This window comes from Parasediminibacterium sp. HNIBRBA5674, assembly GCF_056745525.1.
Window position 1 is genome coordinate 1 of sequence record NZ_JBQWIE010000002.1, and the last position, 115,343, is coordinate 115,343.

General features: G+C 36.9%; 111 protein-coding genes, 1 tRNA gene, 1 pseudogene and 1 riboswitch (1 of these 114 running past the window's edge). Of the genes and pseudogenes, 65 read left to right on the top strand and 48 right to left on the bottom strand.

Features of this window, described 5'->3' with window-relative positions:
- From ACT9TX_RS01390 to ACT9TX_RS01405, 4 genes are all read left to right on the top strand, one after another.
- Positions 1 to 248 (top strand): transposase (locus ACT9TX_RS01390; RefSeq protein WP_481336349.1); only part of this gene is annotated, 248 nt, incomplete at its 5' end.
- A 105-nt stretch (positions 249 to 353) separates the two neighbouring features.
- A complete protein-coding gene (locus ACT9TX_RS01395) occupies positions 354 to 713 on the top strand; it encodes a toll/interleukin-1 receptor domain-containing protein (protein ID WP_481336351.1) in 360 nt (119 codons plus the stop codon).
- Positions 714 to 914, top strand: coding sequence for a hypothetical protein (locus tag ACT9TX_RS01400; protein ID WP_481336353.1), 201 nt, complete (start codon positions 714 to 716; stop codon positions 912 to 914).
- A 167-nt stretch (positions 915 to 1,081) separates the two neighbouring features.
- Positions 1,082 to 1,513, top strand: coding sequence for a DUF1003 domain-containing protein (locus ACT9TX_RS01405; RefSeq protein WP_481336354.1), 432 nt, complete (start codon positions 1,082 to 1,084; stop codon positions 1,511 to 1,513).
- A gap of 108 nt (positions 1,514 to 1,621) precedes the next feature.
- Here the strand turns inward: ACT9TX_RS01405 and ACT9TX_RS01410 are convergent, their stop codons facing one another.
- Together ACT9TX_RS01410 and ACT9TX_RS01415 are read right to left on the bottom strand one after the other, a co-directional pair.
- A complete protein-coding gene (locus tag ACT9TX_RS01410) occupies positions 1,622 to 2,071 on the bottom strand; it encodes a KTSC domain-containing protein (RefSeq protein ID WP_481336356.1) in 450 nt (149 codons plus the stop codon).
- A 239-nt stretch (positions 2,072 to 2,310) separates the two neighbouring features.
- Positions 2,311 to 2,880 (bottom strand): annotated as a pseudogene (locus ACT9TX_RS01415) (alpha/beta hydrolase family protein); the annotation flags it as partial.
- 150 nt (positions 2,881 to 3,030) lie between these two features.
- On the opposite strand from ACT9TX_RS01415, the gene ACT9TX_RS01420 reads away from it, so the two are divergent.
- From ACT9TX_RS01420 to ACT9TX_RS01435, 4 genes are all read left to right on the top strand, one after another.
- Positions 3,031 to 3,588, top strand: a complete 558-nt coding sequence (locus tag ACT9TX_RS01420) for an LURP-one-related family protein (protein ID WP_481336358.1) — start codon at positions 3,031 to 3,033, stop codon at positions 3,586 to 3,588.
- A 10-nt stretch (positions 3,589 to 3,598) separates the two neighbouring features.
- Positions 3,599 to 3,964: a DUF1304 domain-containing protein gene (locus ACT9TX_RS01425; RefSeq protein WP_481336360.1), complete on the top strand. Its 366-nt coding sequence runs from the start codon at positions 3,599 to 3,601 to the stop codon at positions 3,962 to 3,964.
- Positions 3,965 to 3,973: 9 nt separating this feature from the next.
- A complete protein-coding gene (locus tag ACT9TX_RS01430) occupies positions 3,974 to 5,281 on the top strand; it encodes a leucine-rich repeat-containing protein kinase family protein (RefSeq protein ID WP_481336362.1) in 1,308 nt (435 codons plus the stop codon).
- Between the two features lie 575 nt (positions 5,282 to 5,856).
- Positions 5,857 to 8,286 (top strand): alkaline phosphatase family protein, encoded by a 2,430-nt coding sequence (locus ACT9TX_RS01435; protein WP_481336364.1) that lies wholly within the window; start codon positions 5,857 to 5,859, stop codon positions 8,284 to 8,286.
- Positions 8,287 to 8,372: 86 nt separating this feature from the next.
- On the opposite strand, the gene ACT9TX_RS01440 is transcribed toward ACT9TX_RS01435, so the two are convergent.
- Complete coding sequence (locus ACT9TX_RS01440; RefSeq protein ID WP_481336366.1) at positions 8,373 to 8,774, bottom strand: hypothetical protein; 402 nt, start codon at positions 8,772 to 8,774, stop codon at positions 8,373 to 8,375.
- A gap of 180 nt (positions 8,775 to 8,954) precedes the next feature.
- On the opposite strand from ACT9TX_RS01440, the gene ACT9TX_RS01445 reads away from it, so the two are divergent.
- From ACT9TX_RS01445 to greA, 6 genes are all read left to right on the top strand, one after another.
- Positions 8,955 to 10,955 (top strand): putative porin, encoded by a 2,001-nt coding sequence (locus ACT9TX_RS01445; protein ID WP_481336368.1) that lies wholly within the window; start codon positions 8,955 to 8,957, stop codon positions 10,953 to 10,955.
- A gap of 80 nt (positions 10,956 to 11,035) precedes the next feature.
- On the top strand, positions 11,036 to 11,416 hold the full coding sequence (locus ACT9TX_RS01450) for an HYC_CC_PP family protein (protein ID WP_481336370.1): 381 nt from the start codon (positions 11,036 to 11,038) through the stop codon (positions 11,414 to 11,416).
- Between the two features lie 187 nt (positions 11,417 to 11,603).
- The gene (locus ACT9TX_RS01455; RefSeq protein ID WP_481336371.1) at positions 11,604 to 12,482 is read left to right on the top strand and encodes a heavy-metal-associated domain-containing protein; all 879 of its coding nucleotides are present in this window, start codon (positions 11,604 to 11,606) and stop codon (positions 12,480 to 12,482) included.
- A gap of 90 nt (positions 12,483 to 12,572) precedes the next feature.
- A complete protein-coding gene (locus ACT9TX_RS01460; RefSeq protein ID WP_481336373.1) occupies positions 12,573 to 13,115 on the top strand; it encodes a heavy-metal-associated domain-containing protein in 543 nt (180 codons plus the stop codon).
- Positions 13,116 to 13,124: 9 nt separating this feature from the next.
- Positions 13,125 to 13,931 carry a hypothetical protein gene (locus ACT9TX_RS01465; protein WP_481336374.1) on the top strand — a complete coding sequence of 269 codons (807 nt, stop codon included), beginning with the start codon at positions 13,125 to 13,127 and terminating at the stop codon, positions 13,929 to 13,931.
- Positions 13,932 to 14,053: 122 nt separating this feature from the next.
- Positions 14,054 to 14,521, top strand: coding sequence for a transcription elongation factor GreA (gene greA, locus ACT9TX_RS01470; protein ID WP_481336375.1), 468 nt, complete (start codon positions 14,054 to 14,056; stop codon positions 14,519 to 14,521).
- Between the two features lie 205 nt (positions 14,522 to 14,726).
- On the opposite strand, the gene ACT9TX_RS01475 is transcribed toward greA, so the two are convergent.
- Positions 14,727 to 16,181: an NADP-dependent isocitrate dehydrogenase gene (locus ACT9TX_RS01475; RefSeq protein WP_481336377.1), complete on the bottom strand. Its 1,455-nt coding sequence runs from the start codon at positions 16,179 to 16,181 to the stop codon at positions 14,727 to 14,729.
- Between the two features lie 291 nt (positions 16,182 to 16,472).
- Between ACT9TX_RS01475 and ACT9TX_RS01480 the strand changes: the two genes are divergently transcribed.
- Positions 16,473 to 16,721, top strand: a complete 249-nt coding sequence (locus ACT9TX_RS01480) for a hypothetical protein (protein ID WP_481336378.1) — start codon at positions 16,473 to 16,475, stop codon at positions 16,719 to 16,721.
- A 3-nt stretch (positions 16,722 to 16,724) separates the two neighbouring features.
- Positions 16,725 to 16,940 (top strand): type II toxin-antitoxin system RelE/ParE family toxin, encoded by a 216-nt coding sequence (locus ACT9TX_RS01485; protein WP_481336379.1) that lies wholly within the window; start codon positions 16,725 to 16,727, stop codon positions 16,938 to 16,940.
- Here the strand turns inward: ACT9TX_RS01485 and ACT9TX_RS01490 are convergent.
- The gene (locus ACT9TX_RS01490) at positions 16,919 to 17,395 is read right to left on the bottom strand and encodes a hypothetical protein (RefSeq protein WP_481336381.1); all 477 of its coding nucleotides are present in this window, start codon (positions 17,393 to 17,395) and stop codon (positions 16,919 to 16,921) included. The two genes, ACT9TX_RS01485 and ACT9TX_RS01490, sit on opposite strands and share 22 nt — an antisense overlap.
- 204 nt (positions 17,396 to 17,599) lie before the next feature.
- Entirely contained in the window at positions 17,600 to 17,803 is a 204-nt protein-coding gene (locus ACT9TX_RS01495) for a hypothetical protein (protein WP_481336382.1), read from the bottom strand.
- 170 nt (positions 17,804 to 17,973) lie between these two features.
- Here ACT9TX_RS01495 and ACT9TX_RS01500 point away from each other — a divergent pair, with 170 nt between their 5' ends.
- From ACT9TX_RS01500 to ACT9TX_RS01525, 6 genes are all read left to right on the top strand, one after another.
- Positions 17,974 to 18,456 (top strand): thermonuclease family protein, encoded by a 483-nt coding sequence (locus ACT9TX_RS01500; RefSeq protein ID WP_481336384.1) that lies wholly within the window; start codon positions 17,974 to 17,976, stop codon positions 18,454 to 18,456.
- 35 nt (positions 18,457 to 18,491) lie between these two features.
- Complete coding sequence (locus tag ACT9TX_RS01505; protein WP_481336385.1) at positions 18,492 to 19,244, top strand: hypothetical protein; 753 nt, start codon at positions 18,492 to 18,494, stop codon at positions 19,242 to 19,244.
- Between the two features lie 42 nt (positions 19,245 to 19,286).
- Positions 19,287 to 19,688 (top strand): DUF5675 family protein, encoded by a 402-nt coding sequence (locus tag ACT9TX_RS01510; protein ID WP_481336386.1) that lies wholly within the window; start codon positions 19,287 to 19,289, stop codon positions 19,686 to 19,688.
- Complete coding sequence (locus ACT9TX_RS01515) at positions 19,688 to 19,900, top strand: hypothetical protein (protein ID WP_481336387.1); 213 nt, start codon at positions 19,688 to 19,690, stop codon at positions 19,898 to 19,900. Before ACT9TX_RS01510 ends, ACT9TX_RS01515 begins: the two co-directional genes overlap by 1 nt.
- Positions 19,890 to 20,066, top strand: a complete 177-nt coding sequence (locus ACT9TX_RS01520; protein ID WP_481336388.1) for a hypothetical protein — start codon at positions 19,890 to 19,892, stop codon at positions 20,064 to 20,066. Before ACT9TX_RS01515 ends, ACT9TX_RS01520 begins: the two co-directional genes overlap by 11 nt.
- Positions 20,067 to 20,213: 147 nt before the next feature.
- On the top strand, positions 20,214 to 20,381 hold the full coding sequence (locus ACT9TX_RS01525) for a hypothetical protein (protein ID WP_481336390.1): 168 nt from the start codon (positions 20,214 to 20,216) through the stop codon (positions 20,379 to 20,381).
- A 178-nt stretch (positions 20,382 to 20,559) separates the two neighbouring features.
- Here the strand turns inward: ACT9TX_RS01525 and ACT9TX_RS01530 are convergent, their stop codons facing one another.
- The 15 genes from ACT9TX_RS01530 to ACT9TX_RS01600 all read right to left on the bottom strand — a co-directional run bounded on the left by ACT9TX_RS01530 (position 20,560) and on the right by ACT9TX_RS01600 (position 39,380).
- Positions 20,560 to 20,991, bottom strand: a complete 432-nt coding sequence (locus ACT9TX_RS01530) for a DUF6943 family protein (protein WP_481336392.1) — start codon at positions 20,989 to 20,991, stop codon at positions 20,560 to 20,562.
- Between the two features lie 1,636 nt (positions 20,992 to 22,627).
- Positions 22,628 to 24,010 carry an RNA-binding domain-containing protein gene (locus ACT9TX_RS01535; protein ID WP_481336393.1) on the bottom strand — a complete coding sequence of 461 codons (1,383 nt, stop codon included), beginning with the start codon at positions 24,008 to 24,010 and terminating at the stop codon, positions 22,628 to 22,630.
- Between the two features lie 4 nt (positions 24,011 to 24,014).
- The gene (locus ACT9TX_RS01540) at positions 24,015 to 26,054 is read right to left on the bottom strand and encodes an ATP-binding protein (protein ID WP_481336394.1); all 2,040 of its coding nucleotides are present in this window, start codon (positions 26,052 to 26,054) and stop codon (positions 24,015 to 24,017) included.
- Positions 26,055 to 26,114: 60 nt separating this feature from the next.
- Positions 26,115 to 26,672 (bottom strand): P-loop NTPase family protein, encoded by a 558-nt coding sequence (locus ACT9TX_RS01545; protein ID WP_481336396.1) that lies wholly within the window; start codon positions 26,670 to 26,672, stop codon positions 26,115 to 26,117.
- A 120-nt stretch (positions 26,673 to 26,792) separates the two neighbouring features.
- Positions 26,793 to 27,617: a hypothetical protein gene (locus ACT9TX_RS01550; RefSeq protein ID WP_481336398.1), complete on the bottom strand. Its 825-nt coding sequence runs from the start codon at positions 27,615 to 27,617 to the stop codon at positions 26,793 to 26,795.
- A 4-nt stretch (positions 27,618 to 27,621) separates the two neighbouring features.
- The gene (locus ACT9TX_RS01555; protein WP_481336400.1) at positions 27,622 to 27,945 is read right to left on the bottom strand and encodes a helix-turn-helix domain-containing protein; all 324 of its coding nucleotides are present in this window, start codon (positions 27,943 to 27,945) and stop codon (positions 27,622 to 27,624) included.
- An 84-nt stretch (positions 27,946 to 28,029) separates the two neighbouring features.
- Positions 28,030 to 28,812: an RteC domain-containing protein gene (locus ACT9TX_RS01560; protein ID WP_481336402.1), complete on the bottom strand. Its 783-nt coding sequence runs from the start codon at positions 28,810 to 28,812 to the stop codon at positions 28,030 to 28,032.
- Between the two features lie 111 nt (positions 28,813 to 28,923).
- Positions 28,924 to 30,195: a ComEC/Rec2 family competence protein gene (locus ACT9TX_RS01565; RefSeq protein ID WP_481336404.1), complete on the bottom strand. Its 1,272-nt coding sequence runs from the start codon at positions 30,193 to 30,195 to the stop codon at positions 28,924 to 28,926.
- A 10-nt stretch (positions 30,196 to 30,205) separates the two neighbouring features.
- Positions 30,206 to 31,135: a glycerophosphodiester phosphodiesterase family protein gene (locus ACT9TX_RS01570; RefSeq protein WP_481336406.1), complete on the bottom strand. Its 930-nt coding sequence runs from the start codon at positions 31,133 to 31,135 to the stop codon at positions 30,206 to 30,208.
- A gap of 104 nt (positions 31,136 to 31,239) precedes the next feature.
- Positions 31,240 to 32,643, bottom strand: a complete 1,404-nt coding sequence (locus ACT9TX_RS01575; protein WP_481336408.1) for a RagB/SusD family nutrient uptake outer membrane protein — start codon at positions 32,641 to 32,643, stop codon at positions 31,240 to 31,242.
- Positions 32,644 to 32,662: 19 nt separating this feature from the next.
- The gene (locus ACT9TX_RS01580) at positions 32,663 to 35,854 is read right to left on the bottom strand and encodes a SusC/RagA family TonB-linked outer membrane protein (protein ID WP_481336409.1); all 3,192 of its coding nucleotides are present in this window, start codon (positions 35,852 to 35,854) and stop codon (positions 32,663 to 32,665) included.
- Positions 35,855 to 35,958: 104 nt separating this feature from the next.
- Entirely contained in the window at positions 35,959 to 37,023 is a 1,065-nt protein-coding gene (locus ACT9TX_RS01585; RefSeq protein WP_481336411.1) for a FecR family protein, read from the bottom strand.
- 81 nt (positions 37,024 to 37,104) lie between these two features.
- Positions 37,105 to 37,647 (bottom strand): RNA polymerase sigma-70 factor, encoded by a 543-nt coding sequence (locus ACT9TX_RS01590; RefSeq protein WP_481336412.1) that lies wholly within the window; start codon positions 37,645 to 37,647, stop codon positions 37,105 to 37,107.
- Positions 37,648 to 37,798: 151 nt separating this feature from the next.
- Positions 37,799 to 39,052 (bottom strand): site-specific integrase, encoded by a 1,254-nt coding sequence (locus tag ACT9TX_RS01595; RefSeq protein ID WP_481336414.1) that lies wholly within the window; start codon positions 39,050 to 39,052, stop codon positions 37,799 to 37,801.
- 256 nt (positions 39,053 to 39,308) lie between these two features.
- A tRNA-Glu gene (locus ACT9TX_RS01600) sits at positions 39,309 to 39,380 on the bottom strand.
- A 99-nt stretch (positions 39,381 to 39,479) separates the two neighbouring features.
- Between ACT9TX_RS01600 and ACT9TX_RS01605 the strand changes: the two genes are divergently transcribed.
- Complete coding sequence (locus ACT9TX_RS01605; protein ID WP_481336416.1) at positions 39,480 to 41,060, top strand: C1 family peptidase; 1,581 nt, start codon at positions 39,480 to 39,482, stop codon at positions 41,058 to 41,060.
- 145 nt (positions 41,061 to 41,205) lie between these two features.
- Here ACT9TX_RS01605 and ACT9TX_RS01610 read toward each other — a convergent pair whose 3' ends face one another.
- Positions 41,206 to 42,006, bottom strand: coding sequence for a chitinase (locus ACT9TX_RS01610; RefSeq protein ID WP_481336418.1), 801 nt, complete (start codon positions 42,004 to 42,006; stop codon positions 41,206 to 41,208).
- A 177-nt stretch (positions 42,007 to 42,183) separates the two neighbouring features.
- Here ACT9TX_RS01610 and msrA point away from each other — a divergent pair, with 177 nt between their 5' ends.
- The gene (msrA, locus tag ACT9TX_RS01615; RefSeq protein WP_481336420.1) at positions 42,184 to 42,831 is read left to right on the top strand and encodes a peptide-methionine (S)-S-oxide reductase MsrA; all 648 of its coding nucleotides are present in this window, start codon (positions 42,184 to 42,186) and stop codon (positions 42,829 to 42,831) included.
- Between the two features lie 126 nt (positions 42,832 to 42,957).
- The gene (locus ACT9TX_RS01620; RefSeq protein ID WP_481336422.1) at positions 42,958 to 44,388 is read left to right on the top strand and encodes an L-serine ammonia-lyase; all 1,431 of its coding nucleotides are present in this window, start codon (positions 42,958 to 42,960) and stop codon (positions 44,386 to 44,388) included.
- Between the two features lie 69 nt (positions 44,389 to 44,457).
- Here ACT9TX_RS01620 and ACT9TX_RS01625 read toward each other — a convergent pair whose 3' ends face one another.
- Positions 44,458 to 45,750 carry an exo-beta-N-acetylmuramidase NamZ family protein gene (locus tag ACT9TX_RS01625; protein ID WP_481336424.1) on the bottom strand — a complete coding sequence of 431 codons (1,293 nt, stop codon included), beginning with the start codon at positions 45,748 to 45,750 and terminating at the stop codon, positions 44,458 to 44,460.
- A gap of 137 nt (positions 45,751 to 45,887) precedes the next feature.
- Between ACT9TX_RS01625 and ACT9TX_RS01630 the strand changes: the two genes are divergently transcribed.
- From ACT9TX_RS01630 to atpC, 3 genes are all read left to right on the top strand, one after another.
- Positions 45,888 to 46,340, top strand: a complete 453-nt coding sequence (locus ACT9TX_RS01630) for an FKBP-type peptidyl-prolyl cis-trans isomerase (protein ID WP_481336426.1) — start codon at positions 45,888 to 45,890, stop codon at positions 46,338 to 46,340.
- A 244-nt stretch (positions 46,341 to 46,584) separates the two neighbouring features.
- Positions 46,585 to 48,081: a F0F1 ATP synthase subunit beta gene (atpD, locus tag ACT9TX_RS01635; RefSeq protein WP_481336428.1), complete on the top strand. Its 1,497-nt coding sequence runs from the start codon at positions 46,585 to 46,587 to the stop codon at positions 48,079 to 48,081.
- Between the two features lie 111 nt (positions 48,082 to 48,192).
- A complete protein-coding gene (gene atpC / locus ACT9TX_RS01640; protein WP_481336430.1) occupies positions 48,193 to 48,444 on the top strand; it encodes an ATP synthase F1 subunit epsilon in 252 nt (83 codons plus the stop codon).
- An 80-nt stretch (positions 48,445 to 48,524) separates the two neighbouring features.
- Here the strand turns inward: atpC and ACT9TX_RS01645 are convergent, their stop codons facing one another.
- Together ACT9TX_RS01645 and ACT9TX_RS01650 are read right to left on the bottom strand one after the other, a co-directional pair.
- Positions 48,525 to 48,755: a hypothetical protein gene (locus ACT9TX_RS01645; protein ID WP_481336432.1), complete on the bottom strand. Its 231-nt coding sequence runs from the start codon at positions 48,753 to 48,755 to the stop codon at positions 48,525 to 48,527.
- Between the two features lie 122 nt (positions 48,756 to 48,877).
- Positions 48,878 to 49,849, bottom strand: a complete 972-nt coding sequence (locus ACT9TX_RS01650) for a peptidoglycan DD-metalloendopeptidase family protein (protein WP_481336434.1) — start codon at positions 49,847 to 49,849, stop codon at positions 48,878 to 48,880.
- 203 nt (positions 49,850 to 50,052) lie between these two features.
- On the opposite strand from ACT9TX_RS01650, the gene alaS reads away from it, so the two are divergent.
- Both alaS and ACT9TX_RS01660 read left to right on the top strand, forming a co-directional pair.
- Positions 50,053 to 52,893 (top strand): alanine--tRNA ligase, encoded by a 2,841-nt coding sequence (gene alaS, locus ACT9TX_RS01655; protein WP_481336436.1) that lies wholly within the window; start codon positions 50,053 to 50,055, stop codon positions 52,891 to 52,893.
- Between the two features lie 103 nt (positions 52,894 to 52,996).
- Positions 52,997 to 53,371: a VOC family protein gene (locus ACT9TX_RS01660; RefSeq protein WP_481336437.1), complete on the top strand. Its 375-nt coding sequence runs from the start codon at positions 52,997 to 52,999 to the stop codon at positions 53,369 to 53,371.
- Between the two features lie 80 nt (positions 53,372 to 53,451).
- Here ACT9TX_RS01660 and ACT9TX_RS01665 read toward each other — a convergent pair whose 3' ends face one another.
- Positions 53,452 to 53,673, bottom strand: a complete 222-nt coding sequence (locus tag ACT9TX_RS01665) for a hypothetical protein (RefSeq protein ID WP_481336439.1) — start codon at positions 53,671 to 53,673, stop codon at positions 53,452 to 53,454.
- Positions 53,674 to 53,756: 83 nt separating this feature from the next.
- Positions 53,757 to 54,323, bottom strand: a complete 567-nt coding sequence (gene ruvC / locus ACT9TX_RS01670) for a crossover junction endodeoxyribonuclease RuvC (protein WP_481336441.1) — start codon at positions 54,321 to 54,323, stop codon at positions 53,757 to 53,759.
- A gap of 166 nt (positions 54,324 to 54,489) precedes the next feature.
- Between ruvC and ACT9TX_RS01675 the strand changes: the two genes are divergently transcribed.
- Positions 54,490 to 55,422 carry a lysylphosphatidylglycerol synthase domain-containing protein gene (locus ACT9TX_RS01675; RefSeq protein WP_481336443.1) on the top strand — a complete coding sequence of 311 codons (933 nt, stop codon included), beginning with the start codon at positions 54,490 to 54,492 and terminating at the stop codon, positions 55,420 to 55,422.
- Positions 55,423 to 55,430: 8 nt separating this feature from the next.
- A complete protein-coding gene (locus tag ACT9TX_RS01680; RefSeq protein ID WP_481336445.1) occupies positions 55,431 to 56,231 on the top strand; it encodes a DUF3108 domain-containing protein in 801 nt (266 codons plus the stop codon).
- Positions 56,232 to 56,308: 77 nt separating this feature from the next.
- Here ACT9TX_RS01680 and ACT9TX_RS01685 read toward each other — a convergent pair whose 3' ends face one another.
- The 3 genes from ACT9TX_RS01685 to ACT9TX_RS01695 form a co-directional block, all read right to left on the bottom strand.
- Positions 56,309 to 57,565 carry a homoserine dehydrogenase gene (locus tag ACT9TX_RS01685; protein ID WP_481336447.1) on the bottom strand — a complete coding sequence of 419 codons (1,257 nt, stop codon included), beginning with the start codon at positions 57,563 to 57,565 and terminating at the stop codon, positions 56,309 to 56,311.
- Positions 57,566 to 57,867: 302 nt separating this feature from the next.
- Positions 57,868 to 58,902, bottom strand: coding sequence for a homoserine O-acetyltransferase family protein (locus ACT9TX_RS01690; RefSeq protein WP_481336449.1), 1,035 nt, complete (start codon positions 58,900 to 58,902; stop codon positions 57,868 to 57,870).
- A gap of 115 nt (positions 58,903 to 59,017) precedes the next feature.
- On the bottom strand, positions 59,018 to 60,325 hold the full coding sequence (locus tag ACT9TX_RS01695; RefSeq protein ID WP_481336451.1) for an O-acetylhomoserine aminocarboxypropyltransferase/cysteine synthase family protein: 1,308 nt from the start codon (positions 60,323 to 60,325) through the stop codon (positions 59,018 to 59,020).
- A gap of 217 nt (positions 60,326 to 60,542) precedes the next feature.
- Positions 60,543 to 60,659, bottom strand: a riboswitch (SAM riboswitch).
- A 107-nt stretch (positions 60,660 to 60,766) separates the two neighbouring features.
- Between ACT9TX_RS01695 and ACT9TX_RS01700 the strand changes: the two genes are divergently transcribed.
- The 8 genes from ACT9TX_RS01700 (at position 60,767) to ACT9TX_RS01735 (ending at position 68,709) form a co-directional block, all read left to right on the top strand.
- Positions 60,767 to 61,747, top strand: coding sequence for a glycosyltransferase (locus tag ACT9TX_RS01700; protein WP_481336453.1), 981 nt, complete (start codon positions 60,767 to 60,769; stop codon positions 61,745 to 61,747).
- A 55-nt stretch (positions 61,748 to 61,802) separates the two neighbouring features.
- Positions 61,803 to 62,045 carry a DUF6364 family protein gene (locus tag ACT9TX_RS01705; RefSeq protein ID WP_481336455.1) on the top strand — a complete coding sequence of 81 codons (243 nt, stop codon included), beginning with the start codon at positions 61,803 to 61,805 and terminating at the stop codon, positions 62,043 to 62,045.
- Entirely contained in the window at positions 62,045 to 62,461 is a 417-nt protein-coding gene (locus ACT9TX_RS01710) for a type II toxin-antitoxin system VapC family toxin (protein ID WP_481336457.1), read from the top strand. Before ACT9TX_RS01705 ends, ACT9TX_RS01710 begins: the two co-directional genes overlap by 1 nt.
- A 63-nt stretch (positions 62,462 to 62,524) precedes the next feature.
- Complete coding sequence (gene uvrA / locus ACT9TX_RS01715; protein WP_481336583.1) at positions 62,525 to 65,527, top strand: excinuclease ABC subunit UvrA; 3,003 nt, start codon at positions 62,525 to 62,527, stop codon at positions 65,525 to 65,527.
- Positions 65,528 to 65,610: 83 nt separating this feature from the next.
- Entirely contained in the window at positions 65,611 to 67,119 is a 1,509-nt protein-coding gene (locus ACT9TX_RS01720) for a cryptochrome/deoxyribodipyrimidine photo-lyase family protein (RefSeq protein ID WP_481336459.1), read from the top strand.
- Between the two features lie 65 nt (positions 67,120 to 67,184).
- Positions 67,185 to 67,805, top strand: a complete 621-nt coding sequence (locus tag ACT9TX_RS01725; RefSeq protein WP_481336461.1) for a hypothetical protein — start codon at positions 67,185 to 67,187, stop codon at positions 67,803 to 67,805.
- A gap of 76 nt (positions 67,806 to 67,881) precedes the next feature.
- Positions 67,882 to 68,130 carry a DUF4157 domain-containing protein gene (locus ACT9TX_RS01730; protein WP_481336463.1) on the top strand — a complete coding sequence of 83 codons (249 nt, stop codon included), beginning with the start codon at positions 67,882 to 67,884 and terminating at the stop codon, positions 68,128 to 68,130.
- A gap of 63 nt (positions 68,131 to 68,193) precedes the next feature.
- Positions 68,194 to 68,709, top strand: a complete 516-nt coding sequence (locus tag ACT9TX_RS01735) for a hypothetical protein (protein ID WP_481336465.1) — start codon at positions 68,194 to 68,196, stop codon at positions 68,707 to 68,709.
- Positions 68,710 to 68,934: 225 nt separating this feature from the next.
- Here ACT9TX_RS01735 and ACT9TX_RS01740 read toward each other — a convergent pair whose 3' ends face one another.
- Complete coding sequence (locus ACT9TX_RS01740) at positions 68,935 to 69,441, bottom strand: hypothetical protein (RefSeq protein ID WP_481336467.1); 507 nt, start codon at positions 69,439 to 69,441, stop codon at positions 68,935 to 68,937.
- A gap of 38 nt (positions 69,442 to 69,479) precedes the next feature.
- Positions 69,480 to 69,932, bottom strand: a complete 453-nt coding sequence (locus ACT9TX_RS01745; RefSeq protein ID WP_481336469.1) for a GNAT family N-acetyltransferase — start codon at positions 69,930 to 69,932, stop codon at positions 69,480 to 69,482.
- Between the two features lie 291 nt (positions 69,933 to 70,223).
- Between ACT9TX_RS01745 and ACT9TX_RS01750 the strand changes: the two genes are divergently transcribed.
- Positions 70,224 to 71,720 carry an NAD(P)/FAD-dependent oxidoreductase gene (locus ACT9TX_RS01750; protein ID WP_481336471.1) on the top strand — a complete coding sequence of 499 codons (1,497 nt, stop codon included), beginning with the start codon at positions 70,224 to 70,226 and terminating at the stop codon, positions 71,718 to 71,720.
- Positions 71,721 to 71,841: 121 nt separating this feature from the next.
- On the opposite strand, the gene ACT9TX_RS01755 is transcribed toward ACT9TX_RS01750, so the two are convergent.
- On the bottom strand, positions 71,842 to 72,396 hold the full coding sequence (locus tag ACT9TX_RS01755; RefSeq protein ID WP_481336473.1) for a YqgE/AlgH family protein: 555 nt from the start codon (positions 72,394 to 72,396) through the stop codon (positions 71,842 to 71,844).
- A 166-nt stretch (positions 72,397 to 72,562) separates the two neighbouring features.
- On the opposite strand from ACT9TX_RS01755, the gene ACT9TX_RS01760 reads away from it, so the two are divergent.
- Entirely contained in the window at positions 72,563 to 73,891 is a 1,329-nt protein-coding gene (locus tag ACT9TX_RS01760) for a sensor histidine kinase (protein WP_481336474.1), read from the top strand.
- A gap of 80 nt (positions 73,892 to 73,971) precedes the next feature.
- Here the strand turns inward: ACT9TX_RS01760 and ACT9TX_RS01765 are convergent, their stop codons facing one another.
- The gene (locus ACT9TX_RS01765; protein ID WP_481336476.1) at positions 73,972 to 75,195 is read right to left on the bottom strand and encodes an S-adenosylmethionine:tRNA ribosyltransferase-isomerase; all 1,224 of its coding nucleotides are present in this window, start codon (positions 75,193 to 75,195) and stop codon (positions 73,972 to 73,974) included.
- Between the two features lie 255 nt (positions 75,196 to 75,450).
- Here ACT9TX_RS01765 and mraZ point away from each other — a divergent pair, with 255 nt between their 5' ends.
- From mraZ to ftsZ, 13 genes are all read left to right on the top strand, one after another.
- A complete protein-coding gene (gene mraZ / locus ACT9TX_RS01770) occupies positions 75,451 to 75,903 on the top strand; it encodes a division/cell wall cluster transcriptional repressor MraZ (protein WP_481336478.1) in 453 nt (150 codons plus the stop codon).
- 5 nt (positions 75,904 to 75,908) lie between these two features.
- Complete coding sequence (rsmH, locus tag ACT9TX_RS01775; protein WP_481336480.1) at positions 75,909 to 76,850, top strand: 16S rRNA (cytosine(1402)-N(4))-methyltransferase RsmH; 942 nt, start codon at positions 75,909 to 75,911, stop codon at positions 76,848 to 76,850.
- Positions 76,851 to 76,907: 57 nt separating this feature from the next.
- On the top strand, positions 76,908 to 77,255 hold the full coding sequence (locus tag ACT9TX_RS01780; protein ID WP_481336584.1) for an FtsL-like putative cell division protein: 348 nt from the start codon (positions 76,908 to 76,910) through the stop codon (positions 77,253 to 77,255).
- A 22-nt stretch (positions 77,256 to 77,277) separates the two neighbouring features.
- Positions 77,278 to 79,389, top strand: a complete 2,112-nt coding sequence (locus tag ACT9TX_RS01785; protein ID WP_481336482.1) for a penicillin-binding protein — start codon at positions 77,278 to 77,280, stop codon at positions 79,387 to 79,389.
- A complete protein-coding gene (locus ACT9TX_RS01790) occupies positions 79,389 to 80,852 on the top strand; it encodes a UDP-N-acetylmuramoyl-L-alanyl-D-glutamate--2,6-diaminopimelate ligase (protein WP_481336484.1) in 1,464 nt (487 codons plus the stop codon). The genes ACT9TX_RS01785 and ACT9TX_RS01790 overlap by 1 nt, the downstream gene beginning before the upstream one ends.
- A 138-nt stretch (positions 80,853 to 80,990) precedes the next feature.
- A complete protein-coding gene (mraY, locus tag ACT9TX_RS01795; RefSeq protein WP_481336486.1) occupies positions 80,991 to 82,301 on the top strand; it encodes a phospho-N-acetylmuramoyl-pentapeptide-transferase in 1,311 nt (436 codons plus the stop codon).
- A 124-nt stretch (positions 82,302 to 82,425) separates the two neighbouring features.
- Entirely contained in the window at positions 82,426 to 83,820 is a 1,395-nt protein-coding gene (gene murD, locus ACT9TX_RS01800) for a UDP-N-acetylmuramoyl-L-alanine--D-glutamate ligase (protein ID WP_481336488.1), read from the top strand.
- 74 nt (positions 83,821 to 83,894) lie between these two features.
- Positions 83,895 to 85,205 (top strand): FtsW/RodA/SpoVE family cell cycle protein, encoded by a 1,311-nt coding sequence (locus ACT9TX_RS01805; RefSeq protein ID WP_481336490.1) that lies wholly within the window; start codon positions 83,895 to 83,897, stop codon positions 85,203 to 85,205.
- 6 nt (positions 85,206 to 85,211) lie between these two features.
- Positions 85,212 to 86,348, top strand: a complete 1,137-nt coding sequence (gene murG, locus ACT9TX_RS01810; protein ID WP_481336491.1) for an undecaprenyldiphospho-muramoylpentapeptide beta-N-acetylglucosaminyltransferase — start codon at positions 85,212 to 85,214, stop codon at positions 86,346 to 86,348.
- Between the two features lie 34 nt (positions 86,349 to 86,382).
- On the top strand, positions 86,383 to 87,777 hold the full coding sequence (gene murC, locus ACT9TX_RS01815; protein ID WP_481336492.1) for a UDP-N-acetylmuramate--L-alanine ligase: 1,395 nt from the start codon (positions 86,383 to 86,385) through the stop codon (positions 87,775 to 87,777).
- The gene (locus ACT9TX_RS01820) at positions 87,777 to 88,811 is read left to right on the top strand and encodes a cell division protein FtsQ/DivIB (RefSeq protein ID WP_481336493.1); all 1,035 of its coding nucleotides are present in this window, start codon (positions 87,777 to 87,779) and stop codon (positions 88,809 to 88,811) included. Before murC ends, ACT9TX_RS01820 begins: the two co-directional genes overlap by 1 nt.
- Positions 88,812 to 88,900: 89 nt before the next feature.
- Complete coding sequence (gene ftsA / locus ACT9TX_RS01825; RefSeq protein WP_481336494.1) at positions 88,901 to 90,280, top strand: cell division protein FtsA; 1,380 nt, start codon at positions 88,901 to 88,903, stop codon at positions 90,278 to 90,280.
- A 139-nt stretch (positions 90,281 to 90,419) separates the two neighbouring features.
- Complete coding sequence (gene ftsZ / locus ACT9TX_RS01830; RefSeq protein WP_481336495.1) at positions 90,420 to 92,261, top strand: cell division protein FtsZ; 1,842 nt, start codon at positions 90,420 to 90,422, stop codon at positions 92,259 to 92,261.
- Positions 92,262 to 92,471: 210 nt separating this feature from the next.
- Here the strand turns inward: ftsZ and ACT9TX_RS01835 are convergent, their stop codons facing one another.
- Positions 92,472 to 93,182 (bottom strand): hypothetical protein, encoded by a 711-nt coding sequence (locus tag ACT9TX_RS01835; RefSeq protein ID WP_481336496.1) that lies wholly within the window; start codon positions 93,180 to 93,182, stop codon positions 92,472 to 92,474.
- Between the two features lie 711 nt (positions 93,183 to 93,893).
- On the opposite strand from ACT9TX_RS01835, the gene ACT9TX_RS01840 reads away from it, so the two are divergent.
- The 4 genes from ACT9TX_RS01840 (at position 93,894) to ACT9TX_RS01855 (ending at position 97,485) form a co-directional block, all read left to right on the top strand.
- A complete protein-coding gene (locus ACT9TX_RS01840; protein WP_481336497.1) occupies positions 93,894 to 94,841 on the top strand; it encodes a DUF6998 domain-containing protein in 948 nt (315 codons plus the stop codon).
- Between the two features lie 415 nt (positions 94,842 to 95,256).
- Positions 95,257 to 95,742 (top strand): hypothetical protein, encoded by a 486-nt coding sequence (locus ACT9TX_RS01845; protein ID WP_481336498.1) that lies wholly within the window; start codon positions 95,257 to 95,259, stop codon positions 95,740 to 95,742.
- A 386-nt stretch (positions 95,743 to 96,128) separates the two neighbouring features.
- On the top strand, positions 96,129 to 97,055 hold the full coding sequence (locus ACT9TX_RS01850; protein WP_481336499.1) for a TIGR01777 family oxidoreductase: 927 nt from the start codon (positions 96,129 to 96,131) through the stop codon (positions 97,053 to 97,055).
- A gap of 61 nt (positions 97,056 to 97,116) precedes the next feature.
- Positions 97,117 to 97,485, top strand: coding sequence for a hypothetical protein (locus ACT9TX_RS01855; protein ID WP_481336500.1), 369 nt, complete (start codon positions 97,117 to 97,119; stop codon positions 97,483 to 97,485).
- 72 nt (positions 97,486 to 97,557) lie between these two features.
- On the opposite strand, the gene ACT9TX_RS01860 is transcribed toward ACT9TX_RS01855, so the two are convergent.
- The 5 genes from ACT9TX_RS01860 to mnmC2 form a co-directional block, all read right to left on the bottom strand.
- The gene (locus ACT9TX_RS01860) at positions 97,558 to 97,764 is read right to left on the bottom strand and encodes a hypothetical protein (protein ID WP_481336501.1); all 207 of its coding nucleotides are present in this window, start codon (positions 97,762 to 97,764) and stop codon (positions 97,558 to 97,560) included.
- A 160-nt stretch (positions 97,765 to 97,924) separates the two neighbouring features.
- A complete protein-coding gene (locus ACT9TX_RS01865; RefSeq protein WP_481336502.1) occupies positions 97,925 to 98,488 on the bottom strand; it encodes a hypothetical protein in 564 nt (187 codons plus the stop codon).
- Positions 98,489 to 98,652: 164 nt separating this feature from the next.
- On the bottom strand, positions 98,653 to 99,231 hold the full coding sequence (locus tag ACT9TX_RS01870; RefSeq protein ID WP_481336503.1) for a porin family protein: 579 nt from the start codon (positions 99,229 to 99,231) through the stop codon (positions 98,653 to 98,655).
- A gap of 422 nt (positions 99,232 to 99,653) precedes the next feature.
- Positions 99,654 to 101,621 carry a DNA topoisomerase (ATP-hydrolyzing) subunit B gene (gene gyrB, locus ACT9TX_RS01875; protein WP_481336504.1) on the bottom strand — a complete coding sequence of 656 codons (1,968 nt, stop codon included), beginning with the start codon at positions 101,619 to 101,621 and terminating at the stop codon, positions 99,654 to 99,656.
- 266 nt (positions 101,622 to 101,887) lie between these two features.
- Complete coding sequence (mnmC2, locus tag ACT9TX_RS01880; protein ID WP_481336505.1) at positions 101,888 to 102,553, bottom strand: tRNA (5-methylaminomethyl-2-thiouridine)(34)-methyltransferase MnmC2; 666 nt, start codon at positions 102,551 to 102,553, stop codon at positions 101,888 to 101,890.
- Between the two features lie 44 nt (positions 102,554 to 102,597).
- Between mnmC2 and ACT9TX_RS01885 the strand changes: the two genes are divergently transcribed.
- Positions 102,598 to 103,203 (top strand): DNA-3-methyladenine glycosylase family protein, encoded by a 606-nt coding sequence (locus tag ACT9TX_RS01885; protein ID WP_481336506.1) that lies wholly within the window; start codon positions 102,598 to 102,600, stop codon positions 103,201 to 103,203.
- Between the two features lie 93 nt (positions 103,204 to 103,296).
- Here the strand turns inward: ACT9TX_RS01885 and ACT9TX_RS01890 are convergent, their stop codons facing one another.
- From ACT9TX_RS01890 to rny, 5 genes are all read right to left on the bottom strand, one after another.
- Positions 103,297 to 104,295: a lytic transglycosylase domain-containing protein gene (locus ACT9TX_RS01890; protein WP_481336507.1), complete on the bottom strand. Its 999-nt coding sequence runs from the start codon at positions 104,293 to 104,295 to the stop codon at positions 103,297 to 103,299.
- A 46-nt stretch (positions 104,296 to 104,341) separates the two neighbouring features.
- Complete coding sequence (gatA, locus tag ACT9TX_RS01895) at positions 104,342 to 105,772, bottom strand: Asp-tRNA(Asn)/Glu-tRNA(Gln) amidotransferase subunit GatA (protein WP_481336508.1); 1,431 nt, start codon at positions 105,770 to 105,772, stop codon at positions 104,342 to 104,344.
- Between the two features lie 42 nt (positions 105,773 to 105,814).
- A complete protein-coding gene (locus ACT9TX_RS01900; protein WP_481336509.1) occupies positions 105,815 to 106,009 on the bottom strand; it encodes a Sec-independent protein translocase subunit TatA/TatB in 195 nt (64 codons plus the stop codon).
- Between the two features lie 142 nt (positions 106,010 to 106,151).
- The gene (rplS, locus tag ACT9TX_RS01905) at positions 106,152 to 106,505 is read right to left on the bottom strand and encodes a 50S ribosomal protein L19 (protein WP_379014198.1); all 354 of its coding nucleotides are present in this window, start codon (positions 106,503 to 106,505) and stop codon (positions 106,152 to 106,154) included.
- Positions 106,506 to 106,619: 114 nt separating this feature from the next.
- Entirely contained in the window at positions 106,620 to 108,179 is a 1,560-nt protein-coding gene (gene rny, locus ACT9TX_RS01910) for a ribonuclease Y (protein WP_481336510.1), read from the bottom strand.
- Positions 108,180 to 108,617: 438 nt separating this feature from the next.
- On the opposite strand from rny, the gene ACT9TX_RS01915 reads away from it, so the two are divergent.
- A complete protein-coding gene (locus ACT9TX_RS01915; RefSeq protein ID WP_481336511.1) occupies positions 108,618 to 109,295 on the top strand; it encodes a YiaD family glycine zipper/OmpA-like lipoprotein in 678 nt (225 codons plus the stop codon).
- Between the two features lie 152 nt (positions 109,296 to 109,447).
- Here ACT9TX_RS01915 and ACT9TX_RS01920 read toward each other — a convergent pair whose 3' ends face one another.
- The gene (locus ACT9TX_RS01920) at positions 109,448 to 109,867 is read right to left on the bottom strand and encodes a pepsin/retropepsin-like aspartic protease family protein (RefSeq protein ID WP_481336512.1); all 420 of its coding nucleotides are present in this window, start codon (positions 109,865 to 109,867) and stop codon (positions 109,448 to 109,450) included.
- A 40-nt stretch (positions 109,868 to 109,907) separates the two neighbouring features.
- Positions 109,908 to 110,591 carry a hypothetical protein gene (locus tag ACT9TX_RS01925; protein WP_481336513.1) on the bottom strand — a complete coding sequence of 228 codons (684 nt, stop codon included), beginning with the start codon at positions 110,589 to 110,591 and terminating at the stop codon, positions 109,908 to 109,910.
- A gap of 353 nt (positions 110,592 to 110,944) precedes the next feature.
- Between ACT9TX_RS01925 and ACT9TX_RS01930 the strand changes: the two genes are divergently transcribed.
- Together ACT9TX_RS01930 and ACT9TX_RS01935 are read left to right on the top strand one after the other, a co-directional pair.
- A complete protein-coding gene (locus ACT9TX_RS01930) occupies positions 110,945 to 111,400 on the top strand; it encodes a hypothetical protein (RefSeq protein ID WP_481336514.1) in 456 nt (151 codons plus the stop codon).
- A gap of 28 nt (positions 111,401 to 111,428) precedes the next feature.
- Entirely contained in the window at positions 111,429 to 111,803 is a 375-nt protein-coding gene (locus tag ACT9TX_RS01935) for a hypothetical protein (RefSeq protein ID WP_481336515.1), read from the top strand.
- 90 nt (positions 111,804 to 111,893) lie between these two features.
- On the opposite strand, the gene ACT9TX_RS01940 is transcribed toward ACT9TX_RS01935, so the two are convergent.
- Complete coding sequence (locus tag ACT9TX_RS01940) at positions 111,894 to 112,382, bottom strand: DUF6702 family protein (RefSeq protein ID WP_481336516.1); 489 nt, start codon at positions 112,380 to 112,382, stop codon at positions 111,894 to 111,896.
- Positions 112,383 to 112,437: 55 nt separating this feature from the next.
- Here ACT9TX_RS01940 and ACT9TX_RS01945 point away from each other — a divergent pair, with 55 nt between their 5' ends.
- Both ACT9TX_RS01945 and ACT9TX_RS01950 read left to right on the top strand, forming a co-directional pair.
- Entirely contained in the window at positions 112,438 to 113,019 is a 582-nt protein-coding gene (locus ACT9TX_RS01945) for a HupE/UreJ family protein (RefSeq protein ID WP_481336517.1), read from the top strand.
- Positions 113,020 to 113,126: 107 nt separating this feature from the next.
- Positions 113,127 to 115,343 carry the 5' portion of a M1 family metallopeptidase gene (locus ACT9TX_RS01950; RefSeq protein WP_481336518.1) on the top strand. The gene runs 195 nt beyond the window's last position, so only the first 2,217 of its 2,412 coding nucleotides appear in the window; it begins with the start codon at positions 113,127 to 113,129; its stop codon lies off the right edge, out of view.

Here is a 115,343-nt window from a genome sequence, read left to right on the forward strand (position 1 = left end):
TTAACCAAATAATAAGGCAACATTGGGGCATTGAAAACAAGTTACATTGGTGTTTAGATGTAGCCTTTAATGAAGACTTTAGTACAAAACAGGCAGGCTATGCAGCAGAAAATTTTAGTTACATAACAAAGGTCGCTATCAACTTAATCAAGAATGATAAAACAACAAAAGCTAGTATCAAAAACAAAAGGATGATGTGTATATTAAACGATAAGTTCTTAGAAAATATACTCTTTAAAGAAATTTAGATGCGTTTGCCCTGACTGAAATACTGAGTAAAAAAATGACACTAGAAACTTACGAAGAGTTTCTAACACTCTTGGAACAACTAATAACCAAGTTGGAAAAATAATATGAATATATTTTTAAGTCACGCTTTAAAAGACAAAGCATTAATCAATCAAATTAATAGAGCCTTACAACCGCACAGCAATTTGAAATTATTAGTTGCTGAACATTATATAGACACTCAGGATATTATAACTACAAAAATTGAAAAGCTTATACAGCAATCTGATATAGCAGTGTTTCTGTTAACAAAAGATGGATTTAATTCAAAGTTTGTAAATCAAGAAATTGGTTATATCCACAGTCTTCAAAAGCCTTCAATTTATATTGTTCAAAAAGGGATGCAGAAAAAAATTGCTGGTTTCAACTTTGGTAAAGATTATATCGAATTAGATATTAACAACCCCGATGTAGCTATTGATTGAATGAAGTCGGTACTGGTAGAATTTTATGCTGAACGTCAACGAAAAGCATTCAAAGAATTTTTAGAATTTCAAAACTTTCAAAATAAGCAGAAGCAGTTGGCTATTGAAAAACAGAAGCAAAAGGAAGCAAGTCAAGCTAGAGCAGCATTAGGTGTATTGGGGGGCTTACTATTATTAGGCTTAATAGCTGAAAATAAATAATGTTTTCACATTTGCCCATCTTGTTATTTTCGCCGCTGTTGGTATCCTTACCAACAGCAAACCTTTTTATAATAACTAATAGTGCGTTTAGTTGGTAGTTAATTGTGGGTGTTGTATGCATTTGCCAATACCTTTAGTGTCTACCATAAAAGGTATGGCAATTAATTATGGCAAAGCAAGGCACTACCATCAAAAACTGGCACGATGAACATCTGGAAAAATTAACATTCGCCAATCGCTTAGCAGATGCTGTGGCTAATGGCATGGGGTCGTGGCGGTTTATTATTATTCAAACCATATTAGTAGCCATATGGATGTTGCTAAACCTGATTGGGCTTATCAACCATTGGGATCCTTATCCATTCATTTTGCTCAACCTATTGTTTAGTACACAAGCTGCGTATGCCGCACCTATTATTATTATGTCGCAAAACAGACAAAGCGAAAGAGATAGGGCGCAGGCAAAAGCCGATTACGAAACCAATATAGAAGCCAAACTAGAAATAGAAGCCCTAGCCAAGCAACTGAACAAGCTAGAAGTAGAAAAGCTAGATAAGCTGATAGCAATGATAGAAGAGATGCGGAAAGAGAAGGGGTAGAAAATTTCACACAAAGCTACAACGGAGACAAAGGCCACAAAGTATAATTTGAAATCAGAAGACTTTGTAGCTTAGTATTCTTTGCGGGCTTTGTATGAAGTGGATTCTCTACTCACTCACTATTTTATTTACGCTTCTGTACGCAAAGCTTTCGCTAATATGTCTGCGTACAAATCTTGATTGTGCGGGGGCATTTACCAGCTTTACATAAGTGGCTTTTGGTACATCAAAGTACTCGTAAGTGTGCCCATCAGAAAAGTCGATGCGTAGCACTTCGTTCTTGTATTCAAAGTCTAAGATGCTCGCTTCATCAAGGGTTTGATTGTATTGTTCTACACTAGCTGCAACTGTTTCTGGTGCAATGCTTACTAAAAAGTGGTAGGCTTCAATAACTGTTTTACTTTTCTTTTCAGCGGCTACTTTCTCAGCTTCTTCTTTGTCTTGAAACTTGTCAGGATGCCATTCCTTCATTTGATTTCTGTACACCGATTTTAGTTCTTTTAAATCGGCTTCTTTGGTTACACCCAATAGTTTTCTGTAATGGTCAATTTTCTTCATAACTGCGGCGAAGATAGGGGCTTAGCGCTTAAGGCTGTTTTTGGGTAGTTTTAAATGATTGTTACGATGAGATATATTTCTCGCAGATAACGCAGACCCGATAGCTATCGGGTTACGCGGATGATTTTCTATTTGGTATTGGGATGAAATAAAACAACCTCACAGCAATGCTGCGAGGTTGTTTGTGTTCAAACCTATAAGGTTTCAAAAACCTTATAGGTCTTTAATGTGAGCAACAACTACTGTCTTCTACCGCCTTGGCTTGCACCTATGGTTTCTTTAGGGCCGCTTTGTGGTATTTCCCTGTTCATCTCATCAATATCTACAGGGCGTTCTGTTTTATCGCCCATTAAATATTCTGTAAAATAATCTGCCATGCGCCAGTAGAAATACTCTGTCATATCGGTATAAGCATGTCTTTGACCAGGCAGCATTACTAAGTCAAAACGTTTATTGGCTTTAATCAAAGCATTCATCACACGAATGGTATTGGCAGGATGTACGTTGTTAGCAATATCGCCAGTACTTAGCATTAAATGGCCTTTTAGGTTTTTAACCAAGGTTTGATTTTTATCAATGCTGTATTGGAAAGAGGTATCGTTTTTGTCGCTCACAATTTCTTTTACACCATTGTGTTTTTCGCTCCACCAACGGTTGTACACTGAGTTGTCATGGTTACCAGAAGATGATACAGCCACTTTAAAAAAGTCAGGATATACCAACATAGCAGCAGTACTCATAAAGCCACCACCGCTGTGCCCATGAATACCTACACGGTTTACATCAATAAAAGGGGAGTAATCTGCAAGTTGTTTAGCGCAAACTTTTTGTCATAGCAGTTAAAATTTACAGGTTGGTAAGGTAAGCCCACATTTTATAATGCCGTAAACCATTTATCATATTTACACTAAAATGCTTTTCTTTACTATAATAAATTACATACCAATAACTAAGCGTACATGGAAATAAATATCAACCAACAGAAACTATCTATAGGCGATAAGTATCAAATATTTATTAATGGTGGGCAAACGCATTATGCTGCTGCTAAGCTGTTTAGGCTATTTGCAGAAATTCATTTGTACGAATTTGGCAGCGAAACGCCTTTGCTAATTATTAAAAAGCGCTTTGCTTTTTTTACGGCTAATTACGACATTACGACGCATGATGGGGTATTAATAGAACTGCGTACCGTATCGTTTTGGAAAGCCCATTATCAATGCCAAGTAGGTGCAGATTTCTACGATATTTATAGGCATCGTGGGCGTAAATGTTCTATTTACAAAAATGATAAACAAGTAGCTTGGTGGGATAAAGAAGCTGTAAGTTGGTTTAATGGTGATAACTATCGCATAGTGGCAGATAACGATTGTAACTATAGCTTGATTATTGCACTGTGCCTTGCGATGGATAATTATGCCAATAACGATAAAGAGAAAAGCTCTATCAATTTTGATATTGGTAGACTAGGTCCACAAGCCAAACCATTTGATGCCACATGGCAACCTAAATATTAAACACAGACTCATGCAGATACTATCATACATACTCATTGGCTTTGTAGCACTAGAACACTTATATATTCTTTGGTTAGAAATTTTTGCCTGGGAAACAGCAGGTAAAAAAGCCTTTAAAGGCTCGCTACCCGATGCTATGTTTACACCTACTAAAACCTTAGCTGCTAACCAAGGTTTGTACAATGGTTTTTTAGCTGTAGGACTTATTTGGGCTTTATGCATAGGTGATATAGAATGGCAACATCATGTAGCTATTTTCTTTCTAAGCTGTGTAATTGTGGCTGGTGTGTATGGTGCATTTACTGCTAGCAAAAAGATATTTTTTATACAGGCATTGCCAGCTATTATTGCTTTGGTGGTAACTATTTTACAATAAAACTGGTGTATGCAAACCTTAGAACAACTGTTAACTGGCGAACTGATTGGTACGAACAAATTAACCTTTGCTTGTGGATTAACCAGCTTTCCTGAAGCCATTTATACCTTGGCTGATACACTAGAAATTCTTGACCTTTCTAATAATCAATTAAGCACTTTGCCTAGCGACTTTGCAAGGCTACATAAGCTGCGTATTTTGTTCTTGTCAAATAACTTGTTTACGGTGTTTCCTGAAGTATTGGCGCAATGCCAAAGCCTTACCATGATTGGGTTTAAGAACAACCAAATAAACCACATAGCAGAAGATGCGATACCAGTACAAACACGTTGGTTAATATTAACCGATAATAACTTAACACAACTACCAAAGAGTATTGGTAAATGCACACAGCTAGAAAAATTTCCTTTGGCTGGAAACAATTTAACAAGCCTGCCAGATGAAATGGCGAATTGCAAGAACCTAGCATTACTGCGTATTTCAGCCAATCAATTAACGGCTTTATCAGAATGGTTACTCACGCTGCCGAAGCTATCGTGGTTGGCTTTTTCTGGTAATCCTTTTTGCAAAAAAATAGATGATACAATGTTGCTAAATGCGATTGATTGGCAACAACTAACAGTTACGCATCAACTTGGTGAAGGTGCTTCTGGCATTATATCTAAAGCCATTTGGCAAGATAACAATGAAGCACCTAACGAAGTAGCGGTAAAAATATTTAAAGGTGCTGTTACAAGTGATGGTTATCCGGAAGATGAAATGCATGCTTGCATATTAGCTGGTAATCATTCAAATCTTGTCAGCGTTTTAGGCAGAATAGAAAATCATCCTGAGCAAAAGCAAGGCTTGGTGTTTGGCTTAATACCTACAGCTTTTTACAACCTTGGTTTACCACCAAGTTTTGATACTTGCAGCAGAGATGTTTTTCCGCCCGATACACAATTTACCGTTGCGCAAATATTGGCTATCGCCAAAGCTATTGCATCTGTAGCTGAACATTTACATAGCAAAGGCATTATGCATGGCGATTTGTATGCGCACAACACATTAGTGACAGCACAACACGACACCATTTTTGGTGATTTTGGCGCTGCTAGTTTATATGATACTTCTACATCACCGGGAGCCTATTTACAACGAATAGAAGTAAGTGCTTATGGCTGTTTGCTAGATGACTTATTACAATACTGCACAGAGAAACACCACCTTAGTGATGCTGCAATTGTATTAAAAGCATTGGTGCCATTGTGTATGCAGGCAACTGTATCGAACCGCCCAAGTTTTGCAGAAATTTTAAGCATGTTGGGTGAGCTTTAATGGTTAGGAAGATTTTTTCTTAATAATTACCGTAGGACTTTTATTTATTAAAGCAAAAGAATTCTCAACTTTCTAAAATTGCTTATTTATCAAAATATTAACCCCAAAGACATCAAATTACGGTTGCACAAATTGGATATATTTTCTAAAAATTGATTTAACAAGTAACATAATAATTTCTCTCACATGCGTCAATGGTTGGAGCGAATACTAAGCCCGATAGCAATATAACTGGCGCATAAATATGATGGTAAACCCAATAAAGAAAGGGTATTTACAGAATTGACTGCTTTGTATCAACACTTGTTGCAACAGCCTAATAAAAGAGGGTTAGTCATTCCATTTAACCACAACAGTAAATTCATTATTTTATCTGATCAACACAAAGGTGCCAAAGATGATTCAGATGATTTGCAACACCAGAAACCAATTATCTAGCTGCTTTAGATTACTATTTTCAACAAGGCTGTAGTTACATTAACCTTGGCGATAGCGAAGAACTTTGGGAAAATTCATCCAAATATAATGTAGGCTTAATTCCTTCCGATATCTACATTTACACAAACGTTTTTACAATGAAATGGATATTGTATAGCTGTTGCTTACTTGTGGTTATTACCACAAAAGCACAATCGCTTAAAGAACTGAACGATAGTAGAATAAAATTACCCAATGGTTGGTCATTAACACCTGTGGGTACAAGCTTGCCGCTAGGTGATTTACCATTAAACATGGTAGTAAGCAAAAGCAAAAAGCTAATGGCTGTAACCAACAATGGCCAAAGTGTGCAAAGCATACAACTAATAGACGTTGCTAAACAAAAAGAACTAGATAATGTGGTGATTGCGAAATCTTGGTATGGCTTGGCTTTTAGCGATGATGAACAGTATCTGTATGCTGCTGGTGGGCACGATAACTGGGTATTAAAATATGCTATTGAAAATAAGAAATTACTACTGAAAGATTCTATTGCTTTAGGTAAAAAATGGCCTAATAAAATTGCACCATCTGGTATGGCTTTAGACGATGCAGCACAACGCTTGCATGTAGTAACAAGAGACGATAAAAAGCTGTACAGCATTAACTTACAAACCAAGCAATACGATACTTTGAGCCTTGGTGCAGAAGCGTATACTTGTATGCTATCGCCAAATAAACAAACCTTGTATATAAGCCTTTGGGGCGGTGATAAAGTGTTGTATTATGACGTAACTACAAAAGCTATTACTACAAGCATTGCCGTAGGTGATAATCCTAATGAAATGTACTTGACTAAAAGCGGTAAGTACTTGTATGTTGCTAATGCAAACGATAACTCAGTAAGTGTAATAGATGTTGCTAAAAAGCAAGTGATAGAAACGCTAAATGCAGCCTTATATCCAAATGCACCAAGCGGTAGTACAAGTAATGGTGTAGCACTTAGTAATAACGAGAAAACTTTGTATGTAGCTAATGCAGATAATAACTGCCTAGCAGTTTTTGATGTGTCAAAACCTGGTGATAGTAAGTCAAAAGGATTTATACCAGTAGGTTGGTATCCTACAAATGTAAAAGTGATTGGTAAAAATATTTTTGTAAGCAACGGTAAAGGTTTCACTTCTATGGCAAATCCTAAAGGACCAGGCCCTTACAGACCAAGACAAACAGTTACTTATCAACAAGGCGATTTAAACAAACCGCAAGATGTACAATACATTGCAGGCTTATTTAAAGGCACATTAAGTATTATTACAGAACCTACACCACAGCAGTTAGGTGTGTATTCAAAAGCCGTGTACGACAATACACCTTATACCAAAACAAAAGAACTAAATGCAGCAGGTGAAGCCGGTAATCCTATACCTATGAAAGTTGGTGATAAGTCGCCAATAAAACATGTGTTTTACATTATTAAAGAAAATAGAACTTACGACCAAGTACTTGGTGATATGAAAGCAGGTAATGGCGATACAAGCCTAACATTGTTTGGCGAAAAATACACACCAAACCAACATGCATTGGCTAACAATTATGTTTTGCTGGACAATTTTTATGTAGATGCAGAAGTAAGTGCAGATGGTCATAACTGGTCAATGGGTGCTTACGCTACTGACTACTTAGAAAAAACATGGCCTACTAGCTATGGTGGCCGTGGTGGTGGCTACGATGCAGAAGGCAACAGGGCTGTAGCTAATAATAAAGGTGGTTTTATTTGGGATAATTGTAAGCGCAGCAATGTAAGCTTTAGAACTTATGGCGAATTTGCAGATGATGCAAAACCAAATATTCCTACATTAAAAAATCATTTTTGTAAATACTTTACAGGCTACACCACCGATGTGAGAGATACCGTAAGATTTTACCAATGGCAAAGAGATTTCGATTCGTTATTAGCTATTAATCAAGTGCCACAATTTAATACAGTGCGTTTTGGTAATGACCATACTGAAGGGATTCGTTTAGGTAGGCCTACACCATTTGCACATGTGGCAGATAATGACTTGGCGGTAGGCATGTTTATAGAATATTTAAGCAAAAGCCCTATTTGGAAAGAAAGCGTGGTGTTTATTTTAGAAGATGATGCACAGAATGGTCCTGACCATGTAGATGCACATAGAAGCCCTTGCTATGTGATAGGTCCACATGTAAAAAGAAATTTTGTAGACCACACTATGTACAGCACTTCTTCTGTGTTGCGTACTATGGAATTAATACTAGGCATGCCACCAATGACACAATACGATGCAGCCGCAGAGCCAATGTGGCGTTGCTTTACAGCCAATGCAGATGCAACAGCTTATGTAGCTAAAGCATCAAACGTAGACCTAAACGATAAAAATGTAAAAGCCAATGCACTAACCACTTTAAGCGAAAAATACAATTGGAGTAAAGAAGATGCAGTGCCTGATTTAGTATTTAATACGCTGTTGTGGAAAGGCATTAAAGGCATAGATTATGTAGTGCCTGCACCAAGCAGAGCAGCGTTTGTAAAGCTAGGCGCAAAGAAAAAAGATGACGATGATTAGTGAAAATAGCGAGTAGCGCAAATACATAAACCGCCTATATTTTTTGTAGTTAGGCGGTTTTTTATGGACTTAAATTATTAGGGTTGTTACTTGCCCCCAATAAGGTGCAACTGTGTTTGTCTACCATTAATATATCTAAAACCATTTTGGTCAAAATAGCCATCTTGCTCTAGCATTATGCGTATGGTTTTGTGCCATTGTGCAATATCGCTTGCAGCGTTTAATTCTATTGAGTAGCAAGTGTTGTAATGCATAGGAAAATCGCAGTTATCAGGCAGCATGGTTTTTACCACAGGGTCTTCATTGTATTCTCTTGTAATCATCACCCACATATCTATGCCATTTCTTTCCATTAAAGTTGGTAGCAAATGGTTTAGCCTATCGGCCAATACTTCGTCTATTACTTTAGCTTGCTCTCTTAAAGGCAATATTTGGCTGTGTGCAATAAGTGTTATAGACCATAAACCAACAAGTAAAAGCTGCTTCATTGCAAAATAGTTTTGTAGCTTTGAAGTTAGGGCGAAAATGCAACTAATTTAACTAACTATTCACTACTTACATCTCACTATTGGCTAGTCAGTACCTTTCTTTTGCGCACATTCTTGTTACTTTGCAGCATGTTATTGAAAGGAAACAAACTGGTTTTATTGGGTTTAATAGTTTTGTCAGTGCAGCTAGTTTCTGCACAGACAAATTTACAATATACAAATGGTGCTAACGGCGCCACCACACAATATGATAGCCAAGGCAGACCATTACCTAAAAAAGCTAAAGGGCAAGATTCGCTACAACGCAGAGATAGATTCGCTGATTCTATTACCATTTACTACCGCTATTACGATTCTACAAGAACGCAAACCTTAGATTCTTCTATTAATAATTTTTATACCCGTTTTCACATACCTTTTACCAATAACACCATTAGTAATTTAGGTTCTGCATCAAAATCACTTTTGTTCAGCCCTATTTTAAAACCCGGTTGGGATGCTGGTTTTCACCAATTTGATACCTATAAGTTTACTATAGAAAATACCAAGTTTTTTCAAACCACAAGACCTTATACCGAGCTAGGTTATTTGCTAGGCAGCAAGGCCGAACAGCTTATCAATTTCATTCATACACAAAACAGAAAAAGCAAATTCAATTTTTCGTTTGAATACCGTTTTAGCAATTCACCGGGTTTATATCGTTTACAAAATGCTAGTCATAACAATATTCGCTTTACCTCGCATTATCAAAGCGATAATAAACGTTACGAAGCCTTTTTTGTATTGATTTCTAACAAACATGCCGTATCTGAAAATGGCGGTTTAGATTCTTTAGGAAAATTAAATAATCTATCGCTTGGCGACCCTTATGAAGTAACTACTCGTTTAGGTTATGCCACACAAGCATCTCGTAATCCATTTAACACCACTGTAAATACTGGCAATACTTACAAAGAAAGTATCTTCTTGTACCGCCATCAGTACGATTTTGGGCAGCGTGATTCTTTGGTTACAGATTCTGTAACTTACCAAATTTTCTACCCCCGCTTTCGTATACAACATACCTTACAAATAAGTAGTAACGAATATGGTTATAAAGACATTTTCGCAGTTGATAGCAACTATAAAAAATATTTTAATTTCATTATTAAACCGCCTTTTGCAAGTGGTCTTGCAGATACGATAAGCTCTAAAGATAAGTGGAGCAATATAAAAAATGAGTTCGCACTCATCACTTTTCCTGATAAAAACAACCAAAGCCAGTTTGCCAAAGTAGGTGTAGGTTTACAAAACTTGAAACTTATTGGCAATGACAGTGTCGTACGCAGAACTTTCTACAATATTTATTTACTAGGCGAATACAGAAACCGCAGCAGAAACAATGTTTACGATATTGAGGCTAATGGACAATTATATTTATCTGGCTTAAATGCAGGTGATTACACCGCTTACATCAGTTTTAGGCGACAGCTAAGTAAAACCATTGGTACCTTACAGCTAGGTTTTCAAAACACTAACCGTACCACTTCCTTCATTTACGATGCCTTAACAAGCTTTCCAGTCATCGGTCACCAGCCATTTAAAAAAGAAAATAGCACCCATATTTTTGGTGTGTACGAAAATCCTAAACTAGCTTTTAGATTGACAGGCGATTATTATTTGGTAAATAATTATGCTTACAGCGATAGTTTTCTTACTGTAAATCAATATGCCACACTGTTTAATGTGCTGCACATTGGTGCTGAAAAAATATTTAAAGTAGCAAGGCATCTTAACTTTTATACCGAGGCACATATTCAGCAAGTTACAGGCAATGCACCCGTAAATGTGCCATTTTTGCTTACCAGAAATCGCCTAGCGTTTGAAGGTAATTTTTATACCAACTTATTTTTATCTACCGGTATAGAATTTAGATATTACACCAATTACAAGGCAGATAATTACTCACCTTTCACAGGTCAGTTTTTTTACCAAAACAGCTTTACCACTAGTAATTTACCAGACATAAATTTGTTTTTCAACTTCAGAATAAAAAGCTTCAAATGCTTTGTCCGCCTCGAAAATTTAAACACCATTAACACTTCTACAGGCAGTTTTGACAACTACAATTTAAACGCACAGCAATATCCAGGTGTGGGCCTTTGGACCAGATTAGGCATTTGGTGGAACTTTATCAATTAAGATGATTCTTGTCATGAATCGTTAAAATTTGAACAAAAAATATTTCTGTAGCGTTTTTCGGTTATACCTTTACATCACAAATGAAACGTTTACTCACATTCATAATAGCCATTACTTACTTCTGCATCAGCAGCGGTTTTGTAATGAACGTGCATTACTGCATGGGCAAAGTGAGCAAAGTAAACATCGAAATCACACCATCAAAAATGTGTGGCTGCAGCAAAAAAGAAACCAAGGGCTGCTGCAAAACAGAAAGTAAACTTTACAAACTAACCGATAATCATCAAGCAAGTCATGCTGATGTTTCAATAATTAGTCCGTACCATAGTCTTCCTAATTTTTACAATTACACTTACAATGCTGTAGCCATAAGCGCACCAAAAGCTACTTATAGCGCACATGCACCACCCATACTCAGGTCTCAACCTATTTATATTCTCAATTGCGTTTTCAGAATTTGATACCCTTTTTGTCTCAGTGGTTATTTCTATATAGCCAGCAATAGATTCTCTATTGTACAAGTGTAGCCTGTGCTGAGTTTACGAAGCATCTACACTGCAACGTTTATCTCATTAATCATCTTTTTCCCACCATGTAGCATAGCAAAAAGCTATGTGTCTACCTGGTAAATTTTAAAACATTATAACAATGAAAACGCTAAATATCATCTTAGTACTTGCTTTTGTATGCACATCATTATTTGCAGTAGCACAAGCAAAACAAACAACTGTAAAAGTTTATGGCAACTGTGGCATGTGTAAAAAACACATTGAAACTGCTGCAAAAGAAGCCGGTGCTACTTCTGCCGTTTGGAACAAAGACACCAAAGTATTAAGCCTAAAGTTTGATGCTAGTAAAACCGACAGCAAAAAAATACAAACAAAAATTGCAGAAGCTGGCTACGACACTCAAGATGCTACTGCTACTAAAGAAGCCTACGACAAGCTAGACGAATGCTGCCAATACGATCGTAAAGCAGCAGTAAAACCAACTAGCAAAGTAGATAGCAAAAACTACTGCAACAATATGGCTAGCTGCACCAAAGGCGATTGTGCTTCTTGCGACAACTGTAAAGATTGCGCTAAAGACTGTTGCAAAAATGGTTGCACTAAAAGCTGTTGTAAACCAGCTACAACTACAGTAAAAGCTGATAGCAAAAACTGCTGCAACAACATGGCTAGCTGCGCTAAAGCCGATTGTGCTTCTTGCGACAACTGTAAAGATTGCGCTAAAGACTGTTGCAAAAATGGTTGCACTAAAAGCTGCTGCAAACCAGCTATAACTACAGTAAAAGCTGACAGCAAAAACTGCTGCAACAACATGGCAAGCTGTACAAAAGGCGATTGTGCTTCTTGCGACAACTGTAAAGATTGCGCTAAAGACTGTTGCAAAAATGGTTGTACTAAAAGCTGTTGTAAATCAGCTACAACTACCAAAGTAGATATGTACCAAAAAGCTAAAAACTTTTCATTAATCATTTTTAATGGTAAAGTAATTAGTAATGCTACTACTTGCAGCACTAAATAGATTACTTCTTAAAAGGGTGTAGCATCAAGAAGTGAAGGCTACACCCTTTTTCACTATTCCCTTTTCACCTTTCACGTTTAATATTTCACCATGAGAAATATATTATTCGCTTGTGCGGTATTATTTGCCATAAACACACAAGCACAATTTAAACAAGCCAACTTACAAGCAAGTGGCCTCACATGTAGCATGTGTTCAAAAGCTATTTTCAAAGCATTATCTGCCGTACCTTTTGTAGAAAAAGTAGATAGCGATATTAAAAACTCAGCTTACAATATCACATTTAAAAGCAACATGCCAGTAGACTTTGATGCTTTAAAAAACGCTGTTACAGGTGCGGGCTTCTCGGTAGCAAAACTTTCCATAACTGCCAATTTTGATAATGTAAAAGTGCAAAACGACACGCATGTAGTTGTACAAGGCAAAACACTACATTTTTTAAACGTGCCTAACCAAACTTTAAACGGCAGCAAAACATTTACTGTAGTAGATAAAAATTTTGCTACTGCAAAAGAGTACAAAAAGTTTGGCCAATACACGACTATGAAATGCTACCAAACAGGCACCATGGAAAGTTGCTGCGCTAAAAAAGATGGTGCAACAGGTACAAGAGTGTATCATGTAACCATTTAACATTAATCTATGAAGAAACACTTTTTAATAGTTGCCTTACTAGCAACAAGCCATGTTTTTGCACAAGAATTATTTGTGTACACAGAGCCAGCTAGCAATATGCCTACAAAAACCATTGGTATACGTGCTACACAAAGCTTTTTTAAAGATGAATTTAAAGGCACTACTAACTACCACATTTTGCCAGAAGTGATGTTTGGCATTAATAAAAACTTGATGGTACACGCAGAAGCTTTTGTAAGTAACCGCAACAAAGTGCTTACTTATGAAGGTGCAGGTGCTTACGCTAAGTATCGTTTTTATAGCAAAGACGATGTACATACACATTTTAGAATAGCTGCTTTTGGTAGACTAAGCACCAACAACAGCGATATTCACCAAGAAGAGATTGATATTAATATACATAATAGTGGTTATCAATTAGGTATAATTACTACACAGTTATTACACAAAGTAGCCCTATCGTCATTGGTAAGTTATGTGCAAGCAATGAATAATGGCGCTGCCAATAAGTTTCCTTCTAACCAAGCAAATCAGGCTATTAACTACACTTTATCGTTTGGTAAATTATTGTTGCCTAAAGAATACACCAATTACAATCAAACCAACTTGAATGTGATGGTAGAATTTCTAGGTCAGAAATTAGTAGGTAACTCTAAGGGGTATTTAGATGTAGCACCATCTTTGCAGTTAATTATTCATAGCCAAACAAGAGTAGACATAGGTTACAGACACCAAATTTACAGCGATGCAATACGTAATGCACCAAATGGATTTTTGCTACGCATAGAGCACTTGCTATTTAATGCTTTGTAAAAATATTTTTAGAAAAGAAAAAAATATTGCGCTCTGTAGCCTTTTTTCTATATTTGTACTTATGCAACGCCGCAGTAATTCTGTGGCGTTGTATTTTTTTGTATCATCTTAAAACAAAGATCATGAGTGAATATGTAACGAAAGAAACCTTCGATAAAATGAGGGAAGAGCTGCAAAGGATGAAAGCCATTGATAGACCTGCAGCATCTAAAGCCATTGCAGAAGCGAGGGAAAAAGGCGATTTAAAAGAAAATGCTGAATACGATTCTGCCAAAGAAGCCCAAGGGATGCTTGAAGCCAGAATTAAACAACTAGAAGGTGTAATTGCAAATTCTAAAATTGTAGACCCAGCAACCATTGACATAAGCAAAGTAGCTATTTTAACCAAAGCTACCATTACCAATATGGCTACTAAAAAAACCATGACCTACCAAATTGTGGGCGAAAAAGAAGCTGACTTAAAAGCAGGTAAAATTTCTGCGTCATCACCTATTGGCAAGGGTTTATTAGGCAAAGCTAAAGGCGAAATTGCTGAAATTCAAGCACCAAATGGTATTATGAAATTCAAGGTAATAGATATTGCTATTTAGTCTTGCATTCATTTCACACAAAGAAACAACGAATACAAAGCTCACAACGAAAAATCGTCTATTTGCAAAGTGCAAATAGACGATTTTAGTTTTATCATCTTTAACTTTTGTTTTTCTAGACAGAATTAAGAGTCAAATAACAACTTTACATAAGGGCTAAATCATCATTGCCGATCATTTTATCATTATTAATCAACGGTTCTTTCTATTGCCCTTGTGCGCTGCTATATAACTTCTTACCATCTAGAGTGTTCAGTAATTCCATAGAACATACTTTAAAATCAGCAGTTAGTCTTTTGTACAGTTCTAAAATATCTACTTGTGTTAATGGCACACCGTCTACACTTTCAAAGCGACACATGTATGTATTTACCAAGTTTGTGAATATAGAACCTGTAGGCCAAACCTGTGTACCACGGTTGGTTACAGTAGTAAGGTTAAATAATGTCATTGTATGTTTAAGTGCTAGCTCGGCTACTTCTTTTGGCTGCACATGACTTTCTACAAAAAAGTCAACACCAATAACTTCTTTCTTAATCGCTTCAATACTTTCAAGCATTGGATTATTATCTAGTACAAAATGCGTAGGCGTTTTGTAGTTATTGGCAATAATAGGCTTTGCATTTACACTTGGTTGTTTACCAAAATTGCCAATAATCGCATTGGCAAATTCGGTAGTATTTACCGAAGGGATAGATTTATCGCCAAAGTCGCCAGTGTGTACACCACTTTCTAGTGTGTATAGCAAGGCATTTTCAATAATAGCACTTGTTTCCATTAGCCCTAAGTGACGCAGCATTGCCAAGCCACTTAGCAATAATGACGTAGGATTGGCAATATTTTTACCAGCAATATCTGGTGCTGTACCGTGCACCGCTTCAAAAATAGAGATGTGGTCACCAATATTTGCCGAAGGCGCAAAACCCAAACCGCCTACCAAACCAGCACAAAGGTCGCTCACAATATCGCCTTGTAAGTTGGTCAACACCACCACATCAAACAAATCGGGGCGAGTTACCAATTTCATGCACAAATCATCTACAATTACATCATCTGCTTTTAGCTCAGGATATTCTTTAGCTATTTCGTAAAACACTTCTAAAAACAAACCATCGGTTAGTTTCATAATGTTGGCCTTATGACCGCAAGTAATTCTACGAGCGCCTTTTTTCTTAGCCATTTCAAACGCATACTTAATTACCTGCAAGCTACCAGGGCGTGTAATAAATCTACGACCAAGTGCCACATCATGCGTCAACATATGCTCAATACCACCATAGGTATCTTCAATATTTTCACGAACAATTGTAATATCAATAGGAATACCTGCTTTAGAAAACACCGTATCTACACCATGCAGAGTTTGAAATTCACGTTTATTAGCGTACGTGTTCCAAGTTTTTCTGGCAGTAACGTTTACACTTTTTACACCCTTGCCCTTAGGCGTTTCCATTGGGCCTTTAAACAAAATGCTCAAGTCTTCAATGGTTTGTTTCGCCTCGGTCGTCATACCGTTGCTATAACCTTTGTCAAAAACCCACTTACCCATTTCTACCACTTCGTATTCAAGCGGCACTTGTGCTGCGTTAAAAATACCTAGTACGGCATCCATAATTTCTGGTCCTATACCATCGCCTTTGGCTACTGCAATTTTGTCCATAGTGTGTTTTTTTTGCTTATAAATGTGGGTATATGCAAATTTAAGCCGCAAGGCAATAGCACCCCATTAATAATTGCGGTCTTTTTTGTGGTTACCAGCAGTAGTGGTACTATTGGGCTATTGTTGCACACTGCATCGGTTAGATGCTTTGTGGGGCTTTTATCGTAGCGTAGGGTTTTCACGCAACGAGTCAGCGAGGGTAAAGGGGGCAGAGGTTGTGTTGTCATGCTGACGAAGGAAGCATCTAACGAGATATGGAAAAGCAGTAAATTTGTTACAAATGATATAACCATGACCACATCGGCAATTAGAAAAAAGCTAACAGACTACCTAAAAGTTGCTGACGACAAAAAGATTAAAGCTATTTATGCAATGGTAGAAGAGGAAATAGGTACGCTAGAAAATGATTGGGATAAAGATTTTATACACGAAATGAATAGTAGAATAAAATCCTACGAAGCAGGCGAAGCAACTACTTACACACTAAATGAAGCAGAAACAATTGCGAGAGAAGCTTATAAAGCAAATAAAAAAAAGTAGACAATGGCTTTTACTTATAAGTTGCTAGCATCTGCAATTAAAGATTATATAGAAGCTTACGAGTGGTACGAAAATAAACAAGAAGGCCTAGGCGAAAGATTTTTAAAGGAAGTACGCTTAAAAATAGATGCAATAGCACAATACCCTGAAGTCTATGGCAGTAAAGGTAGAATTGGATTTAGAGAAGCAAAAGTGCCTTACTTCCCATACATCCAATGAAACAATGAGGGCAATGAGTGCAGCATTTTTTCGCCGTTGTGTCTTTGACCAACAATAATTAGTGAAAAAACTGTTGGTGAAAGCAACACCAACTGCAGCGAAAGCTTTTGATTGATAAACTCAGTCAAGTTCATGCCATAATCATACCTATCACGATAAGTCTTTTGCCTGTTAATATCAAACCGTTCCTTAAATCTTTGGTATTTGTCAATTGTGCCAGGTATTAGGTAGTAAAATTCAACATACCAATCCTTGGTTAAGTCACCTTTGGCACTATAAAGTATTGCTTTTTTGTAGGGTAATGCAGTCATATACTTGAATTTGTTGTTAAGCTCTTCAAGTAATACCCCTTTGAGAGTTCGCCCGACTTTTGCCTGCTTTTCTTCCTGATAATTAGAAAACCCTTGACTAGCAAGGGTTTTAGTGGTAGAGCGTACGGGAAACCAACTATTCATTGAAACCCTTACCTGCAAAGCCTTTTATGATTTAGGAAAACTTGGGTAACCGAATTTTCCCCCTCTCAATTTGAATCAATTTAACGTAAATCGTATTAGTGCAAATTTAAGCCTTTTACACTAAACTAAGCAAATAACCATACTATTTTTTGAACAAGTTTGCAATGTGGCAAAGGTTTTCAAGCGATTTAGCACCACTATTGACTAGTCCAAAAGTAATGGCTGTACCTGATCTATTTTTAGCCCTGTGTAACTGCAAAATTCTTCAACACTAATGAACTGGTGTTCTTGTTTGCTGAAAGCTTCTTTAATCTTTTGCAGTAACATTCGGCTATATCGTTCAGACTTACCAGTAATACGCTGCACATCTTTTGGGTAAACACAAAGCCTTACTGTTTCTATTTTCATACACTATCTATGCCTTTGCTATGCTTATGCTATAACGGAAATATTGACTTAGCAAATATAATCATCTACTAAAATAGTTAGTTACAGCAATAAATACGGATTTCGGCAATAAGTGTTTATAACGGAAGTGGGTTGCTTTTTGAATACACAAAGCGTTTCAGCTTTGGGTTATGAAACACATACACACATTGATTTTGATAGCTGCCATTTGCTTTACTGCAAATGCACAACTGATAGTAAAAGTAATTGACGGCGATACCTACAAAGTATTGCTAAATGGCAAGTTGCAAAGCGTTCGTTTGATGAACGTGGATGCACCAGAACTGGACCAATATTTTGGTAAAGCTGCCAGGGATAGTGTTGCCAAATTGATAAAAGGCTCTGTGATAGCATTAGAGCTGCATAGCAGCGATATTTATGGCAGAACACTAGTAACTGCTACCTGCAAAGGAATGAGCCTTGATAGCCTCTTAATTGCTAAAGGATGGGGTTGGTTTTATACTTCTTACTCAAAAAATCTTGATTTAAAATATTACGAAGCTGCAGCAAAACTGAAAGGCTTGGGCTTGTGGCGGTGTGAACACAATGTTCCACCGTGGATATGGCGAAAGCTGAATAAGCGTAATAAAAGGCTTTATGAAGTGTGCCAATAAACATTTCGATTTATTGATTTTAAATTTTATTGAAAATGGCAAGGCAAAAAGGGATTATGAAGTTGGAAGGTACTATTGGTGATATTACCTTTTACAAAAGCCAAGATGGCTATTTGGCCAGAGGCAAAGGTGGTGTTGATGGAAACCGAATTGCTAACGACCCTAAGTTTCAAAGGACACGTGAAAATGGAAGTGAGTTTGGTAATGCCGGCAAAGCAGGTAAAGTTTTGCGTAATGCGTTGAGAGCATTGCTGCAAAACGCAAGCGATAACCGAATGGTTAGCCGATTGACACAAAAAATGGTGGTGCTACAAGCCGACCCGACCAGTACAAGAGGGCAAAGGAATGTGATTGATGGGGAAGCTGAATTGCTTGAGGGTTTTGATTTTAATGGAAATGCCCAATTAAGCAACACTTTGTATGCACCTTATACACCAACGATTGACAGGGTTGCAGGAACATTGCAAATAAGTGTACCAAGCTACATACCTACAACTATGGTTGCTGCACCTGGTGGCACAACCCATTACAAAATTGTTTCGGCTGGTGCTGAGATTGATTTTGAAAATGAAACTTTCATCGTTGATTCTAAACAAAGTGCTTTATTGGCTTGGGATGGAACGGCAACTGCTGTGCTGAACCTTAGTAATGCTGTGACTGCCAACAGCACACATCCTTTGTTTATAGCATTGGGGATTGAGTTTTTCCAAGATGTTAATGGTGTGAAATATCCATTGAAAAATGGGGCGTATAATGCCTTAACCATCGTGAAAGTTGATGGTGTGTAAACCCCAAACCCCTAAAGGGGCTTAAAAAGTAAAACAAACAAAATGGAACTGGAATTATTAAGAACATATTATACCAATGGAACGAATGGTAATCTATTAATCAATGGTGTTGGCTTGTGCCATACCATAGAATTGCCTTGGAAAAATAACGAACATCAGATATCGTGTATTCCTGAAGGAAGGTATGAATTAGTAAAGCGATACAGCCCAAAGTTTAAATGGCATTTATGGCTGCAAAATGTGCCCAATAGGGACTTGATTTTGATACACCCTTATAACAATGCTATGAGAGAAGCAAAGGGCTGTATTGCACCAGTAACCACTATTACAGGCGAAGGCAAAGGCGATAAAAGCAGAGTAGTATTTGAGAAGTTGAGAGCCTTTGTCTTTCCTGTTTTAGAACGAGGTGAAAAAGTATTTCTTAATATTAAAAAACAAGCTTAATGAAACAAATAATTGAAAGGGCGAAAGCCCCTACTCCAAAGTTCTTTAAGAAGCTGCGAAATATTGGTTTGACACTTGCAGCTATCAGCACAGCTATTATTACAGCACCAATAGCTTTACCAGCTTCAATTGTAACTGCTGCTGGGTATGTGGCTGTGGCAAGTGGTGTAATAAGTGCAGTAAGCCAAATAACAACAACCGATGGAAAGTAACATAGGAACAAAAGCTGGAACTGTTGGCGGTACTTTGCTTACTATATTTTACAACATAAGAAGTGAGGATATTGTGAAAACAATAGTATTAGCTGGTGTAGGTGCTGTGGTGAGTTTTGTTGTATCGTTGTTGTTGAAAAGTACTTTAAGATATTTTAAAAAATAATTTCTGTAAAGTTGTGGTGACCTAAGCAGAAAAGTAAAGCCCCAGAAATGGGGCTTTTTTTATTGCAGCAAAGCCCTAAAAAGGCAATGCTGACAACTGACGGCGACCAGATGGATAAACGAAAACGAACCAACCAATGGAAGCCAAATGAAAGGCACGAACCCCAAAAGCTGGACGATAGACAACTGGCAACCTGCACAAATGACGACTGAACGCCAAAGGTGGCAAAGCTGGAATTGGAAAATTGCAGTAGCTGAGAGGGCAAACTGCCAAACGGTAACGACTGATGATGCGAAGCTGTTTTTGCATAACTAAATTTTTTATAAGCATCCATCAGCGAAGGCAGATAACGACACCAAAAGGAAACGGAATAAATGATGGATTTGCGTGTTGGCTCCTGTGTTTATGCCGTAGTCTTTTGGTGGCGTTTGTTGGCTCTGTGTGTCGGGCTGCCGTAGCTATTTTTGCTGTATAAAAATGTTATGCAAAGGCACTACCGCCTTCCAGTAGCCCTTTGGAATATTGCCCTTTTTGCATCCATTATGAGCAGCAGATTTTGCTTGTAGTTTTTTTCAAGTGCTTCAAGCTGTTGCAGGGCTTTTAAATTTTTGTTATACTGCTCTTTTTCTGCAAAAGCTGTTGCAGCTTGTACTTTTATGAATGCTTTAAATTCATCAATGCGAATGAAAGGAATAACTGAACCAGTGTGTAAATGATGAAACTTTTTAGACTGCCACAAACCCCAACACAACCAAAATAAAAACTCTTTTTCTTCATCATTTTTAACAGTGACTACAAAGCAATTTGGGCAAGGTTTTTCAAGTGGCTTGCCACTATTCAAACCTTTAGACAAAACATAAAATTGAGTGCTTAAAACTTCATTTGTGCTTATTGAATTGTAGCAACTGATTGAGAATGTAAACATAAAAACTACCACTGATTTTTACTAATGGCAGAAAACCACTATTGACCAGCGATAGGCAACCCAAATGCAGCGTGGGCAGGGAAGGCAAGGTTTTTTGCAAGAAAAATACTACCTGTTGCTTGCCAAATTTGCGAAGCCTTGGCAAGCTAAAAACAGGGGAAGATTTTTTTGCAAAAACCGATAGGCAAGTGAAGTGAAACGTAACGCAGACCTTGCCGACTAAAGAGGGCATAATTTTGCCTATTGCTGGACAATAGATGAAAACGACAACTTTCATTTTCTTGCTTCAAAAAAATAACTCTGCCCCACTGAAAGTGGGGCAGAAAAAGAAAAAACAAGTTAATTTCTTGCAGCGTTAGATTGGGTTAAAAACTACAGGAAAAAAAGCAACTGCATTGATGTAGCATAGCAAGAAAGCAAGTGCCTGACTGAATGAAATGAGCAATAGTAAAGGGATTGAAGTGGATGGTGGATTTGGAATGAAGCATAGCTGTATTTAGTAAATTGGCGTTAGCCTACTAAATACAAAGCAGCCGAGCAATGACAAATACCCAGACACAAAAACAAAGCAAAGCTTGTGAAATGGAATGAGGAAAGGCTGTTGCTTGTGGGTGTGGTGCAATGGGCTGAAATGAATGCAACTGAAATGAGTGGAAGGAAGTGTAGTGAATGTAACAAAGTGAAATGAACGAAACGCTGTAACGTAATGGAAGTGTAATGAATAAAGCTGATTGCATCACAAGGCTTGAAGCACAGCTGCTTTATTTACCTGACCGCTGAAAAATGGGTTGGGTGGGTGCGTTGGGTTTACTCAATGGGTTGGGTGAGATTGGCAAAGAAAAAAACGGCTGCCCCGATTGTTTCGGGGCTTGTGTTGGCTACTTAACATAAAGTGATTATGTGATTTTTTGATTGCCGTGCATACTTGATGAGCTACGCCAAAAAATTGCATAATGGCACTTTATGTTTAAGTATGCTTCTGACAATTTTTGTACTGCAATAAAGGAATGGTGGTGGTTGGAATGACTGTCTTTTTTATTGCTATGCTTTGTGTTTATGGCTTGGCTGTTTGATATGTAACGAAGTGGAATAACAAAGTGCCAAATAGCATAGGTGCATAGCCATAAAAAGTATTGCAGTTAAAAATTGGCAGCAACACAAAATGCAGTAACGATAAGGCTTGTAGCTTAGGACTGCATAAGCCGTTTTTTTCTTGAAGCTTTGATGGGTGGGTATAACTCGTGGCATCGCCACACCGCTTCTGAAGAAGTATAGCTAAAAGTATTGGCTGCGACCTAAGAAGCAGCGAATACTGTGTGAGCCAAAGGTTGCCTATTGCATAGCTACTGTGGTTAGGAAGGCTACCTGTGGTGATGGCTTGTATTTTGGCTTAGTGATAGAAACGTTATCCTTTTTGGAACAAAAAGATTTAAGTGGATAGCCCGACCTGAAAGGGAAGCCCAAAGAAAATTACTTTCTACCCACCATCTACCCACATTTTGCTATAGCAAATGCTATGAAAAATGGTATAGCAAATACTATTGCAATTGCTACTACAAAAGCGTTTCACAGAATTGTGATGCAAGAATGTGTATCAAAAATGTGTAACAAAATTCGTGTAAGTTCTACCCACCACCTACCCACCAAGGTGTCTTTTATGAATGATTTTCCAAGAGCCGCTTCTATCACTTCCTTCTCTTTCCAAGATGCCTAATTCTTTTAGCTTGTCAATGTTTTTATCTATTGCAGTTTTACCAATACCTACCAATGAAGCCAACTGACTTTTTGTGATTTTGCTATTTCGATGTATTTCCCAAATAATTTGAGACTGGCTGCTGTTTAAGTGTGTTTGCCAATATGCTTCAACTAATGATTCAAAACTGATAGGACGAGAGAATGTAACAGAAAATATTCCATCTAAATTAAAAGTTGGTTCTTCCAAATTAGCCTCTGCCATTGAGTTTTTAATTCGATTAATGCCAGAGCCTATTTGCTCTACTAAGTTAAGCCTTTGGAATAAGCCAAAGATTAAAGGATTACGAGATAAACTACGTTTTCCAAATTGTGTTTTTGGGATGCTATTTACTAATCCGCCAGGATTGCTTATTTCAATTCTATCTTCAAAAATTTCGATGGCTATTCTTGCACCACGTTCGTAATAATCTCTGTGTACTAAAGCATTTACCAATGTTTCTTTTAAAGCAACGTCTGGTATTTCCCAAACCTCTTTTCTTGGACCTGCATTATTAATTATATACTCAACATTCATTTTTGAGTATATGTATTTCAATGCTTCGTTGTATTGATTAATGAGATTGCCACCAAAGATTTTATCATCAATAATGTGTGTTTTATCAATGCTTTTAAACAATGTACAACGTGTGGTTGCCCATTCAAAGTGCTTTTGTGGATTTATTGAAAAGAACAATGCCGCAGCATTTTTGATACCATTATTTTCTGTAAACAGCTTTAAGTTTTGAAGTATAGTATCCTGATCTAAATTATTTGAAATATTAGCTGCCTGTAGGAATTCTTTAAAGTATGTTTTATTGAAGTCTTTTTTGAAGTTGAAACTTTTACACTCTGCTTCATCAAAGAAAATTCTATCTGCCTGCTGAAAGAAATCTCTCATTCTTTGAACAGAAGTTATTTTTTCTGAATTAGGGCCATTACGAATAATTATTGCTCCCGAAACAGTATATGGCTTTTGATTGCCTGATTGACACTCGATGCAAATAATTGTTTTGTTGCCTACCTCAATTTCAGAAATATCAACTGGAAAACTTGGCTCAATTGTGTTAAGAATATTTTGTAGTCTTGACCTATTTGTATTATCCATTTTTGCACCAATAATGTTTCCTTTATCATCAACACCAATTAATAAAGTGCCACCTGCAGCATTGGCAAAGGCACATATTTCCTCTGCTAATTCGCTTGCTTTGGATGGCACAGACTGCTTGAATTCTAAATTATAGCCTTCCCCTTGGGTTATTAATGATTGTATTTGTTGAGGTGTCATTGAGTTAAATCATTTCTGTTTTTTGAAGTCTTGAAGATATTTTTTCAATTTCAATTTCTTCAAAATCTTGTTCAAACTTTTGTTTAACATCTACGTCTTTTATTTTTAGAGCTGCTGATATGTATTTTAATTTTCTTTTTGTATTTTCAATTAAATCGCTCCATCTAATAACCCAAACTTCAATATTGTTATTATTATTTGCCCAATAGAAATAAGGATTTTTTTTGTCTTTGGAAGTGCCTTTTATCTCACTTTTTGTTTGGTCGGTAAAATCACTGCCTACCAAGAGGACTTTATAAAAAAGGTTTTTTGAAAACTCACCTTTTTTCTCTATTTGATAAGCATAATCCTTTGCTTGTTGCAACTCTTTTTTACTTAGATTAACCTTAGGTGCTTTTAGTTCAACAATTAATATTTCTCTTGAATCTTCATCTATAATTTTTTCACTATAAAGAAACAAGTCTGTTATTGATTTTAGTTTTTTCTCTGGTAGCTCAATTAAATTTTCTTTATCTTTTGATGCAACAAAAGGCAAGAATTCATCTCTAAGTTTTAGTAAATTATTTTCTAAGTTTTTATCTGAAAGTAACTTTGTTGAATCACTATACTGTTCCCCAAATACCCAGAGCATTTTTTCTAATACCTTGTGTAGCTGTTTTCTTTCTAATATGCAATTTGCAATATCACCGTAAACAATTTTTTCTAAAAACTCTAAATCATTTTGTTTAGTAGCAACTTTTTCAGAGAACTCAATAACATCTTCTAGTTCTGCTTTCTCAAGTAGGTCATTGAATTTTACTATAAATTTCTTATCCAATTTTAAAATGCTAGAGAGTATGTTTTTGAAACTACCGCTAGCGATTGATTTATCAATTAATGGATATACAATTTCACGTAATGAACTTTGTTCGTTTAAAATGTGGTATTTTTCTTCGACTAGGTATGCAAGCTTATCAAATATTATCACCTTAGAGTTTGACGTAGCTGAACCTGATTTGTAAGGATAGTAATCGTCATTTCTAAGATTTGTTTTGAAGTTATCAAACTCTTTGTTTTTTTCACGAAAGAAATTATTAAGATGATCTTTTATGAAGGATCTAATATGCTTTCCATTTTCATCTAGGTCGCCAAAGTCAAAATTCCTAAGCATATCCGTAGTGAATAATTCAGCATCAACATATACAAACCAAGTGCCTATTTTAGGGCTAAGCCACTGTGCATCGAATTCAAAACTTGCAGCAACTGTGTTTATACCTGCATTACCAACGGTAAGAAAAACTTTTATTGTAGGGACAGATGACTTAATGTTTAAGTAAGTAAAATATATATCGTGCAAATCCCCCTTTTTGTCAATGTATGTAGTTTTGGGTTTGTAAGGATTACCAACAACAAAGTCTGTTGGGTTTAAGTATGAACCGTTAACAAAAAAATTTACATCTTTATTGAAAATCTTTACTGGATATCTTACAAAAATCGCATCCATTATTTTATCAACAAGTAAATTTTCGTCTAATTTCTTTTTCTTATCGTTATCAGTTCTTGGGGAAGTGTAAAGGTTATTTATTGTTACTTGGTAATAGGTATTTTGCTTTCCAATTAAAACTTCATCTGTTGTATTTATTGGTATTTTAGATATGTCTTTATGTGATTTAAAAAAGTCTTCGGTTATAGATAAAGATGTTTTAGTGTAAAGTTTGCTTGTTTCATCGTAACCTACAGTTTCTATTGTTGCTGATGAACCAATTTGAAGTGCTGAAAATCGTCCAATTCCTTTACCACCATTTTTTGCATCTGTGCCAATGTGTAAAATTTTATAAGAAAACTCTGATTCACAAACTCCAATGCCATCGTCTTTTATTATAATTTTTTTGACTAAAGTTGGTGTTAATTCATCTTCACTTGCTTGGTCTATTGTTATATAAATATTCTTCGATTTTGCTTGAAGTGAGTTATTCATTAATTCACAGAAAGCAATAAATGTATTACTGTACTGTGCAAACAAGTCGTTAATAACCCTTGAGTGTGTGATAAATGCTCTTTCCATAACTTCGTAAAAGTAGTGTAGAAATATATATAGATACAGATTTTACTAAAAATATTGGTATTATTTTCTTTTATCTTCACTATTTTTATCGAAGGCAATAAGATTAAACATTTCTCTAAGTCTGCTTCTTATTCTGTTGCCATATATTTCTTCTATTTCACTGGCTGAAAGGTTGGTTGTTAGATGTGTAAGCAAGTTTTTTGAAACAAATAAATCGTACCGAGTTAATAGTATTTCTGCCATTACGTTACACTCATTGCCGTAGTATTTTAAGCTGCTTTCTGTACCTAAATCATCGAAACAAAATGTACGAGGTGTATAATCGTACAAACTGCCTTTACTGTATTTGTGAATAATTGAAAAGCCATCTTGAATGAATTCAAAACTAATGTCTCTACAAGGTTTAGTGATGAATTTTTGATTCTCTTTTTGAATAAAAAATCTCATCAAATTTATGAGTGTTGTTTTGCCACATCCTACTGGGCCTGTTAATAAAACGCCTTTGTTTAAATCAATATTTAGCTGGTGGGCTGCTAACTCGTCTTGCAGAAAGTAGCAAAGCAATAAGTAGATTGCTGGTTTATCTTCTTGGTGTAATTGAAATTTATTGCCGTGCACTTCATTGCCTTTTTGTTGCAGCCATTGCCAAGCTTCTTCGTAATTGTATTTAACACTTATTTTTTGGAATTACATAAGCCTTTTAAAAATGTACAGATCCTTCGTGCCTCAGGATGACAATTACAATGGTTCGTTATAGTTTTTATTTTGTTTGGTGTGTAGGTTTTTGGCTTTCTTAACTACCCCTTGCCCCTTCAAGGAAGGGGAATTAAATTTTTGTGCGTTTATCATCCAGTTTTTTGCAGAAGCTTTCCAGTCTTTCATTTTTGTTCTGCCACCAACAAGCCAGCCATTACTTTGAAAATAGTTGAAGAATTTTTCTGCTTCAATGGCAGGGAATTTTTGCGAAGCAAAATATTCCTGGACTTGCTGAATGGTTGGGGCAGTTCCTTCGCTATCGCTCAGGATGACATTCTTTTTCTTTTGACGCAACTTTTCTTTTTCTTCCGAGCCGTTCAAATTTTGAACTGCTATTTTTTTTGGTTGCTTACCCAAGTTTATACTGTTTTGTTTATTACGTTTAGATATGTTTATATAAGGCTCTTGTGCTTGTTCAAGACTTGTTTCGATTTTAGTATGGTGTGCTACTACTGCTTGTTCATTACTTGTCTGTGAATTGAACAAGTTAGGCGGCTCACTCTTTTCTATCTCACCAGTTTGAAAATTGAACAAGTAAACAAGGCTTCCTTTGAATGGATTATATGAGGGTTTGTATTTAAGGTATTGCCAATCGTTGAGTTCTTTCATACACTTGTGGTAGGTGGCTTTTGCACTGATTTTACTTACTTTCATTAACTCGTTTCGTGAAATGCTTATTGGGTTTTGAAAGCGATTTGCATTCCAAAATTGAAACAAGGAAACATACATACTAACGTGTGTAGGATTCAACCTTTCATCTGTAGAAACTTTATCGAAAAAACCTGCAAGGTGCTTGATATAGTTCATGGAATTATGGTTTAAAGTTTAATGTTAGTGCATTGTTGTTCTTCCGTTGTTGTGCTGGTGTTGCTTTGTTGTTGTTCTGGTCTAACATCGCTTCAATATCTTCATAGTTGTAGTAGATGATTGAGCCAATTTTAGTAAATGACAATGAGCCGTTGATGCGAAGGTTTTGCAAAGTGCCAGGTGAAATTTTTAGTAGCTTTCTCACTTCGCTACTTTTGAGCCATTGCTTTTGTTTGGCTGGTTTGGTGTGGATGATGTTTTTTAAATCATCGAGTAATTGAAAGCGGAATGCTTGTAAATCTTCTTTTGTAATAATTTCTATTGCCATACTTTTAAAATTTAGTATGGTGCAAAAAGATAAGAAATGAGTGGATTGATTTCCCAACCTTACCCCACGTTGGGAAAAATATTTTTATTGAAAACTGCTATCTATTTTTTGTGTTAAGGCAAAGGATAGTTTGTTTAAAAAACGGGCTGATTGGTGGTGGTTTTTTATGTCTTGAAATGTGCGGCGATAATCTGCAATGTTGGTATTAAAGACCGCTTCGAGGATTTCTACAATTGCTTTGATGGTAGCTTTACCATCGTTAAGACAGCCTTTTGCATGGATGGCATAAATGATTTCTACTAGGCCAGCTTGGGAATCTGTCCATTTAAGGTTGGTACTAATTGGTACGGGCTTTTGCGGTGCTGCATCTACTGCGATGGCTATTATTTTGCGTTTTTCTTTGAGATATTCTTGTAGCATTTCGGCTGCATGAACTGCTGCCATGAGGTCTTTATTAAGATGGGATTTGGTGAAATATACATGGTCTAGATGGTTTTGGTTGCATCTAGCATATATGAAGGCATCCCGATTTTTTCTGTAGAAGTTGGAAAGGCTAATTTGTTCTTTTTTGAGGTAGGCTTTTACTTGCTTTTTTGTACCAATAGGAAAGTATTGTTCGATACGTATGATATTTTGGAAGTAGATAATGTACCTTAATATTTGAGGTTTATAGATTTTAAAATATTCAATTTCTGCATCTTGCGATTTGAATGGTTTGGATTCGATGTTATTTTCTATTTTCTGAATTAGAGCTGATACTATTGTTAGCTTTTCTATTGTTTTCTGTAAAAATGATTTATCGCTTAGATCTATTTTTAAAAATGCCGTACTTGCTTCACGTATTGTAGCTTCAATAAATTGTTGCATGGTTTAATAGGATAGTAATTTAAGTGTGCGTATTATATATACAAAAAGAGGGTATAGAAATACCCCCTTTGTAAATGCGAAAAACTAAACTTGCTTATGATGAAAAAAGGGTTATTGCGAAATATATGGTTCGAAGCTTTTTGTGATTTGTACCTTACCATTCACTGTTTCAGCTACTAGTACAAAATAGCTATCGCCACCCGGTAATACCCTAATAATGATATGACCAAACATACTTTTATACCCTTGTGTGAACCAAAAGCCTAATGTATGCTTGGTAACTTCTTGAATATTGGTGGCAAAAACATTTTTTTCGCCAGCATACAAATGGTTTGATAATAGTCTATGCATTACTTCCTGCCCAGGATGATCGCTGCACCAAGTTTGTTCTACAACTACATTTGGCTGAAGGCTTCTCAAAAAGTTTTCATTAGTACCATCTCTATTGCCATGATGGTTTAGGGTAGTTACTTCAACTCTTCCTACCGCTTTGGCCATTGGTGTTTCCACATCAAACCAAGAAGGTAAGCCATAGCCTTGCAAGCCTGTATTATCGCCTCCTGTAAAATAATCGAACTTGCCGTATGATAATTTAATGGCAAGGCTTAACGGATTTTCGTTGAACTTCTTTTTAGCATCTAATACACTGTCTGCCGTGAAATAATCAAAGGTATTGTTACCATTGCCAGTCCAAATAGTACCATTGGCTTTTACGCCTCTTACCGTAAAAGACGGAAACTTTGTAGGTACTTTTTTAAGTACAATTTGATTGGTAGCACCTACTTGCAAGGATGCTGCTTGCAAACCATTTTTTTCCTTTTGGTAGGCAATAAACCGTTGAAGGTTTAAGAAATTACTTGGTTCGGCTTTGTAGGCTTGCAGTAAATCAGTCGGGTAATTGTTGTTAGGATAGTTCCTATCAATCCACATCTTTATTGGTAAAATATCTCCAACTTCTGTATAACCAGATAGTTTATAAGCACCATTTGCAGCGGTTTTGGTTTTGTTAGTAACTACGCCAAAATGATCGCCATGAAAATGGGTAAGCAAAGCGTAATCAATAACAGGCTTTTGTATGGTTGGAAGTACTTGCCTTATGTAATCTACTATCCATTGCCCTGCTGTTTTAGAATTGTTGGGATATGCTGGCGTAACTGTTAATGGCTGGCTTTTACTTGAAAGGGAATCGTCAATATCACCAGCATCTACCATCATAGTAGTACCATCTGGCAGCACCATAAATGTGCAAACGCCTCGACCTGTATTGATGTGATGAATATCCAAATAACCTTCCTTCCAAACGATAGAAGTAGTATCTTCTTTACTTTGGGCACATAAGAAAAAAGGAATCATCAACCAGAAAAATAATATTGACTTAAACATACTAAGTTCTTTAATTGTGAAGTTTTCTTTTTCTCAAGTAATCCAAAAGACCTTCTGGATTATCCGACATTATTGCATTTGCACCACTTTTAATTAACCAGCCATAAGCGTTTTCTGACCCCTGCATAGCTGCCATTTCATCGCTATGACCAGCACATAAATCATCCCAAAGAGCAATTGCCAAAACTGAAATGCCATTTCTATTCATTTCTGAGATTTTGCTAAAAACAGGCGAAGCCGTGCTATTGAAAATCATTTCATATACCATCGGATGTAAATTGTAGTTATAATCTGCAATATAGTTTGGGATATTTGGTAAACTATGCCATACTTTAGGCATGTAAATAATTGAATCCATCAATTTGCCATATTTTTTTCGCATAACCTGTACCGAATCGTTTCCCTTAAAAATTGCATGGTCTATGGTGCCCGTTTTTCTCAAAACTTCAAAACATTCCTTTACAGTCTTATCCTCTGTTTTGTCTAGGTTAATCATTATTTTCCCTTTTGCAGCAAGCATCGCCTCCTCTAAGGTGGGCACTTGTTGCCAGCTCCACTGAACACCAACCGCATTTGTCAATTTCAACTTCTTTATTTCTGAAAGGGTTAAATCACTTACTTTCCCTTTTCCATTTGTAGTTCTGTCAACAGTATAATCATGCATCAGCACTAATTGACTATCTTTTGTCATACGTACATCAATTTCAACAACATCTACGCCTATATCTATGGCATGCTTTATAGCAAGTACTGAGTTTTCTGGCGCATTATGCCAAGCACCTCTGTGGGCAACTGCAAGTACATAATCCCTTGAGGGGTGCTTTAGTTTGTAAAGTATCTGCTTTTGTCTTGAGACTACAGATGTTTTGGTTTTTGAGTTTTGTGCAAGTAAAGAAGAAGATATAAAAAGTATAAGTATGGAAAACATCGTTCCTTTCATATTATTACTGATTGAAAAATTTTTAAAGAAGGAAAACAAACAGACTAATTTTATATACTCTATCTGTTTTCCTTTTATCTATTTAATACTGTACAACTATATTTTTAATTGTAACCTGGGTTTTGTTTAATAGAAGGATCAGTATCAATTTGCCCTTGTGGTATTGGCATTAATAAATGGTGGGCATCTATTGTAATTAAAATATTGTTAGCTGTGAACCAAGCGTTCATGACGCTCACTGCATTACCTGTACGCAATAAATCAAACCAACGATGACCTTCACCAACTAGCTCAAAGCGTCTTTCTAATTCTATTGCGGCTCTAATATCTACTTGTGTAGTAGCAGTAGTTGCCGTTAAACCTGCTCTTGTTCTAATTTGGTTTAAATAGCTTGTAGCCGGCGTAGTATTATTTAATTCATTTTCTGCTTCTGCTAACATTAACAATACATCCGCATACCTCAACACAACAATGTCACTAGCACCATCGGTGATTAAAGTAGGTTTTGTCAATTTGTTGCTATAAGGTGCACCTGTAGAAGCTAAAGCTACATAAGCACCTTTTCTAAGGTCGTTACTAGCATATAGATTGTATAAACTTTTGGTTGGCAGGTTATGCCCTTTAGCACCGCTAACTGTAGCTGACGGGCTGAACTGTTGGTACATGATACTACCTTCTGTATTGCCATTTACACCAGCCGCAAACTGAACAGCAAAAATGATTTCCTTATTGTTTTCGTTGGTAATAGCAAAAACCAATGATGGGTTTGCCATTAATGTATGAACTGCAGAACTAACTACTAAGTCTAACTGTGTTTTAGCATTAGCGTAATCTTTTAGGGTTAAATATACTTTACCCAATAATGCTTGTGCTGCCGTTTTAATAACCTTGCCAGGCTGTGTTGTAGAAGCTGGTAAAACTGTAATGGCTTCTGTTAAATCTTTTTTTATTTGGTCATACACTTTTGTTGAAGCAGTTCTTCCTTGACCGAAATAGGCATTCGGGTCGGTAGTTTCAGTTAATGCCAATGGCACATCGCCAAAAGTTCTAACCAAGTTAAAGTACAATAAAGCCCGAATAAACTTCATTTCGCCAATACGAGCATTTTTTGTGGTAGTTGATTGATACGTAATATTATCAATTCTACCCAAAACAACATTGGCTTTTTGTATGCACTTGTAACTATCTCGCCAGTTTTGTGCCAATAAATCATTTACTGGAACGGTTTTAAACTGATCTAAATCTCCATAAACTGCTGCATCATTGGCTGGTACTTCATCAAATGTATTATCAGATGATATTTCGCCAATTGCTGGCATATACAAACCATATAAACCATTGAATTGCAAATTGGCATATACTGCATTTACGTATTCTTCCACTTCTGTTTCATTTTTTAAAAAAACTGAAAGGTCTTTAGATGTAATGGGGTCTTGGTTTAACTCTTTAGTACAAGAGCCTAATATTAGAGAACTAATAAGTAGTGTATAAAGAATATTCTTTTTCATGTTTTATCTTTTTACTGATTTAAAAATTTAAGCTAATGCCAAGTGTGAAAGACCTTGCAACAGGATAGTTGGCACTAGATTGGCCATTTGTTAATACGCTTTCGGTAGTAGCATCTGGGTTATAACCTTTAAAATCTGTTATTGTAAAAAGGTTATTAGCTGCTACATAAAATCTTGCTGATGATAATTTTAAATGTCTAATAACATCTATAGGTAAATTGTAACCTAATTGTAAAACCCTAAGTCTTATATAGTCTGCATTTTTATAGAATAGTGTTGATGCCCTTACCGACCTTCTAGCTGCTGAGAAATTACCATAGTTTGGCTGACCTAAAGTACCATTAGGATTATCAACTGGGTGGTAGCGGTTATCGAAATAATATTTGTTAGGGACAGAAAAGCCTTCACCTGCCTCATCAAGGGTAGATAAGCCACGGTCGTATATTTTTCTACCAGCAACACCATTAAACGAAAGGCTTACATCGAAATTTTTATAAGAAAAATTGTTTGTAAATCCGTAGGTTAACTTAGGGCTGTAAGTGCCGCAGGCAATCATGTCTTTTGCGTCAATAATGCCATTTTTATCTACATCCTCAACAATATAGTCACCTACTAAAGTACCCGCTAAACGAGGGGTGGCATTTAGCGTTGCTTGGTCTTTAAAAATGCCAATTACATTATAACCATATAATTCTGCCACTGAACCGCCCACTTTTGTATAAAAATTACTTTCATTGCCAGATATAATCTGCGTTTGACCAGGTGCAAGTGCCTGCACTTCATTTTTATTGGTAGCTATATTGGCATTAAAGTTCCAATTTATTTTACCAAGTTTTAAAGCGGTACTTGATACCTCTAACTCAAAACCAGTGTTTTTAACTTTTCCAATATTTTGGGTAGATGAGCTAAAACCCGATTGCTCTGGTACTGGTACATTTAACAACAAATCGTTAGTGGTAGTAGTGTAATAATCTGCTGCGATATTGATTTTGTTGAATAAACTTACATCCAATCCAATATTGGTAGACGTTTTTGTTTCCCATGATAAACTAGGGTTTGGTGTTGTGGTTGCAGCAAAGCCTGATGCCAAATTACTTCCATATACATAATTGTAGTTTGCCCCACCTGAAACTAAGGAACGAGAACCATAAGAACCTATTTGGTTATTACCAGCCTTGCCCCAACTTGCCCTTAGTTTAGCGAAAGCAATCGCATTTATTTTAGGGAAAAAGCTTTCCTTACTCAACACCCATCCTGCTGTAACAGAAGGAAAATTGCCCCATTTTGTATCATTGCCAAAACGTGATGAGCCATCACGACGAGCTGTTAATGATAATAGATATTTACTTGCAAAAGCATATTGAATACGAGATAAATAAGAAATCTGAGTCCATCTGTATTTTGAAGTAGTGGCAACAAAAGCACTTGCACCAGCAATATTGGTTGTGTTGTTGTCAGGTATGCCCGAACCTGTAACTACGGTAGTGCTGCCAAATTCTTTTTGAAATGTGTAACCAGCCAAAACATTAATATCATGTTTGCCAATTTTTTTGCTATAAGTCAGGGTATTCTCACTTAAATAGTTGTTGGTAATGCCATTTGTTTCAGTTGCAGCAGCAGGCTTTGGGGCTGCTGTTCTGTAAGCACCTAAATCTGATGGGTTATAAAAATCGTAATAATAATTTGTAAAATCTCCACCAAGCATTGTTTTAAACTTAAGACCTTTCAGAATATTGTAGCTTAAATAGGTATTACCAAATAGCCTAAAATTGTTTCTTGCATTTTTTATTTTTTTTGCAGCAGCTACTGGGTTTTCGCCTAAAGCACCATCTTCTGGTGTATTTGCTACTATTTCTTGGCTTATTGCTAATGAACCATCTGCATTGTAAGGGCTAAAAAATGGATACATGATTGTAGCCATACCAATTGGGTCAGTATTGTTATTGGCATCATTTGCAAAATAGTTCTGTAAACTATAAGACGGGTTTAGGCTTACACCAAATTCAGCTTTGTCTGATAGCTTTGAATCAATTTTAATAGTACCACTGAATCTTTGATAATCATTTTCTATTACCAAGCCTTTTTGCTTAAAATAATTAGCCGATACATAATAATTTGTTTTGGCAGTACCCCCTGAGAAAGCCAAGTTGTAGCCTGTCATAGGTGCTTGTCTGTAAATTTCATTTAACCAAGAAGTGTTAGTAAGCCCTGGTTGCTTGTCTAAATAGGGTTGTAAATAATTTAAACGTAGTTCACGTAGAGATGCCCCTTTTAAAACACGTGTAGCCCTATCGTCTGTTATGGCTCTATTCGTAGGGTCTTTAGAAACATAAGCCCAATCTCTTGCCTCAGTAAGATATAGAGCAGTTTCATACGCATCAGCATATTTTACATTGTCTGCCCTTTGTTGAAAACCCGTATAGAAATCAAAAGCTACTTTTAAAGCTTCCGATTTTCCTTTTTTTGTAGTAATTAAAATAACACCATTAGCAGCTCTAGAACCATAAATAGCGGCAGAGGCCGGATCTTTTAAAATGTCAATTGTTTCAATATCCTGTGGGTTTATTGAATTTAATGAAGACCCTTCTGATAAAGGAAATCCATCTACAACTACCAATGGGTTTCTGCCAGCGGTCAATGTACCGATGCCTCTAATAACAATTTGTGGGTCTGTACCAGGCTGTGCTGATGAGCTATTAATAACCACACCTGCTGCTTTACCTACTAATTGTGAAGCGAATCCACTGGCAACATACTTATTTAAATCCTCAGACTTAACAGATGAAGTAGAGCCCGTTACATAACGTTTACTTTGGCTACCATAACCCACTACCACTACTTGATCAAGTGTAGAAGTTGTTTGTTTTAACCTCACCAATAATGAGTTTTCATTACCTTCTTTTACTTTAAAAGCATATACATATCCAGCTTCGTAACCAACATAGCTAAAAGTAAAATTGTAGGTACTGCCTACTTGTAAAGTAGTAATAGAGAACACACCTTTTTCGTTGGTAGTGGCAGATATTGCTTTTTTTGTAACAATATTGGTAGCTGTAACAGAAACTCCATTTAAGGGTTCGCTACTTTCGGTTTGCACCAAGCCCTTAATGCTTGCTGTGTTTTGTGCCATGGCTGGTCCAATAGTAAATAGGCTAGTGAGCCATACTAAAGCCAGTGTTAATAACCGTTTTTTTGATTGTTTTTTTTCCATTTGCATGTGTTATTTGTTTTGATGTTTAGACAATAGTTTATCAGTACGCTTTTTAAAGTGCGTTTCACATGTGGTAGCATGTACTTGATTTTTATGTATTTGTTTTATTTTTTTATTTCAAAACCTGTATTGGTTTTTGTGACTGTTAGCCCATTTAGTAAAGCAATATTGTTTAGTATAGTGGCTACTTCTTCATTACTATTAAACTTGCCCGTGAACTTCATATTCGCTAATTCGATAGTGTTGTAAGTAATGGTTATTTTAAACTGTTTTTGTAAACTGGTAAATACTTCTGGCAAGCTTGATTGGTTGAAATTCAACAAACCATCGTGTTCTGCTGCTAAAGATTGTTTTTTTATTTTCTTATCGCTATCTTTTAATTTAAACGTTGAAAACTCGGCAGCATAAGTGGCTTTATTAACTTGTATTTGCTGCCCTGGTAATAAGTATTGGGTATTGAAAGCATAGCTACTAGTAACCGCTTTACTAATCATTACTTTACCCGTAAATAGTTGTATCGTTATATTATTGCTTTGCTTTTCTGCAACAATGGTAAACGAAGTGCCAAGGGCTGTGGTGCTAATTCCATCGGTAGTTACTACAAAAGGTTTGGTTTTATCTTTTGCAACTTTAAAAAATGCGGTACCTACTAAAAACAATTGCCTTTTATTGTTGATAAATGGTTGGTTGTATTGTAAGGTACTTTTAGGGAATAGATTTACAGATGAGCCATCCTGCAAAGCAACCAGCATTGCTTTATTCGTAGTGTTGGTTACCGTTTTTAAAGTATTTACTGAACTATCCGTTTGTACTTGCTGCTGTACCATATTGCTGCCAGCTTTTGATGTGTTGTTATTGTTGATGTATTTTATAGTAGTAAAAAACACCAAGCCGATTATTGAGGCTGCGGCAGCATATTTGAGCCAAGTGAGCCTTATTATTCTAGTTTGTTTTTTTGCTATATCTTCTTCAATACCGGATAATATTTTTTTTGAAGTAGTACTATCTAATTTATTACCAACTTCATCGGTAAGTAGGTTGTGAATACTGATATACTTTTCAAGCTGTTCCGGATAGGTATCGAAATAAGCTTGCACCTGCAACGCTTCTTCTGCGGTACATTGGTTACTAAAAAATTGCTGGATAAGCTGTGCTGAGACTTCTTTCATTAAAAATAGATGACTTATGAATAATTCGAACAACTAAGCAAATACCCCTACGAGTTAACAATTTGTTTATATTGGTAGGGATTATTTATTAATTACTGATAGAATAATGGATAAGGCAGCTACTTGCCTAATCACTTTTAGGGCTTTGGAAATTTGATTTTCTACCGTTCTGGGTGAAATGCACAATTGGGCGGCGATTTCGTTGTAGGAAAGGTTTTCCTCTCTGCTTAATTTGAAAATTTTTTTACAAATAGGTGGCAAGTTTTCTATAGCAGAAGATACTTTGTTGCTTAATTCTTTTTCTATGGCTGGGTCGCTTGTATAAATAGTAGGTGTTTGAGAAACAACCTGATTGATCACTTTTCTTTCCACTGCTTTTTTGCGAAGCGTATCTATTAAAATGCTTCTGGTAATTCTTGCTAATTGAACATCAATAGTAAATTCTTCGGATAATTTTTCCCTGCTTTCCCAAAGCTTTGTAAATGCCTGTTGCACTACTTCTTCTGCAATATCTGAGGATGCTGTACGCTTTAACACAAAGAAATAAAACCGTTCGTGGTATTTGTGATATACCTCGGTAAATACAAATTTATTACCTGTTTTTATTTCTGCAACAATATCCACGGTTAATTGCTAGCTGATGATTTGGTTTTGCAAGATGTTGCATTTTGTGTGGATTTTAAAATTATTAAAGCGTTAAGTAATAAAATTTGAATTGGTTTGATGGGAATTGAATGGGTTTTGGGTTAAAAGTATAGCAAGGAAACATTGATATTTATGTGCCTGTTTTTGAGTTTAGTACGATATTATCAGAATTTGTAAATTTTATACGCAAACTTTTCATATCATCACTCACCTTTCTATCTAAAATTTTAGCATAATGCTGTGTTTGTTTTAAATTGCTATGACCAAGCATTTTACTTACTGTTTCTATAGGAACTCCATTAGATAAAGTAACAGTAGTAGCAAAAGTATGGCGAGCTATGTGGTAAGTCAATTCTTTATTGATACCGCAGATTGCAGAAATTTCCTTTAAATAGGCATTCATTTTTTGATTGCTTAGAACTGGTAATAAGCAACCTTTAACAACACAAGTTGGATGTAGCTTGTACTTATCGATTATGTTTAGTGCAGTTGGCAGCAATGGAATATGAGTACGGGTATCTGTTTTTTGACGGAACGTGAAAATCCATTTTTCGCCATCAATACCAATAGAAATATGAGATGGGGTTAATTTTTGAACATCTATGTATGCTAAACCAGTGTAGCAACTAAATACGAAAATATCCCTAACCTGATTGAGCCTTTCATTTTTAAATTCCTTAGCTGCAAGCCTGTTCAATTCATCTTCTGTAAGATATACCCTGTTAACTTCCCTAACTTTTGATGTGTAATTGATAAAAGGGTCTTTATCTAACCAGCCATTTGCAATACAGGTACGGATTATTTTACCAAAGCTGTTGCGAACATATTTTACTGCTGAATTATTCTGGATATTCCGTACACTGCGTAAGTAAAATTCAAACTCATTGACAAAGCTGTTATCAATGGCTTTGATTTCAATATCTGAAATCTTGTATTTCCATTTTAGAAAATCAATGGTATGCTTTAAAGTGGTTTCGTATCTACGTAAGGTGTTGCGTGTAAATTCGTTGCCTATTAAAGCTTTCATTTTGTGATTGTGGTCCTGGAATATTGGCACCAGCATTAGTTCTCTTTTATCCTTGCCAGTTAGTTTTGCTTTCAAGGTTTCAGCAGTCACTAATTGTTTGTCTTTTAACATTTCATGCTGTGCATCGTACACTTGCTGTTCCAAGGTTTTTAAGTAAGTATTCAGGGCTTTTACTTCTTCAGTATTACCAACTACTTTTTGTGTTTGGCCATTCCATTTTTCAGGTAGTATGTAACGCTTAGCTGCTATGTCTGTTTGTTTGCCATCAATGGTAATGCGTAAGTAAATTGGGGCTGTGCCATTGGCGATTGCTTTGGCTTTCTTAACTAAGAAAAGCAGATTGAAGGTTTTGTTCATGGTGTGGTGACCGTTTTAAAAAGTTGATAAAAGTATTCTTTACCGCACCTGTAAACAAGATGTTCAAATGCTGAACAGCTTGCTATACAAGTGTTTCAGCGTTTTTCAATGACCTGTTTTTTGTAGAAAACGACAGGTCACTGAATAGGTCACTGAAAGAATAAGATTAAATGAACTTTTTGGCATAGCCACCAAACAAAAAAGCCTGTAAACACTACGTTTTACAGGCTTTTGGTTTCTTTTGAAAGTGATTTTGTAGAGCGTACGGGAATCGAACCCGTGATTCCTCCGTGAAAGGGAGGTGTCTTAACCCCTTGACCAACGCTCCGTTTGTTTTTGGGAGTGCAAATATAGAAGCCATAGAATTACTAGCCAAAAAAATTTAAAACTATTTTGCTTCTATATTGTGCCAATAAAATTTGATGGTATGCCGATAAGAATGGTGGATGATCCGAACGATCAAGAAGATAATAGTAACGATAATAATGGCGGTGGTGGTAATAGAGGCAGTGGCGGCAATATGCTATTTCAGTTTTTACCTATGATTATCGGATTACTTATTCGTAAGCCAATATTATTGCTGGTACTTTTAGCCGTAGGAGGTGTGTTTTATTTTAAAGGCGGCTGCAAAGGTATTGGTAATTTATCCAATAATACTAACCAATCGCAATTAGCTACTGGTGGTGTGCTAGACCCTAAACAGTTTGATAAAGCAGAAGTTTATGAAGGTTTGGATGAGAGTAAAACCGATTTACCCGAATACATATCGCTATTAAAATTTGCCCCAAATAGATTAAACCAAGGGCAGCAAGGTAGCTGTGTAGCATGGAGCAGCGCTTATGGTGCAAGAACAGTACTTGAAGCAGCTAGTACCGGTGAAAATCCAAATAAACTAGCTTTTAGTCCATCGTTTTTGTACAATCAAATTAAGTTAGATGGTTGTCAAGGCAGTTATATTATTCGTGCCATGGAAACAATGACCAAAGTGGGTGCGGTACCATTTAACGATTTTCCTTATGATGATAGAGATTGTGATAGGCAGCCGAATGGTCAACTTTTGCAAGAAGCATCTGACTTTAGGATGCAAGGTTTTACAAGGCTTACAACTACCGAAAGTACCAACGGCATTAATATTCACGCAATAAAAGAACACTTGGCCAAAGATGTACCTGTAGTAATAGGTATGATGGTAGGTGGTAGTTTTATGCAAGATATGGCAGGTAAGGATATTTGGCATCCTACTGATGATGATTACACAATGATGGGTTTTGGTGGCCATGCTATGTGTGTAATAGGCTACGACGATAGAAAAGAAGGTGGCGCATTTGAAATAATGAATAGCTGGGGCAAAGAATGGGGTAATAATGGTGTAGCGTATGTAAAGTATAGCGACTTTAAACGCTTTGTTCGTGAGGCTTATGGCATAAATTCTGCACCCAAAAAAGGTGCTGCCGATGTACAAAATTTAGCCTGCAATATTGGCCTTGTAGAAGCTACAACTAAACGCTATATACCATTACAATTGGCTGATGGCAATATTTTTAAAACCACACAACCTATTGCCAAAGGCACAACCTTTAAAATAGAAGTGAAAAACAATAGCGCTTGCTATGTATATGTTTTGGGTAAAGAAACTGATGGCAGTAGCTATGTATTGTTTCCTTATCCATCTAAAGACGATGCTACTAAAACTAAGTTTTCGCCTTACTGTGGTATTACGGGCTTTCGTTTATTTCCTCGTGGTATGAGTATGCAGGCAGATAATGTAGGCAATCAAGATTTTATGGCGGTTGTATTTAGTAAAGAGCCTTTAAATGTATTTGAATTAAACACTGCGGTAAATGCTAATAAAGCCAACGGCTTTGACAATGCTGTAAATGCAGCCGTAAAAAGATTATCGGTAAAAGGCGTTCAATTTGCTAGTGCTAGTAATGGTACTATTGGTTTTGAAACACCAACAGGCGATAGAAATATTGTGGCTTGTATTGTGGCTATTGATAAACAGTAATGGTATTTCTGGCAATGAAATGATTTCATGTAAAGAAACAAAGTACATCAAGTCTTATATGCTTTATCAAGATAGGGTTAATAGAATAACTTCATAAATCTCTTTGTTTCCTTCGTATTCTTAAGTGTGCTTTGTGTGAAACAACCTAATAAACACCCATGCCTTTGCAATCACAATTTGCATCTGTAGTTATGCCTAGTAGCTTTGCAAAATGCTTGTAAAAGCCAATGCGTTCGTTTCTATTGTCAATAAAGGCTTTATCGGCAGTGTTACATTCAAGGCCACCGTTAATTATTAAAATCGTCATGCCAAAACCGGGTACTCTTTTTTGTAAACTATCTACTGCATTGGCTTGCCATTTACCACACATTACATCGTGGCAACTAGGCTTAGGTTTTTGCGCTTTCATCCAAAACCAAAGTGCTGTTTTAAAAGCCACCACACCATTGCTAGCTACAAGTTCAGGCTGTTGTAATAGTGGCAATTGTAGTTCATCACCAGCAAGGCCGTAGTTGTAAGCATACGACAGTTGCATTGGCCCACGGCCAAAATAATTTTTACCAGCCACAGGTGTGTATTTACTAGTGCCGCCAATATTATACACAGGGCAGGGCTTATTTACACAGGCCTGTTCTTCTTTAAATACCAAGCCCCAAGCATAAGGACCACCTTTTGCACCTTGCCAGCCATTGGTAGTTTCGTGGGCAATATTTGCAAAAAAAGCCGCTAGTTCTTGCTGGTTTTGCAATGTTGTACCTTCATTAGCAAATGCTGGAAAACTATTTGCGGCAGCAATAAAGTTCTTATAACTGTAAATGGTATCGTGGTGTGGAAAGAGTTGCTGGAATAGCTTTTTAGAAAGTAGTTGTGGTATTGATGAGCTATTTTTTTGGCAAAAACTTTGTATAAACAATAGTGAAGCGATGGCAAATGGTAATGATTTCATGTGATAATCGGTGCTATTACTCAAATATAAACTTGCAAATTGTAGTAGCTAGTGTGTTAAGAAAATTTTGTGATTTTGTTTTGTAAGTAAAGCCACTAGTTCTCGTATGTATATCAAACAATTAAAGCCGCCGTTTGTAAATTGTAAATGGTAGGTAGTTACAAGTAAAAATAAATTATGAAACAATTAATGCGCTCAATGGCTTTTATGGCTTTGGGTTTAGTGGTGTTAGGGCAAAATAGTTGCGCCAAAGCACAAGGTGTATACAAGGTAAATTTAACAGCGCCCAAAGGCAAAGCAATAGCGGCTTTTGCAGAAGGTTGCTTTTGGTGTTCACCCCATATTTTTGATGCAGTGCCTGGTATTGATAGCGCAGTGGCAGGCTATGCTGGTGGTCACACAGTAAACCCTACTTACGAAGAAGTATGTACTGAAACGACTGGCCATGCTGAGGCCGCATTGATATATTACGACCCCAAAGTGATTAGTTACAATCAGTTATTAGATGTATTTTTTACATCGCATGACCCTACTACCAAAGACCAGCAAGGGCCTGATAGAGGTTCATCTTATCGCTCAGTAATATTTTACCTAACAGCTGCAGAAAAAGTAATGGCCGCAAATGCTATTGCACAATACAACAAGTCTGGCATGTTTAAAAAGCCTATTGTAACAGAAGTAACCGCACTAAATGCATTTTACAGGGCAGAAGAATATCATCAAAAATTTGTTCAGAAAAATCCAGATAATAGATATATACAAGGCGTATCGTTACCAAGATTTGATCGGTTTAAAAATACTTACAAGGGTAAGTTGAAAAATTAGGTTGTGTTGTTTGTTTAGGTTGTTGTGTACAGCCAATCCATTTTTGGGTTGGCTGTTTTTATTTCAGGTAGTCTACTTCAAAACAAACTCGCCAACTTGTAACTTGCAACTAGTAACTTACACACCATGCCACACGAAGCCATTTCTGTATTTGATATGTTTAAAATAGGCGTTGGGCCTAGTAGTTCGCACACACTTGGTCCATGGCGGGCTGCCATGCGTTGTGTAGAAAGTATAAAAGCTGAATATAGGCTGAATGCAGTTGCAAGCATTTCGGTACTATTATACGGTTCGTTAGCTAAAACTGGTAAAGGTCATGGTACAGATGTAGCTACTATTTTAGGTTTGTGCAATGAAGATCCTGTAACGATAGATGTGAACAGCATTACGCCAAAACTCAATCATATCAACGCTTCTAAGCAATTGTTACTTGGTGGCGAGGTAATGATTCCATTTGATCCAAGTATTCATGTTCAGTTCTTATTCAATGAAGCTTTACCATTTCACCCAAATGGTATGACGTCTTTAATAACCCTTACAAACGGTCATCAATTTAGCCAAACATATTACTCAATTGGTGGTGGTTTTGTGGTAATGGAAGGCGAAGCAGCTAATAGCAAACAAAGTGTAGACTTACCTTTTCCTATAAATACATCAGAAGATTTACTGCATTGGTGCATGAAAACAGGTATGAGTATTAATGAGGTAGTAATGGAAAATGAACATACTTGGCGTAGCGAGAGCGAAACAAAAAATGGTGTTTTGCAAATATGGCACACCATGCGAGATTGTATTTATAGAGGTTGTCATACACAAGGCGAACTGCCCGGTGGCTTGCAAGTACAACGTAGAGCTTATGCATTGAATAAAAAATTAACCGCTGATTTAGGTGATTATTCTGATTACAATGACTGGTTGTTGATTATTAAAAAGAGTGGTCAAAATTTTAAAAACGTATTGGATTGGGTAAGCTGTTTTGCCCTAGCGGTAAATGAAGAAAATGCCAGTTTTGGTAGAGTAGTTACTGCACCAACTAACGGTGCTGCAGGTGTAATACCAGCTGTATTGTTGTATTTTATTGCCTTTTGTGATGGTAATAGTGAAGAAAAAATTATCAAGTTTTTACTCACTGCATCTGAAGTTGGAAGCATCTTTAAAAAAGGGGCTACAATTTCGGCAGCCATGGGTGGTTGTCAGGCTGAAATTGGTGTATCATCTGCTATGGCTGCGGCTGCATTAACCGAGAGCCTTGGTGGTACACAAAAGCAAGCTTTAATGGCAGCAGAAATTGCCATGGAACATCATTTAGGTTTAACCTGCGATCCTATTGGTGGCCTTGTACAAGTGCCTTGTATAGAGCGCAATACCATGGGGGCAATTAAAGCCATCACGGCCTCGCAACTAGCACTACAAAGCATGCCAGACTACGCAAGAGTAAGTCTAGACAAAGTAATTAGAACCATGTGGGATACCGCATTAGATATGAACAGTAAATACAAAGAAACCTCAGATGGTGGCTTGGCTATACATATACCTATTAGCTTGAGTGAATGTTAAATGTGAAACGTGAATAGTGAAATGTGAAAATTCGCTTTCGACCATTGACTATTGACCATTGACTATTTGCTACTCAAAGTCCTCATACAGCAAATACTTCTTTCTAATTTTCTTGAAGGCTTGAAGCTTAGGTTGCCAGCTTTTACGAATCTCAGCTTCTGTTTTGCCGGCTATAATTTGTGCCATTAGCTCACTATTGCCTGCAAGTTTGTTAAAGAAATAATCTGTAGGTTTTTTACTTTTTGGTTGTAAAAAGAAACTGTCTTTTGTAGGAAATAAGCGATAAGCTTCTAGTACATACTTCAACTGAATTTGATTGTTCACTTGGTGCAATACTTGCTCATTAGTACTGTGCAAATTCCAGCCGTAGCATTTACTGCCATTCAATTTGGGGCTACTTGCACCTCCTGTAGGCATAGGTGTAAAACTAAATAATGTATCGGGCAAGCTTGGGTGGCCAAATATGCAAAACGGATGTTCTGTGCCTCTGCCTTCACTAAGTATTGTGCCTTCAAACAAGCAAGTGCTGGCATACCAATAAATACTGGCCATATCTGGTAAATTGGGCGAAGGTTTTACAGGTAAAATATACTTGCTTTTGTGGGTGTAATTTTTACAAGTAATAACTGTTAGCTTAAAATTATCTCGCTCTTTTTCAAAGCCAAGTATTTCACCTAAAGAGTTAATATGGTCTTGCTTGCGAATGTATTTCCAATCTAGCATTTGCTCGCCTATTAGCATTTTGGCATATTCACCTATCGTCATGCCGTACACAGTAGGTACAGGTTGCATACCTACAAAACTTTTATAACTAGAATCAAGCACAGGACCATCTACATAAAAACCATTAGGGTTTGGTCTGTCTAAAATAATTAATGGCTTATTAAACTCAATAGCGCTTTCTATAAATTCTTGTAGCGAAGAAATGAAGGTATAAAAACGTGTGCCCACATCTTGAATATCAAACAACATTACATCTACATCTGCAAGGTCTAGTGCCGTGGGCTTGCGCTTTTTGCCATATAATGAGATGACAGGAATGCCAGTAGCAGAATCTGTGTAGTTGTCTACTTTTTGTCCTGCATCGGCTGTACCTCTAAAACCATGTTCTGGGCCAAATGCTTTGGTAATGGTAATGCCAAGTTTTTGCAACGTATCTACTAAATGTGTATTGCCTACCGTTGCAGTATGATTGGCAAAAATGCCTACACGCTTACCTTTTAGTAATGGTAAATATTCGTGCATAGCATTGGCCGCTGGCAAAATAGCCTTAGCACTAGTTTTATTAGTAATTTTCTTGGGCTGCGCCAATAGAATAGAAGCTAAAAATAGGGTGCAGATAACGGTGGCAAAATACCTCATATGATGGTTTTAAAAGTTGGAAATTAAATAAATTAGTTGTGATGAGAAGCATTGGGCTGTACTTTCGTTTTTTGAATGAACCATTAATGCTTCAATGTGTTCCCTCAGAAATTATTTTATACATTTAAAAAATACAAATGGCACAAGTAAAAAAAGGTGATACTGTAAAAGTGCATTATCATGGTACATTAAGCGACGGTTCTATTTTCGATTCTTCTACAGGTCGCGAACCACTTGAGTTTGAAGTAGGTAGCGGTATGGTAATACCTGGCTTTGATGAAGGCGTAACTGGTATGGCTGTTGGCGAAAAAAGAACTGTAACTATTCCTGCTGACCAAGCTTATGGTGCGGTGCAAGAAGAAATGATTTTAGATTTTCCTAGAACACAGTTTCCACCAGATATGATACCTGAAGTTGGTATGCAATTAAGCATGAGCAACAATGAAGGTCAGCAATTTCCTGTAACTATTGTGGAAGTAAAAGAAGATGTGGTTGTGTTAGATGCTAACCACCCTTTGGCTGGTAAAGACTTAACTTTTGCTTTAGAATTGGTAGATATTACACCAAAATCTATGATTATAATGCCGTAAATAGGTATTATAGAATATGTTTAGGAGCCGAAACTTGATGTTTCGGCTTTTTTGTGGGCTAAAACTACGCTTTGATAAAAGCTGAATATAGATAAAAATGCACATACCGATAGCTATCGGTAGTACGCAACAACAGCTAAATAGTAGTACAAAAGCCAGCTTACAAAAAATTACTCATTATTGGTATTGGCTTTTTAACCTCATACCCTTACATTTGCACCCAATTTAAAAACCTTACTATATTATGGCGTCGGTAGGTAAAATCAAACAAATTATTGGTGCGGTAGTGGATGTGCATTTTGCAAACGACAATGCATTGCCCGATATTTATAACGCTTTGGAATTAACCAAAGAAGATGGCAGCAAATTGGTGTTAGAAGTGCAACAACACCTTGGTGAAGACAGTGTACGTACCATTGCGATGGAAGGAACGGATGGTTTAGTGCGTGGTATGGCTGTAACTGATACAGGTAAACCAATTGCTATGCCTGTAGGGCCTGGTATTAATGGTCGTTTATTTAATGTTACTGGCGATGCTATTGATGGTTTGCCACAGTTAAGTAAAGAAGGTGGTCGTGCTATTCACAACAAGCCCCCAAAATTTGAAGATTTAAGTACTGCAACAGAAATTCTGTACACAGGTATTAAAGTAATTGACCTAATTGAGCCATACGCAAAAGGTGGTAAAATTGGTTTATTTGGTGGTGCTGGTGTGGGTAAAACCGTATTGATTCAAGAATTGATTAATAATATTGCTAAAGGCCACGGTGGTTTATCGGTATTTGCTGGTGTTGGCGAAAGAACACGTGAGGGTAATGACTTGTTGCGTGAGATGATTGAAGCAGGTATTATGAACTATGGTGATGCATTTAAGCACAGCATGGAAGAAGGTGGCTGGGATTTAAGTAAAGTTGATATGGAAGGTTTGAAAGAATCTAAAGCAACTTTCGTATTTGGTCAAATGAACGAACCGCCAGGTGCACGTGCTCGTGTGGCATTGTCTGGTTTAACTGTAGCCGAATATTTCCGTGATGGTGATGGTACAGGAAAAGGTAAGGATATCTTATTCTTCGTTGATAACATTTTCCGTTTCACGCAAGCTGGTTCTGAGGTATCTGCGTTGCTAGGTCGTATGCCTTCAGCGGTAGGTTACCAACCAACTTTGGCTACTGAAATGGGTTTAATGCAAGAGCGTATTACATCTACTAAAAATGGTTCTATTACTTCTGTACAAGCGGTTTATGTACCTGCGGATGACTTAACCGATCCAGCGCCTGCAACAACTTTCGCTCACCTTGATGCTACTACAGTATTAAGCCGTAAAATTGCGGATTTAGGTATTTATCCTGCGGTAGATCCACTAGATTCTACTTCTAGAATCTTAACGCCTGCGGTAGTTGGTGATCAACACTATGATTGTGCTAACCGTGTAAAATTAATTTTACAACGCTATAAAGAGTTACAAGATATCATCGCTATCCTTGGTATGGATGAGTTAAGTGACGAAGATAAATTAACAGTATCTCGTGCACGTCGTGTACAACGTTTCTTGTCTCAACCTTTCCACGTTGCTGAGCAGTTCACTGGTTTAAAAGGTGTATTTGTAAGCATCGAAGATACCATTAGAGGCTTTAACGCTATTATGGATGGTGAAGTAGATGAGTATCCTGAAGCAGCATTTAACCTTGTAGGTACATTAGAAGATGCTATTGAAAAAGGTAAAAAAATGATGGCAAAATAAAACCCTAACCCCTAAAGGGGAATTAGGAAGCTATCCCTAGTAGCTTTAAAATAATTATAAATATGCCCCCTTTAGGGATGGGGCTAAAATTCCCCTTTAGGGGCTAGGGGTATGACTTTAGAAATATTAACACCAGTAAAAAAATTGTACAGCGGCAGCGTTTATGGTATTCAGTTACCAGGCGAGGAAGGTTTATTTGAAATTTTAGATAAACACGCACCTATAGTAAGCGCCTTAAAGCAAGGCAAAATAAAAATTCTAAAAGACAAAACTACTTTTGAGTATTACACCATTAGTGGTGGTTTTGTAGAAATGCTAAACAATAAAGCAACTGTACTGGTAGAAGGTGCAGAACAAGCTTAATACTGTATTACAAACTTGGTGAATAAAAAAACCATCTGTCTTTTGGCAGATGGTTTTTTGTTTATAATGCTTTTCAATATTTATCTATCAAACTCAATGCGTTCACTCCACATTTTCTTTAGCCATAAAAAAACAATTGGGAAACTTACAACTAACCAAATATAAAAAAAGATATTACCAAGTTTAATACCATCTTCAACAAAGGCATAACCAAACATAATACCTGCGGTAGAGTTGATACCAAGCCAAAACAATACAATACCAATGGTGGTTAATATGCGTTTTAAAAAAGCGGCTACTTCTGGTTCCAATATCATTAGTTTTACCTAATTAGAATTCCTATTATCAGGCATTATTACAGATAACCGCACAGAATGTTTGAAATTAATTTGATTATCAGTGCAAATCTGCGCAATCTGCGAGAAAAATGCTGCTAATCAAAACTTTGGTTACTACTGCTGGCAAGTTTTAATAATCTGTCAAACTGTGCTGGGCTAATATCGTTGTAGAAATAATATACAGGATCAATTGGTTTACCATTTTTATGTACCTCATAATGGCAATGTGGGCCTGTACTTTTACCCGTACTACCTACGTAACCAATCGTTTCGCCACGTTTTACAGTTTGTCCCGACTTTGCTTTTACACGTACCATGTGGCCATAAACCGTTTCGTAGCCATAACCATGGTTTATCACCACTTCATTACCATAGCCACCGCTATTAAAGCCAGCTTCTTTTACCGTGCCATCAGCAGTAGCATAAATAGGTGTGCCTTGTGGTGCAGTAAAATCAAGCCCTGCATGAAACTTGGTTACTTTATACACAGGATCTACACGGTAGCCAAAGCCACTGGCAATACGTGTTAAATTTTTATTGCTTACTGGTTGTATAGCAGGTATTGCGGCTAATAATTTTTCTTTATTCTTCACCATATTGTCAATCTCTTTATAACTTTTTTTCATAAAAGCGGTGCGCAACGACAGGTTGTTTAACTGCGAACCCATACTTTTTATCAAATCATTTTCGCTGAGTTTTTCTATTAAAATTACCTCTTTGGTTTTCTCCATTTCAGTAATTCTGGCGCTATCAGGTATTGGTGTGGCTTCAAAAATAGAGCGATACACATTGTTGTCTCTATTCTCAAGCTCATCCATTTGTAATTCTAGCTGTTTAATTCTGTCTTGCAAAACGGCATAATCATCTTTTAAATTGGCGTTCTGTTCTTGTAATAATCTTTCGTTTGCCGAAGGAAAATATTTGTAAGCGATGCTTACTATAATAAATGCTGTTACCAATGCCGTAGCAATAAAGGCAAATACACGTAGTAATTTTACACGCAAAGGCACTTCAAACTTCTCGTAGCGTAGCGTATGTGTGTTAAAGTAGTATTTAATCTTTGTCATGCTTCTTATGTTTTTCTGTCTGAACTAGGTTTTGTAGGATTTATGGGATGTTTAGGATATTAATACTGTATGCACATGTATCACGCTAATCCTAAAAATCGAATAAATCATGGTTCAGACAACTTACCTTTACCGCCCTTTAAAGCAAACAAAGATAATTTTTATCAACAGTTAATCATCTTATAAAAATATTTCTCAAACCCATGTCTACTGACCAGCAAATAGTGCCAACAGAATCGCAAAAAAGCTTTCCTACTTCTGGTGAAATACGCCAACAGTTTTTAGATTTTTTCAGGTCTAAAGGGCATCAAATTGTGCCTTCTGCGCCTATTGTTATTAAAAACGATCCTACCTTATTGTTTACCAATGCAGGTATGAACCAGTTTAAAGATTATTTTTTGGGTAATCGTGTGCCTGAGTTTCCTCGTGTGGCCGATACACAAAAATGCTTGCGTGTAAGTGGTAAGCACAACGACCTTGAAGAAGTGGGTGTAGATACCTACCACCACACCATGTTTGAGATGCTTGGTAACTGGAGTTTTGGTGATTATTTTAAAGCAGAAGCTATTGCTTGGAGCTGGGAATTATTAACTGAAGTGTACAAACTAGATAAAAGCAGGTTGTATGTAACTGTGTTTGAAGGTGACGAGAAAGAAGGTTTGCCACCAAGCGATATTGCATTACGTGAGTGGAAAAAACTGGTGTCAGAAGAGCATATTGTTTATGGTAATAAAAAAGATAATTTCTGGGAAATGGGTGATACTGGCCCATGTGGCCCATGTAGCGAGATACATGTAGATATGCGTAGCGATGCTGAAAGAGCATTGGTAAAAGGGCGTGATTTGGTAAATAAAGATCACCCACAAGTAATTGAGATTTGGAACAATGTATTTATGCAGTACAACCGTTTAAAAGACGGCAGCCTACAACCTTTACCAGCTAAGCATGTAGATACAGGTATGGGCTTTGAACGCTTGGTACGTGTCATTCAAGGCAAACAAAGCAACTACGATACCGATGTATTTACAGGAACTATTGCAGAAATTGAACGAATAGTAACAGCCCCCCCAGCCCCCCAAAGGGGGGATTTGGCATACGCACAATGCCTACCCGACTCGAAGACGGCTATTGCATACCGTGTAATTGCAGACCATATACGTACCATTGCATTTACCATTGCAGACGGGCAATTGCCAAGTAACAATGGTGCAGGCTATGTGATACGTAGAATTTTACGCCGTGCAGTGCGTTACTACTATTCTTATTTAGATTACAAGCAACCATTGTTGTTTCAATTAATGCCATTACTAGCAAAGCAATTTGAACATGTATTTCCTGAATTACATGCACAGTTAGATTTTGTAAGTAAGGTTACGAAGGAAGAAGAAGAGGGGTTTTTGAGGACTTTGGAAAAGGGGTTAAAGCGAATTGATGAATATATACTTGGGTTAGATTTAGGCGAAAACTCAATTGGCTGGGCTTTAAAAGATGATAATGAAGTAGTAGAAATGGGGGTAAAAATTTTTCCCAAAGAAGAACAAGAAAATAGAAGTAATAAGAGAATAGAAAGAAGAATAAGGGAAAGAAAAATTATTCGAGGTAAAGCTATTTTTGAGTTGTTTGATACCTATGGATTTCCTTTTGATTTGACAAAATTGATTGCATCAGAAAATGGTTTGGAAGTTGACGAACAAGGTTTCAATGCCGAAATGCAACAACAAAAAAATCGTTCTCGTGCTGCATCTGTGGTAGATACAGAAGATTGGGTAACGGTTAACGATGTTGCTTCAAGCTTTGTGGGTTATGATAGCCTTGAAACCAAAACGCAGGTGGTAAAATACCGTAAAGTAAAAGCCAAAGGCAAAGAAGGCTATCAAATTGTATTAGCAGAAACACCGTTTTACGCTGAAAGTGGTGGGCAAGTTGGTGATAAAGGACAATTAATAATTAATAATGAACAATTAATAATTATTGACACGAAGAAGGAAAACAATTTGATTATTCATTTTACCGAAGTTTTACCAGTAGACATTGATATGACTGCTGAGGTAATAGCTACGGTTGATACTAGCAAACGTCAAGACACGTCTTCCAATCACTCGGCTACACACTTGCTGCATGCTGCTTTGCGCCAAGTATTGGGTACACATGTGGCGCAGAAAGGTAGTTTGGTAAATGATGAGCAATTACGTTTTGACTTCTCACATTTTAGCAAAGTAACCAACGAAGAAATAGCTAAAGTAGAAGCGATTGTAAACCAAAAAATACGTGAAAACGTGCCTGTGGTAATTAAAGAAATGAGCAAAGATGAGGCAGTGGCTTTAGGTGCAATGGCATTGTTTGGCGAAAAATATGGTGATGTGGTGCGTGTGGTAGTGATGGATCCAAATTATTCAATTGAGTTGTGCGGTGGTACGCATGTAGGCTATACAGGTGAGCTTGGTTATTTTAAAATTAAAAGTGAAAGCGCTGTAGCTGCTGGTGTTCGTAGGATAGAGGCAGTAAGCGGTAAAGCTGCGGCTGCACACATTGAAGAAGCATTTAGTACCATAGAAGCCATTAAAGGTTTGTTCAATAATCCGAAAGAATTGCTACGTGTGATTGAAAATTCGGTGGCTGATAATAAAGAGCTGAAAAAGAAAATAGAAAGCCTTGAAGCGAAACAATTAGTTGCTATAAAAGCTGAATTGTTAACCCAAGTTGAAAATATTGGCGATAATGTATTTATTGGACAAGTAATAGAAATTTCAAATGCTGACAACTTAAAAAAATTGGCAAGTGATGTACTTGCTTCTTTGAATCCCCTTTTGGGGGGTGGGGGGGCCGTGGTTTTAGCAGCCAATATTGGTGGTAAAGCATCGGTAGCTATTGCAATATCAGAAGCGTTAGTTGCAAAAGGTATAGAAGCACCAAAAGTGATAAAAGAACACATCACACCAATTATTAAAGGTGGTGGTGGCGGCCAAAAAACTTTGGCAACAGCTGGTGGCCAAGATGCAAGTAATTTAGATAAAGTGATAGTTGCGGTGAAAGGATTGTTGTAGGTGTAACTGTCATTCTGAGGAACGAAGAATCTATTAAAGCCCTGATAAGTTGTAAGATTTATCAGGGCTTTTTTGTAGCTTTCAGTTATCAAATCAAACTACCATGGAAGCACCTGCACATTATTTGCCCATCATGCCTTATCTCATTGTACCTAAAGCTTACGATTTTATCAGCTTTATTAAGGCCGTTTTTAATGCCGAAGAGCAATTAATAGTGCCAAGACAAGGAGGTGGAATTATGCATGCAGAATTTACCATTGGCAAAGGTTGCATTATGTTTTGCGATGCCACAGAAGATTATTTGCCTTTTCCTTGTAGCATGTTTTTATTTATAGATAATGTAGAAGATTTGTATCAAAAAGGGCTAGCCAATGGCGCAACTTCTTTGCAAGACATTGCTGAAAGAGAGTACGGCAAAAGTGCTGGATTTAAAGATGCTTTTGGTAATGTGTGGTGGTTAACAGAGCCTAGTAAATAAAAAAATGATACTTATGTTTCGCCTTTACAGATTAATTTATCTGTAGAGGCGTTCTATTTTTAATACCCAATTGATTTATATCATCTATTTACAATGGCTCGGCAAAAAGTTACTATGCCTCGGCGGCGAGCAACTTCAACTTTGGTGCGAGTAATCTTAACTTTATAGCGAGCAATTTCAACTTTATGGCGAGCAACATTAAATTTAAGATGAACAATCGCAACTTTGATAAGGGCAATTTCAACTTTAAAAAGCGTGACTTCAATTTTGGTGCAAACGACTTTAACTTGATGCTGAGACAAGACTACGATAGGGTAATCAATAGCAAAAGGTGAATGTGGGATGGTAAATTGGCGATTTGTATTTGCCGTAGGCGAAAGAAAGATTATTTCTTCACCCTAGCTTCGTTCTTGGCTATAAAATCGTCCCAACCTTTAAAGCCTTTGCTAGTGGCAGCAGCTAAAGGTGATGATTGCTGGTAATAATGGCACAATGCTACGGCCAAAGCATCGGTAGCATCAAAATATTGTGGTTGTTCAGCAATGTTTAAAGTACGTTGCAGCATTTTCCATACTTGGTCTTTATCGGCATTACCATTGCCAGTAATAGATTGTTTTACTTTTTTAGGGCTATATTCTGTAACCAAAATACCCGCTTGCATGGCTGCAGCAATAGCCACGCCTTGTGCCCTACCAAGCTTAAGCATACTTTGTACATTTTTTCCAAAAAATGGCGCTTCAATGGCAAATGTTGTGGGGCGATACAAGCGAATGAGTTCGCACACCTTGGTATGAATTTTCTCCAATCGCTCATAAATATCCTTATAGCTAGCCAATTTTAGCACATCCATTAGCAATACTTGTGGCTGCCCATTATTTACCTTAATTAATGCATAGCCCATAATGGTAGAACCTGGATCGATGCCTAAAATAATATTGCTTGGCTGCTGCATATGGTATATTAAAATGCGGTTAATTAAAGCGGTGAAATTAGTTATTCGCTATCATATTATGTCTATTTCATCAATTTTACACGTTTCTTTGTAACTACTTAAAAGCATTTTTCTGAAGCAGACGTTTAAAATATTTATCAGCTATGTTGTAGGGCCAATATTGTTTGTGTGGCTTAGCTGGTCTATCTATCGTCAAATACAGCAACAGAAAGGCTTACAGCAATCTTGGCAAACCATTGTGGCAGCATTAAAAGGTAGCTCACGGTGGCGCTTGTATCTAGCATTTGCATTGATGTTTTGTAATTGGGGGCTTGAAGCCAAAAAATGGCAGGTGTTAATGCAAGCCATTCAACCATTAAGTTATTGGCGCAGCTTTAGGGCTATTTTTAGTGGTCAAGCATTAGCATCTAGTACACCCAATAGGGTAGGTGAGTTTGTGGGTAGAATTGTGTACCTCAACGATGGCAATAGGCTTAGGGCTTTGTCATTATCGGCTGTGGGTAGTTTCGCACAAATCATCGTCACATTTGTAATGGGGCTGCTGGGATTATTATTAGTATATGCAAGCATTACAAGCAAATTGCAAACTGCCTTTTCGCTCAGTACGTTTTGGATTAATTGGCTGGTGTATGCGGTAAGTCTTACAGTAATGGTGCAGTTAGTTTGTTTTTACAATTTATCATGGATTACCAAATTAGTTGAGAAAATTCCATTGGTAAATAAGTATCGTTTTTTTATTCAAAAGCTCGAAGACCTTCATAACAAACAATTAACAAATATTCTGTTCCTTTCTTTTATTAGATACGTTGTATACATGGTGCAATACTTGCTATTGTTTCAATTGTTTCAGGTAGATATTAGTTGGTGGATGATTAGCAGTTTGGTATGCGTGCAGCTAATGGTGATGGCGGTAGTACCAAGTATTGCTTTGGCTGAGTTAGGTGTACGTGGTCAGGTGAGTATTGCATTGTTTGGATTATTCAGTAGTAACACAATTGGCATCATTGCTGCTGTATCAGGTATCTGGTTAATTAATTTAATTGTGCCTGCATTGGCAGGTAGTTTGCTTATATTAGGCATTAGAATATTTAGAAAATAGGATGTAGTATGAAGAAAATTATTAGCTCATTGTTTTTATTAACTGCCTTAGCTTGGCAAGCACCTACACCAAGCAACGAGTTTTGCGGTAGTATTCGCAACACGGCTTTTCACGATGATGAACGTATTGACTACATTGTATTTTACAGCGTAATAGGCATTTACATTAATGCAGGTAGCGCAAGTTTTACGGCTAATGTAGAGCAGCTAAACAATAAACCTGTGTATCATGTAATAGGTACCGGTAGCAGTAATACTAGCTACGATTGGATTTTTAAAGTACGTGACAAATACGAAAGCTACATAGATACAGCAACGCTACAGCCTCAAAAATTTGTAAGAAATGTGGATGAAGGTGGTTACAAAACCTACGAAAACATTACGTTTAACAACAAGGAAAATACAGCTGTAACTACTAAGGGTTTATACAAAGTGCCTAATTGTGTGCAAGATGTTTTAAGCTCTATTTACTATGCTAGAAACATAGATTTTAGCAAGTATAAGGTAGATGACAAAATACCTTTCTCAATGTTTTTAGATAATGAGGTGTATAATCTTTACATCAAATATTTGGGCAAAGAAACCATTAAAACCAAGTACGGTAAGTTTGATGCCATTAAGTTTAAACCCTTGCTAGTAAAGGGAACTATTTTTGAAGGCGGCGAAAAAATGACGGTTTGGGTAAGTGACGATGCGAACCATGTACCACTAAGAATAGAAAGCCCAATTGCAGTAGGCTCAGTAAAAGTAGATATGATGGGCTACAGAAATTTGCGCTCACCATTAACCTCGCAAAAGAGTTTTAGATAAAATAAATGCACCACATAGGTCCATAGGCACATAGGTATTGTATTCTATTGTGGCTTTGTGCCTATGTGGTGAAAAAACTAAATTATTCCTGCCAATTCAAGACTTCTTTTCTTCAATTTTATAATATCCATATCCTCAATTATCGGGTCTGGCATTAGTATCAAAGAAGTGTTGTTTTCTTTCCACCAAGTTGCTTCTTGTAAGTAGTTGATATTAATGACAGCTACCAAATATTTACGTTCAGCATCAGCGTGCCACTCTTCTATCCACTCAAATTTTTCACGAGGAATAAATTTCCAATCATCAAAGCTTACATACACTTTTACAAAGTATTCGCTGCTCAATTGGTGTGGCTGGTGATGGTACAATTTTTTGTATTCATAACGATAGTTGTAGCGTAAAGCACTTAAGTCGCTTAGTACTGCCGATGCTGTAGGAAAGCTACCTGCACCTTTACCATAAAAGAATTGCTTATCGGCAAAACCACTTTCTATAACTGCACCATTGTATTCATTTTTCACAAACGATAGTGGGTCATCTTGCTTAACAAACTGTGGTAATACAAACGCAGCTACTTTGCCATTTTTTAACTTTTTAGCTTGCGCTACTAGCTTCACTTCAAAGTTTTTTTCCTTAGCTACCAAGGCATCGCTTAGTTGTATATTCTGAATACCATTAAATAATAAATTGTCAGGATGTTCAACAATACCATAGGCATGGTTTAATAAAATGCTCCATTTATTTACCGCATCAAAACCTTCCACATCAAGCTTAGGATTACTTTCTGCAAAGCCCAATTGCTGCGCCAAAATCAACGCATCTGCAAAGCTCAATTTATCTTCAAACATTCTTGTCAATATGAAGTTGGTAGAGCCATTTACAATCGCTTTTATTGCGTGCAATAAGTCGTTGTCGTAATATTCTTCTAGGTTACGTATCACAGGTATCGATGCGCAAGCAGCCGCTTCGTACAGTACCGATAAACCTGTTTGTTTTTGTAGCTCTAATATTTCTGGCAAATGTTCAGCCAACATTTTTTTGCTAGCGCTTACCACATGCTTACCATTCAGTAAAGCCGTTTTTACAATCACAAAAGCCGCTGCAGAATCATCAATTACTTCTACAATCACATTGATGTTTGTATCGTTTAGTAAGTCGTCTTTTTCGGTGGTAAAAAGTTCAGCAGGTGCGTCTCTTTTTTTACCCGGATTTTTAATACAAACCTTTACGATGCTGGCTTTTAGCGATGGTGTTTGCTGCAATACTTTGTACAAACCTTCACCCACCACACCAAAGCCAAACAGCCCAATATTCAATTGCTTATGCGTATCCATTATCTATTTATGATTTAAAAGATTGTAATGATATAATGATTGCCTCTCGAAGTCAACGACCTCTTACAGCTTTAATTTTTCTTTTTTTGTTGACCAACTGTTGTAATGCTATATAGCTGTTGTTGCGTCGCACACTGCATCGGTTGTCTCTATATTTAGCTTTTATCTAAGCGTATTATTTTGTTGTATTGCTATGCGAAGTCTCTGACTTCGCATGTTATATGTTCTTTAGAGTCTCAGACTCTTTACATAGCCTTTACGAAGTCAGAGACTTCGTAAAGCGTTCTACAAAATCCTTCTAATCATCCCAAATCCAGGTTCAGACGTAACAGTTTTTCTATCTGCTCAAACTCTAACAAAAAGCCATCATGACCATATAAAGAGTCAATAGCAGCGAAAGTTGCGTTTGGTATATGCTGTGCTAAAAACGCTTGTTCGCTCACAGGAAACAAAATGTCAGTACTTACGCCTATCACCAATGCTTTGGCTGTAATGCTTGCTAGTGCTGCTTCTACAGAACCTCTGCCTCTGCCTATATTGTGGCTATCCATGGCTTTGCTTAGTGCATAATAGCTAAATGCATTAAAGCGAAGTGCCAATTTTTCACCTTGGTAGCGCTGATAACTTTCTGCATTAAACACTTGCTCATCTACTGGTAAGTTGGCTGTGCTTTGCGTAAAGCCCATTTGTTTTACCCCATATGTATCGTGGTTTCTGTATGATAATAAGGCGATGCTTCTTGCTGCTTTCATACCATGTATACCTGCTTCATGATTGTCTTCTTTCCAAGTTGGGTCGTGCTCTATACACATGCGCTGCGAAGCATTAAATGCAATGCCCCAAGCAGAATGAAACGCATTAGTAGCAATAGGTACAATGTTTTCAAACAAGTTTGGTTCTTCAATTGCCCACTCAAGTAATTGTTGCCCGCCCATAGAACCGCCAAGTCCTATGTGAATTTTATTGATGCCAAGCGATTGTTTCAAAAACTGGTAAGCCCTAATCATATCTCTTGTAGTAAACCAAGGAAACGTGTGATAATAAGGTGTGCCAGTTGCAGGATTTGTACTTAATGCATTGATGCTACCGTAGTGGCTGCCAGGCATATTTACACATACAATAAAATATTTTTCTGGTGTAAATAAACAGCCTTCACCTACTAAACCATGCCACCATTCAAGTGGGTTGCTATTGCCTGTAAGGGCATGAAACACCCACACCACATTATTGCCAGCAGCGTTTAAAGTGCCAAACGTGTTGTATGCTAAATGCAGTTCTGGCAATACTTTGCCACTCTCAAGGGTAAATGGTTGTTGGTGTTTAAAAATCTCTGTCATGTAAGTAATCTCTTGCCTAATTGTAATCTGCTGCGCAAAGTATCTAAACGTACAAGTGTGCGACGCAACGAAGTTTAATCGATATTCATTCGCTGGTCACACACCTATTTTTATACTATGCAAAAACCTTATCAAATGCTTGCTGAATATCAGCTTTAATATCTTCTATATGTTCTATGCCTACACTTATACGCACCTGATTTGGTGCTACACCAGCAGCCAATTGTTCTGCCTCACTCAATTGCTCGTGTGTGGTAGATGCAGGATGAATAGCCAATGTTTTAGCATCACCTACGTTGGCCAAGTGGCTAATTAATTGTAAGCTATCAATGAATTTTTCTGCGTTGGCTTTGCCGCCTTTTAAGCCTACTTGCAATACACCACCAAAACCATTTTTTAAATATTTTTTAGCTAGCTCGTGGTAGGCATTACTTGGCAAGCCTGGGAATAATACAAACTCAACGGCTTCGTGCTGCTCTAGCCATTGTGCTAGTGCCAAGGCGTTTTGTACGTGGCGCTCTACACGTAGGCTTAGGGTTTCTAAACCTTGTGTCAATAAAAATGCGTTGAAAGGGCTTTGTGATGGTCCAAAATCTCGTAAGCCTTCTACTCTTGCTCTAATGGCAAAAGCAATATTTGGTAAACCTAAAGGATTGTTAACCCCAAAAATATCAGAGAAAACAAGCCCATGGTAGCCCTCGCTTGGTTGCGAAAACTGCGGGAATTTTCCGTTACCCCAATTGTAATTACCACCATCAATCACCACGCCACCTACACTTGTACCGTGACCACCAATCCATTTTGTAGCGCTTTCTACCACAATATTGGCACCATGTTGCAATGGTTTAAATAAGTAACCACCTGCACCAAAAGTATTATCCACCACTAATGGTATATCGTATTTTTTTGCTAACGTAGCAAAGGCTTCAAAGTCAGGAATGTTCAATCTTGGGTTGCCAATGGTTTCTAAATAAATGGCTTTGGTATTGTCATCTATCAATGCTTCAAAACTTGCAACATCATCACCAGTTGCAAAGCGAACATCGATGCCTAAACGCTTAAAGGCGACCTTAAATTGGTTGTAAGTACCGCCATATAAATAAGAGGTAGACACAAAATTGTCGCCTGTCTGTAAAATATTGTTGAGTGCTAAAAACTGTGCGGCTTGCCCACTACTAGTAGCTACTGCCGCTACACCACCTTCTAAAGCAGCAATGCGTTGCTCGAATACATCGGTGGTTGGGTTCATTAATCTTGTGTAAATGTTGCCAAATGCTTTTAAACCAAATAAGTTGGCAGCATGTGCAGCATCGTTAAACACATAAGATGTGGTTTGGTAAATAGGTACAGCACGAGAATTGGTAGTTGGGTCTGGCTGCTGACCTGCGTGTAACTGTAATGTTTCGAAACGTAAGTTGCTCATTGTAAATAGTTTTTAGCCCAATTCAACGGAGTCGTTTTTTAAATCGCTTATTTGAATTGAAAGTTGTTAAAAAATATTCTTTGCAACACTTAAAAAGAATTTTCAAAAGCTTTTGCTTGATTACAAACAATAAAAAAGCCCATCCGATTTGTCGTCAGATGGGCTTGAAATATGTAAAATTGCTGGTACCTAGCAATTTGTAATCAAACTTAACTCTGACTTATCTCTTTCTACAATGCTGTAGAATGGAGTTGGCACCTTCAAACAAGTGAGTAACTTGCTTGGGTTGCCAAGGCTTCACAGGGCCAAATCCCTCTGCCTTTCTTGATAAGTGATTTAAAGAACTGGTGCAAATGTATAAGCAGCAAATTTAAAATGCCAAATAAATTTTTGTTATTGTGATGCTACAAGCTGTTAATTTCAATTTTTAAGCGAGTAAATATGCATGTGTTAATAGTAAATAATACCGTAATTCCTGCCCTGAAATATGGTGGTACAGAGCGAGTAATTTGGTGGCTGGGCAAAGAGTTGGTAAGAAGAGGACACAAGGTTACCTACATGGTAGCAAAAGGCTCAAGCTGCCCATTTGCAAATGTGATAGAATTGAATATTGACAGGCCTTTTAACGAATTAGTGCCTGCTGATGTAGATGTGATTCATTTAAATCATGGAGTGAGTGAAACGCCACTAAAACCATTTATACAAACCTTGCATGGCAATATGAATGAGCAGTTGGCTTTACATAAAAACATTGTCTTTGTAAGTGCTAATCATGCGGCAAGATTTGGCAGCGAAATTTTTGTACATAATGGTATTGATTCTAAAGATTATGGTAAGCCAATATTGAACAATAAACGAGATTATATCCATTTTTTAGGCGATGCAGCTTGGCGAGTGAAAAATGTAAGAGGTGCTATAAAAATTGCGGCTAAGGCCAAATTGCCATTTCATGTAATTGGTGGTGTGCGTTTTAATGTCAATCAAGGTTGGCGATTTACATTTAGCCCAAATGTTACGTTCCATGGCATGAAAGGTGGTGCAGAAAAAAATCAAATCATCAACCAATCTAAAGCCATGCTATTTCCTGTGCTTTGGCACGAGCCATTTGGAATTGCAATCATTGAGAGCCTCTATTTTGGTTGCCCTCTGTTTGGCACACCTTATGGCTCTTTGCCAGAAATAGTAAGCAAAGAAGTAGGCTTTTTGTCAAATCAATCAGATGAATTGGTAAAGGCTTTGCAAGCTGTAGATAGTTACGACAGACAAACTTGCCATGATTATGTAATGGCAAATTTTACGTCGGTGCAAATGGCAGACAAATATTTGCATTTTTATGAGCAGGTATTAAATGGTAATAGCTTGAATAACGAACATCCACAATTGCAAAAAGTACAGGTAGAAAAGTTTTTACCATTTCAATAAAGTTTTAATAAAAAAGATACGTATATTCGACTTATAATTTTAAATCACACGTATCATGAAATCAAAATTAACACTCTCGATTGATAGTGATTTGATGGAAAATATCAATCAAAAAGCCAAACTAGATAAAACGATTAATTTGTCTAAAATGGTGGAAAGTTACTTGCAACAGGCTTTTCAAGTAACAGAAAAAAAGACATCCAACATCAGTAAGTTAAAAGGTATTTTAAAAGAAACAAGCGAATTGAAAGATTGGAAGCAAGGCAAGATTAATCGACTATCAAAAAAATATTTGTAATGACTAGAGTATTTATTGATACAAATATTTTCTTGGACTTATTTCTAAATCGTGAAGGTTTTGCTGATGCTGCTGAAAAACTATTGATATGGTGTGAAGAAGGTTTAATAAGTGCCTCAACTTCTGCAATAAATATTGCTAATGTTCATTACCTAGTCAACCAGCAAAAGTCAAAGCAAGAAACTAGAAAAATAATTAAGAGTATTTTAGAAATTGTTACAATCCCAAATACCAATCGCAAGGATTTATTATTGGCTATAGACAGTAGTTTTTCTGATTTTGAAGACGCAATTCAGTTTTTTACTGCCTTAAATGTTGAAGGCATTAACTACATCATCACAAGAAATAAAAAGGATTATAAATATGCAACAATTCCTGTGGTAACGGCTGTTGAGTTTTTGCAATTATTTCAATAAGTCTACAACTATATCTTCCTGATAAGTGTTTTTAATTCTACAATTACAATCAAACGAACAGTGATCAAGAAAATTACAGACAGCAACACTTCAAATGTTTCTAACGAGTTTATAGAAGTGTTTGGCGCCAAAGAACACAATCTTAAGAATATAGACATATCGATACCTAAGAACAAGCTAGTTGTGTTTACAGGTGTAAGCGGTAGTGGTAAATCTTCATTGGCTTTTGATACCATTTACAACGAGGGACAAAGACGCTACATGGAAAGCTTTAGCGCTTATGCTAGGCAGTTTATGGGCGATATGGAAAGACCTGATGTAGATAAAATTACAGGCTTAAGCCCAGTGATTTCTATTGAGCAAAAAACGACCAACAAAAACCCTAGAAGTACCGTAGGTACTGTAACAGAAGTGTATGACTTTTTGCGTTTGTTGTATGCAAGAATAGGTGAAGCCTATAGTTACAATACGGGTAAAAAGATGCTGAAGTTTAGTGAAGAGGAAATTGTAGAAAATATTTTTGAGAAATTTAATGGTAAAAAAATATCGGTATTAGCGCCATTGATTCGTGGTAGAAAAGGGCATTACCGAGAGTTATTTGAAGATATACGCAAGAAAGGTTTTTTAAAAGTACGTGTAGATGGTGAGGTGATGGATTTAACCCAAAGAATGCAGGTAGACCGCTATAAAATTCACGATATTGAAGTGGTGATAGATAGATTGGCTGTAACTGATGATATGAAAGTACGTGTGAGCCAAAGTGTGCAACAGGCATTGAAAATGGGTAAGGACTTGATGTTTGTAGCCCCATACGAAGCCCCCCCACCCCCCAAAGGGGGGATTTTGGAACTTCAAGTTTCAACAAAATCTAAGAAAGGTAAACAGCAAGAAATAATAAAGGAAGAAGCATCTTTAAGCACAGAATCGTCTTCTCAAATCCCCCCTTTGGGGGGCGGGGGGGCAATTCTTTACTCTCGCCAATTAATGTGTGTGGATACAGGCATTAGCTACGAAGAACCTTCACCAAATGCCTTTTCTTTTAACTCGCCTTATGGTGCTTGCCCTACTTGTAAAGGTCTTGGCAATGTGTATACAGTAAGCATGGAAGCCATTTTGCCTGACATGTCTAAAAGCATTAAAGAAGGTGGTATTGCGCCCTTGGGTGAACAGCGTGAAGCATCGATGTTTAAAAGCGTAGAAGCATTGGCTAGGCGAAATAAATTCAGTATTGATAAGCCTATAAAAGACTTGCCACAAGCTGCTTTAAACATGGTGCTGTATGGTAATGCTGAAGGGATAAGCGAAGAGATTTTAGACTTTGAAAATTTGCCAGAACATGATCCTTATAGTGGCGAATTCGAAGGTATTATTCCTATGCTGAAACGTTGGTTTGGCAGTACAAGTAGCACAGAAACCATGCGTGAATGGACAGAAAAATACATGGAGCTAAAACGCTGCCCAAGCTGCGAAAGTGCAAGACTTAGAAAAGAAAGTTTGTGGTTTAAAATTGATGAAAAAAATATTGCTGAGTTAAGCAATCTTAATTTAGATAAACTACAAGTTTGGTTTACCGACCTTGAAGCAAGATTAAATAACAAGCAGAATGTTATTGCAAAAGATATTCTGAAAGAAATTAGAGAACGCTTACAGTTTTTGTTAGATGTAGGTTTAACATATTTAACCCTTAACAGACCATCACGTACATTGAGTGGTGGTGAAAGTCAGCGTATTCGTTTGGCTACGCAAATAGGTAGTCAACTACAAGGTATTACTTACATTTTAGATGAGCCAAGTATTGGTTTGCATCAGCGAGATAACCATCGCTTAATTACTGCGCTGCAAAATTTAAGAGATATAGGCAATAGTGTTTTGGTGGTAGAACATGATAAAGACATTATGTTGGCTGCTGATTACTTGATAGATATTGGCCCCAAAGCTGGTCGTTTTGGTGGAAGTATTGTGGCGCAAGGTACACCGCAAGAAGTGCTTAAAAGTGGTAGCGAAACGGCAGGTTATTTAAATGGTACTAAAGGTTTAGAAGTACCAAAAGAAAGACGTGCAGGTAATGGCAAAACCCTTGAATTAAAAGGTGTTGTAGGCAATAATTTAAAAGGTGTGAATGTTAGTTTTCCATTAGGAAAATTGATTGTGGTAACAGGTGTAAGTGGTAGTGGTAAATCTACCTTAATTAATGAAACGTTGTACCCAATTTTAGCAAAGCATGCTTACAATAGCCGTGTACAACCAATGGAATTTTCGTCGGTTACAGGCTTAGAAGCGATTGATAAAGTCATTGAAATAGACCAAAGCCCTATTGGTAGAACACCACGTAGTAATGCTGCTACTTACTGTGGCTTTTTTACCGATATAAGAACCATGTTTGCAGCCGTACCTGAAGCTAAAATTAGGGGCTACAATGCAGGTCGTTTCTCTTTTAATGTAAAAGGTGGTAGATGTGATGTGTGTGAAGGCGGTGGTATGCGTGTGATAGAAATGAACTTTCTGCCAGATGTGTATGTGCCTTGCGAAAAATGTAATGGAAAGCGTTATAACCGTGAAACTTTAGAGATTCGTTACAAAGGAAAATCTATTAGCGATGTACTGAACATGACGGTAGATGAAGCGGTGGAATTCTTTCATGCAGTGCCTTGGATGTACCGTAAAATTAAAGTGCTGCAAGATGTAGGCTTAGGTTATATCACACTTGGTCAATCGGCTACAACTCTTAGTGGTGGCGAGGCGCAGCGTGTAAAGCTAAGTACAGAGCTTGGTAAAAAAGATACTGGTAAAACCTTCTACATTTTAGATGAACCAACCACAGGTTTGCATTTTCAAGACATTAAATTACTGATTGATGTAGTGAATAAATTGGTTGATAGAGGCAATTCTGTACTGATTATTGAACATAATTTAGACGTAATAAAAATGGCTGATCACATTATTGATCTTGGTCCTGAAGGTGGTGATGGTGGTGGTAAAATATTGTTTGAAGGCACGCCAGAACAGATGGTTAAAAACAAAGTGAGCCATACTGCAAAGTTTTTGAAAATAGAAATGGGCTTGTAAAATTGGAACGCTGATGACGCTGATTTTAGCGGATAAAGCGGATTATTATTTAGCAATAAAATAATTGTCTTAATAGATAGTAAGTGCTACCTCGCATCAATATTGTTTGGTTTAAAAAAGATTTGCGCTTGCAAGATCATTTGCCATTGGCGCAAGCCATTGCTTCGCAAAAACCTACATTATTACTGTTTGTTTTTGAGCCATCAATAATGGCGGCAAATGATGCGGATGACAGGCATTTTAGGTTTATGTATCAAAGTGTGATGCAGTTACAAAAAGCCTTACAGCCTGTAGGTGCTACTATTGTCATTGCACATTGCGAGGTGCTTGAGGCATTGCAAATATTGCAGCAACAGTCTTGTATTGATACCATTTTTAGCCATGAAGAAACTGGTAATGCAGTCAGCTTTGCAAGAGATAAAGCAGTGGCAAAATTTTGTAAAGCACAACAAATCACTTGGAAAGAATATCCTACAAATGGCGTTATCAGGCGATTAAAGCGTAGAACAGATTGGAATAAAAAATGGTTAGCCACAATGGAACAACCACAAACGGTTGTAGATATTACCCAGCTAACATCTGTAATCCTCAAGCAAGAAAAAAAAGACTTATTGTTTGTAAACCCTTTGCCTGAAAGCATTACAAGCGCTAATGTTAATTTTCAGCCGGGTGGTTTTTTGTATGCAGAAAAATATTTGCAAAGCTTTTTGTACGACAGAAAAGCCAATTACATGAAAGCCATTAGCAAGCCGCTAGAAAGCCGAAAAGCTTGTAGCCGTTTGTCGCCATACTTAACTTATGGTAACTTGAGTATGCGACAAATATACCAAGCAGCACAGCAGGCTAAGCAAGCAACAGGCGATAAACGCAATATCAATTTTTTTACTAGTCGACTTATTTGGCATTGCCATTTTATACAAAAATTTGAGAGCGAATGCGCCATGGAATTTTATAACCTAAATAAGGGGTTTAATGCTATTAGAACAAACGTTGATGAAGCTAAATTATTGGCTTGGCAGCAAGGCAATACTGGCATTCCTTTGGTAGATGCTTGTATGCGTTGCTTACAACAAACAGGCTATCTTAATTTTAGAATGCGCAGCATGCTCGTAAGTTTTGCTACACATCATTTATGGCTGCCTTGGCAAGCGATAGCACCGCATTTGGCTAAGCTGTTCTTAGATTACGAGCCCGGTATTCATTACCCACAAATTCAAATGCAAGCAGGTACAACAGGTGTAAATACCATTCGTATGTACAACCCTATTAAGCAAGGGCAAGACCACGACCCAAAAGGCATTTTTATTAAGCAATGGTTGCCACAACTAGCAAAAGTGCCTGAACCTTTGATACACGAACCATGGAAAATGAGTTCACTTGAACAACAATTGCTAGGCTTTCAATTAGGTGTTGATTATCCTTTGCCAATTGTATCGGTAGAAGATGCTGCAAGATTTGCTCGTAACGAACTCTGGCGTGTGAAAAATAGTAACGAAACCAAGCAGTTAAATGGTGCTATACTTAAAAAGCATACCCAACGGAAAAGTGTAAAAGAGGAAATGTTACGCTTGCCAGGTGTAGATTTTGAGTAGATATCTTGCCAGTAAATGGGCATCTCTTTAATTGTATATTTGATGGCTTATCTAATTTTTGTTCAATGAAATTATTTCTATTACCTCTGTTTTTGTTTTTTGCAAAACCGTTATTGTCGCAAGTTGATACTGCTTCCCAAAAGTTGATTTTCTACGATGATTTTACAGCCTTAAAAAATAATTGGACACTTGGCGAGAACAAATACGAATCTTGTAAACTAGAAGATGGTTTGTATTTTTTAACCTCTAAAGGCCATGCTTATGGCGAAACATTGCCTATTGTAATTGATACAAAAAAAGATTTTGAGATTGAAGCTTCTATTAAACTAGTAGATGGTAGTGCAACATTTAAAAATTATAGTAGTATGTTGTTTTGGGGCCGAGATAGTTTGAATGGTTACTATTTTACATTCGCAAAAGATGGTTTTGTATCCGTATCAAATTGTGCAGGTATAAGTACTAGAAATTGTACAGTATATGATGGCTCGTTACAGAAATCTAATCTTAATCCTCATGAGTTTAATAAGTTTACTATTCGCAAAATAAAACGCACCTACTATTTTCTTATAAACGATGTACAGTTTTATAAAATGCCATTTGTGCCTTTTTTTGGAAATAATATTGGTATGGGTGCTGGTCGAAAATCTACAATAGCAATAGATTACTTAAGGGTTGCTTATTTGTAAAAATTACCAGCTTTTAAAAATTAGAAATAATAGCGACTTGCATTACCACATTAAAATAGCTTCAAAAAGGGCTTGGTTGGCTGCCAAAATTCTAAAAGCCAAGCAAGTGGCTATTGTATTTGGCAATACCATTTACCTACACAATACTTCTAAAGAAACTTTTGAAGCCAATAAACCTTGGTTAAAGCATGAATTAAAGCATATAGAACAGTATCAACAATTGGGCTATTGGCGCTTTATACTGCTGTATTTACTAGAAACTTTACGAAATGGTTACTACAATAATCGTTTTGAGGTAGAAGCAAGGGCTGCTGAACTTGAGTAAAACACTTTGTTTATTAAAAAATACAGTTCAAATATGGCTTAATTCATTTATTGTTATAAATTTATGCAAACCAAAAAAACGATGGATTTAAGTTCGCTTGATATTTTACCTGATTGGGATGACGAACGCTTTAAAAGAGATAGAAGCAGTGAAGGCGACGAATGGAAAACCAATGAGGCAGACGCTATTGCAAAGAAAATGTACCAACAATGGCGTGAAGTGTTCAACTTGGTGTATGCTTATGCTGATAATTTAAGTACGGATGAAGAAGATGAGTTAACCAATGGTACTACCGTTAAACAGCTGATTTACCAAAATATTATGCTGATTGCACCTAAGATTTTAAGCGCTGCACGTATAGATAGCTACGTGCTTAAAATGGAAAATGCCAGCATTATTAGAAATAATTGCAAAGAAATGATGGATCAAGTAAGTGTGGCAGTGATGCTAGGCATTGCAGATGAACAGCACGAGGCAGTGATTGAAGAAACAGTTGTGGTATTTAGAGAGCTATTTAAACAATGGGTAGCCACTTTTAAAAAAGATGATTACGAAGACGAATGGGGTTTATTTATATAAAATGATAGATAATACTAGTTACCTTTAATACAAAGCTAGTTGCGACAAATTGACTTGTAAAAACGTAACTGGGCATTCGGAAAATACAACTGGGTGCTCGGAAAACATAACTGGGCACTCTGAAAACGTAACTAGACGCTTTTTTGTGACAACTTGGCGCTAGTTTTGGCCAACTGGATGTTTGTAAAACCTAACTAGGTTTACGATAAGTATAACTGCCTTTATTTACATTAAATCTATAATTCGTCCATCTTCTACACGGTAAGGGCCGTTTAACTCAGGATTTTCTCTAATGGCTATTTCAATGTCTAAAAAGCAATTGTAAAAATGTTGCGCCAATAACTCTTCATCACCTGTTTCCCAATATTCGCCTTCATCGGTTACTTGTAAGTTAATAAAGTAATCTTGTATTTCTTGTAGCAGTTGTACTATTTTAACGTGTATAATCGTATCTGCAAATTGTGTTTTACAATATTCTTGCAAGTAATTATTCTCGTCAAACTCTAGTAGTAATGGGTCTGAAAATTCATGAGGCTGAATAGTAATACCTCTTGTAGCGCCTACATAATCCCAATCTTCATCGTCTTTTACACGCTGCAATAGCTTGTCCTTTGCTTCAAAAAAAGAAAATGTCATCGCATTGGTTTCTGCAAAAGTTTTTGCCGCCAACATTACCTTGTCATAATCTGCATTAGACCTTAATTGTCCTTCAAAATGTATTGTTACGCCCATGTTTTACGTTTTTTAGATGGTTACTATCTATTTGATTTCTATTCTGCTTTCTTAATCATCTCAATATGGTCTATACCATCTTCATCATATACATCGCTTGTTTGTATAAAACCAAAGCTTTCGTAGAAAGCTTTTAGGTATAGTTGTGCGCCTATTTTAATATCGCCATTACCCAATAATTGGTAACAAGCTTTAATGGCTTCTTGCATCAAAGCTCTACCTGCACCTGTGCCTCTGTAAGCAGGGCTGCACACCACACGGCCAATGCTCATTTGTACATAAGCTGTGTTTGGGGCTAATAATCTTGCAGAGCTAACCAAGTTATCACCATCGTAACCAAGCAAGTGGTGGCATTTTTGGTCTTTATTATCCATATCTAAAAACACACAATTTTGTTCTACCACAAAAACCTCGCTGCGTAGGCGTAGCAAGGCATATAGCTGCGTGTTGCTGAGATTATTAAAGTGAAGGCATTGCCATTGTAGTTGCATAAGTAGTTGCTGTATTACTTGTAGAAAGGCAACAAAGCTATTGTGCAAATTGTTAGCTGCATTGCGGTACGGGTTTTATTTTGCATTTTTGCCCACATTTTGAGAGAAGGATAGGAACACTGATGACACAGATTGGATGGATTTGCAGGATTTATTGGCGTCTCGCAGATAGTACAGATTTCGCAGAAATTAAAAAAGATGCTTAGAAATTGATACTACAAAGTAAAGTGACAATCTATCTAATCCATTTAATCTCTCTAAATCAAGGTTCAGACAAACAAAAAACAGAACATGCAGAAAAAAGTAGCCATCATTGGCGCAGGGCCTGCCGGGTTAACGGCGGCTTATTTATTGGGTAAGGCAAATGAAAGTGTGGTTGTGTTTGAGAAAGACCCTAAATATGTAGGCGGTATTTCACGTACAGAAACCTACAAAGGCTACAGTTTTGATATTGGCGGTCACCGTTTTTTTAGCAAAAGCAAAGAAGTAGAAGATTTTTGGACGGAGATTTTAGGCGATGAAATGCTAGAACGCCCAAGAAGTAGCCGTATTTACTACAATAAAAAGTTTTTCTCTTACCCTTTAGTGGCTATGGAAGCATTGCAAAAACTAGGTATTTGGGAAAGTGGTTTGTGTGTGTTGAGCTATTTACAGGCTAAAATCAGTCCTGTTAAAAACCCTACCAATTTTGAAGATTGGGTGGTGAATCAGTTTGGTAGACGTTTGTTTAATATTTTCTTTAAAACCTATACTGAGAAAGTTTGGGGCATTCCTTGCAACGAAATTTCAGCAGATTGGGCAGCGCAGCGCATTAAAGGGTTAAGCCTTAGTAGCGCTATTATGAATGCGGTTTTTAAACCAAAAAAATCTGCTAGTGGCGATAAAGACAAGGTGATTAAAACCTTGATAGACAGTTTTAGATACCCGAAAAAAGGCCCAGGTATGATGTGGGAGGTTTGTGCTGAAAAGTGCAAAAATATGGGAGTAACTATTGAAATGAACTGTGGTGTAATTGATGCAAAGTTGACCGATGGCAAATGGAGCGTTACCACTACTGATGGTAGAACGCTTGATGGTTTTGATAATGTGGTTTCTACAACACCAATGCGTGAATTGATTGGTTTTACGCAGCCTACTTTGCCAGGTGATGCTTTGAAAGCTGCACAAGGATTGAGTTACAGAGATTTTATTACGGTTGTTTTAATATGCAGAGATGAAGATGCATTTAACGATAACTGGATTTATATTCATGATCCAAATGTGAAAGTAGGTCGTATTCAAAACTTTAAAAGTTGGAGCCCTTACATGGTGCCAGATCCAGAAATGGCTTGCTATGGGTTAGAATATTTTTGCTTTGAAGGTGATGGTATGTGGACGAGTAAGGACGAAGAATTAATTGCATTAGCCAAAAATGAAATTGAACAAATTGGCCTGACTAAGCAATCTGCTGTTGTAGATGGCTATGTGGTGCGCCAACCAAAAGCTTACCCAGTGTACGACCATACTTATAAAGAAAATGTAGATGAAATTAGAGATGCGTTAAAAGCATATCCTGGTTTGTACTTGGTAGGCAGAAACGGTATGCACAAATACAATAATCAAGATCACAGCATGATGACAGCAATGTTGGCTGCCAAAAATATTATTGCTGGCCAAGAATTATTTGATGTGTGGGACGTAAATGAAGATGCAGAATACCATGAAAGTGGTGATAGAGGTGCAGAAGACGATCATGCATACGACAAAGCAGGTATTATTGGTAGAATGGTACCGCAGAAAATACATTAGTACCTACTGATTTTTTAACAGCTGATTGTTTTGATTTGAAAGATTGGCTATGATAATAAAACAGGCTGTCTCATATTTTGAGATAGCCTCTTTTATTTTGTATTTAACCCAATTAAAGAAGCTAGTTGAGTTGTGGGTCTAGTGGATAATTAGGCATTAATTCGTATTCACCACCCAAGCCCTTTAGTGCATCTTTCCATATTAATTCAGGCTTGGTACTAAATACCAGTTTACTATTGGCAGCACGAATAATCCAACTTTTCTCTGCTATTTCCTCTTCAAGTTGGTTTGTGCCCCAACCGCTGTAACCAATAAAAAAGCGAATATCTTTTTCAGTAAGACTACCAGTTTTCAGTAATGCCCTTACTTGTTCAAAATTGCCGCCCCAATAAATGCCATTGCCTATATCTGTGCTTTCATCTATAAAATCAGGGCAGGTGTGTATAAAGTGGATGCTATTTTTTTGAACAGGCCCTCCTTCATACACAGGAAAATTAATACCTTCTAAACCTTCTACTAAATCGCCAATACCAAGTTCAAATTGTTTGTTAAAAACAAAGCCCACACTGCCTTCAGCGTTATGCTCGCAAATGATGACTGCGGTTCTTAAGAAATTAGGATCTTTTAAAAAAGGGTCAGAAATAAGAATGACACCTGTTGTTAATGCTTCAATCATGCAAGGAAAATAGTAAATTTTGCTACACGAAAGCAATTTTTTGTGCGGTATTCTGTCGGTTGTTTAGTTTTTGTTTTATTGCTATTTGTTGAATGGCAATACTAGCCTACACTTTACAATTATCTATACCAAAGTTTTAACACTAGTTAGAATTATATTTGCCAAGATGAAAAGAGCTTTACCCCTAATAGTTGTATTAACATCGTTGTCTTTTTTAGGACTTATATTGTTACAGGCGTCTTGGCTTAAGAACTTACTTGAAGTTCGTGAAGCCCAATTATTTTCAAAAATTTATAGTGCAAGTACAGAAGTAGCTGTTGACCTAGCAAAAGGTAATGGCAGCGCGCCGTTGATTAAAACACCAAAACGTATGGGCTTTGGTAGATTTAATACTGATATATCTAGACTAATAAAGCCCCCAACAGTAGAGGAACGTTATTCTACAACTGATGTTTTTAACAAACTTAAAAATGTGTACGAGGGTAGTGAACTTAAAAATCTACATTTTGAATTTGCCGTTATTAATGGCTCGGCAGATTTAGAAATGCGCTCTAATAATTTTGAAACTGAATATTACGATACGCTACATAATAAACGACTGTTTATAGCTATTGCGCCAGAAAGTGCAAGCGATTTAGAAGGTATTGGTCCTTTTGAACACCTAATAGTAATAGTGCCAGATTTTAAAAAACAAGTTTGGGGTTCTTTACGTTGGATAATTGCAGGTGGTGCAGTGTTTATGTTAGTAATTTTTGCTGCTTTTTTTGTAACACTTAGAACCTTGTTTAATCAAAAGAAGCTGAGTGAAATCAAAAGTGATTTCATCAATAATATGACGCATGAGTTTAAAACACCTATTGCCACCATATCGCTTGCTGTAGATGCTATAAAAAATGAAAAGGTACAAAACGATAAAGAAAAGCTAGCTTATTTTACTGGCATTATTAAGGAAGAAAATAAGCGCATGAACAAGCATGTAGAAACGATACTACAAGCAGCTTTGCTAGAAAAGCAAGAGTTGCAATTGCAGTTGGTTGACCTTCATATTCATGACACGTTACATCATATCTTGGATAATTATGTACTACAGTTAGAAGATAAAAATGGTAAGGTTGACTTACAGCTAAATGCTAAGAACGATGTTGTTCAAGCAGATGAAGTACATTTTACCAACTTGATATCTAACTTAATAGATAATGCCATAAAATACAGCAATGATAATGTGCACATTAAAATTACCACACACAGTACCAATAAGTATTTTGTAATGAGCGTTCAGGATAATGGTATAGGTATGAGTAAAGAAAGTGTAAAACGCATATTTGAGAAATTTTACCGTGCCCATACAGGTAATGTTCACAATGTAAAAGGCTTTGGTCTAGGCATGAGTTATGTAAAAACTGTGATAGATGCGCATAAAGGCAAAGTGAAAATTGATAGTGCAATAGGTAAAGGCACTACGTTTACAGTTGAAGTACCTTTTCGCCAAGCGTAAAAATGCTAAACGAGAAAGGTGAAACGTGAAATGTTCTATGTAGTAAAATTGATTTTACGTTTGACGTTTCACCTTTCACTTCATAATTCCTTCATCAATAAACAACCATCACCATAGCTTAAAAAGCGGTAATCGTTATTAAGTGCATGGTCGTAAATCATTTTCCAATTATCACCAACAATAGAAGCGATTAACAGCAGCAAGGTTGATTGTGGTTGGTGAAAGTTGGTAACCAAACCTTCAGCAACTTGCAATTGATAGCCCGGTGCTATAATGATTTGTGTTTTGGTAATCAAACGCTCAAGTTGTTTGGCTTTCATCCAATTTGCCAAAGCTGTCAAGGCATCTTCTAGAGTTATGTTTTGTGGTAAATCGTAAGCGTCCCATTGTGAAATTGTTGGTACTATTTCACGTTTCACGTCTTTCGTTTCACCTAATTTCACACCTAACCAATACAAACTTTCAATGGTTCTAAGTGATGTTGTACCTACTGCAATAATTGGTTTAGGATGATGCTGAATTAAATGTTCAATCAATTCAATACGCACATCAATAAATTCTGTGTGCATTTCATGTTCATCCATTGTAGCGGCTTTAACAGGTTTAAAAGTACCTGCGCCAACATGTAGTGTTACAAAGTCTCTTTTAATGTTTTTATCATCTAGCTTCTTAAACAATTCTTCTGTAAAATGCAGGCCAGCAGTAGGTGCAGCAACGCTACCGTCGTGCTTGGCATAAATTGTTTGATAAGTGCTTCTGTCTGCCTCTTCTGCGTCTCTATTTAAGTAGGGTGGCAAAGGTATTAAACCTGCTATGTGCAGTATTTCAGCAAATGTTAAATCCTCATTATTCCAACTTAATTCTATTATAAAACAATCAGGTAACTGCGCTACTTTCTTAACTTCAATTGTTGTACTATCGTTAATTGTTTTAGTTAGCGATGTTTCTTTCCATTTTTTTGCACCGCCTACTAAACATTTCCAAAGCACCCTACCCTTTTGCAGCATAGCAGTGGTAATATTAGCATATTGTTCGTGCGGTTCTAAGCAAAATATTTCTATCTGTCCACCAGTTGGTTTTGTAAAAATGAGTCTTGCTTCTACAACTTTGGTATTATTAAAAATGAGTAAGCTATCGCTTGGTAAATGCGCATCTAAATGTTTGTACTGACTTTCTGAAATTTTCCCACTTTTAAACACCAAAAGCTTGCTTTCGTCTCTTTTTGGTAGTGGATGCTTCGCAATTTTTTCATCTGGTAAATGGTAGCTAAAGTCAGTTATTGACAATTTTTTCGGATGAATCATTTTACTTCAATCTTTTTAAATAGTTGATTTTCAATTTTATTTTACAATTAAACACCTTTAAATCACAGTTGTGCACACTCTATTCACACGAAAAAGTGAAAATATAGTGCCATTTGCCCTGAAAGGCAATACTGTATTGCCTTTCAGGGCATAAAATACTGTGGATAAATACAAACTCTTAGAATTTGTATTTCCAGTGGGAAATTGTGTTATTTTGTGTTAAGAAATGGTAATTCTTAACACAAATTCTCTAACATGGTAGGTTTTCACGGTGAATATGAAGCAACAGTCGACTCAAAGGGTCGCTTCTTGCTGCCTAGTGCCCTGAAAAAACAATTGCCAGAAGGGGAAAATCGTTTCATCCTTTCTAGAGGATTTGAAAACTGTTTAACCCTTTATCCTATGAAAACATGGGAGGCGATTTTAGAGAAGTTTAAAAAATTAAACCAATTCGACCCAAAGGTAAGACAGTTCACTCGTCAGTTTTTGAATGGTGCTACTGAAATAGAATTGGATAGTGCAGGAAGAATGATGTTGTCTGCATCTTTTAAAGCTTACGCAAGCATTACAAAAGATGTGGTGATAGCTGCAACGCTAGACAAGTTTGAAATATGGGATGCTGTTAAATATAATGAGGCAATTAGCAAGTTGTCGGCAGAAGACTTTAGCAATTTGGCAAACGAAGTAATGTCTGACGACAAAACGTAAAAGCTATGAGTGATTTGCAAAACATAGAACAGCAGCCTGCGCATTTAGATTATCACGTGCCTGTGTTATATACAGAAACACTTGATGGCCTAAATATTAAAGCAGATGGTGTGTATGTTGATTGCACGTTTGGTGGTGGTGGGCACAGCAGAGGTGTTTTAAAAAGTTTGGGTGAAGCTGGTAAGTTGATAGCTTTTGATCAAGATGCAGATGCGATAAAAAATATACCTGAGGATAGTAGAGTTACGTTTGTGCCGCAGAATTTTCGCCATTTGCAACGCTTTTTACGCTTGCATAAAGTGAGTAAGGTAAATGGTGTGTTGGCAGATTTGGGTGTAAGTAGTCATCAGTTTGATGAAGGTGAGAGAGGGTTTTCAATTCGCTTTGATGGTCCACTTGATATGCGAATGGATCAGCGGCAAAGTTTAACGGCTGCAACTATTGTGGCTACATATTCTGAGCAGCAATTGCATAAAATGTTTGAGCAGTTTGGTGAAGTGAGTAACTCTAAAACATTGGCAAAGCATATTGTAGAAGCGAGAAAACAAATGCAGGTGCAAACCATTTTACAGTTTAGGGCAATGATTAGTCCTGTTGTAAAAGGTAATCCAAATAAGTATTTGGCCCAAGTATTTCAGGCTTTGCGAATAGAAGTAAATGCAGAAATGGAAGCGCTGAAAGACATGTTGTTGCAGTTGAATGATGTGGTAGAAGTGGGTGGAAGAGCTGCTATTATTACGTTTCACTCGCTTGAAGATAGATTGGTGAAGTTGTTTTTTAAGAATGGTGATTTTGAAGATGAGGCTGATGATAACCCATTTGTGCAACATACGAAAGTGCAACGCTGGAAATTGATAACAAAAAAACCAATTACAGCTACAGCAGATGAGTTGAAGAAAAACACAAGAAGTAGAAGTGCAAAGTTGCGAGTGGCAGAAAAGATATAACCGCTGATTAATAGTGATAAAGCGGATTTGCTATGATTTTAAAATTTAAAATTGAGAGTGACAGAAAAGCAAGACTATAGTCATCAAGTGAAAGAGAAGAAAACAGCTTTAAAAGCTGTTAGAGATAGCATTGTTGGTGGTAAATGGATTGCTAAAAACTTGAACTTCTTTTTGTTTTTATCGGTTTTGGCTATTGTGTATATCGCTAATGGTCACATGGCTGATAGGGCAATACGAGATATTAATAAAACGCAGAAAGAGATAAAGGAATTGCAGTACGAATATAAGACGATAAAAAGCGAGGTGATGTTTAAGAGTGAAGAGGTGCAGGTGTTAAAAGCGGCAGAGCCATTGGGGTTAAAGATTAGTAAAGAGGTGCCGCAGCGTTTGGTAAGTGAAAAATAAGATTGCTTAATTGTTATTATAAATGGACGTAAAAAAAGACATACTATGGCGGGTGTACTTAAGCTACATCGTAATGGTGATAATATGTCTAGCCATTTTTGCAAAAGCATTTTACATACAACAGGTACAGGGCGAAAGCTGGCGCAGCATGAGCGATAGTTTGCATCAAAAAATTGAAGAAGTAGATGCAGAGCGAGGAACGATTTACAGTGAGGATGGTCAAATGTTGAGTACGAGTGTGCCAAAATTCAATATCTATATAGACTTTGCCGCTGATGGCTTAAGAGAGAAAAGTGGTGTATGTTTTAGAGAAAATGTGGACAGCTTATCTATCTGTTTGGCCAATTTGTTTAACGATAAATCGGTAGGCGATTACAAGCGTTTGCTACAACAAGGTTTTAAAAATCGTGATAGATATTACTTATTGCAAAAAGGGATTTCTTATCGTCAGTATGAGACTTTGAAGCAATTTCCTTTGGTGCGTTTGGGGAAAAATAAAAGTGGTTTTATAGTAGATGAGCAAACGATTCGTTTAAATCCATACAAATTATTGGCTTATAGAACAATAGGTTTAGATAGAGAAAATGCGCAAAAAATTGGCTTGGAAAAAACCTATGACACTTTGCTGAAAGGTACAACTGGCAGGCGTTTGGTGCGATATATAGCTGGCGGTGCAAGTATACCTGTTGACGATGAACAAATAGAGCCAGAGAATGGAAAAGATATTGTAACCACGTTGGATGTTTTTATACAAGAGGTAACAGAAAATGCTTTGATGAAGATGATGGTAGGTAACGAGGCAGTGCATGGTTGTGCTATTGTAATGGAAACAAAAACTGGTAAAGTAAAAGCAATTGCTAATTTGGGTAGAAGGCAAGATGGTACTTATTCAGAAGATTATAATTATGCGATTAGTCCATCTGAACCGGGTTCAACATTTAAGTTGGCTACCATGATGAGCTTGCTTGAGGATAAAAAAATTACACTGAATAGTGTGGTGAATTTGAATGGTGGTTCATGGCCAATAAATGGTCAAACAGTGTTTGATTCTGAGCAGCATGGCAAGTTTGATGTAACGGTAAAAGATGCATTTGCATTGAGTAGTAATGTAGGTATGGCAAAATTGGCATTAGCTAGTTATGGTAACAATCCTAGGCGTTTTATCCAGCATTTGCATGATATGCACTTAGATACTTTAACTGGTATTGATATTACTGGTGAACGTAACGCTGTGATACCAAAGCCTGGTACTAGAAATTGGAGTTCTATTTCATTGCCATGGATGGCTTTTGGTTACAACATAGAAGTGACGCCATTGCAAACAGCTACATTTTATAATGCAGTTGCTAACGGTGGCAAAATGATGAAGCCTTATCTATTAAGCGCAGTGAAAGAAGAGGGTGAATTGATAAGTGTGAACGAGCCGAAGGTATTGATAGATAAAGTTTGTAGCGATGCTACAATACAGCAGTTGAAGGCATGTTTAGAAGCTGTATGTACTGATGGTACTGCAAAAGAGCTCTTTAAAAATTCTACTTACAAAGTGGCTGGTAAAACAGGTACCGCATTGGTGGCAGATGGTAATAGAGGTTATGCTGATCAAATTTATCAAACATCGTTTGCTGGTTATTTTCCTGCAAATGACCCACAATACACAATAGTTGTGGTAATTAAAAATAAGCCTAAAGCTGTTTTACATTATGGTGCAACTGTTGCTGGTCCTGTGTTTAAAGAGATAGCTGATAGATTATACACTAACTATGTAAGGCAGGTTAATTATACAAATGCTAATAAGAAGGTAGATAGTACAAATGCTTTTTACTATACAGGCTCAAAGCAAGATATAAAGCACTTGGCTAGCAATTTACAACTTGGTTATAAAGATGTTGGTATTGTTACTGATGAATGGTTAGATGTGAATGTAAATAAAGGTGCTGTTGGCTTTTTAGCTAAGCCACTAGATGTAAAAACAATGCCACAGTTAAAAGGTATGGGGCTAAAAGATGTAGTGGTGTTGTGTGAAAATATTGGATTGAAGGTATCTGCTAAAGGAAAAGGAAGAGTCGTGAATCAATCCATATTGCCAGGGCAATCGTACGCAAAAGGACAAATTTTAAACATAGAACTTAATTAATGCAAACACTACAAGACATACTATACAAGGTGCATTTGCAGCAAGTGCAAGGTGCTACTAATATTCAAGTGTCTGCTATTGTTATAGATAGTCGTAAGGTAGTTGCAGGTTCTGTATTTGTTGCTATTAAAGGCTTGCAGAGTGATGGTCATACTTATATAGCTAAGGCGGTGAGTCTTGGTGCAGTAGTAATTGTTTGTGAAGTAATGCCTGAAACTTTTGTAGATGGTATTACATACATACAGGTGAAAAATAGTAATGAAGCCGTGGCTTTTATGGCAAACAATTTTTATGGCGAGCCATCATTGCGTACAAAGCTTGTAGGCGTTACAGGTACTAATGGTAAAACAACCATAGCAACTGTGCTTTTTAAATTATTTACACAACTAGGTTATAAATGTGGTTTGATTAGTACCGTACAAAATCAAATTGCAAATGACATAATACCAGCTACACATACAACGCCAGATGCAGTAAGCTTAAATGCTTTGTTGCATCAGATGGTTGAGCAAGGTTGTTCGCATGTATTTATGGAATGCAGTAGCCATGCAATTCATCAGCATCGGATCACTGGTTTGCAATTTACAGGTGCGTTGTTTAGCAACATTACACATGACCATTTAGACTATCATAAAACCTTTGATGAATACATTAGGGTAAAGAAAAAGTTCTTTGATGATTTGCCTTCAAATGCTTTTGCAATAAGCAATGCAGACGATAAGCGTGGCGAAGTGATGTTGCAAAATACCCATGCTAAAAAGTATTTCTACAGCCTTAAAACAATGGCTGATTTTAAGGGGAAAATATTGGATAATGCATTAACGGGTTTGCAAATGACCGTTAATGAAATGGAAGTGCATTTTAGATTGATTGGTGAGTTTAATGCCTACAACTTGTTAGCTGTATATGGTGCAGCAGTTTGCTTAGGTGAAGATAAATATGAAGTGCTTACCGCATTAAGTATGCTTACTGGTGCAGAAGGGCGTTTTGATTATGTTATTAGTAAGCAATTAATCATTGGTATTGTTGATTATGCACACACACCTGATGCTTTAGAGAATGTATTGGCTACCATAAAAAAGCTACGTAAAGGTCATGAGCAAGTAATTACAGTAGTAGGCTGTGGTGGCGATAGAGATAAAACCAAGCGGCCAATTATGGCACAAGCTGCTTGCGCACTAAGCGATAAAGTGATTTTAACAAGCGATAATCCAAGAACAGAAGATGCTGCTGCTATTTTGGCTGATATGGAACAAGGTTTAGATAGCGCAGGTAGAAGAAAGTCGCTAACGATTGCTGATAGGAAAGAAGCCATTAAAACAGCTGTGAGTTTGGCAAGAGAAGAAGATATCATTTTGGTAGCAGGTAAAGGGCATGAAAAGTATCAAGATATCAACGGCATAAAACATCCTTTTGATGATAAACAAGTGTTGAGAGAGATGTTTGAATTGCTTGAAAAATAGATGCCCCCTTTGTCCTCCTAAAGAGGAGTTATTGACGGGTAATTTATCAAGGTTAAGATGTTGAAAATATTTATCACAGTTAAAAATTAAGCATCTAAAATTCCCCCTTTGGGGGATTTTAGGGGGCTAACAGCTATTATGTTATACCATTTATTTACATGGCTAGATAAGCACTTTGAAATTCCTGGCTCAGGGTTATTTCAGTTCTTAACGTTTCGCATAGCGATGGCTGTATTGTTGTCTTTAATCATTGCAACAGTATATGGTAAGCGTATTATTTTATTGCTTCAAAAAAAACAAATTGGTGAAAGTGTTAGAGACTTGGGTTTAGAAGGTCAAGCGCAAAAGAAAGGCACACCTACAATGGGCGGTATCATTATTTTATTAAGCATTTTAATACCAACCTTGTTGTTTGCCAATCTAGATAAAGTGTATATCCGCTTAATGGTATTGTGTACAGTTTGGCTAGGTGTTATAGGCTTTTTAGATGACTTGTTTAAAATACGTGCAAGGCAAGCTGCTAAAGCAAAAGGTGAGGCTTATAAGAAAAAAGATAGTGATGGTTTGGCTGGTATTTCCAAGATCATTGGCCAGGTTGGTTTAGGTATTATTATAGGTACTACACTATATTTTAGTAATGCTGTAACTGTAGAAAGAGAAGTGTTTACATCACCGCAAGCACAATTGCAAAGAGGCGAGAAGCTAGCAAAAGATACCAATATCATTGTTCGTAAAATAAATGGTATTGAAAAAAGATTTGTAAAAGTGAAGACGCCGATTACAACAATTCCTTTTGTAAAAAACCATGAGTTTAATTACAGTAAGTTAATTACTTGGATGGGTAAAGGTGCTGAAGATTATACTTGGATTGTCTATATCATCATTGTTACGTTGATTATTACTGCTGTATCAAATGGTGCTAATCTAACCGATGGGCTTGATGGCTTAGCAGCTGGTGTTAGTGCTATCATAGGTATATGCATCGGTGTATTTGTGTACGTAAGTGGTAACTACATTTTTGCCGATTACTTCAATGTGATGTATATACCAAACCTTGGTGAGTTATCCATTTTTGTAGGTGCATTTGTGGGTGCTTGTATTGGGTTCTTGTGGTATAATGCTTATCCAGCACAGGTTTTCATGGGCGATACGGGTAGTTTGGCTTTGGGCGGTATCATTGCTTCACTTGCAATTATTGTACGTAAAGAATGGTTGATACCTATTTTCTGTGGTGTGTTTTTGGTAGAGAATTTAAGTGTGATTATTCAAGTGAGCTACTTTAAATACACGAAGAAAAAGTATGGTGAAGGTAGAAGAGTGTTTTTGATGAGTCCACTTCACCACCACTATCAAAAGAAAGGTTTTCACGAAAATAAAATTGCTATCAGATTTTGGATTATTACAGTATTGCTAGTTGTAGCAAGTATTGTGACGCTTAAGATTAGGTAGGCAAAGCTCAATAAAGAACAAGACTTTGAAGTGTGCGACGCAACGAAGTTGAATAGAATTACAAAAGCTGGTTAACAAAGAAATAGCCCCTAACCCCTAAAGGGGAATTATAAAAGGAAAGTAAATGCAGGAAACGAATATCCATATAAAAGATTCACAAAGCACCCCATCAGGGACGGGGGGGCATCGCCTTGTAATACTTGGCGGGGGCGAAAGCGGTGTTGGTGCTGCCTTGCTTGGTAAGCAGCAAGGCTATGATGTGTTTTTAAGTGATGGTGGTTTGCTGAAAGCTGCGTACAAACATGAATTGGTTGTTAATGGTATTGCATTTGAAGAAGGCCAACATACAAGCGACATTGTTCTTGCAGCAAATGAAATAGTGAAGAGCCCTGGTATACCTGAGAAGAATGAAATGATGCAAGCAATAAGGGCTAAAGGTATTAAAGTGGTAAGTGAAGTTGAACTAGCTTATAGATTTAAAGGCGATGCAAAAATTATTGCTATTACAGGTAGTAATGGTAAAAGTACTACAACGGCTTTAACGCATCACATCTGTATAAAAGCAGGCTTGGATGCAGCATTGGTTGGTAACATTGGCTACTCGTTTGCGAAGCAAGTAGCTGAAGACCCTAAGCCATATTATGTAGCAGAAATCAGTTCGTTTCAGCTAGATGATATAGACCAATTTAAACCAGATGTGGCCATACTATTAAACATCACAGAAGATCACTTAGACAGGTATGATTACAAGTTTGAAAACTACATAAACAGTAAGTTTAGAATCATAGAAAATCAAACGACAGACGATTATTTTATTTACTGTGACGACGACGATATAATACTGAATAAACTAAATACACTAACCATTAATTCTAACCCACTACCATTCTCAATGAAACACGAAATCAAAAAAGGCGGCTACATTAAAGGCGATCAAATGATGCTACGCATACAAGAAGAACGCGTAAGCATGAGCATTTACGATTTTGCCTTAAAAGGTAAGCACAACAACTACAACACAATGGCAGCAGGCATTGCAGCAACTACAATTGGTATTAGAAAAGAGAAAATTAGAGAAGCTGTTGCTGACTTTCAAAGTTTAGAACATCGTAATGAATTTGTAGCATCGGTACGCGGTGTAGAATTTATTAACGATAGTAAAGCTACCAATGTAAATAGCACTTGGTTTGCACTTGAAAGTATGAATAAGTCTACCATTTTAATACTTGGTGGTGTTGATAAAGGCAATGACTATAGCCTGATTGCAGACCTTGTAAAAGAGAAAGTAAAAGCGATTGTGTGCATGGGTAAAGACAATAAGAAAATTGTTGCTGCCTTTAAAAACATTGTGCCATCAATTATTGAAACAGACAATGCACAGGATTGTGTAAAAGCTTGTTTTAAAGTGGCTACAAAAGGCGATGCTGTTTTGCTTAGCCCTGCTTGTGCAAGCTTCGATTTGTTTAAGAATTATGAAGACAGAGGCAATCAGTTTAAAGATGCTGTAAAGGAACTGTAATAATTTACGATGTCTGATTTGGGATTTGTGATTTTTCCAATTAAACATCAAACATCTAAAATCATACTTCAAAAATGGTAGATACACTATTTTCTCAAATGCCTTCTGTACAAGGAATGCGAAGCCAACTGGCCTTGCGTACCCGTGGCGATAAGTTTATTTGGGGGATAGTGATTTTGTTAGCATTGATTTCGGTGTTGGTAGTGTATAGTGCCACTGGTTCCTTGGCATATAAAATGAATAAAGGCAACAATGAAGTGTATTTGTTTAAGCAAGTTGCTTTTATGATGATTGGCTTGGCATTAATTTACTTTATGCACCGAGTAAACTATACTATTTACAGTAAAGTGGCTTGGATATTTTTTCTCGTAGCAATACCATTATTGCTATACACATTGTTCTTTGGTACAGAAATTAATAAAGGTAGTAGGTGGATAAAACTACCTATTATCAACATGACATTTCAAACGAGTGACTTTGCAAAGTTGGCTTTGTTTATGTACCTGTCAAGAACCTTGAGTAAAAAACAGGAAGTAATTAAAGATTTTAAAAAAGGCTTTTTACCAGTAGTAATTCCAGTAGCAATTATTTGCGCTTTAATTATGCCGGCAAACCTGTCAAATGCTTTATTAACTGGTGCTACATGCTTGTTGCTCATGTTTATTGGTCGTGTAAGCACCAAGCATATTTTGCTAACAATTGGCATAGCAGCAATTCCTATTGCGCTTATTATAGGTGTGGCAGTATTGTTGCATGATGGTAAGCAAAAGCAACAACCAGTAAGAGAAACAACTACTGAAAACAGTAAGTTGTTTAAACGTTTTGATACTTGGGTAAAGCGTGTACAAGATTTTATGTACGCCAAAAATGAAGAAGTACCTTATCAGGTTCAGCAGGCAAAAATTGCCATTGCCAATGGTGGTATTTTGGTAGGCTTAGGGCCAGGTAATAGTCGTCAGCGAAACTTTTTACCACAAGCCTATAACGACTTTATTTATTCAATAATCATAGAAGAATATGGCTTGCTAGGTGCAGCTTTTATCATATTAATTTACTTGGTGTTCTTGTTTAGAGGCATCAGGGTTTTTAGAAAATGTCCTTATGCATTTGGTGCATTTTTGGCGCTAGCATTAAGCTTTACATTGGTCATTCAAGCAATAGCCAATATGGCCGTAAATGTAAATCTAGTGCCGGTTACAGGGGTTACGTTACCTCTAGTAAGTATGGGCGGAAGTTCGTTTTTATTTACATGTGCAGCCATCGGTATTATACTAAGTGTGGCACGAAATGTAGAGATAATGGAAGGCAAAGAACCTTTACCACAAACAGATTATTTACAGCCGCAAACGGTAGCCCCTAGCCCCGAAGGGGAACAAATAAATTGAGTATAAATGAGTGTACTAGATAACAATATAAAACCGACTCACAGCACCCCTTATGGGGCGGGGGGGCGTATCATCATTGCAGGTGGCGGTACTGGCGGACATATTTTTCCTGCCATAGCCATAGCCAATGCTATCAAGCAATTGCAGCCCGATGCGGATATTTTATTTGTAGGCGCAGAAGGTAAAATGGAAATGGAAAAAGTGCCACAAGCAGGTTATCCCATCAAAGGTTTAACCATTGTAGGTTTTAATAGAAGTTCTTTGATAAAAAATGCAGGATTACCACTTAAAATTATCAAGAGTTTTATACAAGTGCGTAATATTTTTAAGCAGTTTAAACCCACTGCCGTTATTGGTGTTGGTGGCTATTCAAGTTTTCCTGTATTACGTGTAGCTCAAAGCAAAGGCATACCAACCTTTATTCATGAGAGTAACTCATTTGCAGGTAAAGCCAATATGATGCTTGGTAAAAAAGCAACGAAAATATTTGTAGCTACTGATGGTATGGAATCATTTTTTCCAGCCAATAAAATAGTCGTTACTGGTAATCCTGTTCGTGCAAGCATTGCACACAGCAAGGTTACACAAGCCGAAGCATTATCATTCTTTGGCTTACAAAGCAATATTAAAACGGTATTGGTTGTAGGCGGTAGTTTAGGCGCTAAAAGTATTAATGATGCCATTGCTAATCATATTGAAACCTTCTCAGAACAAGGATTGCAATTGATTTGGCAGACGGGTAAAACAAATGCTGCGCATTATAAAACGCTAGCAAATGGTAAGCCTAATGTATGGGTAAGTGAGTTTATTACACAAATGGAAATGGGTTATGCAGCAGCTGACATTGTAATCAGTAGGGCAGGCGCTATGGCGGTAACAGAATTGTGCGTAGCTGGTAAGCCATCCATATTTGTACCTTATCCATTTGCAGCAGAAGACCATCAAACAGCTAATGCTATGGCCTTGGTAAACAAGAAAGCGGCGCTACTAGTAAAAGACAGTGATGTAAATGAAGCATTGATAAATGCAGTATTAGAACTCAGTAAAAATGAATTATCGCAACAAGTGTTGCAACAAAATATTAGTGCATTGGCTATTAAAAACGCCGATGAAGTAATTGCGAAACAAATCTTATACCCCTAGCCCCTAAAGGGGAACAATAAAAAGCGAATAGTAAATGAAGCCAAATAATAAAATAATTGATAAACTTCTTAACTCCCCTTCAGGGGTTGGGGGTATCTATTTCATTGGCATCGGTGGCATTGGTATGAGTGCTTTGGCAAGATATTTTCATTCGAAAAATGTAGTGGTTAGTGGCTACGATAAAACGCAAACACCGCTTACGAAAGCATTAGAAGATAGCGGTATTGCTATCCATTATCATGAAGATCTTGATGGCATACCTAAAGATGTAGATGCAGTTGTGTACACACCTGCAATACCTGCTAATCATGCAGAGCTAGTGTATTATCAAACCAATGGTTATACAGTAGTAAAGCGCAGCGATGTGTTGCAATGGATAAGCGAAAGTTCTTTTAATATCTGCATTGCTGGTACGCATGGTAAAACTACCACCACCTCAATGATAGCGCATATTTTAAGGCATACTGGCTATGGTTGTAATGCGTTTTTAGGTGGTATTGCTGCCAACTATAACACTAATTTTTGGAGCAGCGAGAACAATGTGGTGGTGGTAGAAGCTGATGAGTACGATAGAAGTTTTTTGAAATTAAGCCCTGATGTAGCCATCATTACATCAATGGATGCAGACCATTTAGACATTTATGGTACGGCTGAAGAAGTAGAAAATGCATTCATTCAGTTTTCACAAAAAGTAAAACCTGGTGGTTGTTTAATTACAAAGTATGGACTTACTAGGGCTAGTGAATTTACAGTGCCAGACCATTGTACATATAGTTTGAATGATAGCCTTGCAGATGTGCATGTGGACAACTTGCAGGTTGTAAATGGTAGCTATCAATTTGATGTGGTGAACTCATATTGGACAGTTGATAATGTGGTATTGCACATGGGTGGGCTACACAATATTGAAAATGCGATTGTTGCCATTAGTGTAGGAAAGTATTTGAAAATAGATAACGAAAAGATCAAAGCCGCTGTAGCTGATTTTAAAGGTGTAAAGCGCAGGTTTGAATACTTATTGAAGAATGATAAGCACGTTTTAATTGATGACTACGCACATCATCCTACAGAGTTAGAAGCATTGATAAGTGGTGTAAGAAGCTTGTTTGCTGATAAAAAGTTGACGCTTGTTTTTCAGCCGCATTTATTTAGTAGAACCAACGATTTGGCAGCTGAATTTGCAGCAAGCTTAAGCATGGCTGATGAGGTAATATTATTACCAATTTATCCTGCAAGAGAACTACCAATGCCTGGCGTTACAAGCGAATTGATATTGGATAAAATGACATTGGCTCACAAACAAGTATTGGCTAAAGAAGCCATGCTAGAATGGATGCAAGTAAACAAAGCTGAACTAGTGGTAATGGCTGGTGCAGGCGATATTGATACCTTATTACAACCTCTAAAAAATATATTGACAACTGATTAATGAACTGGAAAAAACGACTGGTACAAGTATTATGGCTGCTAGCTGGCATTGGAACAATTGTATTGTTTGGCGCTGCTATGCAACAGAAAAACCATAAAACTTGTGCAGGCGTTAAGGTGGAAATTACAGGTGTAGAAGATCATTTGTTTATTGATGAAAATGATGTGTTAGCTATTATCAATAGTAAATCGGTTGTTAGTAATCAAGCGACGAGTAAGATAGATTTAAGAGCCATTGAAACGGCTTTAGAAGCAACAGCTTGGGTAAAAAAAGCTGAACTGTTCTTTGATAACAAACAAGTGTTGCAAGTGAAAATTGTAGAGCGTCAGCCGGTGGCAAGAGTGTTTACTGCTGAAGGCACTTCTTTTTATGTAGATAGTAATGGCTTGCGACTACCGCTTAGCGAAAAGTTGAGTGCAAGAGTGCCCATGTTTACCAATTTTCCAAGTGATAGACCTGTTTTAGCAAAGCCAGATAGCTTACTGCTAGAAAGTGTAGTAGCCCTTGGTAAATACATAGTAGCAGATAGCTTTTGGATGGCGCAAACGGCACAGATTGCTATTACACCACAAGCAACATTTGAAATAGTACCAACGCTTGGTGACCAAATAATTGTTTTTGGCACAGCCGATGATTATGCAGCTAAGTTTAATAGGCTATACACGTTTTATAAAAAAGCTTGGGTGCAAAACGGCATTAATACTTACGAGAAATTGGACGTTCAGTATAATAACCAAGTGGTAGCTGTAAGAAGAGGTACGGCACAAATAGCTGTTGATTCTGCAAAGGCGAAAGCGATGTTGCAGATGAATTTAGATGCTTTGGTTACAGACTCAGTAAAAAATATTTCAACCCCTACAGTAAAAATAGATTCGTTAAAACCTAAAAAACAAACAGTTAGCATAGATGACAAAAAAAAGTTAGCCGATAATAAAATTAAGAATAATAAAAAGAAAGTAAATCCGTTATCAATAGTGAAGAAGCCTGCTTTAGCTAAACCAAAAGCAGAAATGAAGAAGCGTGGTGGGGGATAAAAGTTGATAAAAGGACAAAGCGATGCAGTGAGTGACACAACGAAGACACATTGAAAAACTAGAGGCTGACAAATAAATAAAGATATTTTATGACTAATAACGAGGCACCGATTATTGTAGGATTGGACATTGGAACTACCAAAATTGCTGCGATTGCAGGTCGCAAAAATGAGTATGGTAAATTAGAGATATTGGGCTTTGGACGTGCCAATAGTAATGGTGTGCAACATGGTCAGGTGTTAAATATTGATCAAACGATAAAGGCGATTCATCAGGCGTTGCAAAACTGCTATGATAGTAACCCTGAACTGGAGATAACTGAGGTGTATGTGGGGATTGCAGGGCATCATATTAAGAGCTTGCAGACACGTGGCGATATGGTAAGACAAGATGCTGATGTTGAGATTCAGCGTTTTGAAATTGAGCAATTAATCAGCAATCAACGTAAAACTTTTATACCTGCTGGCGACGAAATTATTGAAGTGATACCGCAAGAGTTTCATGTAGATAATATTCAAAACATTAAAGACCCAGTAGGATATAATGGTGTAAAAGTTGGTGCTAATTTTCACATCATTACTGGCGATAGAAATGCGATTAAAAACATTCGTCGTGCTGTAAATAGAAGCTCTTTAACTACTAAAGATTTGGTGTTACAACCACTTGCAAGTGCTAGTTCTGTAATGAGTGATATTGATATGGAAGCAGGTGTTGCCATTTTAGATATTGGTGGTGGTACTAGTGACCTTGCTGTATTTTATGAGGGTATTTTAAAGCATACAGCTGTGATACCGTTTGGTGGTGAGAATATTACCAACGATATCCGTTTGGGTTTAGGTGTATTAAAAAGCCAAGCCGAAGCGATGAAAGTACAGTTTGGTAGTGCCTTGGCAGATGAAGCAAAAGCCAATGCATTTATTACCATACCTGGTTTAAAAGGTATGCCTGCAAAAGAAATTAGTGTTAAAAACTTAGCACAAATTATTCAAGCTCGTATGAGTGAGATACTAGATTTTGTAAGCTATCATTTAAAACAAATTGGTTTAGATCAGCGCTCTTTAAATGGTGGTGTGATTCTAACAGGTGGTGGTTCGCAATTGAAACATTTAATTCAACTAACTGAATACACAACTGGCTTAAATGCACGTATTGGTTTGCCAAACGAGCACTTAGCACCAAACCACATTGATGAGTTGAAGAAACCAATGTATGCGACTTGTATCGGTTTAATATTAAAAGGTTATAGCGATTACGAGCACCAATACAAGCAGTTTACCGAAACCTTTAAAAGAGTAGAAATACCAAAGGTTTTAAAAACTGAAACAGCTGTAGAAATGCCAGAAGCAATAGCTGAAACACCCGTAGAAAAAGCAGTGGTAAAAGAAAGAGCAAAGTTGAAATTCTGGGATAAGTTTAAAGATAATTTGATAGACTTATTTAAAGAAGAAGAAGACCAAGTAATAAAATAAGTGTTTAAGTAGTTTAAATAGTTTATTGAGTTCAGTTAGTTTAAACTGCCAAACTTTCTAAACTAGCTAAACTTTTAAACTTCACAAGACCCTTAAAGAACAAGAGATATTTACTTTACTAATCCGTAATTCCGAAAACATGATTCATTTTGATTTGCCTAAACAAAAGTCCTCTATCATCAAAGTAATTGGTGTAGGTGGTGGCGGTAGTAACGCCGTAAACTTTATGTTCAATCAAGACGTAGAGGGCGTAGACTTTATTGTTTGTAATACCGATGCTAAAGCCATAGAGCAAAGCAGAGTTCCTAATAAAATACAACTAGGGCCATACCTTACACAAGGTTTAGGTGCAGGTGCAAACCCAGAAGTGGGTAAAAAAGCTACCGAAGAAAGCCTAGAAGAAATTAAAAAGATACTAGAGGTTAATACCAAAATGGCCTTTATTACTGTGGGTATGGGGGGCGGTACTGGTACTGGTGGCGCACCTATTATTGCACAGATTTGTAAAGAGCTTGGTATATTAACCGTAGGTATTGTTACCACGCCTTTTGGCTTTGAAGGTCCACGTAGATTGGCACAAGCAGAAGAAGGTATTAAGCAATTAAAACCACACGTAGATACTTTGCTAGTTATTAGCAACGACAAGCTACGCATGCAATATGGCAACCTTAAAATGAAGGAAGCATTTGGTAAAGCGGATAATGTATTGGCTACTGCTGCTAAATGTATTACCGACATTATCAATAGTCGTGGACATATTATTGTTGACTTTGCTGATGTATGCACTGTAATGAAGAATGGTGGTGTAGCAATACTTGGTAAAGCAGAAGTAGAAGGTGAAGACCGTGCACAACGTGCTATTGAAGAAGCATTGGCTTCACCATTGCTAAACGATAACGATATTAAAGGTGCTAAATGGATACTCATCAACATTAACAGCGCTGAAGGTGATGACGAATGTACCATGGACGAGCTAGAAGTAATTAATAGCTACTTGCGCATGCAAGCTGGTGAAGATGCTGATGTAATTGTTGGTATGGGTTACGATAACTCACTTGACAAGAAAATTGGTATCACCCTAGTAGCTACAGGCTTTGATGCTAAAAATCCATTTAGCAAACCAGCTAAACCAGCAGCACCAAAACCAGAAAAGATTGTGATGACTTTGGGCTTAGAAGGTGAAGAGAAAAAACTAACTCAGCCAGCACCGTTGCCACAATCAACCATTCCTTTTGTAGAAGTTGACCCTTTTGCACCTCGCTTACAAGAAGAAGTAACCGAAGCACCAACTGTGTATGCAGTAGAAGCGCAAGCAACTGAAACTTTGGTAGATAGCTATAACGATAATGAAGTGCTACACTTTGAATTAAGCACTACTATTTCTGATGATTTTGTAGCACCAAAACCAGTGGTAGAAGAGCCTAAAGCACCAGTGATAGATGAAACATTACAGTTTGTAATGACTGAGCGTAACTCTGGTATTTTAAACAAACCGGCCAATATTTACGCTGAGCAAAAACCATTTAAATCTTGGTTGCAAGAAGAAATAAAAGCGCCTGAAACACCTACTGAAACACCAGCACCAGCGCCTATTTATAGAGGGCCTGTGTTTGAATTTGAGAAAGAAGAGGAAGAAGCGCCAGCACCATTTGAGTTACACGAAAAGCCAACAGCACCAGTACAAGCTATTGCAGGTGGTGTGGGTGGTTTTGATGACTATGATGAAGCAGAAGACCAACGTAGAAGAGCCCAAGAGCGCATACAAAAACTACGCAACCTTAGCTTTAACATGAACAGTTCAGATGCTAATAGCGACTTTGAAACCGTACCTGCATATATTCGTCAGAAGATGGAATTATACGGTAATGCGCTTACTAGTGCAGAAAACTTTTACAGCAAATACACTGTGGGTAAAGATGAGAATAACAACACCAACATTTCTAGCATCAATACCTTTTTAGATGGTAAAAGGCCAGACTAGTTATGTATATTCGATAGCCCACTGTTGACAATCGACCGCTGACAGTGGGCTTTAAAATATAAAATCCCGAAGCGTTTGTTTCGGGATTTTTGTTTTACTAAGTGTGTAGCAGTTTGTATTGATAGTAGACAGTCCATAGTCGATGGTCCACAGTCGATGGTCAATAATCATTTTACTATGGTCTATCGTCTATCGACTATGGTCTACCAACTATTTCCCTGCATCTGGTGTCTCATCTTCATCGCTGCTGCTTGCAGCAAATAGCAAACTAAAATCAAAGTACGATTGGCATTTTTCTGCATCAGGCCAGTAAGTGTCGCCTATTTTATACATCAGTTTCATTAAGGCATCTTCTACAGGTTGGCGGCTGTTAATGACATCGCTTTGTAGGCTTTTTACCTTGGTTTTACCCTTGTTTTGTTCTTTAATGGCGGCCTCAATGGCAGTTTCGTAACCTGTAAAAATATCTGCAAAAGCTTGCCCACCTAGCTGCGCTTTGTATTCGGTAGCCTTGGTAGCAATGCGATGGCTAATACTCAAAATATTGGCACGTGTTAGTCGGCTCATTTCTGTTAAGCCTGTGGGCAAAAACTCAATATAAGTAGCCGTACCTTCAGGAAATACGCTTGCCAAAAAGTTGTATTTGCTACGCACCGTATCGGCAAATTCTTTGGTAATGGTATCTAAGCTTTTGGTTTTACCCTTGCGCTCAGCTTTGGCTACGCCCTTGGTTTCGCTTTTGCCAAAATAGGTATCGTGGCTAGCTTGCAATGCCGCTATATGCGCATCAAACACATTGCCAGGGTTGCTATTGTTTACCGCTGCAATGACATTGCGGGTAAATACTTGTAGGCGAGCGTCGATGATGCGAGGCACATCATATAGGTTGGTAAAGAACAGTTCAAAAGTTGATTTGTACATTGTTTACATTTTTTAGTAAATGAATAAATATGGTTTACTAAAGCTAAAAAACGATTTTTATATAAACAAATATTATCTGTTTCGTTTGCCTTTTTTTAAGAAAAATTTAATTAAAAAGACTAATAAATGCCCTTGATTTGTGTAAATACATAGAATTGCTAACAATGCCTTGTAATAGAAAGTAAAAACAATGCAACAATTAACCCAAGGCTTTAGCCTTTGGGGTAACCATAGAATATACTGGGCTTTAGCCCAAGTGCTTATTTGCTACAAGAACTATGGCTAAAGCCATGGTACTGACTGCTCTGCCCAAGGCTGAATCCTTGGGTTAGTGATTTTGATAAATGAAACATACGGTTGTGGGCTATCTAACTAATTAGATAAGGCAAAACATACGGTTGCAGACTACCTAAACAATTATATAGAGCAAAACTTACGGTTGTAGACTATCTAACTAATTATATAAGGCAAAACTTACGGTTGTAGACTATCTAAACGATTATATAAGGCAAAACATACGGTTACAGACTATATAACTAAGGCTGCGCCAACAATACAAAATGTATAATGGTTGCATTGACGCAATAACAATACAATAAATATAATGCTAAAACCTTGGTAATCAATAGTGAAATTTTAGTTGATGTTGTGGGTAGTAGCGTCTATTTTTGTGTTGGGCGTAAGCTTAAAAGACCCTTACACTTTTAGACAATGTTTACAAAACAACAAGAAACTTTACTTGACAAATTTGCTGACCTTAGCGACAAACTTTTTGACCTTGGAATTATTTCTACAGATAGTTTCACAGGAGAAATAGGCGAATATGTTGTATGCAAACATTTCAAACTAAAAAAGTCAAATCGTGTAACAAGAGCTGTTGATGGAGTTTGTGAATTAGGCAATAATTATCAAGTTAAAGCCAAGGTTGTATCAAACAACAATTTTAGTTACAACATTACAAAGCTTGACACAACTGCATTTCACTTTCTAACAGTCGTTTATTTTGACAGACAATACAACCCAATAAAAATTTTACGAATTCCTTCAAACAAAATAAAAGAAGGACAAATTTCAATCACTTCATCTCTAATGAATTCGGGAATTGAGATTATTGACAAATCCGAAATTAAAATCCCAGCAGCTGAAAGAAAAGCAATTAATGAATTTGCAAAAGCCTACGATGAACTTGAAGAAAATGAAATTATTCGTAGTAGACGAATTGTTGGTGATATTGGAGAATTCTATGCTTGCAGACGATTGGACTTAACAATTAGCGACAGTAGAAATGAAAAAGGAATTGATGCAAGAGATAATAATGGTTTGACTTATGAAATTAAAACAAGACGAGTTTATGAAAGTGGACGCAGAGTAAGTGAAACAAGAAGATTAAATAATTTAGTTGGTAAGACAGCAGATTATTTAATAGTTGTTGCACTTGACAGAAAATTTAAGTGTGCAGGTATGTGGCTAATTCCAATGCAAAATTTGACAAATCCTAAATCTGCAAATTTGAAAGTTGTAAACACAACAGTTGGGACAAAGAATTTAATACCAAGTAAAATTCATTGGTTAGAAACTGGCGAAATTTTCAATGCTCTTGCTGTAAAAAAAAAGTCAAGTCCAGACCAGTTGCACAAAAGACAATTAAGCCAACTGTAAAGAAAAAGACAGCACCAATTAAAAAGAAAATTGTAAGACAAAAAGTAGAAACGCAAAACTTTGTACACGACAATTCAAACTCTTTTAGATTAGGCTGTTTAGGCTGGACAATTATAATTTTTGCCATTTTGTATTTGCTTAGTCTTCTAACAAGTTGAGAAGACAAAAGCCTACGCCCAACATATGGTTTGGCATTATTGGGGCTTGACGAATATTGCCTCAACATTTGTTCTTTATTGTACTTCAGTTCGGGCTGGACGTTATAAATTCGGCTTTTGAATAAAACATCAGCAATATTGCAATCATTGGGCTTCGGTTGTGGGCAGACGGAATGCTAATTCCCCAACAACGCCAAGCCTTTTTCGTTGGCTGCAAGCATATTACATAACAATTAAACAGACATAAATTTAACATTATGACAGAATATAAAGTAAAATCAGACGACAGAAAGAAATTTAGTTTTACAAACAACGACAATTTAATCGGCGATTTGATATATGAACAACGATATAACCTAAAATCTGATATTTCATTAGCAAATGGTTTGAGTTACCACTTTGAGCCAAAAAGCGACTCAGCAATGACAGTTGAACTCAAAGACAACGAAAGTATTTTATTGAACTTTAAAATGAATTCCAAAGGAAATATAACAATAACCACAAAGCTTGAAAACATTGAGAACCATTATATTTTAAAACATACAGGTGTTTTTAAAAGTACATATACTTTGGTAGACAGCGAAGAAGAAGGACTTTTAGTAATTCAAACCGACTTTAAGTGGGACAAATTTAACCAGGATTACAATATTTCTACTTCGGACACATTTGACAAATTTAAAAATAACGACATTCTATTATTGACAATGATTCATTGCATCAACTACTATCAATATGTATCATAACGACATTTCGCCGTTGTTGGTATGTCGGGCAGGCAAATGTGTATAAGCATACCAACAACTTCTAATTTGCATTTTTTAACTAATTACTTCTTTTGTTGTTGTTCGAAGACACAACAAGTGCGATAGAACTTTGCGCCCTTTGCCTTCTTTGTTCTTTTGCGTGAAATATATCTACGCTACAATAAAGCCCCATAAAGTACAGAACGTACAAGTGTAGATGCTTCGTAAACTCAGCACAGGCTACACAAAAGAATAATAGTACTACTACAGCTGGTAACATAAATATCTTTCTAAGCATCGTTAGATGCTTCCTTCGTCAGCATGACAATTTGTTGTTGGTACAACTATCCCTGCGCATCTTTGTTGGTATAACAAAACTGATAGCAATGGCAACGGTGTTAATAACAGGCGGTACTGGTATGGTGGGGCAACATTTAATGGAATTGTTGGTGGTGAAGGGTTACGATGTAATTATTGTGAGCCGTGGGTCTAGTAAGATGCGCCCTCATGCTAAGGTGAGTCATGCGCAATGGAATATTGATACGCAGGAAATAGATGCGGATGCATTGGCAAAGGCTGACCATATTATTCACCTAGCTGGTGCTGGTGTGGCAGACAAACGCTGGAGCGCTGAACGCAAACAAGAGATTGTAGATAGTCGTACTAAAAGCAGTGCTACGTTGGTAACGGCTTTGGCAAAACTGCCTAACAAAGTACAAACGGTGGTAAGTGCATCGGCAATAGGCTGGTACGGTGCAGATACGGCTGCTAGCCTAGCCAATGGCTTTGCAGAAGATGCACCTGCTGACACTGAGTTCTTAGGCGAAACTTGTAGGCTGTGGGAAAAAAGTATAGAGCCTGTAACACAGCTAGGCAAGCGCTTGGTAAAGTTGCGTATAGGTATTGTGCTTAGCAATACAGGTGGTGCATTGGTAGAGTTTAAAAAGCCATTGAAATTTGGTATAGCAGGCATACTAGGTAGTGGCAAGCAAATGATTAGTTGGATACATGTAGAAGACCTGTGCAAGCTATTTGTATATGCCATAGAACAACCGCAAATGCAGGGTGTGTACAATACGGTGGCAAGTAAGCCCGTTAGTAATAAAACACTAACACTTACCTTGGCTAAAATACTGCGTAAAAGCTTTTTTATTCCGTTGCATGTGCCAGCATTTGTATTGAAAATAATGCTTGGCGAAATGAGTATTGAGGTGCTGAAAAGTGCTACGGTAAGTAATAAGAAAGCATTGGCAGCAGGCTTTAAGTACGATTATACAACAATAGACGCTGCGTTAGAAAACTTGAAGAAGTAATTGTAACTTAATTTGGTGAAAAGCGTTAGAAAACTATCTTTAAACAAACAAAACAAATATGATGATGAAGAAAATAATGCTTTTAATAGTGCTAGTGCTTGGCTTTGGTGTAGCTAGCTATGCGCAACAACAAGACACCACATTAGCACAGTATGTAGGTAAGTATGTATTTCCATCTGGCAGTGTAATAGATGCTGTAACAGTTACACTTGAAAATGATGCATTGGTAATGAATTCTAGTGCGGGTTCTTCTGCCTTAAATAAAGAAAGTGAGGACTTGTATATAATTGTTGCTTTTCAAGGTAAAGCTTTATTTAAAAGAGACAATAACAAGAAGATAGTAGGCGTAAGTATTAACGCCATGGGTTATCAGCTTGAAGGGACTAAAGAAAATAGCCTAGCGATAATGGCTAGTGCTTTAAAGCGATAATACTCTCGATATGGTACTAACTAAAAAAGCTATCTTTTTGGGATAGCTTTTTTATTGTAAATATGGTTGTAATTAGAAACCTTTTTTAGCAACACCATCAGCGATAGCTTGTAAAGCTTTTGCTTCGCCTAAAATAGCTGCCATTTTGTTGCCTTTACCATCATGACCACCAGCCATATAACCACCCTTTGCAGTTTTGGTAATAACGGCATCTTGCATTGGTACATTTTTTTCTTTTGTCTTTAAGCAGTATGCTTTAAGCATTTTACTTGTATCCATTTTGTTTCAGTTTTAATGCCTGTAACGTGTAGGCATTGGTTAGTGAATAAATTAGTAGCACAAACTACAGGTTTATTTGAGAATATGGCAAAAAACTGTGTAAAAATTAATCCACATTTCTATATTGGGCAATGTGATTAATTATATGTTGCGGCTAGCTTTAAAACTTGTAGAACAGTTTTACGCCAAATGCGGTTACATTAGTTACACCTACAGCAGCAATAGTTGGGTCATCATTTTTAAGCGCCGATGAAGAATAGATGGCTAATAATTTAAGTTGCTTAAAATTGTAACCTATTTGTGGGCTGTACGAGAAACCGCCGCCAGAACCATAATCTTTAGTAGTATAAATACCGTAACCTGCACCTGCACCAACCTCAAAATTATTGACGGTATATCTACCGCCTACTAAAACGGGTATTAAATTCAATTTGGGCGACTCTACCTGAACAGAATAAGGGATGCCCGAAATTGTACCAGAATAGGTAACAACTTTACCCGAAAAAACAGAGAAACCACTTTGCCCAAAAAGTTGAAATTTATCGTTTAAGCTGTAGCTAATTTCACCTTCTGCACCAAAGCCAGTTTTGTAATAATCGGCATTTTCGCCAGTAGGCGAATACACAACTGGGCCAACTGCAAATTGCCATTTTTTATCGCTTTGCTGCGCCATAGCAGCTGTAATGCCTAGTAATAGTACACATGCAAGTAATGTTTGTTTCATACTGTGTTTATTTAAAAAATTGATTAGCAATGATACAAATTGTTTGTTTCGAAATCCTTTTTAATAATTCCAAAAAGCGCCCTTTTTATTTGTTTAGTACTTAGACAAAAAAGACCATCGAATGATGGTCTTTTTTGTTAAAATTATACATTGCCTCTGAAAAATTATTTAGGTCCAAACACATAACCAATTGTAAAAGTAAATGCATTGTTTTTTGTAGTAGCGCCACTGTTAGTATCTTTATCAATATTTGATAAGCCTACTAAATATCTAGCAGAAAAGTTGATGCCACTAGAAAGAGTATAATCTGCACCAATTGCTGCGCCAAAGTCTGTACTTTTAACTTGATCTTTTACATCTTGGTCATTAGCTTTAGCAGAGAGTAAAAATCCAATTTGTGGGCCTGCATAAGCTGCTAAGCCATTGGCAAATTTATATTTAGCCAATATTGGTAAACTGATGTAATCAAGTTTTGCTTTATCGCTGCTTACTTTGTAACCCATACCTGAATATAATAATTCTGGTTGCAGGGCAAATTTTTCACCAATTGGAATAACTGCGAAACCACCTGCTGTTAATCTTGCTAAAGAGCTTGGTGATACTGAAACACCAGATGCTTTGACAGAAACGTTTGCTAAGTTAACACCTGCTTTAATACCGAACTGAACACCCTCAGATGATAATTGTGCATTTGCTGCGAAACCTGCGATAGCCAAAGCGGCTAACAATACGATTTTTTTCATGTTTTAGTTCCTTTTTATTTTATTAAAGTGCAATAGTAATAACAGGTTATGTAAATAGCAAATAATTAAAGAGTTTTTTTTTATTTTCTTAGCCACACATAAATATTAATAATATTATTTTGTGTTTGACTTGTTTATAAATTTATTATACAAATAAATAAGATAGTATTCATAGAATTGAAATTTGCTTAAATCTAATATCTTTCGGTTGATTTGTTTTTACTAGGGGTTTCACAGATAGCCAATCGTTTAATATATTAAATTTAACTTTTCCTCATTTTAACTCTATTGTTATTTACTAGAATTTGTTTACTACTCGAATAGAGTAGCCATTAGCACTTCTTCTAAAGCAAAAACCCCTCGAAAGGTTTAACGCTTTCAAGGGGTTTTTATAAATATATAGGTGTCTTACTTTTTAACTACTAAACATCAATTTTTGCGTATTTAGCGTGCGTTTCAATAAAGTGCCTGCGTGGTGCCACTTCATCACCCATTAGCATACTAAATACACGGTCAGCTTCTGCGGCACTTTCAATGCTTACACGTTTTAAAGTTCTACGTGCAGGATCCATCGTTGTTTCCCACAATTGGCTAGCATTCATTTCACCCAAACCTTTGTATCGTTGAATACCTACAGCACTCTCATTACCATGTCCTAATTTTTCTACCAAAGCTTTGCGTTGTTCCTCGCTATAAGCATATTCTTGCTCTTTACCCTTTTTAACCAAGTACAAAGGTGGCTGTGCTACATACACATTTCCTTGTTCTACCAAGGCCTTCATATAGCGGAAAATAAAGGTTAAAATTAATGTTGCAATGTGGCTACCATCCACATCAGCATCGGTCATAATGATGAGCTTGTGGTAACGTAGTTTGCTTATGTTCAAAGCTTTTGGATCTTCTGGTGTACCAATTGTTACGCCCATAGCAGTGAAAATGTTTCTAATTTCCTCACTTTCATAAATTTTATGTTCCATTGCTTTTTCTACGTTCAAGATTTTACCACGCAATGGTAAAATTGCTTGATAGCTTCTATCTCTACCTTGTTTTGCAGTACCACCAGCCGAATCACCTTCCACTAAGTATAGCTCACATTTTTCAGGATTACGTTCACTACAATCAGCCAATTTACCTGGCAAGCCACCACCACTCAATACAGTTTTACGTTGTACCAAGTCACGAGCTTTTTTAGCTGCCATTCTCGCCTGTGCGGCTAAAACTACTTTGCTAATGATATTCTTAGCCTCACGTGGGTTTTCCTCTAAAAATGCCTGTAATACACGGCTCACAGTGCTATCTACCACACCACTTACCTCGCTATTACCAAGTTTGGTTTTGGTTTGCCCTTCAAATTGTGGTTCAGGTACTTTTACCGAAATAATAGCACTTAAACCTTCTCTAAAGTCATCACCTTCAATTTCTACTTTCGCTTTTTCAAACAAGCCTTCTTTATCACCATAGCTTTTAAATACACGAGTTAAAGCACGTCTAAAGCCTGTAACGTGTGTACCACCTTCAATAGTGTTAATATTATTGACGTAGCTGTAAATGTTTTCTTTAAAGTCGTTGTTGTACGTTAATGCTACATCTACTGTTACATTGCTTGGCTCATCGTAACCTTCTACATACAATGTATTCGTTAATAATGGCTGACGATTTGCAGTTTTATCTAGCATTTCTACAAACTCAACAATACCGCCTTCGCTATAAAACTCAACCGTATAATCAGAACCGTCTTCATTCTTTTCTCTTAAATCGGTTAGTGTAATTCTAATGCGCTTGTTTAAGTAACCCAATTCACGTAAGCGACCTTCTAAAATTTCTTTTTTGTACACCAAGTCTTGAAAGATGCTACCATCTGGCCAAAACCTAACAGTAGTACCAGTTCTACCACTTGTACCTATTTCTCTTACAGGATAAGCTGGTATACCACAATGGTATTCTTGCTCAAACATTTTGCCTTCACGTTCTACCGTTACGTGCAATGTTGTACTCAATGCGTTCACACAACTTACACCCACACCATGCAAACCACCACTCACTTTGTAGCTGCCTTTATCAAACTTACCACCTGCGTGCAATACCGTCATTACCACCTCAAGTGCACTACGTTTTTCTTTCGTATGCATCGCTGTAGGAATACCACGACCATCATCTTTTACACTAATGCTATTGTCTTCATGAATGGTTACAAAAATATTATTACAGTAACCCGCCAAAGCTTCATCTATCGAGTTATCTACCACCTCATACACCAAGTGGTGCAAGCCCTTTACGCCAATATCGCCAATGTACATGGCTGGCCTTTTTCTCACCGCCTCTAAACCTTCTAAAACCTGTATACTATCGGCACCGTAACTGCCTTGTTGAGGATTCAATTCTTCGCTCATATTTTTTGTTCTATGCTGTTTTTAAGAAAGGGCGTGAAGATAAGGTATTTAAAGGCTTATAGGCTATTTTACTGTGCCTCATTTTCCACATTTTTAAGCCTGTGTTTTTATTTTTTGGGGATAAACTTTCGCACTACTATTTAGCACCAGTTGCGTCGCACACTGCGGCTTTTTGTAACACTTTTCAACACCCACTTTTTGCTGTCAATTTCACAATTTCACAATTCACCATTCACTTTTCACCTTTGAGCTTTCACTACTCAAACTCACTTTTTGCTTGCCCTTAGCATTTCCCATTTATTAGCAAAGCCTTTCAGTTTTTCTACAGTAAACCCAGCAGCAATCATGTTGCGTCTTACTTCGCCTTTACTGCAATATGTTACTAAAACGCCTTTTGGCAGCAGCATTTGATACATTTTCTCAAACACCTCTTTACCCCAAAGTTCAGGTTGGTCATTGGGTGCAAAAGCATCAAAATAAATAACATGAAACTGCTGATTGCTTGTTAGTTCTAGCAATGACTGCTGCAATTTGCTAAGCGTGAAGTATTTATCAAGCACAACAGATTTTTTCCATTCGCAATTATGCAATTGCTGCAATTCTTTTGTCATTTGCAATTGCTCGCCAAAGTTTAATTGTTGTGCTTCTTCAGGTAAAATAGGGTAGCGCTCTACACTTGTAAATTGGATGTTTAGATGCTGCTGTTGTGCATATTGCCAGCTTAGCAATGCATTTAAACCAGTACCAAAACCCATTTCAAAAATGTGTATTGGCGTTACATTTTGTGATGCATGCACATATCGCAAACCAGCATCTATAAATACATGTAAGCTTTCGCCAATAGCGCCACTTGTACTGTGGTAAGTAATATTTTTTTCTGGTATGGCTATGGTGGTACTGCCATCGTTCGTTATTTGGATAGCCCGTTTCATAATTGCAAATAAATACTTTTTAAAATCATCTGTATCTTTCGTCTATGGATTATGTTGCGCATTTACAAAAAGACAAAAAACTAGCTGTAACACTTAGTACTACTGTACACGAATTGCAACTACGTAAAAATATTCCTTTACGCTTAATGGCTAGCATTATGAGCCAACAACTAAGTACTAAAGTAGCGGCGGTTATTTTTCGTAGATTTTTAGAATTGTACAATGGTAAAGAACCCAAGCCACAGCAAGTACTCGATACACCTTTTGAGCAGCTAAGAGCTATTGGTTTAAGCAACAACAAAGTGTCTTATGTACAAAATGTAGCCAGATTTTGTATAGCGGAAAAAATCACCGATAAAAAGCTACAAGCTATGAGCAATGAAGATATTGTGGCTTTACTTACGCAAATAAAAGGTGTAGGTAAATGGACAGTTGAGATGCTACTAATGTTTAGCTTAGGTCGTGAAGATGTATTTGCCATAGACGACTTAGTTATTCAGCAAATGATGGTAAAGCTGTACAAGCTAGATGCAAGTGATAAAAAGGCGTTTAGAGAAAAGCTGCTTAAAATTTCCGCTAAATGGCAACCTTACAGAACTTATGCCTGCTTGCATTTATGGCGACATAAAGATGCTGTACCTGATTTATAGTAATGAACCACATAGGCACGAAGTCACATAAGAAATGAGAATGAATTGATAATATAGATTTGCTATGTGCTTATATGTCTATGTGGTACAATCTTATTTTCCTTCAAGCAGCCATCTAATACTTTCTGCAAGTATCTCTTTTTTTCTTGCTTCAAATATGGGCAACTTATCTTTTGCAAGGCGTAGTTGGTAGCTTTCACCAACCGCTAATTTCTTATCAAAATCAGGATTCCATTTGGCAAACTGTGCTAAGTCCATTTCTAAAAACTTAATTACTATTCTAGAATTGTAGCGCCCATTAATGCTAGTTGTGGTGGTATTTTCTAGCTCTTGGTCTGTAAGTGGCTGTACTATTTTGGTAACAGCATTCGCTTTAAAATCTGTAGCTTCTTGTTTGGTCATGGTGGTTAATCCGCCACTACCTTCAAACAAATAATGTGTACCAATAAACTTCTTAACGTGTGTTCTAGTTTCTTCTCTTAAAAAATATTGTAAGTCCCAAAAATCTCTACTACCACTTTTTCTTATGGCTTGTCTTACTCTGCCTGCACCGCCATTATAGGCAGCAACTACCAGTAACCAATCACCAAATTGGTCGTACAGTTCTTTCATTAATTTGGCCGCTACTTGTGTGCTTTTGGTGTAATCTGTTCTGTCGTCAATGGCACCTACACGTAAGCCAAAGCGTTTGGCCTCATAATCCATCAATTGCCATGGCCCTACAGCGCCAGCCCACGATACTAAACCACTGCGTAAATGGCTTTCAATGACGCTCAGGTACTTCATTTCTTTAGGTACACCGTATTGCGTTAATATTTGGTCGTAAAGGGCAAAATAGGGGCGACCCCATTCTTTCATTTTAGTTAATTCTTTGCCTTGCTTGCGTATGTAGTCTTGTACAAAAGGTACGGCTTTTGGGCTTAGCTGCGAGAGATACGGTTTGTTGGGATTAAATGTATCGTTGGCAAATAAACTGGTAAAACCTATTTTATCTAGGTGCAAAGTATCGGTAACTACTTGACCATAAGTATTATTTACAGCGAAAGCCACAACTAATATGAAGCAAAAATGGTAGATGCGTAACTGTGCCATAACATCTTGTTTTATTTCTTCAATAGCTGTTAGTAATTACAACTTTCTACTTGCTAATTGTTGCAGCAATGTTTAATAACGTTACTTCTTCGTAATGCCCTGTCATTATTTGTATGCCAAAAGGCATACCATTGCTATGGCTAAATAATGGTACAGAGATAGCAGGAATACCTACCAAATTAGCAAATACAGTATAAATATCACCTAAAAACATCTCAATTGGGTCATTGCTTTTTTCGCCAATTTTGAAAGCTGTTGTAGGTACTGTTGGAGAAATAATAGCATCGTAATTAGCAAAAATATTGGTGGTTGTTTGTGCCAATAATTGCCTTACTTGCTGTGCTTTAGTAAAATAAGCATCAAAATAACCAGCACTTAAAACAAACGTACCCAATAAAATTCTGCGTTGTACTTCTTTACCAAAAGCTTCGCTACGAGATTTTTTATACAATTCAGTTAAATCGTCGTCGGCTGATAATTGGGCTCGATAACCAAATTTTACGCCATCAAAGCGAGATAAATTGCTGCTTGCTTCTGCTGTGGTAAGTACGTAATAGGTAGGCACCACGTAATCAAGCATATTAAAATCAATAGCTTCTACAGTATGTCCTTGCGCTTGCAAGTCAGCTATTTTAGTGTGTAATGCTGCGGCTATTTCTGTATCTAAACCTTTGTGGTTGAGTGTTTCTTTAAAATAAGCAAAACGGTATTTTTTACTGGTATCTGCTAGTTGTTCAGAATAGTTAGGCACAGCTTTTTGTGATGCGGTGCTATCAAAATCATCTGCGCCAGCAATTACTTCAAGTACTAATGCGGCATCTTCTACATTTTTAGAAAAAATACCAATTTGGTCAAAAGAAGACGCATACGCAATTAAGCCATAACGAGATACGCGACCATAGCTAGGTTTTAAACCTACAATACCACAAAAATCTGCAGGCTGACGCACAGAACCACCAGTATCGCTACCAAGTGATACCATACACAAATCTGCCTGTACAGCAACTGCCGAACCACCTGAAGAGCCACCAGGTACTCTTGTTTCGTCAATAGCATTTTTTACAATACCATACGCAGAGTTTTCGCTACTGCTACCCATTGCAAATTCGTCGCAGTTATTTCTACCAATAATTATAGCGCCTTCAGCTAATAAATTTTCTGTGGCTGTGGCATTATAAATAGAAGTGAAATTGTCTAAAATTTTAGAAGCAGCAGAAACTTGGTGCCCTTTATAGCAGATAACATCTTTTAATGCAATCACTACACCATGCAGTTTGCCTAATGGCGCACCATTGGCACGTGCTTGGTCAAGTGCAGTAGCTTGTGCTAGTGCATCTTGTGCAAATACTTCTAAAAAAGCGTTGAGATGGTTTTTGGCTTGTATACTATCTAAATAAAATTGAACAGCAGCTGCACAAGTGGTACTGCCATTCAATAATTGTTTATGATAGTCTTTGATGCTGTTAAAACGGAACAAAGGCTAGAATAAGTTTGATGTGAGAGAGATAAAATAGTGGAATTATTTTACAGGTTCTTCCTGTTCTTTGGCTTTCATGCCTTCGTTTAATTCTCTTTTTACGTTGTCTTTAGCATCGTTAAACTCACGAATACCTTTGCCTAAGCCACGCATAAATTCAGGAATTTTTCTGCCACCAAATAATACTAACACCACTAAGCCAATTACTAATAATTCTTGGAAACCTAAATTGCCCATAACAAAAATTTTAAGACGGTAAAGTTAGTGTAAAACTGAACCCTTTGAAAGAAATAGTTTTGAAAACCTTGTTAAGACGAAACAAAAAAGCGGAAGTTTAGTATTTACTAAATCTTCCGCTTTAAAATATTTGTGAGAAAAACTATTTAACGCGTTTTTCTTGAATTCTTGCACTTTTACCAAAACGTTCACGTAGGTAGAACAATTTAGCACGACGAACTTTACCAACTTTATTTAAGATGATAGATTCGATATTTGGTGATTGGATTGGGAACAAACGTTCAACACCAACACCGTCAGAAATTTTACGAACAGTGAAAGAAGCTGTACCGCCAACGCCTTGTAATTTAATTACGTCGCCACGGAAACCTTGAATACGCTCTTTACCGCCTTCTACAATTTTATAATTTACGGTAACATTGTCACCTGCTTTAAATTTTGGATGTACTTTTTTAACTGTAAGTTGCTCGTGTACAAATTGAACTGCTGATTGCATGACTAAATTTTTTCGGACTGCAAAAGTAAGGTTGTGTTTGTAATATTCCAAAATAAAAATCCCAAATTCTTAAAATTGAACTTGGGATTTTTATTGCTATTGTTTTTAAGATACTTATCTCGCCATATTCACAGCACGTTTTTCACGAATTACTGTTACTTTAATTTGGCCAGGATAGGTCATTTCTGTTTGTATTTTCTGTGCAATTTCAAAGCTAAGTTTGTCGCTATCACCATCAGTTACCTTTTCAGCTTCAACTATTACACGTAATTCTCTACCTGCTTGTATTGCATATGCTTTTTCAACACCTTGATAGCCTAATGCTAGGTTTTCTAAGTCTTTAATGCGTTGCAAATATTGCTGCATAATTTCACGCCTTGCACCTGGTCTTGCACCACTGATAGCATCACAAGCTTGAATGATTGGCGAAATCACATATTGCATTTCCATCTCATCGTGGTGCGCACCAATGGCATTTACAATAGCAGGGTTTTCACCATATTTCTCGGCCAATTTTGCACCAAGCAATGCGTGGCTCAATTCAGTCTCTTCATCAGGTACTTTACCTATATCGTGTAGTAAACCAGCACGTTTAGCCAATTTAGGATTCATACCTAATTCAGCAGCCATAATACCACAAAGATTAGCAGTTTCACGGCTGTGCATTAATAAGTTTTGGCCATAAGAAGAACGGAAACGCATTCTACCAACCATTCTTACCAATTCTTTATGTAAACCATGAATACCCAATTCTATTACTGTACGCTCACCAATTTCAGCAACTTGCTCATCTAATTGTTTGCGTGTTTTTTCTACCACTTCTTCAATACGTGCAGGGTGAATTCTGCCATCAGCAATTAAGCGTTGTAAACTTAAACGTGCCACTTCTCTACGCAACGGATCGAATGATGATAATACAATTGCTTCAGGTGTGTCATCAACAATTAAATCTACACCTGTTGCAGCTTCTAAAGCACGAATATTTCTGCCTTCACGGCCAATAATCTGCCCTTTAATTTCATCGGTTTCTAGGTTAAATACCGATACGGTATTTTCAATCGTTTGCTCAGCAGCAGTACGTTGAATGGTTTGAATAACAATTTTGCGTGCCTCTTTATTGGCTTTCAATTTAGCATCTTCAATAATTTCTTGTTGAATAACTAAGGCTTGTGAAATAGCTTGGCTGCGTAAGCCTTCTATTAATTGTGCTTTCGCATCTTCAGCAGATAAACCTGCCACTTTTTCTAAGCGACGAATGTGCTCTTCTTGGTGTTTTTCTAGCTCAGTACGTTTTACGTTTACTACTTCAATTTGCTTGTTAAGGTTTTCTTTAATGGTTTCATTTTCCTTAATCTGCTTGTCTAGCGCAATTTCTTTTTGGTTAATGGCTAGTTCTTTTTGTTTGGTTCTCGCTTCAGATTCTACAATTTTCTTGTTGCGTTCTAAAACGTCTCTGTCATAATCGGCTTTAAGTTGTACAAACTTTTCTTTAGCCTCTAATTGTTTTTCTTTTTTTAAAGTTTCTGCTCTTAATTCTGCTTCTTTAAGCATTGCGTTAGCTTTAGCTTCGGCCTCGGCTACTTGTTGTTGTGTGTTTTTAGCGAAGATAAATTTACCCGCTACAATCCCTACTATTAGTGCAAGTACACCAATTATAATTGCTGTGTAATCCATGCTGTTGGCAAGTTTTTTTAAAAATGGTTCAAAATCATATTTCTAAATCGTCACAAGCTGTTTTTCTTCATTCAAAAACAATGCGATAGGTGCGAAGGTAATTAAATATGCTTTGTTATATAAAGTGATTTTAAGAGAAATGTTGACTTTGTAATTAGATGTTTGTGAAGTGCTTGTAAATACTGTAATAAGCAAAAAAATAGCTATCCAATTAATAAAATTAGCCTACCCGATTTTGCACGTGCATCTTGGGTAGATAAGCGCAATGTCTAGTATTGTACATTAATACAATCAGTAAAACTTGTAACAAATAGGAATGCTTATGTAATTGGCCTACTGCTTTACGCAACCACCTTTGATTATTAATTCAATAAGTGTTTATAGCCAAGTTGTAAAATACTGCGGCGGCTTATTGGTTTACATAATCAATTTATTATCATGAAAAAGGTTACAAGTATTTCTACTTATTTACTACTGGTTACATTTTTATTATTCAGTTGTGCTACGGCGAACAAATCGCAAAAAGGTGCTGTAATAGGCACAGCTGGCGGTGCAGTTGTTGGTGGTGCTATAGGCAGTTTATCTGGCCATGTAGGTTTAGGTGCTATTATTGGAGCGGCAGTAGGCGGTGTAGGTGGTGCAGTTATTGGGCGAAAAATGGATAAACAAGCTGCCGACATTCAAAAAGACTTACCAAATGCCAAAGTAGAAAGAGTAGGCGAGGGTATTGTGGTTGAGTTTAGCGATAAAATTTTATTTGGTGTAAATAGTGCTACTTTATCTACTGATTCAAAAACTAACCTAGATAAGCTAAACGCTATTTTGGTTAAATACCCTGATACCAATATTGAAATTCAAGGCCATACAGATAATACAGGTACTAATAGTCATAACCAAAATTTGTCAGAACAAAGAGCATCTGTAGTGCGTGGTTATTTAGTAAATTATGGTATCATTTCTTCTAGATTAAGCATTAAAGGTTATGGTGAAGATATGCCTAAATACAGTAATGATACTGAAGATGGTAGAATGCAAAACCGTAATGTGCAATTTTTAATTTCGGCAAATGATGCCATGAAATCAGCTGCAAAAGCAGAAGCAACAGGAACAAATTAGAATTGTATGATTCTAGAATATTAAAAAGGCCACTTTAATAGTGGTCTTTTTTTTGAGTTAGTCTGTATTTGCTAGCCTGATTTTTGAATTTATACCCGTGAATTGTACTCTTTACAAAAAAAATTACAATACATTCACCTGCTTTACTAACACTATTTCATTTTTAAAACGGCATATTCGGGATGCTCAGGATTTACGACTAAGGCTTGCCTTTGAGGATGTATTAGTACGTCCATCTCTTCCATTGGTATTGCGCCCAATAATGGTTCTGCATCGCCTTCTAATACAAAGGCGTTACATGTGGCAATTCTATTTGCAAATTTTACCATTACTGGGCCTACTGTATCATATTCTACAACCAACCCATTGGCTAATACGGCTTTACGTTTTTCTATAAAAGGTAGTTGCAGCACCGCCTGTATATTTTCATTTATGCTCATCATAAAAGCACCACTGTCTGCTAAAATATTTACGTGCATGCTTCTTATTTCATCCTCACCAATAATATTCCTACGAACCAATGCTAAATCATCAGCATTTATTAGTTCTATATCTGCATATACTAAACCCATGGTTTAAATTTTTGCTGAAATTAAGTAATTTTTCAGTGGTTTATTTTCCATCATCCTCTTTCGCCTTTCTACGAATGCGTACTATGCTGAAATCATAATATTTTTCTACAGCCGTAGTATTATCTATATGGGCTAATAGTAAATGCAACAGCACTTCGTACAAGTACACAGCTAAAGCACTGCGTAATGTTTTGCCCTCGGTACTACCTGTACTTACGTCACTTTTACTACCTAGTTGTTCACCTCGTTCAGTTTTAAAATCGGTTAAAAATTGTAAACTAGTAGCATCTCTTCCTGCTTTTAAATTGGTTTTATGTGCTGCGCAAAAGTCTGCCACACGTTGTAGTAATACAGGTGCATTCATAATGGTAATGTTGTTGTATTCAGATTTACCATTAGGAAATACCTCGTGTATTACACTTTTATTATCGTCAAATACATAGTTTACTTCTTTAAAAAGACTATCAATAAAATCTTCAAACTTGTCTAAAAGTGCATTCACGGTATCCGTATCATCTTCACGGTCAATAGTGCTTTTATCTTGGGTAGATAACCAAGCCTGATAAGGGGCTAGGAGGGCTGTTAGTTTCGTAATAAGCACATCAAACTTACCGACTTCGTTATTAGCTTTAAGGCTTTGTAAATGCGCTTCTACAAATTTGTAAAACTTACTGCTACCTACGGTAATGTGTGCAAATGGATTGCTGAAAAATTGACTAATCATAATGGTATTTTTTAGATACTAAAATACTACTTTATGATAGAATTATCTACTACTAAGTGATACGATTTTACTAACAATATGTTAATTAATGCTGTAACGTGTTACGACAACTACGAGGTTTCAAACTTAAAATAGGTAAGGTGTTATAACAACCAAGAGGTTTTAAGCTTGAATTGAGCAAGGAGTTATGACAACCAAAAGGTTTTAAACTTGAAATAAAGAAGGTGTTATAACAACCAAGAGGTTTTAAGCTTGAAATAATGAAGGTGTTGGGTAGAGTGGGTGGTTTTAAAGGATTTTCGTAAAACTCTAATTCATTCTCATATTTTTGTAATGAACACAAAATGACCTATATGAGTTGGATTCTTGTTAATGATATTTTATCTGATAATAAACAAAATGTAATTTGTTCATTTCTTCCTGATGTAAATGAAGAAACAGTTAGAATGATAAAGAATTCTAATGAAATTATAGACTTGTTTGGACGGTTTGTTCAGAACTATGATGAAAGTAAAAAAATTAGTAAAAAATTATTCAATCAATTTGAAAGTATAGTAAATCCAAATGCAGATTATAATTTCTACTGGGAAATTGGTAATAATGGAAAGCTTACTGACAATGTTGGAAATATTATTTGTGTACTTTCTGATAAAGACTCGATTAATTCTAAGATTATTAAATTCTTGCCAGAAGTATTTGCAGCTGCTCAAATGTTGGTAAAAACGTATAATTCAAGTAAGGATGTAAAACAAAAACCTATTTATGAAAACATCTGTATGGTTTATGATAGAATAAGTCAACTTAGCTAGATGATATTTTAATCAAAGTTTTTTTATTATGAAACAAGAGAAAAGCGTTTTAATTGGATTTCTGTTAGCATTATTATTTGGTCCACTAGGATTATTATATTCTTCAATTGTTGGTGGGCTTATAATGCTTGTGATAAGTGTAATAATTGCAATTTTTACACAGGGTTATGGGTTAATTTTAACTTGGATAATTTGTATAGTTTGCTCTATTATTATCACAACTGGTTCAGAAAGTTCTGAAGGCGCTGACAAATCGAAAAATAATCTTACTAGCAACGATACAAAGGAAAACTTATTTAATCAATTGTCACAATTACATGATTTAAAAGAGAAAGGGGTTTTAACTGAAGATATTTACGAGAAAGAAAGAAAGCTAATTTTAGATAAAATATCGTCAACATAACTTTCTGCAAAATAGTTAGTCCGGATTTACCAGTTAGTCCGGATTTGTAATCCGGTCTTCAGAGCCAAGGATTTTAAATCCCTCAACAACCTAAAACTCAAAACTCGCACTCGCTTTAGGGTTATCTAGTTTAAAACTTTTATCGCCAGCAGCGGCTTTTACATGTATAATATTACTTTGCTTTTGTTCAAATTCGTAAAGCAAACTACAGTTTACATCAAGTTTTTTTAGCGATGTAACATTCTCTACTTCAAGATACACCCAAATGCTTTCAAGCCTTTGCTCGTAGCCTATATAATGCATGGTTACAGGTTTACCTTCTACCTTTAGTTGCAGTTTAGTTTGCAGGTAAGCATTCACTAGCTTGTCTACAGCGGCTTTATCAGTAGGGTGTTGTAGGTCTAGCTTGGTATTATTGCCAAATTTCTTTAGCGTAGCTTCTAGGTCTTCAGCAAAAATACGCACACTTACTTCTAAACTTTTTTCCTTTGTGTTTTGGTCTATTTGCACTACCGACACAAAAAATGGATGAAAGAATATTGCTGTGGTAATCAACCATCTAACCAAGATATTTGCCATTTAACATTTGCTTTTTGTAGTTGCAAAGGTGCTAATTAATTTTCAACTCTTACACATGAGTGACTTTCAATTATATTTTACTTTAGGTAGGCAACATATTGCCGATTGGCAAGGCATTGACCATATTTTATTTGTAATGGCATTATGCCTGCGCTATCAATTTGCCGATTGGCGAAAAATATTGGTGCTTATTACCGCTTTTACCATTGGTCACTCGGTTACTTTGGCTTTAAGTGTGTTTAATGTGGTACATTTTTCTACCAAATGGATTGAGTTTTTAATACCTGTTACCATCGTTATTACTGCCATTAGCAATGTTTTTGTAAAGAAGTTTGTTTACAAAAGCAAGTTTCCATTCATCTACTTTATGGCTTTAGGCTTTGGGCTAATTCATGGTCTTGGTTTTAGCAATTATTTAAAAAGCTTGCTTGGTACTGATGAAAGCATCATCATGCAATTATTGGCGTTTAATGTAGGGCTAGAAGTGGGGCAGTTAATAATTGTTGCAGGTGTTTTGCTCGTTTCACTTATCTTAGTACAGTTACTAAAAGCAGGTAGGCGAGATTATATTTTGTGGATGAGTGGTGGTGTATTTGCATTAGCTATGCAAATGTGCTTGCAGCGGTGGCCTTTTTAGATGATAGTTAATAGGCGATAGTTCATGGTTGTAGCTTACAATTTATCAACCATGACCAATGACCCATAACCAATACGCTTTAAACTTTAAACTATAAACAACACGCAATGAGAAAGCTTCTATTATTTGCTTTGATGGGTGCTGGTATCGGTGCTACGGCGCAGGATATTAAGAACAACCCAGGATCAAATCACGGTAATAAGTTTGAGCAGTTAGGTACTATTTTACCTACGCCAAATGAATACCGTACCGCTAGTGGTGCACCAGGCCCTAAGTATTGGCAACAACGTGCTGACTATGATATTAAATGTACACTAGACGAGAAAAAATTGTTACTAACAGGTAGTGAAACGATTACCTACTTTAACAATAGTCCCGATGTATTAACCTACTTGTGGTTACAGTTAGATGAAAACGAACATAGTTCAGTATACAATTCTGGCTACCAAACTAGTAATTCACTTGGCAGAGCGCAAACTGTAGCAGGCTTACAAGCTATGGCTGACGCCAAAAAAGACAATGGCTTAGGTGATAAAATTTCTAAAATTACCGATGCTTTAGGCAAACCAGTAAAATATACCATTAACAAAACGATGATGCGTATAGAATTACCAACTGCTTTAAAACCTGGTCAAACCTTTAAGTTCAACATTGATTGGAGCTACAAAATCACAGATCGTTTATCAGTAGGTGGCCGTGGTGGTTACGAGTATTTTCCAGAAGATGGCAACTACATTTTCACCATGACACAATGGTATCCTCGCCTTTGCGTGTACAGCGATTTTCAAGGATGGCAAAACCACCAATTTGTTGGTAGCGGCGAGTTTGCACTAACATTTGGCAACTTTAATGTAGCAATGACTGTACCTGCTGACCACGTTGTTATGGCTACAGGTGAAGGACAAAACTATGCTAGCATATTAAGTGCTGCACAGCAAGCTCGCTGGGCTGCTGCTAAAAATGCAAAAGAACCAGTAGAAGTAGTAACCTTAGAAGAAGCTACCAAAGCTGAAAAAGCACCTGCAAGTGGTACTAAAACTTGGGTATTTAAAGCCAATAATGTACGTGACTTTGCTTGGGGTTCTTCACGCAAGTTTGTATGGGATGCCATGCCAGCTTATGTTGAGGGCAAAAAAGTAATGTGTATGAGTGCTTATGGTAAAGAAGCTTATGGTTTGTACCGTAAATTTTCTACCAAAGCAGTAGCGCACACTATAAAAACTTACTCTAAGTTTTCTATCCCTTATCCTTACCCTGTAGCGCAAAGCTTAGAGGCAAGTAATGGTATGGAATATCCAATGATTTGCTTTAACTATGGTAGAACCGAAAAAGATGGTACTTATACTGAAGCTAGCAAAAATGGTATGCTTGGTGTAATTATACATGAGGTTGGCCATAACTTCTTCCCAATGATTATTAACAGCGACGAGCGTCAATGGACTTGGATGGATGAAGGCTTAAACAGTTTTGTAGAATACCTTACAGAAGAGTTATGGGATAACAAATTTCCTTCTCGTAAAGGTGCTGCATGGACCATTGCAGATTACATGCGTTTGCCAAAAGATCAGCTAGAACCAATTATGACTAACAGTGAAAATATCATCAACTTTGGTCCTAATGCTTATACCAAGCCAGCTACAGGTTTAAATATTTTACGTGAAACCATTATGGGTCGTGAATTATTTGACTATGCATTTAAAGAATATGCACGTCGTTGGGCATTTAAACATCCAACACCGGGCGATTTGTTCCGTACCATGGAAGATGCAAGTGGTGAAGATTTAGATTGGTTTTGGCGTGGTTGGTTTTACAGCACAGACCCTTGCGACATTGCTATAGATACTGTAAAGCATGCCGTTTACGATCCTAATGCTACTGCACAAGCTGGTGGCTTTGGTGGTAGAGGTGGTGCAGGTTTTGGTGGTGGCAACGGTGTTGCAAAACCACTAGTACCTTTATTTGATGATATTTCTAAAATCAGAAATAGAGAAGATAAAAAGATTGTGTTTCAAGTAGATGCTGATACTTCTTTAAGAGATTTCTATTGGAGATACGATAGAGGTATTGAGCCTTATGACAGCACTGCAAAAGCGGCTTTACCGCCAGCGGCTGCGCCTGCTGCACCAGAAGCTTTAACTGCAGAGGAAAAAGCACAATATGCCAACACACATTTGTACGAAATTACTTTTAGCAACAAAGGTGGTTTGGTAATGCCAATTATTGTTGAGTTTAAATTTGAAGATGGTACTAACCAAATAGAAAGAATACCAGCACAAATTTGGCGTAAGAATGAGAACTTGGTTACCAAAGTTTTCATGACCACT

Coding starts and splice junctions, on each gene's coding strand:
- ACT9TX_RS01490 (WP_481336381.1), bottom strand. CDS start 17,395: ATGAATAGTTGGTTTCCCGTACGCTCTACCACTAAAACCCTTGCTAGT.
- ACT9TX_RS01610 (WP_481336418.1), bottom strand. CDS start 42,006: ATGAAATCATTACCATTTGCCATCGCTTCACTATTGTTTATACAAAGT.
- greA (WP_481336375.1), top strand. CDS start 14,054: ATGAGTGAATATGTAACGAAAGAAACCTTCGATAAAATGAGGGAAGAG.
- ACT9TX_RS01940 (WP_481336516.1), bottom strand. CDS start 112,382: ATGGCAAATATCTTGGTTAGATGGTTGATTACCACAGCAATATTCTTT.
- ACT9TX_RS01485 (WP_481336379.1), top strand. CDS start 16,725: ATGGCTTTTACTTATAAGTTGCTAGCATCTGCAATTAAAGATTATATA.
- ACT9TX_RS01620 (WP_481336422.1), top strand. CDS start 42,958: ATGCCACACGAAGCCATTTCTGTATTTGATATGTTTAAAATAGGCGTT.
- rplS (WP_379014198.1), bottom strand. CDS start 106,505: ATGCAATCAGCAGTTCAATTTGTACACGAGCAACTTACAGTTAAAAAA.
- ACT9TX_RS01575 (WP_481336408.1), bottom strand. CDS start 32,643: ATGAAAAAGAATATTCTTTATACACTACTTATTAGTTCTCTAATATTA.
- ftsZ (WP_481336495.1), top strand. CDS start 90,420: ATGATTCATTTTGATTTGCCTAAACAAAAGTCCTCTATCATCAAAGTA.
- ACT9TX_RS01405 (WP_481336354.1), top strand. CDS start 1,082: ATGGCAAAGCAAGGCACTACCATCAAAAACTGGCACGATGAACATCTG.
- ACT9TX_RS01505 (WP_481336385.1), top strand. CDS start 18,492: ATGGCAAGGCAAAAAGGGATTATGAAGTTGGAAGGTACTATTGGTGAT.
- ACT9TX_RS01585 (WP_481336411.1), bottom strand. CDS start 37,023: ATGAAAGAAGTCTCAGCACAGCTTATCCAGCAATTTTTTAGTAACCAA.
- mraZ (WP_481336478.1), top strand. CDS start 75,451: ATGGTAGGTTTTCACGGTGAATATGAAGCAACAGTCGACTCAAAGGGT.
- ACT9TX_RS01860 (WP_481336501.1), bottom strand. CDS start 97,764: ATGGATACAAGTAAAATGCTTAAAGCATACTGCTTAAAGACAAAAGAA.
- ACT9TX_RS01690 (WP_481336449.1), bottom strand. CDS start 58,902: ATGACAGAGATTTTTAAACACCAACAACCATTTACCCTTGAGAGTGGC.
- ACT9TX_RS01570 (WP_481336406.1), bottom strand. CDS start 31,135: ATGAAAGGAACGATGTTTTCCATACTTATACTTTTTATATCTTCTTCT.
- ACT9TX_RS01595 (WP_481336414.1), bottom strand. CDS start 39,052: ATGAACAAAACCTTCAATCTGCTTTTCTTAGTTAAGAAAGCCAAAGCA.
- ACT9TX_RS01400 (WP_481336353.1), top strand. CDS start 714: ATGAAGTCGGTACTGGTAGAATTTTATGCTGAACGTCAACGAAAAGCA.
- mraY (WP_481336486.1), top strand. CDS start 80,991: ATGTTATACCATTTATTTACATGGCTAGATAAGCACTTTGAAATTCCT.
- atpD (WP_481336428.1), top strand. CDS start 46,585: ATGGCGTCGGTAGGTAAAATCAAACAAATTATTGGTGCGGTAGTGGAT.
- ruvC (WP_481336441.1), bottom strand. CDS start 54,323: ATGCAGCAGCCAAGCAATATTATTTTAGGCATCGATCCAGGTTCTACC.
- ACT9TX_RS01685 (WP_481336447.1), bottom strand. CDS start 57,565: ATGGATACGCATAAGCAATTGAATATTGGGCTGTTTGGCTTTGGTGTG.
- ACT9TX_RS01790 (WP_481336484.1), top strand. CDS start 79,389: ATGCAAACACTACAAGACATACTATACAAGGTGCATTTGCAGCAAGTG.
- ACT9TX_RS01540 (WP_481336394.1), bottom strand. CDS start 26,054: ATGGAAAGAGCATTTATCACACACTCAAGGGTTATTAACGACTTGTTT.
- ACT9TX_RS01745 (WP_481336469.1), bottom strand. CDS start 69,932: ATGCAACTACAATGGCAATGCCTTCACTTTAATAATCTCAGCAACACG.
- ACT9TX_RS01885 (WP_481336506.1), top strand. CDS start 102,598: ATGGATTATGTTGCGCATTTACAAAAAGACAAAAAACTAGCTGTAACA.
- ACT9TX_RS01530 (WP_481336392.1), bottom strand. CDS start 20,991: ATGTTTACATTCTCAATCAGTTGCTACAATTCAATAAGCACAAATGAA.
- ftsA (WP_481336494.1), top strand. CDS start 88,901: ATGACTAATAACGAGGCACCGATTATTGTAGGATTGGACATTGGAACT.
- ACT9TX_RS01930 (WP_481336514.1), top strand. CDS start 110,945: ATGAGTTGGATTCTTGTTAATGATATTTTATCTGATAATAAACAAAAT.
- ACT9TX_RS01945 (WP_481336517.1), top strand. CDS start 112,438: ATGAGTGACTTTCAATTATATTTTACTTTAGGTAGGCAACATATTGCC.
- ACT9TX_RS01705 (WP_481336455.1), top strand. CDS start 61,803: ATGAAATCAAAATTAACACTCTCGATTGATAGTGATTTGATGGAAAAT.
- ACT9TX_RS01555 (WP_481336400.1), bottom strand. CDS start 27,945: ATGGCAATAGAAATTATTACAAAAGAAGATTTACAAGCATTCCGCTTT.
- ACT9TX_RS01525 (WP_481336390.1), top strand. CDS start 20,214: ATGAAAGGCACGAACCCCAAAAGCTGGACGATAGACAACTGGCAACCT.
- ACT9TX_RS01820 (WP_481336493.1), top strand. CDS start 87,777: ATGAACTGGAAAAAACGACTGGTACAAGTATTATGGCTGCTAGCTGGC.
- ACT9TX_RS01840 (WP_481336497.1), top strand. CDS start 93,894: ATGTTTACAAAACAACAAGAAACTTTACTTGACAAATTTGCTGACCTT.
- ACT9TX_RS01500 (WP_481336384.1), top strand. CDS start 17,974: ATGAAACACATACACACATTGATTTTGATAGCTGCCATTTGCTTTACT.
- ACT9TX_RS01735 (WP_481336465.1), top strand. CDS start 68,194: ATGCAAACCAAAAAAACGATGGATTTAAGTTCGCTTGATATTTTACCT.
- ACT9TX_RS01850 (WP_481336499.1), top strand. CDS start 96,129: ATGGCAACGGTGTTAATAACAGGCGGTACTGGTATGGTGGGGCAACAT.
- ACT9TX_RS01740 (WP_481336467.1), bottom strand. CDS start 69,441: ATGGGCGTAACAATACATTTTGAAGGACAATTAAGGTCTAATGCAGAT.
- ACT9TX_RS01660 (WP_481336437.1), top strand. CDS start 52,997: ATGGAAGCACCTGCACATTATTTGCCCATCATGCCTTATCTCATTGTA.
- ACT9TX_RS01725 (WP_481336461.1), top strand. CDS start 67,185: ATGAAATTATTTCTATTACCTCTGTTTTTGTTTTTTGCAAAACCGTTA.
- ACT9TX_RS01395 (WP_481336351.1), top strand. CDS start 354: ATGAATATATTTTTAAGTCACGCTTTAAAAGACAAAGCATTAATCAAT.
- ACT9TX_RS01520 (WP_481336388.1), top strand. CDS start 19,890: ATGGAAAGTAACATAGGAACAAAAGCTGGAACTGTTGGCGGTACTTTG.
- ACT9TX_RS01535 (WP_481336393.1), bottom strand. CDS start 24,010: ATGACACCTCAACAAATACAATCATTAATAACCCAAGGGGAAGGCTAT.
- ACT9TX_RS01760 (WP_481336474.1), top strand. CDS start 72,563: ATGAAAAGAGCTTTACCCCTAATAGTTGTATTAACATCGTTGTCTTTT.
- ACT9TX_RS01625 (WP_481336424.1), bottom strand. CDS start 45,750: ATGAGGTATTTTGCCACCGTTATCTGCACCCTATTTTTAGCTTCTATT.
- ACT9TX_RS01410 (WP_481336356.1), bottom strand. CDS start 2,071: ATGAAGAAAATTGACCATTACAGAAAACTATTGGGTGTAACCAAAGAA.
- ACT9TX_RS01935 (WP_481336515.1), top strand. CDS start 111,429: ATGAAACAAGAGAAAAGCGTTTTAATTGGATTTCTGTTAGCATTATTA.
- ACT9TX_RS01855 (WP_481336500.1), top strand. CDS start 97,117: ATGATGAAGAAAATAATGCTTTTAATAGTGCTAGTGCTTGGCTTTGGT.
- ACT9TX_RS01465 (WP_481336374.1), top strand. CDS start 13,125: ATGAAGAAACACTTTTTAATAGTTGCCTTACTAGCAACAAGCCATGTT.
- murD (WP_481336488.1), top strand. CDS start 82,426: ATGCAGGAAACGAATATCCATATAAAAGATTCACAAAGCACCCCATCA.
- ACT9TX_RS01565 (WP_481336404.1), bottom strand. CDS start 30,195: ATGTTTAAGTCAATATTATTTTTCTGGTTGATGATTCCTTTTTTCTTA.
- mnmC2 (WP_481336505.1), bottom strand. CDS start 102,553: ATGAAACGGGCTATCCAAATAACGAACGATGGCAGTACCACCATAGCC.
- ACT9TX_RS01650 (WP_481336434.1), bottom strand. CDS start 49,849: ATGACAAAGATTAAATACTACTTTAACACACATACGCTACGCTACGAG.
- ACT9TX_RS01580 (WP_481336409.1), bottom strand. CDS start 35,854: ATGGAAAAAAAACAATCAAAAAAACGGTTATTAACACTGGCTTTAGTA.
- ACT9TX_RS01495 (WP_481336382.1), bottom strand. CDS start 17,803: ATGAAAATAGAAACAGTAAGGCTTTGTGTTTACCCAAAAGATGTGCAG.
- murG (WP_481336491.1), top strand. CDS start 85,212: ATGAGTGTACTAGATAACAATATAAAACCGACTCACAGCACCCCTTAT.
- ACT9TX_RS01835 (WP_481336496.1), bottom strand. CDS start 93,182: ATGTACAAATCAACTTTTGAACTGTTCTTTACCAACCTATATGATGTG.
- ACT9TX_RS01920 (WP_481336512.1), bottom strand. CDS start 109,867: ATGGGTTTAGTATATGCAGATATAGAACTAATAAATGCTGATGATTTA.
- ACT9TX_RS01605 (WP_481336416.1), top strand. CDS start 39,480: ATGCCGATAAGAATGGTGGATGATCCGAACGATCAAGAAGATAATAGT.
- ACT9TX_RS01460 (WP_481336373.1), top strand. CDS start 12,573: ATGAGAAATATATTATTCGCTTGTGCGGTATTATTTGCCATAAACACA.
- ACT9TX_RS01710 (WP_481336457.1), top strand. CDS start 62,045: ATGACTAGAGTATTTATTGATACAAATATTTTCTTGGACTTATTTCTA.
- ACT9TX_RS01560 (WP_481336402.1), bottom strand. CDS start 28,812: ATGCAACAATTTATTGAAGCTACAATACGTGAAGCAAGTACGGCATTT.
- ACT9TX_RS01420 (WP_481336358.1), top strand. CDS start 3,031: ATGGAAATAAATATCAACCAACAGAAACTATCTATAGGCGATAAGTAT.
- rny (WP_481336510.1), bottom strand. CDS start 108,179: ATGGATTACACAGCAATTATAATTGGTGTACTTGCACTAATAGTAGGG.
- ACT9TX_RS01805 (WP_481336490.1), top strand. CDS start 83,895: ATGGTAGATACACTATTTTCTCAAATGCCTTCTGTACAAGGAATGCGA.
- ACT9TX_RS01630 (WP_481336426.1), top strand. CDS start 45,888: ATGGCACAAGTAAAAAAAGGTGATACTGTAAAAGTGCATTATCATGGT.
- ACT9TX_RS01455 (WP_481336371.1), top strand. CDS start 11,604: ATGAAAACGCTAAATATCATCTTAGTACTTGCTTTTGTATGCACATCA.
- ACT9TX_RS01450 (WP_481336370.1), top strand. CDS start 11,036: ATGAAACGTTTACTCACATTCATAATAGCCATTACTTACTTCTGCATC.
- ACT9TX_RS01845 (WP_481336498.1), top strand. CDS start 95,257: ATGACAGAATATAAAGTAAAATCAGACGACAGAAAGAAATTTAGTTTT.
- ACT9TX_RS01870 (WP_481336503.1), bottom strand. CDS start 99,231: ATGAAAAAAATCGTATTGTTAGCCGCTTTGGCTATCGCAGGTTTCGCA.
- ACT9TX_RS01785 (WP_481336482.1), top strand. CDS start 77,278: ATGGACGTAAAAAAAGACATACTATGGCGGGTGTACTTAAGCTACATC.
- ACT9TX_RS01915 (WP_481336511.1), top strand. CDS start 108,618: ATGAAAAAGGTTACAAGTATTTCTACTTATTTACTACTGGTTACATTT.
- atpC (WP_481336430.1), top strand. CDS start 48,193: ATGACTTTAGAAATATTAACACCAGTAAAAAAATTGTACAGCGGCAGC.
- rsmH (WP_481336480.1), top strand. CDS start 75,909: ATGAGTGATTTGCAAAACATAGAACAGCAGCCTGCGCATTTAGATTAT.
- murC (WP_481336492.1), top strand. CDS start 86,383: ATGAAGCCAAATAATAAAATAATTGATAAACTTCTTAACTCCCCTTCA.
- ACT9TX_RS01480 (WP_481336378.1), top strand. CDS start 16,473: ATGACCACATCGGCAATTAGAAAAAAGCTAACAGACTACCTAAAAGTT.
- alaS (WP_481336436.1), top strand. CDS start 50,053: ATGTCTACTGACCAGCAAATAGTGCCAACAGAATCGCAAAAAAGCTTT.
- ACT9TX_RS01925 (WP_481336513.1), bottom strand. CDS start 110,591: ATGATTAGTCAATTTTTCAGCAATCCATTTGCACACATTACCGTAGGT.
- ACT9TX_RS01435 (WP_481336364.1), top strand. CDS start 5,857: ATGAAATGGATATTGTATAGCTGTTGCTTACTTGTGGTTATTACCACA.
- ACT9TX_RS01510 (WP_481336386.1), top strand. CDS start 19,287: ATGGAACTGGAATTATTAAGAACATATTATACCAATGGAACGAATGGT.
- ACT9TX_RS01425 (WP_481336360.1), top strand. CDS start 3,599: ATGCAGATACTATCATACATACTCATTGGCTTTGTAGCACTAGAACAC.
- ACT9TX_RS01755 (WP_481336473.1), bottom strand. CDS start 72,396: ATGATTGAAGCATTAACAACAGGTGTCATTCTTATTTCTGACCCTTTT.
- ACT9TX_RS01515 (WP_481336387.1), top strand. CDS start 19,688: ATGAAACAAATAATTGAAAGGGCGAAAGCCCCTACTCCAAAGTTCTTT.
- ACT9TX_RS01865 (WP_481336502.1), bottom strand. CDS start 98,488: ATGAAACAAACATTACTTGCATGTGTACTATTACTAGGCATTACAGCT.
- ACT9TX_RS01475 (WP_481336377.1), bottom strand. CDS start 16,181: ATGGACAAAATTGCAGTAGCCAAAGGCGATGGTATAGGACCAGAAATT.
- ACT9TX_RS01750 (WP_481336471.1), top strand. CDS start 70,224: ATGCAGAAAAAAGTAGCCATCATTGGCGCAGGGCCTGCCGGGTTAACG.
- ACT9TX_RS01900 (WP_481336509.1), bottom strand. CDS start 106,009: ATGGGCAATTTAGGTTTCCAAGAATTATTAGTAATTGGCTTAGTGGTG.
- ACT9TX_RS01550 (WP_481336398.1), bottom strand. CDS start 27,617: ATGAACTATATCAAGCACCTTGCAGGTTTTTTCGATAAAGTTTCTACA.
- ACT9TX_RS01430 (WP_481336362.1), top strand. CDS start 3,974: ATGCAAACCTTAGAACAACTGTTAACTGGCGAACTGATTGGTACGAAC.
- gyrB (WP_481336504.1), bottom strand. CDS start 101,621: ATGAGCGAAGAATTGAATCCTCAACAAGGCAGTTACGGTGCCGATAGT.
- ACT9TX_RS01765 (WP_481336476.1), bottom strand. CDS start 75,195: ATGATTCATCCGAAAAAATTGTCAATAACTGACTTTAGCTACCATTTA.
- msrA (WP_481336420.1), top strand. CDS start 42,184: ATGAAACAATTAATGCGCTCAATGGCTTTTATGGCTTTGGGTTTAGTG.
- ACT9TX_RS01700 (WP_481336453.1), top strand. CDS start 60,767: ATGCATGTGTTAATAGTAAATAATACCGTAATTCCTGCCCTGAAATAT.
- ACT9TX_RS01890 (WP_481336507.1), bottom strand. CDS start 104,295: ATGGCACAGTTACGCATCTACCATTTTTGCTTCATATTAGTTGTGGCT.
- ACT9TX_RS01680 (WP_481336445.1), top strand. CDS start 55,431: ATGAAGAAAATTATTAGCTCATTGTTTTTATTAACTGCCTTAGCTTGG.
- ACT9TX_RS01695 (WP_481336451.1), bottom strand. CDS start 60,325: ATGAGCAACTTACGTTTCGAAACATTACAGTTACACGCAGGTCAGCAG.
- ACT9TX_RS01440 (WP_481336366.1), bottom strand. CDS start 8,774: ATGAAGCAGCTTTTACTTGTTGGTTTATGGTCTATAACACTTATTGCA.